82 protein-coding genes and 7 pseudogenes (2 of these 89 running past the window's edge) are annotated in these 115,343 nt (G+C 69.7%); 50 read left to right on the top strand and 39 right to left on the bottom strand.

Going from position 1 to position 115,343, the window contains the following annotated elements:
* From RV986_RS12240 to RV986_RS12210, 7 genes are all read right to left on the bottom strand, one after another.
* Nucleotides 1-2,370, bottom strand: partial view of a glycoside hydrolase family 2 TIM barrel-domain containing protein gene (locus RV986_RS12240; RefSeq protein ID WP_475917414.1) — the 5' portion only. The gene continues 537 nt to the left of window position 1, outside the view; the window shows 2,370 of its 2,907 coding nt (coding positions 1-2,370); the start codon lies at nt 2,368-2,370; the stop codon falls past the left edge of the window.
* A gap of 42 nt (nt 2,371-2,412) precedes the next feature.
* Complete coding sequence (locus RV986_RS12235) at nt 2,413-3,306, bottom strand: carbohydrate ABC transporter permease (RefSeq protein WP_475917413.1); 894 nt, start codon at nt 3,304-3,306, stop codon at nt 2,413-2,415.
* Nucleotides 3,303-4,268, bottom strand: a complete 966-nt coding sequence (locus RV986_RS12230) for a carbohydrate ABC transporter permease (protein ID WP_475917412.1) — start codon at nt 4,266-4,268, stop codon at nt 3,303-3,305. Before RV986_RS12230 ends, RV986_RS12235 begins: the two co-directional genes overlap by 4 nt.
* Before the next feature lie 29 nt (nt 4,269-4,297).
* Nucleotides 4,298-5,560 (bottom strand): ABC transporter substrate-binding protein, encoded by a 1,263-nt coding sequence (locus RV986_RS12225; RefSeq protein ID WP_475917411.1) that lies wholly within the window; start codon nt 5,558-5,560, stop codon nt 4,298-4,300.
* A 213-nt stretch (nt 5,561-5,773) separates the two neighbouring features.
* Nucleotides 5,774-7,636, bottom strand: a complete 1,863-nt coding sequence (locus RV986_RS12220) for a glycoside hydrolase (protein WP_475917410.1) — start codon at nt 7,634-7,636, stop codon at nt 5,774-5,776.
* An 11-nt stretch (nt 7,637-7,647) separates the two neighbouring features.
* Nucleotides 7,648-8,949, bottom strand: a complete 1,302-nt coding sequence (locus RV986_RS12215) for an ROK family transcriptional regulator (RefSeq protein ID WP_475917409.1) — start codon at nt 8,947-8,949, stop codon at nt 7,648-7,650.
* Between the two features lie 131 nt (nt 8,950-9,080).
* Nucleotides 9,081-10,325, bottom strand: coding sequence for an FAD-binding protein (locus RV986_RS12210; RefSeq protein WP_475917408.1), 1,245 nt, complete (start codon nt 10,323-10,325; stop codon nt 9,081-9,083).
* Between the two features lie 287 nt (nt 10,326-10,612).
* On the opposite strand from RV986_RS12210, the gene RV986_RS12205 reads away from it, so the two are divergent.
* Nucleotides 10,613-11,620 carry a hydroxyacid dehydrogenase gene (locus RV986_RS12205; RefSeq protein ID WP_475917407.1) on the top strand — a complete coding sequence of 336 codons (1,008 nt, stop codon included), beginning with the start codon at nt 10,613-10,615 and terminating at the stop codon, nt 11,618-11,620.
* A 124-nt stretch (nt 11,621-11,744) separates the two neighbouring features.
* Here the strand turns inward: RV986_RS12205 and RV986_RS12200 are convergent, their stop codons facing one another.
* Entirely contained in the window at nt 11,745-12,524 is a 780-nt protein-coding gene (locus RV986_RS12200; protein ID WP_475917406.1) for an alpha/beta fold hydrolase, read from the bottom strand.
* Between the two features lie 397 nt (nt 12,525-12,921).
* Between RV986_RS12200 and RV986_RS12195 the strand changes: the two genes are divergently transcribed.
* Both RV986_RS12195 and RV986_RS12190 read left to right on the top strand, forming a co-directional pair.
* Nucleotides 12,922-14,268 (top strand): radical SAM protein, encoded by a 1,347-nt coding sequence (locus RV986_RS12195; protein WP_475917405.1) that lies wholly within the window; start codon nt 12,922-12,924, stop codon nt 14,266-14,268.
* A 373-nt stretch (nt 14,269-14,641) separates the two neighbouring features.
* Nucleotides 14,642-16,168 (top strand): cellulose binding domain-containing protein, encoded by a 1,527-nt coding sequence (locus RV986_RS12190; RefSeq protein ID WP_475917404.1) that lies wholly within the window; start codon nt 14,642-14,644, stop codon nt 16,166-16,168.
* A gap of 225 nt (nt 16,169-16,393) precedes the next feature.
* Here the strand turns inward: RV986_RS12190 and RV986_RS12185 are convergent, their stop codons facing one another.
* Nucleotides 16,394-16,807: an ATP-binding protein gene (locus tag RV986_RS12185; RefSeq protein ID WP_475917403.1), complete on the bottom strand. Its 414-nt coding sequence runs from the start codon at nt 16,805-16,807 to the stop codon at nt 16,394-16,396.
* 225 nt (nt 16,808-17,032) lie between these two features.
* On the opposite strand from RV986_RS12185, the gene RV986_RS12180 reads away from it, so the two are divergent.
* Entirely contained in the window at nt 17,033-17,884 is an 852-nt protein-coding gene (locus RV986_RS12180) for a helix-turn-helix domain-containing protein (RefSeq protein WP_475917402.1), read from the top strand.
* 9 nt (nt 17,885-17,893) lie between these two features.
* On the top strand, nt 17,894-18,100 hold the full coding sequence (locus RV986_RS12175; protein ID WP_475917401.1) for a DUF397 domain-containing protein: 207 nt from the start codon (nt 17,894-17,896) through the stop codon (nt 18,098-18,100).
* Here RV986_RS12175 and RV986_RS12170 read toward each other — a convergent pair.
* The gene (locus RV986_RS12170; RefSeq protein WP_475917400.1) at nt 18,081-18,311 is read right to left on the bottom strand and encodes a hypothetical protein; all 231 of its coding nucleotides are present in this window, start codon (nt 18,309-18,311) and stop codon (nt 18,081-18,083) included. The two genes, RV986_RS12175 and RV986_RS12170, sit on opposite strands and share 20 nt — an antisense overlap.
* Before the next feature lie 74 nt (nt 18,312-18,385).
* Nucleotides 18,386-19,144 carry a hypothetical protein gene (locus tag RV986_RS12165; protein WP_475917399.1) on the bottom strand — a complete coding sequence of 253 codons (759 nt, stop codon included), beginning with the start codon at nt 19,142-19,144 and terminating at the stop codon, nt 18,386-18,388.
* Nucleotides 19,145-19,296: 152 nt separating this feature from the next.
* Here RV986_RS12165 and RV986_RS12160 point away from each other — a divergent pair.
* A pseudogene (locus RV986_RS12160) lies at nt 19,297-19,914 on the top strand (tyrosine-type recombinase/integrase); the annotation flags it as partial.
* A gap of 82 nt (nt 19,915-19,996) precedes the next feature.
* Here RV986_RS12160 and RV986_RS12155 read toward each other — a convergent pair.
* The 5 genes and pseudogenes from RV986_RS12155 to RV986_RS12135 form a co-directional block, all read right to left on the bottom strand.
* Nucleotides 19,997-20,386: a hypothetical protein gene (locus RV986_RS12155; RefSeq protein WP_475917398.1), complete on the bottom strand. Its 390-nt coding sequence runs from the start codon at nt 20,384-20,386 to the stop codon at nt 19,997-19,999.
* Nucleotides 20,386-20,724 (bottom strand): hypothetical protein, encoded by a 339-nt coding sequence (locus RV986_RS12150; protein WP_475917397.1) that lies wholly within the window; start codon nt 20,722-20,724, stop codon nt 20,386-20,388. Before RV986_RS12150 ends, RV986_RS12155 begins: the two co-directional genes overlap by 1 nt.
* A gap of 170 nt (nt 20,725-20,894) precedes the next feature.
* A pseudogene (locus RV986_RS12145) lies at nt 20,895-21,110 on the bottom strand (helix-turn-helix domain-containing protein); the annotation flags it as partial.
* A 35-nt stretch (nt 21,111-21,145) separates the two neighbouring features.
* Nucleotides 21,146-21,484, bottom strand: a complete 339-nt coding sequence (locus tag RV986_RS12140; RefSeq protein WP_200305578.1) for a helix-turn-helix domain-containing protein — start codon at nt 21,482-21,484, stop codon at nt 21,146-21,148.
* On the bottom strand, nt 21,481-21,864 hold the full coding sequence (locus RV986_RS12135; protein ID WP_475917396.1) for a type II toxin-antitoxin system RelE/ParE family toxin: 384 nt from the start codon (nt 21,862-21,864) through the stop codon (nt 21,481-21,483). The genes RV986_RS12140 and RV986_RS12135 overlap by 4 nt, the downstream gene beginning before the upstream one ends.
* Before the next feature lie 1,095 nt (nt 21,865-22,959).
* On the opposite strand from RV986_RS12135, the gene ltrA (RV986_RS12130) reads away from it, so the two are divergent.
* Both ltrA (RV986_RS12130) and RV986_RS12125 read left to right on the top strand, forming a co-directional pair.
* Nucleotides 22,960-24,726 (top strand): group II intron reverse transcriptase/maturase, encoded by a 1,767-nt coding sequence (gene ltrA / locus RV986_RS12130; protein ID WP_475917395.1) that lies wholly within the window; start codon nt 22,960-22,962, stop codon nt 24,724-24,726.
* Nucleotides 24,727-25,150: 424 nt separating this feature from the next.
* Nucleotides 25,151-26,926 (top strand): IS481 family transposase, encoded by a 1,776-nt coding sequence (locus tag RV986_RS12125; RefSeq protein ID WP_475924259.1) that lies wholly within the window; start codon nt 25,151-25,153, stop codon nt 26,924-26,926.
* Nucleotides 26,927-27,027: 101 nt separating this feature from the next.
* Here RV986_RS12125 and RV986_RS12120 read toward each other — a convergent pair whose 3' ends face one another.
* Nucleotides 27,028-27,459: a winged helix-turn-helix domain-containing protein gene (locus RV986_RS12120; RefSeq protein WP_475917394.1), complete on the bottom strand. Its 432-nt coding sequence runs from the start codon at nt 27,457-27,459 to the stop codon at nt 27,028-27,030.
* 320 nt (nt 27,460-27,779) lie between these two features.
* Between RV986_RS12120 and RV986_RS12115 the strand changes: the two genes are divergently transcribed.
* From RV986_RS12115 to RV986_RS12105, 3 genes are read left to right on the top strand one after another with little or no spacing between them, the layout of a single operon-like run.
* The gene (locus RV986_RS12115) at nt 27,780-29,531 is read left to right on the top strand and encodes a replication initiator (RefSeq protein WP_475917393.1); all 1,752 of its coding nucleotides are present in this window, start codon (nt 27,780-27,782) and stop codon (nt 29,529-29,531) included.
* Nucleotides 29,528-29,719: a helix-turn-helix domain-containing protein gene (locus tag RV986_RS12110; protein ID WP_155058002.1), complete on the top strand. Its 192-nt coding sequence runs from the start codon at nt 29,528-29,530 to the stop codon at nt 29,717-29,719. The genes RV986_RS12115 and RV986_RS12110 overlap by 4 nt, the downstream gene beginning before the upstream one ends.
* Nucleotides 29,719-30,954: a site-specific integrase gene (locus tag RV986_RS12105; RefSeq protein WP_475917392.1), complete on the top strand. Its 1,236-nt coding sequence runs from the start codon at nt 29,719-29,721 to the stop codon at nt 30,952-30,954. The genes RV986_RS12110 and RV986_RS12105 overlap by 1 nt, the downstream gene beginning before the upstream one ends.
* Here RV986_RS12105 and ltrA (RV986_RS12100) read toward each other — a convergent pair.
* Nucleotides 30,896-32,281, bottom strand: a complete 1,386-nt coding sequence (gene ltrA, locus RV986_RS12100) for a group II intron reverse transcriptase/maturase (RefSeq protein ID WP_475917391.1) — start codon at nt 32,279-32,281, stop codon at nt 30,896-30,898. The two genes, RV986_RS12105 and ltrA (RV986_RS12100), sit on opposite strands and share 59 nt — an antisense overlap.
* A 661-nt stretch (nt 32,282-32,942) precedes the next feature.
* On the opposite strand from ltrA (RV986_RS12100), the pseudogene RV986_RS12095 reads away from it, so the two are divergent.
* A pseudogene (locus RV986_RS12095) lies at nt 32,943-33,191 on the top strand (tyrosine-type recombinase/integrase); the annotation flags it as partial.
* Between the two features lie 116 nt (nt 33,192-33,307).
* On the opposite strand, the gene RV986_RS12090 reads toward RV986_RS12095, so the two are convergent.
* The 3 genes from RV986_RS12090 to RV986_RS12080 form a co-directional block, all read right to left on the bottom strand.
* The gene (locus tag RV986_RS12090) at nt 33,308-33,814 is read right to left on the bottom strand and encodes a hypothetical protein (protein ID WP_475917390.1); all 507 of its coding nucleotides are present in this window, start codon (nt 33,812-33,814) and stop codon (nt 33,308-33,310) included.
* A 12-nt stretch (nt 33,815-33,826) separates the two neighbouring features.
* Nucleotides 33,827-40,786: an RHS repeat-associated core domain-containing protein gene (locus tag RV986_RS12085; RefSeq protein WP_475917389.1), complete on the bottom strand. Its 6,960-nt coding sequence runs from the start codon at nt 40,784-40,786 to the stop codon at nt 33,827-33,829.
* 605 nt (nt 40,787-41,391) lie between these two features.
* The gene (locus tag RV986_RS12080; protein WP_475917388.1) at nt 41,392-41,787 is read right to left on the bottom strand and encodes a hypothetical protein; all 396 of its coding nucleotides are present in this window, start codon (nt 41,785-41,787) and stop codon (nt 41,392-41,394) included.
* A 222-nt stretch (nt 41,788-42,009) separates the two neighbouring features.
* Here RV986_RS12080 and RV986_RS12075 point away from each other — a divergent pair, with 222 nt between their 5' ends.
* The 3 genes from RV986_RS12075 to RV986_RS12065 all read left to right on the top strand — a co-directional run bounded on the left by RV986_RS12075 (nt 42,010) and on the right by RV986_RS12065 (nt 51,270).
* On the top strand, nt 42,010-45,351 hold the full coding sequence (locus tag RV986_RS12075) for a hypothetical protein (RefSeq protein WP_475917387.1): 3,342 nt from the start codon (nt 42,010-42,012) through the stop codon (nt 45,349-45,351).
* A 500-nt stretch (nt 45,352-45,851) separates the two neighbouring features.
* On the top strand, nt 45,852-48,698 hold the full coding sequence (locus RV986_RS12070; protein WP_475917386.1) for a SpoIIE family protein phosphatase: 2,847 nt from the start codon (nt 45,852-45,854) through the stop codon (nt 48,696-48,698).
* A gap of 127 nt (nt 48,699-48,825) precedes the next feature.
* Entirely contained in the window at nt 48,826-51,270 is a 2,445-nt protein-coding gene (locus RV986_RS12065; protein WP_475917385.1) for a helicase-associated domain-containing protein, read from the top strand.
* Nucleotides 51,271-51,324: 54 nt separating this feature from the next.
* Here RV986_RS12065 and RV986_RS12060 read toward each other — a convergent pair whose 3' ends face one another.
* Both RV986_RS12060 and RV986_RS12055 read right to left on the bottom strand, forming a co-directional pair.
* The gene (locus tag RV986_RS12060; protein WP_475924258.1) at nt 51,325-51,747 is read right to left on the bottom strand and encodes a hypothetical protein; all 423 of its coding nucleotides are present in this window, start codon (nt 51,745-51,747) and stop codon (nt 51,325-51,327) included.
* A 246-nt stretch (nt 51,748-51,993) separates the two neighbouring features.
* Nucleotides 51,994-53,154 (bottom strand): NAD-dependent formate dehydrogenase, encoded by a 1,161-nt coding sequence (locus RV986_RS12055; RefSeq protein WP_475917384.1) that lies wholly within the window; start codon nt 53,152-53,154, stop codon nt 51,994-51,996.
* A gap of 506 nt (nt 53,155-53,660) precedes the next feature.
* Between RV986_RS12055 and RV986_RS12050 the strand changes: the two genes are divergently transcribed.
* The 13 genes and pseudogenes from RV986_RS12050 (at nt 53,661) to RV986_RS11990 (ending at nt 69,595) form a co-directional block, all read left to right on the top strand.
* Nucleotides 53,661-53,939: an FmdB family zinc ribbon protein gene (locus tag RV986_RS12050; RefSeq protein WP_475917383.1), complete on the top strand. Its 279-nt coding sequence runs from the start codon at nt 53,661-53,663 to the stop codon at nt 53,937-53,939.
* Between the two features lie 189 nt (nt 53,940-54,128).
* A complete protein-coding gene (locus RV986_RS12045; RefSeq protein WP_475917382.1) occupies nt 54,129-54,770 on the top strand; it encodes an AmiS/UreI family transporter in 642 nt (213 codons plus the stop codon).
* Between the two features lie 38 nt (nt 54,771-54,808).
* The gene (gene fmdA, locus RV986_RS12040; RefSeq protein ID WP_475917381.1) at nt 54,809-56,059 is read left to right on the top strand and encodes a formamidase; all 1,251 of its coding nucleotides are present in this window, start codon (nt 54,809-54,811) and stop codon (nt 56,057-56,059) included.
* Nucleotides 56,060-56,188: 129 nt separating this feature from the next.
* Complete coding sequence (locus RV986_RS12035) at nt 56,189-57,730, top strand: PAS domain-containing protein (RefSeq protein WP_475917380.1); 1,542 nt, start codon at nt 56,189-56,191, stop codon at nt 57,728-57,730.
* A pseudogene (locus RV986_RS12030) lies at nt 57,682-57,822 on the top strand (AraC family transcriptional regulator ligand-binding domain-containing protein); the annotation flags it as partial. The gene RV986_RS12035 and the pseudogene RV986_RS12030, both read left to right, overlap by 49 nt.
* A 189-nt stretch (nt 57,823-58,011) precedes the next feature.
* A complete protein-coding gene (locus RV986_RS12025; RefSeq protein WP_475924257.1) occupies nt 58,012-58,272 on the top strand; it encodes a helix-turn-helix transcriptional regulator in 261 nt (86 codons plus the stop codon).
* A gap of 133 nt (nt 58,273-58,405) precedes the next feature.
* Nucleotides 58,406-59,311 (top strand): TIGR03620 family F420-dependent LLM class oxidoreductase, encoded by a 906-nt coding sequence (locus RV986_RS12020; protein ID WP_475917379.1) that lies wholly within the window; start codon nt 58,406-58,408, stop codon nt 59,309-59,311.
* 262 nt (nt 59,312-59,573) lie between these two features.
* The gene (locus RV986_RS12015; RefSeq protein WP_475924256.1) at nt 59,574-62,786 is read left to right on the top strand and encodes a TIM-barrel domain-containing protein; all 3,213 of its coding nucleotides are present in this window, start codon (nt 59,574-59,576) and stop codon (nt 62,784-62,786) included.
* A complete protein-coding gene (locus RV986_RS12010) occupies nt 62,777-63,307 on the top strand; it encodes a hotdog family protein (RefSeq protein WP_475917378.1) in 531 nt (176 codons plus the stop codon). The genes RV986_RS12015 and RV986_RS12010 overlap by 10 nt, the downstream gene beginning before the upstream one ends.
* A 53-nt stretch (nt 63,308-63,360) precedes the next feature.
* The gene (locus tag RV986_RS12005; protein WP_475917377.1) at nt 63,361-68,259 is read left to right on the top strand and encodes a non-ribosomal peptide synthetase; all 4,899 of its coding nucleotides are present in this window, start codon (nt 63,361-63,363) and stop codon (nt 68,257-68,259) included.
* Nucleotides 68,260-68,540: 281 nt separating this feature from the next.
* Nucleotides 68,541-69,023, top strand: a pseudogene (gene rsgA, locus RV986_RS12000) (GTPase RsgA); the annotation flags it as partial.
* Nucleotides 69,024-69,239: a transposase gene (locus RV986_RS11995; protein ID WP_475924255.1), complete on the top strand. Its 216-nt coding sequence runs from the start codon at nt 69,024-69,026 to the stop codon at nt 69,237-69,239.
* Nucleotides 69,164-69,595, top strand: a complete 432-nt coding sequence (locus RV986_RS11990; RefSeq protein ID WP_475917376.1) for an IS3 family transposase — start codon at nt 69,164-69,166, stop codon at nt 69,593-69,595. Before RV986_RS11995 ends, RV986_RS11990 begins: the two co-directional genes overlap by 76 nt.
* 154 nt (nt 69,596-69,749) lie before the next feature.
* Here RV986_RS11990 and RV986_RS11985 read toward each other — a convergent pair whose 3' ends face one another.
* Genes RV986_RS11985 through RV986_RS11970 form a run of 4 tightly spaced genes read right to left on the bottom strand, consistent with a single transcriptional unit; the run spans nt 69,750 to nt 73,247 of the window.
* Nucleotides 69,750-70,451 carry a hypothetical protein gene (locus tag RV986_RS11985; protein ID WP_475917375.1) on the bottom strand — a complete coding sequence of 234 codons (702 nt, stop codon included), beginning with the start codon at nt 70,449-70,451 and terminating at the stop codon, nt 69,750-69,752.
* Complete coding sequence (locus tag RV986_RS11980) at nt 70,448-70,846, bottom strand: hypothetical protein (RefSeq protein ID WP_475917374.1); 399 nt, start codon at nt 70,844-70,846, stop codon at nt 70,448-70,450. The genes RV986_RS11985 and RV986_RS11980 overlap by 4 nt, the downstream gene beginning before the upstream one ends.
* A complete protein-coding gene (locus tag RV986_RS11975; protein WP_475917373.1) occupies nt 70,846-72,408 on the bottom strand; it encodes a glycoside hydrolase domain-containing protein in 1,563 nt (520 codons plus the stop codon). Before RV986_RS11975 ends, RV986_RS11980 begins: the two co-directional genes overlap by 1 nt.
* Complete coding sequence (locus RV986_RS11970; protein WP_475917372.1) at nt 72,393-73,247, bottom strand: hypothetical protein; 855 nt, start codon at nt 73,245-73,247, stop codon at nt 72,393-72,395. Before RV986_RS11970 ends, RV986_RS11975 begins: the two co-directional genes overlap by 16 nt.
* Nucleotides 73,248-73,831: 584 nt before the next feature.
* Between RV986_RS11970 and rsgA (RV986_RS11965) the strand changes: the two genes are divergently transcribed.
* Nucleotides 73,832-74,989 (top strand): ribosome small subunit-dependent GTPase A, encoded by a 1,158-nt coding sequence (gene rsgA / locus RV986_RS11965; protein ID WP_475917371.1) that lies wholly within the window; start codon nt 73,832-73,834, stop codon nt 74,987-74,989.
* Nucleotides 74,990-75,077: 88 nt separating this feature from the next.
* Nucleotides 75,078-76,556, top strand: coding sequence for a bifunctional transcriptional activator/DNA repair enzyme AdaA (locus RV986_RS11960; protein ID WP_475917370.1), 1,479 nt, complete (start codon nt 75,078-75,080; stop codon nt 76,554-76,556).
* 29 nt (nt 76,557-76,585) lie between these two features.
* On the opposite strand, the gene RV986_RS11955 is transcribed toward RV986_RS11960, so the two are convergent.
* Nucleotides 76,586-77,326: a Type 1 glutamine amidotransferase-like domain-containing protein gene (locus tag RV986_RS11955; RefSeq protein WP_475917369.1), complete on the bottom strand. Its 741-nt coding sequence runs from the start codon at nt 77,324-77,326 to the stop codon at nt 76,586-76,588.
* Between the two features lie 70 nt (nt 77,327-77,396).
* Nucleotides 77,397-77,765: a PPOX class F420-dependent oxidoreductase gene (locus RV986_RS11950; RefSeq protein ID WP_475917368.1), complete on the bottom strand. Its 369-nt coding sequence runs from the start codon at nt 77,763-77,765 to the stop codon at nt 77,397-77,399.
* 171 nt (nt 77,766-77,936) lie between these two features.
* Between RV986_RS11950 and RV986_RS11945 the strand changes: the two genes are divergently transcribed.
* Both RV986_RS11945 and RV986_RS11940 read left to right on the top strand, forming a co-directional pair.
* Nucleotides 77,937-79,235, top strand: a complete 1,299-nt coding sequence (locus RV986_RS11945) for an SGNH/GDSL hydrolase family protein (protein ID WP_475917367.1) — start codon at nt 77,937-77,939, stop codon at nt 79,233-79,235.
* 189 nt (nt 79,236-79,424) lie between these two features.
* Nucleotides 79,425-80,675 carry an acyltransferase family protein gene (locus RV986_RS11940; RefSeq protein ID WP_475917366.1) on the top strand — a complete coding sequence of 417 codons (1,251 nt, stop codon included), beginning with the start codon at nt 79,425-79,427 and terminating at the stop codon, nt 80,673-80,675.
* Between the two features lie 107 nt (nt 80,676-80,782).
* On the opposite strand, the gene RV986_RS11935 is transcribed toward RV986_RS11940, so the two are convergent.
* The 3 genes from RV986_RS11935 to RV986_RS11925 form a co-directional block, all read right to left on the bottom strand.
* Entirely contained in the window at nt 80,783-83,095 is a 2,313-nt protein-coding gene (locus RV986_RS11935) for a glycosyl hydrolase family 95 catalytic domain-containing protein (protein ID WP_475917365.1), read from the bottom strand.
* 322 nt (nt 83,096-83,417) lie between these two features.
* Nucleotides 83,418-83,900 carry a DUF456 domain-containing protein gene (locus RV986_RS11930; RefSeq protein WP_475917364.1) on the bottom strand — a complete coding sequence of 161 codons (483 nt, stop codon included), beginning with the start codon at nt 83,898-83,900 and terminating at the stop codon, nt 83,418-83,420.
* Nucleotides 83,901-83,936: 36 nt separating this feature from the next.
* A complete protein-coding gene (locus RV986_RS11925; protein WP_475917363.1) occupies nt 83,937-84,917 on the bottom strand; it encodes a helix-turn-helix transcriptional regulator in 981 nt (326 codons plus the stop codon).
* A 498-nt stretch (nt 84,918-85,415) separates the two neighbouring features.
* Between RV986_RS11925 and RV986_RS11920 the strand changes: the two genes are divergently transcribed.
* Nucleotides 85,416-87,212: a protein phosphatase 2C domain-containing protein gene (locus RV986_RS11920; protein WP_475917362.1), complete on the top strand. Its 1,797-nt coding sequence runs from the start codon at nt 85,416-85,418 to the stop codon at nt 87,210-87,212.
* Nucleotides 87,213-87,286: 74 nt separating this feature from the next.
* On the top strand, nt 87,287-89,029 hold the full coding sequence (locus tag RV986_RS11915; RefSeq protein ID WP_475917361.1) for a pyruvate dehydrogenase: 1,743 nt from the start codon (nt 87,287-87,289) through the stop codon (nt 89,027-89,029).
* Here the strand turns inward: RV986_RS11915 and RV986_RS11910 are convergent.
* Nucleotides 89,026-89,447, bottom strand: a pseudogene (locus tag RV986_RS11910) (transposase); the annotation flags it as partial. The gene RV986_RS11915 and the pseudogene RV986_RS11910 sit on opposite strands and share 4 nt — an antisense overlap.
* Before the next feature lie 9 nt (nt 89,448-89,456).
* Between RV986_RS11910 and RV986_RS11905 the strand changes: the two are divergent.
* The 7 genes and pseudogenes from RV986_RS11905 to RV986_RS11875 all read left to right on the top strand — a co-directional run.
* Nucleotides 89,457-90,017 (top strand): annotated as a pseudogene (locus RV986_RS11905) (transposase); the annotation flags it as partial.
* Between the two features lie 732 nt (nt 90,018-90,749).
* Entirely contained in the window at nt 90,750-92,921 is a 2,172-nt protein-coding gene (locus RV986_RS11900) for a nitroreductase family protein (protein ID WP_475917360.1), read from the top strand.
* Nucleotides 92,909-94,531, top strand: a complete 1,623-nt coding sequence (locus RV986_RS11895; protein ID WP_475917359.1) for a type I 3-dehydroquinate dehydratase — start codon at nt 92,909-92,911, stop codon at nt 94,529-94,531. Before RV986_RS11900 ends, RV986_RS11895 begins: the two co-directional genes overlap by 13 nt.
* Nucleotides 94,528-94,947 (top strand): hypothetical protein, encoded by a 420-nt coding sequence (locus RV986_RS11890; protein WP_475917358.1) that lies wholly within the window; start codon nt 94,528-94,530, stop codon nt 94,945-94,947. The genes RV986_RS11895 and RV986_RS11890 overlap by 4 nt, the downstream gene beginning before the upstream one ends.
* Entirely contained in the window at nt 94,944-95,357 is a 414-nt protein-coding gene (locus RV986_RS11885; protein ID WP_475917357.1) for a hypothetical protein, read from the top strand. Before RV986_RS11890 ends, RV986_RS11885 begins: the two co-directional genes overlap by 4 nt.
* On the top strand, nt 95,354-96,580 hold the full coding sequence (locus tag RV986_RS11880) for an acyl-CoA dehydrogenase family protein (protein ID WP_475917356.1): 1,227 nt from the start codon (nt 95,354-95,356) through the stop codon (nt 96,578-96,580). The genes RV986_RS11885 and RV986_RS11880 overlap by 4 nt, the downstream gene beginning before the upstream one ends.
* Before the next feature lie 902 nt (nt 96,581-97,482).
* The gene (locus tag RV986_RS11875) at nt 97,483-97,905 is read left to right on the top strand and encodes an ATP-binding protein (protein ID WP_475924254.1); all 423 of its coding nucleotides are present in this window, start codon (nt 97,483-97,485) and stop codon (nt 97,903-97,905) included.
* Nucleotides 97,906-97,969: 64 nt separating this feature from the next.
* Here the strand turns inward: RV986_RS11875 and RV986_RS11870 are convergent, their stop codons facing one another.
* Entirely contained in the window at nt 97,970-99,025 is a 1,056-nt protein-coding gene (locus RV986_RS11870; RefSeq protein WP_475917355.1) for a DUF2637 domain-containing protein, read from the bottom strand.
* Nucleotides 99,026-99,395: 370 nt separating this feature from the next.
* Complete coding sequence (locus RV986_RS11865; RefSeq protein WP_475917354.1) at nt 99,396-100,274, bottom strand: (2Fe-2S)-binding protein; 879 nt, start codon at nt 100,272-100,274, stop codon at nt 99,396-99,398.
* 157 nt (nt 100,275-100,431) lie between these two features.
* On the opposite strand from RV986_RS11865, the gene RV986_RS11860 reads away from it, so the two are divergent.
* On the top strand, nt 100,432-101,337 hold the full coding sequence (locus RV986_RS11860) for a GntR family transcriptional regulator (protein ID WP_475917353.1): 906 nt from the start codon (nt 100,432-100,434) through the stop codon (nt 101,335-101,337).
* 256 nt (nt 101,338-101,593) lie between these two features.
* Nucleotides 101,594-101,914 (top strand): hypothetical protein, encoded by a 321-nt coding sequence (locus RV986_RS11855; RefSeq protein ID WP_475917352.1) that lies wholly within the window; start codon nt 101,594-101,596, stop codon nt 101,912-101,914.
* Between the two features lie 41 nt (nt 101,915-101,955).
* Here RV986_RS11855 and RV986_RS11850 read toward each other — a convergent pair whose 3' ends face one another.
* Both RV986_RS11850 and RV986_RS11845 read right to left on the bottom strand, forming a co-directional pair.
* Nucleotides 101,956-102,729, bottom strand: coding sequence for a hypothetical protein (locus tag RV986_RS11850; RefSeq protein WP_475917351.1), 774 nt, complete (start codon nt 102,727-102,729; stop codon nt 101,956-101,958).
* Between the two features lie 149 nt (nt 102,730-102,878).
* Nucleotides 102,879-104,549 (bottom strand): PucR family transcriptional regulator, encoded by a 1,671-nt coding sequence (locus tag RV986_RS11845; RefSeq protein WP_475917350.1) that lies wholly within the window; start codon nt 104,547-104,549, stop codon nt 102,879-102,881.
* A gap of 334 nt (nt 104,550-104,883) precedes the next feature.
* Between RV986_RS11845 and RV986_RS11840 the strand changes: the two genes are divergently transcribed.
* The 5 genes from RV986_RS11840 (at nt 104,884) to RV986_RS11820 (ending at nt 110,281) form a co-directional block, all read left to right on the top strand.
* Nucleotides 104,884-105,774: an FAD binding domain-containing protein gene (locus tag RV986_RS11840; RefSeq protein ID WP_475917349.1), complete on the top strand. Its 891-nt coding sequence runs from the start codon at nt 104,884-104,886 to the stop codon at nt 105,772-105,774.
* Nucleotides 105,774-106,376 (top strand): (2Fe-2S)-binding protein, encoded by a 603-nt coding sequence (locus RV986_RS11835; protein WP_475917348.1) that lies wholly within the window; start codon nt 105,774-105,776, stop codon nt 106,374-106,376. The genes RV986_RS11840 and RV986_RS11835 overlap by 1 nt, the downstream gene beginning before the upstream one ends.
* 2 nt (nt 106,377-106,378) lie before the next feature.
* The gene (locus tag RV986_RS11830) at nt 106,379-108,799 is read left to right on the top strand and encodes a xanthine dehydrogenase family protein molybdopterin-binding subunit (protein ID WP_475917347.1); all 2,421 of its coding nucleotides are present in this window, start codon (nt 106,379-106,381) and stop codon (nt 108,797-108,799) included.
* A gap of 67 nt (nt 108,800-108,866) precedes the next feature.
* Nucleotides 108,867-109,028, top strand: a complete 162-nt coding sequence (locus tag RV986_RS11825; protein ID WP_475924730.1) for a hypothetical protein — start codon at nt 108,867-108,869, stop codon at nt 109,026-109,028.
* Nucleotides 109,029-109,129: 101 nt separating this feature from the next.
* Nucleotides 109,130-110,281 carry an XdhC family protein gene (locus RV986_RS11820; protein WP_475917346.1) on the top strand — a complete coding sequence of 384 codons (1,152 nt, stop codon included), beginning with the start codon at nt 109,130-109,132 and terminating at the stop codon, nt 110,279-110,281.
* 35 nt (nt 110,282-110,316) lie between these two features.
* Here RV986_RS11820 and RV986_RS11815 read toward each other — a convergent pair whose 3' ends face one another.
* Entirely contained in the window at nt 110,317-110,535 is a 219-nt protein-coding gene (locus RV986_RS11815; protein ID WP_475917345.1) for a hypothetical protein, read from the bottom strand.
* A 6-nt stretch (nt 110,536-110,541) separates the two neighbouring features.
* Nucleotides 110,542-111,012 carry an SRPBCC family protein gene (locus RV986_RS11810; RefSeq protein ID WP_475917344.1) on the bottom strand — a complete coding sequence of 157 codons (471 nt, stop codon included), beginning with the start codon at nt 111,010-111,012 and terminating at the stop codon, nt 110,542-110,544.
* A gap of 123 nt (nt 111,013-111,135) precedes the next feature.
* Between RV986_RS11810 and RV986_RS11805 the strand changes: the two genes are divergently transcribed.
* Both RV986_RS11805 and RV986_RS11800 read left to right on the top strand, forming a co-directional pair.
* The gene (locus tag RV986_RS11805) at nt 111,136-112,143 is read left to right on the top strand and encodes a DUF2278 family protein (RefSeq protein ID WP_475917343.1); all 1,008 of its coding nucleotides are present in this window, start codon (nt 111,136-111,138) and stop codon (nt 112,141-112,143) included.
* Nucleotides 112,144-112,462: 319 nt separating this feature from the next.
* Nucleotides 112,463-115,343: the 5' portion of a LamG-like jellyroll fold domain-containing protein gene (locus tag RV986_RS11800; RefSeq protein ID WP_475917342.1), read on the top strand. 707 nt of this gene lie beyond the right edge of the window; only the first 2,881 of its 3,588 coding nucleotides appear in the window; it begins with the start codon at nt 112,463-112,465; its stop codon lies beyond the right edge, outside the window.

Here is a 115,343-nt window from a genome sequence, read left to right as displayed (position 1 = left end):
CACCTCCCGGGCGGCGGGCGCCACCAGGGTCCGTACGGTCAGCGCGTCGTCGCCCAGTTCCACCGCCTCCAGCCGGTGTTGCATCCGGTGCAGGCCCAGCTCCCGCCAGAGCGGTCCGTAGCGCAGATCGGGCTGCCAGGCCGCGCCGTTGTCGTTGTCGGTCGGCGCGCGCCACACGTCCAGGTGCAGCCCGGTGACGTCGACCCCGCCGATCGAACGCGGCGCACCCGTGCGGGCGTCGAACGCGGCCGGGCCGAGGGTGATCTGCCCCTCGCCGAGGACCGGACCGTCGCTCTGCGCCACGGCGGTCAAGGGCCGCGCCGAGAGCGGGAACTGCGCCCAGGCCACCAGGTGGTCCTTCGGCCCCCACGCGGTGTCGGCCGCGAGCGTCGCCCGTACCGTCCACCGGGTCTCCCCACCCCGTGGGTCGGCCGGCGGATCCGGCAGTTTCACGTCCGCCGATTCGCCCGGGGCGAGCTCCGGCACGGACAGGACGCCCGCCTCGACGGTCTCCCCGTCGACCTGGTAGGACCACTCGAAGGCCAGCGCGGAGAGATCGGCGAAGTCGTAGCCGTTGGTGACGCGCACGGTCCCGTCCGCGCCTCCCCCAAGCTCTCGGCTCCGCTCGAGCAGGGGGGACCCCCATCCGACGATACGGACCGGTTCGATCACCTTCTTGTACTCGACCAGGCCCGGCGACGGCGTCCGGTCCGGGAAGAGCAGCCCGTCGCAGACGAAGTTCCCGTCGTGCAGCTCCTCCCCGAAGTCGCCGCCGTACGCGAACCCGTACCGCTCGTCCCTGATGCCGTGGTCGATCCACTCCCAGATGAAGCCGCCCTGGATGCGGTCGTAGGACTCGAACAGGTGCTGGTAGTCGGCGATCCCGCCGGGGCCGTTGCCCATGGCGTGCCCGTACTCGCAGAGGATGAAGGGCAGCCCGCGGCGCCTGTGGGTGCCGCCGTCCAGACCGCGGCCTATCTTCTCGACCTCGGCGTGGTCGGCGTACATCCGTGAATAGACGTCCGTGTCACGGCAGTCGATGTCGCCCTCGTAGTGGATGAGGCGGGAACCGTCCCGGCCGCGGATCCACTCGGCCATGGCGGTCAGCCCGCGCCCGGTGCCGGCCTCGTTGCCGAGGGACCAGACGACGACGGAGGGGTGGTTCTTGTCGCGCTCGACCATGCGGGCCGCGCGGTCGAGCAGGGCCGGGGTCCAGCGGTCGTCGTCGACCGGGTTGTCGCGCCAGGCCTGCTCGGTGAAGCCGTGGGTTTCGAGGTCGCACTCGTCGACGACCCACAGGCCGTACTCGTCGCACAGGTCGAGGAAGGCGGGGTGCGGCGGGTAGTGCGAGGTGCGCACGGCGTTGATGTTGTGCCGCTTCATCAGCAGCACGTCCTCCCTCATGGTCTCCAGGTCCAGGGCGCGGCCCCGCTCCGGATGCCACTCGTGGCGGTTGACCCCCTTGAAGAGGATCGCCGTGCCGTTGACCTTGATCAGGCCGTCTTCGAGCACGACGGTGCGGAAGCCGATGCGCAGCGGGACGCGCTCGCCCCCGGTCGCGAGCACACCGTCGTACAGCCGGGGTGTCTCGGCCGTCCACGGCCGTACCGGCACGGTCACCGACTCGCCGGTCGCGACATCGATGTCGAGGGCGGGCACGGTGACCCGGCCGTCGACGTCGGAGTCGACGCGCAGGGTCCCGAGGCCTTCGAGGTGGTCGTACGAGGCGTGTACGAAGAAGTCGAGGACGCTGTCCGCGGGGCGGTGCAGGAGGGTGACGTCGCGGAAGATGCCGGGCAGCCACCACTGGTCCTGGTCCTCCAGGTACGAGCCCGCCGACCACTGGTGGACCCGGACCGCGAGGACGTTGCCGCCCGGCTTCAGCAGCTGGCCGACCGCGAACTCGTGCGGCAGCCGCGATCCCTTGAACTCCCCGATGTCCGTGCCGTTCAGCCAGACCCGGGCACAGGATTCGACCCCGTCGAAGCGCAGCACCGCCCCGCCGTCCGAGGGCCAGTCGGACGGCAGGTCGAAGGTGTGCAGATGATCGCCGGTCGGGTTCCCGGTCGGCACGTGCGGCGGGTCGACCGGGAACGGGTAGAGGTGGTTGGTGTAGATCGGTGAGCCGTGTCCCTGGAGGACCCAGTGGCCGGGGACGGACACCTCGGCCCAGTCCCCGGCGTCGTACCCCGCCGCGGCGAAGGAGTCGTCCTCGGCGTCGGCGGTGGGGGACAGACGGAAGCGCCAACTGCCGTTCAGTGACAAGGACCGCGCGTCCGAGGACGCGTACCGGGCGCGTGGTGGGAGCGCCCCGCTGCCCGGCGAGACGTCCTCGACGTAGTCAATGGCGGAAGTCGTGCGGAAAGACATCGGTCTCCTAGATCGTCCCTTGGTGCCGGTCGAGCTTGTCGATCAGCCCTTGATGCCCGTCTGCGCGACCCCCTGCACCAGCCAGCGCTGCAGGAAGAGGAACACGAACACCAGGGGCAGGATGGAAACGGCGGTCGCCATGAAGATCAGGTGGTAGTTGACGGTCTGGTTGGTCATGTACGAGGAGAGTGCGATCTGCACCGTCCAGGCGCTCGGGTCCTGGCCGATGACCAGCGGCCACAGGAAGGCGTTCCAGCCGCTGATGAAGGTGATGGTTGCGATCGCCGCGAAGAAGTTCAGCGAGTTCGGCACGACGATGCGCCAGTACGCGCCCCAGTAGCCCAGTCCGTCCACGCGCGCCGCCTCCTCCAACTCCTTGGGGAACCCCAGGAAGTACTGCCGGAAGAGGAAGCAGGCGAAACCACTGAAGAGCACCGGAATGACGAGACCCCGGTAACTGTCCACCCAGCCGAGCGAGGAGACCAGCACGAAGCTCGGGACGAAGGTGACGGCGGGCGGCACCATCAGGGTCCCCAGGACCAGGTAGAAGATCTTGTTGGCGTGCTTGTACGGGATACGGGCCAGGCCGTAGCCGGCGAGCGAGCAGACCAGCAGGGTGCCCACCGTGATCAGGACGGCGACGACCGCGGAGTTCCACAGGGACCGGCCGAACTGGACGGTCGTGTCGTCGAAGAGTTCGCCGACGTTGCCCCACTGGAGGTCCGTCGGGAAGAACTTCCAGTTCTCGCCGGTGATCTCGGGGTCCGTGGACAGGGCGTTGCGGACGATCAGATAGAAGGGGACCAGGAAGAGCAGGGCGGCGACGCCGATGGCTAGGTACAGACCGGTGTTGCCGATGACGCTTCCGCGCCGGACGCGGCGCGGCTTGGCGGCCGGCGGTTCGGCCGTCCTGACCGGAGGCACGGTGGTCGTCACTTGGAGTCGTCCCCCTTTCCGAAGCCCAGGAACTTGCCCTGCGCCAGCGTCACGATGAGGATCAGCAAGGTGAGGATCACCGCGCCCGCGCTGCCCTCGCCGTAGTCCTGGCTCTCGCCCAGGGCGGTGTAGTACAGCTCGACGAGCGGCGGGCGGCCCCACGTCGTCTTCGACAGCAGGTTGAAGAACTCGTCGAAGGCCTGGTAGGCGGCGATGACCAGCAGCAGGATCACCGCGGTCGAGGTGGCCCGCAGCTGCGGCAGGGTGATGTACCGGAAGGTCTGCCAGCCGGGCTTGGCGCCGTCGATCGCGGCGGCCTCGTACAGCTCGGGCGGGATGTTCTGCAGCGCCGCCAGGAACAGGATCATGTAGAAGCCGGCCTGCAGCCAGAGCCGGGCGGAGACGATGACCAGCCAGTACCAGGGCGGATCGGGGTCGGCCAGCCAGGCGATGTTGTCCACTCCGAACCAGGCCAGGATCGTGTTCATCAGGCCGAACCGGACACCGCTGAAGAGGGACATCTTCCAGATCAGCGCGGCGGCGACATAGCTGCACGCGGTCGGCAGGAAGAAGACGGACCGGAAGAACGCCTGCATGAAGCGCAGCCGGTTCACCATCAGGGCCAGGCCCAGTGAGAGCGCCCAGGTGGTGGGCACGATGAACACGGCGAACACGGTGAAGGTGACGAGGGAGCCGGTGAACTTGCTGTCCTCCAGCATCTGCCGGTAGTTGTCGAACCCGACGAACTTGCTGGGCGTGACCGTGAAGCGCGCCTCGAAGAAGCTCAGCCAGAGGCTCCAGCCGATCGGGATGTAGACGAAGACCAGTAGGCCGATGAGGAAGGGGCTCGTGAAGAGCCAGAAGTTGAAGGTGCTGCTGCCCCGCAGCCCCCGCCGCGGCCTGGCCGAAGAGGACTTCGCCGGGGCGGGGCGCGCGACACCGCGCGTGGTGGTGGTCGACATGTCGAAACCCGTCCGTCGGTCTCCGTCGGCTATCCGAAGAGCTTCTTGAGCTCGCGGTTGACGGTGGTGTCGGCCTTGTCGAGCGAGGCCTCGGGGTCACCGTTCTTACGGACGCTGTTGGCGAAGACGTCCTCCAGCGCCGTGATCATGGCCTGGGTCCAGCCGATGTTGTCGAAGTGCCCGAAGTCGTTGAAGAGCTTGACGCCCTCGGCGGGCAGGCCCGTCTTGAGCTTCGTGGCGGACGCGGCGATCGAGGTGCGCGGCGGGATGTGGAAGCCGTACGACAGCGCGAAGTCCTCCTGGTACTTCTTCTGGTCGAGCCACAGCCACTTCACGTACTCCTTGGCCAGGTCGACGTTCTTGCCCTTGGCGTTGACGAACATCGACCAACCGCCGTTGTAGACGGAGGGCTTGCCGCTGTCCGTGACCTTCGGGAAGGCGAAGATCCCGAGGTCGTCGCCGAGCGCCTTCTGCATGACCGGCATGGCCCACATGCCGCAGAACTGGATGGCGCACAGGCCCTGCACGATCGCGGCCGGGTCCCAGTAGTCGGCGGGCGCGCCGAGCAGCAGATGCCCGCTGGTGAACAGCGAGCGCATCTTCTTGAGGCCCTCCTTGACGCCTTCCGTGTGGTAGGCGATCTGGTTCTTCTCGTCGAGGGTGTCGGCGCCTGCCGACCAGATCATCGGGGCGATGACCGCGTGCAGGTCGTTGCCGAGGAACAGGCCCTTGACCTTGTCCGTGGTGAGCTTCGCGGCGGCCTCGATCAGCTCGTCGAGCGTCGTCGGTGGCTGGATCTTCGCCTTCTCCAGCAGGGACTTGCGGTAGAAGAAGAACTGCGGGTCGTCGATCATCCGGACGCCGTATATCTTCCCGTCGACCGTGTGGGACGTGATGTCGGCCGGGTTGAAGTCGTCCTTGACCGGTTCGATGATGTCGTCCAGCGGGGCCACCTGGCCGCTCTTGACGAGCTGGATCTGCGGGTGGAACTCGAACAGGTCGGGGGCGTTGTCGGTGAGCAGGGTGGCGAAGAGCTTGCTCTCGAAATCGGAACCGGTGATCCACTGCGTGGTCACGTTGGCCTTGTCGTAGGCCTTCGCGTACCGCTTGATGGCCTGCTCGGTGCCGGCCTCGCCATAGGCGTGGAAGTACTGGTTGAGGGCCTTGCCCGAAGTCCCGCCCCCGGAACGGCCGTTGTTGCTGCCACAGGCTGCCAGCGGGCCCAGTGCGGCCAGTCCCGCGGCGGCCCGCAGGACGGAGCGACGGTCCCAGTTGCTGCTCATTGCCGACATGGTGACGTCCTTGTCTCTTGTACGGCTGCGGCTCGAATTCGCTGTGCGGTGCGGGACGCTAACCTTCTGTTAATGCTTCGGCAAGGGGTTGGACGAAGTCTGTTCGAAGCGTTGTATGCGGTTCGGTGGGCCGAACCCGGGTGTGGACATGGCGAGTTGGTGGGCCGCCGACCGGCGGCCCACCGGGCCCCTAAGAGGCGAGCGCCTCCGGATTCACTGGCGGAACCAGGCCTCGTTGGTCCCGCCGTTGCAGCTGTAGACGATGACCTTGCTGCCGTCGGCCGTCGCCCGGCCGCTCACGTCCAGACACTTCCCGACCGCCTCGCTCACGATCTGGCCATTGGCGTTGAGCTGCCACCGCTGATCCGCCGTGCCGGCGCACTCCGCGGCCGCCGGGCCCGAACTCCCCGCGGTCAGGCACCCGCCCGCGCCCAGAAGCGTTCCGGAGGCGTCGTACGACCAGTTCTGCGCGTCCGCACCGGTGCAGGTGCCGATCGCGGCCCCCGATGTGTCCGCGGTCAGGCACTTGCCCGACTGCTGACCCTTCCAGGCACCCGTGAGGGCCGAGCCGCCGTGGCCCTTCCGGTCGAAGACGTACGTCGTGACGGAACGCGCGGCGAGCGTGGTGGAGGCGGTGGCGCCGCGCACGGAGGGCCTGGCGACCGAGGCCCAGTTCTCGGTGGCGGAGGTGCGGACGGCCTGGCGCGCCCGCACCGGCGTCCCGCTGTTGAAGTGCAGGTTCAGCGCGGTGTCGGTGGTGTTGTGGTTGTTGACCACGACCACCCACTTGCCCTTGCTCTCGTACGAGCTGACCTCGACGCCGCTCGGCGCGCCCGTGACGTTGTGCGCGACCGCGCCCGGCTTCACGAACCTGCTGTACTGACCGAGCGTGTAGTAGCGCTTGGTCATGTAGAGCGTCTGGTTGCCGTTGGCCGCGTAGTCGGGGTCGTAGTAGACGAGCCCGTCGTTCCAGCCCTCGGCGTTCTTGGCGAGCGGATCGGTGCCGACCATGCTGGACAGGGCCGTCCACCACTGGAACGCCGAGTCATGGGCGGTCGCGAAGTCCTTGTACATGATCCGCGACAGGTTCAGGCCGCCCTCGATGGTCGGGTCGTACTCCTGGGCCCACCCCGTGCCGCCGTTTCCGAAGCAGCAGATCTCCGTCGCCCAGGGCTGTCTGCCCACCGACTTCGACGTCTCGTTGATCTTCGCCAGCTGGTCGTCGCCGGGATTGTTGTACGTGTGATGGGCGAGCTTCGACACGTACGGGGCCGTGCCCGGCTGCGAGATCCACTGCGGGACCTCGGTGTTGAAGCTCACCGTGCTGCTGGACTCGTCGGCGATGATCCCGGTCTTCTGGTGCCGGGCCGTCTGCTCGGCGCCCAGTGCCCGGACGATGTCGTCGCGTTGGGCGACAGGGACGAGCATGCCCTCCTGGCCGCAGCTCGCGAAGTCGTTGTTCGGCTCGTTGAAGGGGCTGATGTAGTCCAGCTTCGCGCCCCGCCGGGCGAAGTGGTCGGTGACGTCCGCGACGTACTTCGCGAAGTCGGCCGTGTTCTCCGCCTTCAGCTGACCGCCGCAGCTCTGCGCGTTGGTCGTCCACCGGGCGGGCGCGCTGTTGACGAAGCCGATCAGGTCCTCGACGCCGTACTTCGCCGCGTAGCCGAGGAACGTACGGCCGCCCTTGTCCTTGCTCCAGTCGTACGTTCCGTCGGCCTTCAGGAAGTCCTCGGGGGCGCGGGCGGGGGTGGTGACCGCCGTGCCACCGCCGCCGATGTTGTAGCGGTAGGAGCTGAGGTCGAGGCCCTTGGAGGAGAAGAGGAGCGCCGCCACCCGCGCCTGGACGGCGGGGGAGAAGTGCTGGAGGTCGTTGACCCACCAGGCGCCGGAGGCGCCGATGTCGTCGATGGTCTGGGCCGCGTACGGGGAGACTTCGGCGGCTGCGGGGGTGGTGGCCGTGGGGTCCGTGGCTCCGGCCGGTGGGGCGGACCCGAGGGTCAGGGGGAGGGTGAGCGCTGCGGCGGCGCCGACCAGGAGTGACTGTCTGCGGGGGTGAGCGGGGTGAGTCATGTGCATCCCTTCCGTCGTCATGAAGGTGGTGCGGTACGGCTCCTTGCGGGGGTGGTGCGGGGCGTGGTGGTGCCCGTGGTGGTGCGACGCGGAGCGGTCCTGCCGCCCGCGGGTCGCCGGCCCACCGGGTTGAGGGCGCCCTCCAGGGCGAAGGTCGCGGCGCCCAGACAGACCGGGTCGGTGGGGATGGGGGAGAGGACGATCTGGGTGGCGGCCAGCGGCCGGTGCAGCGCGTGCCGGGCGACGGCCTCGCGCACCTCGCGCAGCAGCGGTTCGCCGAGCGTGGCGGCGACCCAGCTGCTGAGCACGACCACCTCGGGGTTGAGGAGGTTGACCAGGTCGGCGATGCTCGCGCCGAGGTAACGGGCGGTGTCCCGGACCACTTTGAGCGCCACCGGGTCGTTCGCGGCGACCCCGCGGGACAGCGCGTCGATGGTGGCGGTCTGGTCCTCGGGGTGCAGCAGCGGGCTCTCGGGGCTCGACTCCCGCAGATTCAGCATGATCCCGGGCGCCCCGACATAGGTCTCCACACAGCCGTGGTTGCCGCAGTGGCACGGCCGCCCGTCAAGCACCAGCGTCGTGTGGCCCCACTCACCCGCGCTGTTGCTGACCCCGCGGTGCAGTCCGCCGCCGAGCGCGAGCCCGGCGCCGACCCCGGTGCCGAGGTTGACCACGACGGCGTCCCCACGTCCGCGCGCCGCGCCGAACCACAGCTCGGCGACCGTGCAGGCGCGCAGTGGATTGTCCAGGTGGAGCGGGTAGGCGATGTGCTCGGCGAGCAGGTCGAGCAGCGGCACGTCGTGCCAGTCCCAGTTCGGCGCGTACTCGGAGATCCCGGTGTCGCGGTCCACCTGGCCCGGCACACTGACCCCGACGCCGAGAACGCGGGCGCCCTCGACGCCGGCCTGCGCGACCACCGAGCCGACCGCCGCGGCGACATGCCCGACGACCTGCTCCGGGCGGCTCTCGCCGGGGCGCATGTCCTCGGTGGCGCGGGCCAGCACGTTCAGCGCCAGGTCGAACAGCTCCACGCGGACATATGTCTCCGCGATGTCGACGCCGATCAACGCGCCCCCCGACGCGTTGACGGCCACGAGTCCCCGGGGGCGGCCCCCCGCGGAGTCCTCGAACCCGACCTCGGTCAGCATCCCGAGATCGAGCAGCTCACCGACGAGCGTGGCGACCGTGGCCAGACTGAGCCCGGTGGCGGCCGCCAGCTCCTGCCGGGAGGTGGGAGACGCGGCGATGATCTGGCGCAGCACCTCGTAGCGGTTCGCGGTGCGGATGTCGCGTGACGTCCGCTTCGCCTGCTTTGCCACCCCTGTCCTCCGTACCGCACAGCGGGACTCGGCGGCCCCGGCGCGGCGCAAGGCTATGGCCTGGCAAGGACTTTCGACAAGGGGTTAGGAAAGGGGCTGGAGAAAGTACCCCCGGGGCTTGCCTCCGCGGGTCAGGAATCCAGCACATTCCGTACGAACGCGTTGGTGAACTTGCCCGCCGGGTCCAGGGAGTCGACCAGGGCCCGGAAGTCGCCCAGCCGCGGATAGCGCCCGCGCAGCACATCCGCCGGCGTGGTGAACACCTTGCCCCAGTGCGGCCGCGGATCGAACGGCTCCAGCGCCTCCTCGACCTGCCGCACCACCGGGAGCACGGCCGCCGTGTCCTCGATCCAGGTGAAGTGCAGGGCGACGGTGTCCCGCCCGTACGCCGGGCTCAGCCACTGGCGGTCGGCGGCGACCGTCCGCACCTCGCAGACCTGCAGCAACGGCGCGATGCTCCCCCGGATCGCGTCCAGGGCGTGCAGCGCCGCGAGCGCGTCCGGACGCGGCAGCAGATACTCGGACTGCAGCTCGGCCCCGCTGCTCGGGGTGAACTCCGCCCGGAAGTGCGGCAGCCGCTCGTGCCACGGTCCCGGCACCCCGAACTGCTGGGTGCAGTTCTCGGCGGGCATGCCCGGCACCGGGTGCATCGCCTCGGTGGCGGGCGCGGCCCACGGGAAGTCCGACAGCGGCTGGTCGGTGCGCCGCTTGAGCCACACCTGCCGGAAGCCCGGCCGCCCCCAGTCGGTGAACAGGCTCACGCTGTACGCCGTCGCCGCCACCGTCTCGAAGTCCAGCCCCGCCGAGGGGAGTTCGGTGAAGACGTGCTGGCTCACCTCGAAGTCGGGTTCCAGGTCGAGGGTGAGCGCGGTGACGACGCCGAGCGCGCCGAGGGAGGTCACGGTGCCGTCGAACCGCGGGTCGTCACGGCCGATCGTCACCGTGGAGCCGTCCGCCGTGACCAGCTCGACCTCGCGCACGGCGGCGGCGAGCGAGCCGTTCGCGACCCCCGAGCCGTGGGTGCCGGTCGCCACCGAGCCCGCCACGGAGATGTGCGGGAGGGAGGCCATGTTGTGCAGGGCGAACCCGTGCTCGTGCACCCGGCGGGCCAGCTCGGCGTACCGGACCCCGCCCGCGACCCGTACCGTACGGGCCGTCGTGTCGACGTCCACGGCCGGTGGCAGCGCGGTCAGCGAGAGCAGGACGCCGCCCTCGCCCGGCTCGGCGATCTCGTTGAACGAGTGCCCGCTGCCCAGCACGCGCACCCGCCCGCTGTCCGCGACCAGCGCCGCGAGCGCGTCGAGCGAGTGCGGGCGGTGCAGTTCCTCGGCGGTGTAGGTGATGTTGCCGGCCCAGTTGGTCAGGGTCTCTGTCATCCCCGTCGTCCTTCCCCGGGTAGGTTTCCGTGCGCGGCCGTGCGGGGGCCACGGCTGGAAACTATCCCGACAGGTCGGACACCCTTGCACCCGGTCCGTCCATTGACCCTCTCGGGCTACGGGATCTACCGTGGAGCTTCGATAGAGAGCGCTTGCTATCGCCGTCCGTCGTCGGCTGCACCGTCGTCTGCCGTCGTCCGCACGGGTGTCCGTCGTCGTCTGCCGTCGTCCGCACGGGTGTCCGTCGTCGTCCGTCGCCGCCGCCATAGAGCCGGAAGGTTGACTCCTTGCCCGAGCGTCCCGTGGCGATGTTCGCCATGACCGCCGAGAACGTGCCACAGATCTTTCCGCCGGAGGTGATGGCCCGGCTGCGCGACCTCGTGGACATCGACCCCGCCGTGGTGGCCGAGGACTTCACGGCGCCGGGAGTCCGCGAGGGCCTCGCCGCGACCGAGATCCTGATCACCGGCTGGGGGTGCCCGCCGCTCGACGCGGCCACCCTGGACGCGGCGCCGAAACTGCGGGCCGTGCTGCACGCGGCCGGCTCGGTCAAGAGCTTCACCACACCGGCGGTCTGGGAGCGCGGGCTCCTGGTGTCCTCGGCGGCCACTGCCAACGCCCTGCCCGTCGCCGAGTACACCCTCGCCATGATCCTGCTCGCGGGCAAGGACCTCTTCGCGCACCGCGACCGCCTGCGCGCCGAGCGGGTCCTCCCCCGCGGGGCGATCGTCCCCGGCATCGGCAACTTCGGCCGCCGGGTCGGTGTCGTCGGAGCTTCGCGCATCGGCCGTCGGCTGATCGAACTGCTGCGCCCCTTCGACCTGGCGGTGAGCCTCACCGACCCCTACGTCGACGAGGCCGGGGCCGCCGCGCTCGGCGTCCCGCTGCTGCCGCTCGACGAGGTGCTCCGCGCCAGTGACATCGTCACCGTCCACGCCCCGCAGACCCCCGAGACCCGGCATCTGATCGGCCGCCGCGAGCTCGCCCTGATGCCCGCCGGATCCGTCCTCATCAACACCTCGCGCGGCTCGCTCGTCGACCACGACGCGCTCATCGAGGAACTGCGCGCCGGTCGGCTGAGCGCGATCCTCGACGTCACCGAGCCCGAGCCGCTGCCCGCCGACTCGCCGCTCTACGACCTCCCGAACGCCTTCATCACCCCGCACCTCGCGGGATCCCAGGGAAACGAGGTCGCGCGGCTGGGACTCGCGGTGGTCTCGGAGGCCGAACGGCTCGGCCGGGGTGAGGGGTTGGCCTTCGGCGTGGATCGGGTGGGGTTGGAGCGGGGGGCGTGAGGTGAGGGTCGGGGGGAGACGGTTCGCCTCCGCCGCCCCTGCCCGAGCCGCCCAGCTGCCCCTACCCGTCCCGCCCAGCTGCCTCTATCCGTCCCGCTGCCCCTACCCGTCCCGCCCAGTCCCCCTACCCGTCCCAGTCGGCCACCCACCCCTCCGTCAGTTCCACGAACTCCCGCGGGCGCTCCTCGTGCAGGAAGTGTCCGGCTCCCCGGAACACCGCCACCCGTGACCTCGGATCCGTCAGGGTCGCGCGCTCGAAGTCGGCCGCCGCCGGCGTGGAACAGACGCTCAGTACGGGGCACTTGCGTCGCGCGAGGTACGCGACGGTGGCGGGGCGCAGGCCGAAGGAGTCCGGGTTCAGGTACATGCCGTCGCGGCACTGGGCCAGCACGTCCGGATCCATCTGGGCCATCAACTGCCGCTGGCGTGCGCGGAGTTCGTCGTGCGCCCCGGCCCGGAACGTCTCCTCGACGAAGCGCGCCGCCCACTGCGCACCCTCCCCGCGGAGTTCCTCCTGCTCTCCCGGGATGCGCGCGGCCTCCGCCTCGTCGGCCCCGTACGCCGGATCGACGACCACCAATCCCCGTACGAGATGGGGGTGTTCGACCGCCAGCGCCGTCACCGCCTGGCCGCCCATCGAGTGACCGACCGCGACGACCGGCCCGGTGCCGAGCCGGCGCAGCAGCGCGGCGAGGTCGTCGGCGAAGTCCCCGGCGGCGTAACCGGTACCGGGCTTCGGTGACCGCCCGTGCCCGCGCAGATCGGGGACGATCACCCGGTGGTGCCAGTACGGAAGCGAGGGCGCCCAGTCGTCGCCGTCGCCGCCCCAGCCGTGGACGAGGAGAAGTGCGGGGGCGGTGCCGGGGTGGGCCGAGTGGTGGAGCGGTACGGGTGTCGAGGTCACGGGCGTGACTCTATGGGGAGGTCTGCGGCGCGGGGAGGCCCGCGGCAGAGGGCGGCGGCCGGTGCCGGGAACATGGCGGGAGGCGGGCGCGATGGTTCGCCGCCGGCCGCGGGAGGCTACCCGGAGGTCACCCGCCCGGAGGCCGACGGGACCGGTCGACTCGGCCCCGTCCGGGCCCCGGCCGGGCGGATCGCCCGGCGTGAGGGGACCCGGCACGGCTGACGCACAGGCAGGGGCATACCGTGAGGAGTCGAACGCGGAGCTGAGCAGAGTACTGAGTACTGAGCAGAGCACCGAGTACTGAGTACTGAGTAGAGAACTGAGCGGAGAGCCGAGCACGGAGCCGGGCGTGGAGCCGGGCCCGGGTCCGGCGCACGTCGGGAGCGAGGAGAACGGTATGGGCGCCAGCCGCACCACGCTGGTCGAGGATCTGATGGAGCGGTTCCCGCACGTACCGCGGGAAGCCGTCTTCAAGGAGGACCTGCTCCGTGGGGGTGTGGCCTTCGACGAGTCGGCGCTCTCCGACAACGAGGCCGGTGACGTCAAGCCGAAGTCGTACTTCATCTTCTCCTTCGACCACGGCACCCTGCCCGAACTGGGCGAGGCCGCACTCCGGCGCCCGCCCGAGGAGATCATCCTCACCGGCGGGCCGTACGACCTGCGCCGTACCGTCGTGTCCGTACGGGTCAATCCCGCCTCGCCCTATCGCGTCGCCTCCGACGAGGACGGGATGCTCGGGCTCTACCTCGACGGCAGGCGGATCTCCGACGTCGGGGTGCCGCCGATGCCCGAGTACTACCGGCACACGCTCTCCAACGGGAAGTCCGTGATGGAGGTGGCCCCGACGATCCAGTGGGGGTATCTCGTCTACCTCACCGTCTTCCGCGTCTGCCAGTACTTCGGTGCCAAGGAGGAGTGCCAGTACTGCGACATCAACCACAACTGGCGCCAGCACAAGGCGGCGGGACGCCCGTACACCGGAGTGAAGGACGTCGAGGAGGTCCTCGAAGCGCTGGAGATCATCGACCGGTACGACACGGCGAAGGTGTCCACCGCGTACACCCTCACCGGCGGCGCGATCACCTCCAAGCTGCAGGGGCGCGACGAGGCCGACTTCTACGGGCACTACGCCAAGGCCATTGAGGAGCGTTTCCCGGGGCGGTGGATCGGCAAGGTCGTCGCGCAGGCGCTGCCGCGGGACGACGTACAGCGGTTCAAGGACTACGGGGTGCAGATCTACCACCCCAACTACGAGGTGTGGGACCGGCGGCTCTTCGAGCTGTACTGCCCCGGCAAGGAGCGCTATGTCGGCCGCGACGAGTGGCACCGGCGCATCCTCGACTCCGCCGAGGTCTTCGGCGCGCGCAATGTGATCCCCAACTTCGTGGCGGGCGTGGAGATGGCGGAACCCTTCGGCTTCACCACGGTCGACGAGGCCATCGCGTCGACGACCGAGGGGCTGCGCTTCTTCATGTCGCACGGCATCACGCCCCGCTTCACCACCTGGTGCCCGGAGCCGACGACCCCGCTCGGCAAGGCCAACCCGCAGGGCGCACCGCTGGAGTACCACATCCGGCTGCTGGAGGCCTACCGCTCCACCATGGAGGACTTCGGTCTCTCCTCCCCGCCGGGATACGGCCCGCCCGGCCCGGGCAACGCGGTCTTCTCGGTGAGCTCCTTCATGGACAGCCTCCCGGCCCAGGAACCCACGGTGGCGCAGGGAGCCGGTCCGCAGGCTCCGTAAATTCCACGACTTCGGTGACTTCCGTAAGTTCCATGACTTCGGTGAGTTCCGTGAGTTTCGTGACTTCCGTGAATGCCGGGGTCACTGTGAACGTGGCGGTGATCGACACTTCTCGGCCTCCCTTCCGTACTACGGGGGGAGGCCCTGTGCGGTCACCGAGCGGCGTGTCGCACTGTGGGCAACCGCTTGCCCCGTAATTGAATACCTCGCTTGTCAGTTGTGCGGAAACCGTGAAAGGCTCGGGCCCCGTCGTTGAGACGGCCTCAACTCCCTTGCGTAGAAGGTGAGTTGACATCGACTTTGTCCAATCTTGCCTGACCTTGCGTACGTTGCTTGACGTTGCTCATGGAAGCAGTTGATGCAGGAGCCCCCCATGCCCGACCTGCCGACCCCCCAGAACGCCGCCGAGGCCGCACTGCTCTCGGAATGCTGGGACGCGGTCCTGTCGTACGCCGATCTGTGCACGTCCGGTTCGGCCGCGGCGACACAGCTGGCGACCGAGGCGTTCACGCACGGCATCGATGAACTGCGAGCCGCCACGGCGGCATCGAAGCATACCGGTACCGGCCGCAGGGCCCCCAGACTGCCCCGCATCCCCCTGCTGCTGAGCTCGGTCCGGACCGCGGCCGCCACCTGGGAGGCGAACGGGCTGGGCCACCGCCTCGACCCCGACCTGCGGCTGTGGCTCCACTCCGAGATGGCCGCCCGTTACATAGGCCCGCCGCTGCACCGCCCGCTCGCGCTGCGCGGCCTCAGGGACATGCAGGAGCCGGACGCCGTGCTGCTGTGGCTGGCGGAGGTCGAATCGCTGCCGCTGCCCGCCGTGGCCCGGCGGCTCGGCCTCGATCCGGCGGACGCGGCGACGGAACTCGCCCAGGTACGGGCGCTGTTCCGGGACCGCTGCCTCCGCAACCACCTCGACACGCCGATGTACGCCGACTGCCGCAGCTACGCGCGGCTCCTCGACGCGGTCACCCGTTCGTCCGGCGCCGAGACGCCGGGGGACCTCTCGCGGCACATGGCGCGCTGCGTGGAGTGCGCCGAGGCGGCCGCGTGTCTGCGGCTGCACGGCGGCGGGCTGCCGTCAGCGCTCGCGGGCGGTGTGATCGGCTGGGGCGGCCTCGCGTACCTGGAGCGGCGCCGCCGGGCCGCGGAGGCGGGCCTGGCCGGCGGACGTACGGACGCGGCCGTCGACACGGGCCTGACCGAGGGCAAGCAGGCCCGGCCCCGGATCGGCAGGACCGGCATCCTGGTCGGGGCCGTCATCGTGTCCGCACTGGCGCTCACGGTGTCGCTGATGCCCTTCGGCGGCGCGGGGGGCGACGGCGCGACCGCGCAGGGCCAGCCGGCGGACGGACGGTCCGTGGCGGACCCGGGCTCCTCCTTCCCGGCGGGCTCGTCGGCGGCGTCGAGGGCAGCGGGGTCGTCCGCGACCGCGGACTCGACCTCGCGACCGGCCGCGAACTCCGACACCGAGGCCCAGGGCGAGTCCTCGTCGCCGGCCGGGAGGACGGACGGGACGAGCGGCGCGACGAGCAGCGCCACGACCGGCCCGACGAGCGGCGCCACGACGAAGGCGTCGGCGGACTGCCAGGTGAAGTACGAGATCGTCAACGAGTGGCCGGACGGTTTCCAGGCCACCGTCACCGTCACCTCCACCAAGGCCCTCGTCACCTGGAGCCTCGGCTGGACCTTCAAGGACGGCCAGCGGGTCAGCCAGATGTGGGACGGCACCTACCGCCAGGACGACTCCCACGTCACGGCCACCGCCGCCGACTACAACAAGACCGTCGCAGCCAAGGGCACCTTCACCTTTGGCTTCCTCGCCTCCTGGCACGGCGCCAACTCGGCCGCGCGCGACTTCACTCTCAACAACGCCGGTTGTACGGTCGGCGGCTGACGGGCGTTGCGCTTGTCGGGTTCGGTCGCCGGGCCCGAGGGGGTCGTCGGGGCCGGCCCCGGCCGCGGTGTGGATGCGCGGAGACGTGACCGTGTCGGCTGCGGGAAGTCCCCGATCGGCTCGATCTCGGTCAAGTCCGTGTTGACCACGGCGATTCCGCGAGTCCGGCGCCTCGTGCGACGAGCTGACCATCAGCCCTTCGCCCTGTGCGACGTGATCAACGAGCTACGCGGCGGCCAGGTCGCACCACACGTACTTGCCGCACTGCCCGTGCCTGGTCAGCGGCTGCCACGACCACGCGTCGGAGCAGGCCCGGACCAGCGCGAGGCCCCGGCCCTCCTCGGCGTCGACGAGCCGGTCCCACGGCAGGGACGCCTCCGGGGGCCGTGGGTCCGCGTCCCAGGCGCCGATACGCAGGACCCCGGCCCGCCACTGCACCCGTAGCGCCGCCTGGCCCTTCGTGTGCCGTACGGCGTTGGAGACCAGCTCGGCCGCGATCAGCTCCGCGACGTCGGTGAGGCGGATCAGGCCGTGCAGGGTGAGGATCAGGCGGACGGTACGACGACTGACGGTGACGGCGCGGAGGTCGTGGGGGATGTACATCATGTACTCCCAGGGTTCGGCGGAGGTTTCGGGCATGGGTGAACTCCGTTCGAGGGAAGGGGAGTTGAGCGGACCGGGCGGTGGCTGTGCCGCAGGCGTCATGGCGTGACGGAGCGGTGCGCTTCCGGTGCCCCGGGGTTTCGCAGCGTGCGCGTCGCGTCACCGACGGTATTTCCTAACTTTAGGAATGCGCAACTTACTGCCGTATTCTGACCCCCGAACGAGGTACACACACGGGGCAGTTGGGACGAGGAGGCAGTCATGCCGCCAAAGAGGCATCTCACGGCCCGCAGGGTGCGGCTGGGTGCTGAACTGCGCAAACTGCGTGAGGCGACGGGCATGAAGGCCCGGGAGGCAGCCGCGCTACTCGGCGCCGATTCCGTCCAGATCAGTCAGATCGAGTCCGGGGTCGCCGGCGTGAGCGCGGAACGCGTGCGCCGTCTCGCCGCCCATTACGCCTGCACGGACGAGGCGTTGGTCGAAGCCCTCACGTCCATGGCGGCCGACCGGACTCGGGGCTGGTGGGAGGAGTACCGAGGGGTGCTGCCGCCGGTGTTCCTGGATGTCGCCGAGTTGGAGCACCACGCGACGTTCCTTCGCGAGGTCGTGACCACTCATGTGCCGGGACTCCTGCAGACCCCTGACTATGCCCGGGCGATCTACTCGTACATGGTCCCGGGGCTGCCCGAGAGCGAGTTGGAACCTCGCGTGGAGCACCGCATGCGGCGAAGCGTCGCGATCGAGGGCGACGCCCCCACTCCGTACGAAACGATCATCCACGAAGTCGCCCTGCGCATCCGCGTCTCCGATCGGCCGGTCGCCCGCGCCCAACTCCGCCAAATCCTGGACAGGATCGAGCGAGGCCACGCCGCCGTACGGATCATCCCCACCGACCAGGACGGCTTCGCCGGGGCCGGAGCCTCCATGATGTACACCGGCGGCCCGGTGCCCCAACTGGACACCGGCTTGCGCGATGCCCCGACGGGCACCGCGTTCATCGACGCCGAGCCCCAACTGAAGCGCCTTCGAACACTGTTCCGTAGGGTGGAAAAGGCGTCGCTGGACCCAGCGGCGTCGCGGGACTTCATCCACCGTCTGTCAAAGGAACTGTGAGGCGTTTCCATGACCCAGACCCTGCACTGGCAGAAGTCCACGTTCTCCGATGGCGGCGACGGCAACACCTGCGTGGAGCTGGCCACCACCGCCACCCGCTCCATCCACCTCCGTGAGAGCGACACTCCCGGCACGCACCTCACCACCACGCCCACCCCTCTCGCCCAACTCCTCCACGGCATAAAGAGGGGCAGACTCACCACGCCCGCGGTCTGACGACCAACCCAGCTTGGCGACCTGGGCATTGGCCGGGTTCGATCGGAAGGCCGAAGTCCTTGCCCGCGAGCATGTGCGCGGTGTTGATCGTGGTGAAGTACCCGAGCGTGGCGCCCTTGCGGAAGACGACCACCTTCACCGGGCCCTCACTGCCGTCGCCCTGCCGAACCGCGGCGGTGAACGCCGTGGCCGGAGCCCCGGTGTCCAACACAGGGCCGGGCTGAGGGAGCGGCGGAAGAGGCTTCGCGGAGCAGCGCTGCGGACCGTCACTCTTCTCGGCTGGTGTCAGCGGTCCGCGGTCGTAAGCTTGACGGTTTGCGGGATCTCCACCTCAGTAGAGCCGACGACGGGGTCGTCTCCGGTGACATTGAAGGTCACGAAGTACTCCACCGTGTTTCCCACACGGCCGACATCCAGATAGAGGGGCAGCGTCTGCTTTCCGACCTTCGTCGTCAGCCGGAGGCCGACGGAACTCTGAGCCGTGAGGTAGTCGTCATAATTCGCCACCCCCACGCGCTCATTGTCATTGCCGCTGGAACCTGTGAAGCCCTTGCAGTCGGAGACCGCGTTCGACAAGTTGGCCATAACCTTGTCGGTGTCCCCGCCGGCATACGAGGCGAGACGAACACGCACCATGACCCCGGAAAGGTTCTTCGCAGCCGCACTGCGCTCCACGGTCGCGACCGGCTTGACGGCTCCGGTTTCACTCAGCGCGTCGGCGACGGGCTGACAGGCCGGTTTGTCAGCCACCATGCGCGCCCCGCCGATGGGACCGGACGGCGACTTCGGAACGGCCACTTCGAAGCCCGGCACATCGCCGCTCTTGACCGCAGCGCTCTCAAGTTGCTTCCGCGTCAGCGCCGCCGTCCCACCGGAGGCAGCCGGCCTCGCGGCCGCAGAAGTCTTCCCCCCTGACGCCGAGGGCTTGCCCGCTTTCGGGTCGTGCCCACCACACCCCGTGGTCAGCAACAGCGAGCTTGCCGCGACCGCAACCAGGGTTAATCCCGCAGACCCGTCCATGAATTCTCTCATCTTTTCCGTCATCAACTCTCATCCATCGGATGCCTGCCAGTTACTGAAAGTTCAGTGAGCGCTTCAGGCATTTCCCGCTCCAAAATATCATAATTCGGCGTGGAAAGTCCCGGCCATCAGTAAGAGGTTGTACTGACGTCCGGTAATGCTTTGACCGCGAGCGATCCGCACGCGACCGCCGACTGCACGCCCTGTTCGAACTTGCTCTCCACGCCGGACTTCACACAGGCGAACTCCTCGGCCTGCGCTGTGAAGACCTCGACCTGGACAGCGGCACCGCCACCATCCACCGCTCCCTCCAGCGCACCCGCACCCAGGGCCTGACCATCCTGCACACCAAGACACTCGCCTCCGAACGCCGCATCGCCCTCCCCACCGAGTGCATCAACTCCCTCAAGATCCACCAGGAACAGCAGCGAGAAGAGTGCCAGGCAGCCGGACCGGACTGGACGGACAACGGGCTCGTCTTCACCACCCCCAACGGCCAGCCACTCGACCCCACCAACCTCACCCGCCGCTTCCGCCGCCTCCTTCACGGCGCAGGGCTCCGGACGATCCGCTTTCACGATCTCCGGCACTCGACCGCGACCCTGCTCCTGGAACAGGGCGTCGACCTCGTCGTCATCAAGGAACTCCTCGGCCACGCCCAGATCGGCGTCACCGCCGGCGTCTACGCCCACGTCCGGCTCCGACTCCAGCGCCAGGCCATCGACACTCTCGGCAACGTCCTCGGCCCGACCGACGCCCCCGGCGGCCCGCCCACCGCAGCCGTTGTCCGCTGACGTTGCCGTCACCGTTCCCGTCAAACGACCGCAGGGTTCTTTGACGGACCCTTCGTTCACCGGAAATGCAACCTGGCAATTCTCACACACTCGGCCGCTTTCCAAAGTAAGGCCTTACCACTCTGGCCAACTTGAGCTGGATTGCACGCAGAATTCGAATGCTCGACTCGTCGCTAAATCCGGTGGTCGTCGACCATTCGTACCCCGAACCCGCAAGATCGCTAACAAAGACAATCTCTGCGGCCAACAATACGCGCGCCCAATCAACCGGGGCTATCGGAATACCGTTTCCGAGTGCGGCACGCAACCTGCCGCATTGGTCGAGCAGATCCTGCACACCTTCGAACCCCATACCAATAGCGAGCTCATCGCCGCATCGAGCCGGACCACCCCATTCCAGGAGTGCGCGCCGCAGCCAGGCGACCTCGTCCACGGTGAGCAGGTCACTCGCCACTGCAGGAATTTCAGGCATCAGTTCAACCCGTCCCAGTAATCGTCAATTGTTCCCGGATCTCGACGGAAGATAGTACCGCCATCTGGATGCATCGGGTCGTGAATCACGATCGTGGACCCATCCTTCCCCTGGTATGCTCTTCGCCCACCACCCAGCGGCTTAGTACGTGCCGGGTTTTGCATCACATCCCGGGTGAGGTCTCCGATATCCTTGGGAGAATGCCCCGGAAAGTCACCGGCATGCTTGCTTCCCGCGTGCCCATTACCGATGTCCGAAGCATCTTCGATGCGTTCCTCGGGGGTACACCAATCGCCGCCTGAATTGTGCACGAGCACCGGCGTCTCGCCCGCCAGCACATAGTACGTGTGCAGGCCAGGCCGCTCCTACCTGCAAGTTTGCTGGTCAGCGGGAGATTTGACAGTCGCCGGATGTTCGTGCTCGTGCGCTGGAGTCTGCTGGTGTTGCCGTCACTACTGCCGTCAGTGGTCTACACCGCCTGGGGAATTCCAGGAATTCCGAATGCGTGTCAAGCGGCTTTGTCGTGCGGGGTGAGGCTGATGGTCAGGTCGGCGCCGAGAGCCTGAGCCAGGCGGCGCAGGAGGGGAAGCGTGGGCACGGTCCCGCCGCCTTCGAAGCGGGAGATCTGCGGCTGCTTCATCCCGCACCGCTCGGCCAGCTCGGCCTGGGACAGCCCGAGCTCGATGCGCCGGTCGTGGACGAGTTGCCCGAGCTCACGTCCGAGCGCGGAAGGCGGGTCCTGCATGGTTCCTCCCCGCCTCAGGCCGCTGGGGCGACGATGGTGACGGTGGGCTCGTCTCCGCCGGCGAGGTGCACGTCCACCGTGAGGTCCAGTGCGCGGGCCAGGCGCATGATGACCGCGATGGGCGGCAGCTCGGTGGCCGTCTCGATGCCTTCGATGTCATCGACGCCGACGTGCATGCGCTCGGCGAGATCAGCCTCGCTCAGACCCAGCTGCTTACGCCGGTCGTAGACGGCCTTGCCCAACGTCATGGCCAGGCCGGCCTCTTCGTAGACCCGGTCGTACTCGGGGTCAGCGTCCAGGTGCTCGCCCAGCAACTGGCGGTGGCGACGGGTCCTCCATTCGCTGTGGTTCATCGGTTCTCCTTGAGGTTGCGGCTGTAGAGGTCGTGCTCAGCGGCGGCTTCATGCTCTGCCTCGCACAATCGCTGTGCGGCGTGGGCACGGTCCACTTCGGCCTGCTCGCGCATCTTGGTCTTGCGGAACACGGTGAGCAGCACGACACGTCGGCCGGGCGCCAGCCAGTAGGTGATCCGCTGATGGGCATCGCCCAGGCGGAAGCGCAGCTCACGGAGCTTGCCGCCCAGATGGCGGGAGTGCGGTTCGTCGAGGATGGTGGGCTGCTCGGCGAGCAGGTCGGCGACGCGTTCGGCCTGCTTGTAGTGATGGGCGGGAATGTTCTCCAGCCACAGCCGCACCTCCGGCTCGATCTCGATCGAGTACCGCCCACTGTCCATATCGCCGATGATATATGGCACGGGGTGCGAGAGCGCGAATACGTAGTTCAGGTCGTGTGCCGTCGCCGCGACCGCAGCCACTCCAGCGTCGCACACCCCCGCACTCCCCCCTTCGTCCTGATGCCACGGCGCCGCCCGCAAACCAGCGGCAACCTGCCGAGGCGGCGCAGGGTCGGCTTCTTTCGGCAGGATCGGGCCCGAGCGGGAGAGGCAGCGTACGGCCGGGCTGGTGCGTCGCCCAGTCTGGCGGCGCGGGGCCGGGGCGGGAGGAGTCGGCCCCCGACGGGCGGCCGGGAGCTTCGCCCCCGCCGGAGGCAACGCCGACCACCGCCCTCGGCGAGTCCGGCGGCGGGCGTGAGGGTCGGCCCCCTGGTCGGCCATGTGCCTGCGATCCGGCCGTAGGACGGTCGTGGGCGACAACTTGCTGTGCGACGTGAGGCCGCACGTTCTGAAGTGAGGTCCGTCTCGTGAAGAGGTTCAGGCACGACAAATCCTCCGGATTAGTGTCTCAAATCTGTCCCCGCGCTCACATGCGTTGCTGGAAACGGCAGGGTGTGAAGCTGAGCGTTCAAGCCCAAGGGCAACTCGGCCATCGAGATGCCACAGGTGAGGGGAAGGCTGGACGGGCGAACTCGCGTGAACCCCTGGTAAATGTCTCGTCATATCGACCCTGCAGATGGTTTGCATTCGGCAGGGAGTGGCCCGCGCTGCGAGGCGCAGACGGCATCCGGCGCAAGCAACGCCGGTTGTGGGACACCGTCGGCCACGGGACAGAGGGGGCGCCCACCCCAGCCGCAACTTCAGCGTGTGGAACACGGAAACCCTGTTGGGGTCCGGAATCGACCGGTAAGCCGACCGCAAGGAAGGCCCAAGTCCCCAGCTGGAACAGGATGACCCAAGAAGCGAACGCCGGTAGGCCGAAAGGCCAGGGGAACACCGAGGAGCGGCCGACTTCACGCGCCTCTGGGCATAACCCGCCGGATACGGGTACTGGTGACCCGGCCCGAAAGGGCGCCGACGTGGGTCAGGTGAGCCTTTGAAGCCCCAACGCAAGGACGCCGGAACCGAAGGACAAGTTGGATGCCGGAGGCGTGGATGAGCACCACAGTGGCAGGAGCAACTGCCCTTGCGCCCGAGGTGAACGGACCAGAGGACGGGAAACTCGACTGGCACGGCATCGACTGGGCCACATGCGGGGAGAACGTACGGCGGCTGAGGCAGCGGATCTTCAAGGCATCGCGGGAAGGGGACCACAAAAGGGTCCGTAACTTGCAGAAGCTCATGCTGCGAAGCCACAGCAACACGCTCGTCAGCGTGAAGCGGGTAACCCAGCAGAGCAGTGGACGAAAAACGGCCGGAATCGACGGGAAACGTGCCCTCACCCCTGAGGCGAGGGCACGGTTGGCGACCGAGACCCATCGGTCGGCACGCCCCTGGAGAGCCCTGCCGGTGAAGCGTGTGTACATCCCCAAAGCCAACGGGAAGCAGCGCCCGCTCGGCATCCCGGTCATCGGTGACCGGGTGCTCCAGGCCCGCGTGAAGAACGCGCTGGAGCCCGAGTGGGAGGCGCGATTCGAGGCGAGATCCTACGGGTTCCGCCCTGGTCGCAGCTGTCAGGACGCCATCGCGGCCATCCGGGCCTCGGCCCGAGGAAAGCTGGCCAAGCGCCGCTGGGCGCTGGATGCCGACCTGGAAGGGGCCTTCGACCGAATCAGTCACGACCACCTGAACGCCATGATCGGGCAGTTCCCCGCCAGGGACCTGATCCGCGGATGGCTGCGGGCCGGCGTGATGGAGAACGGGCGATGGGCACCGACCGTGGAGGGAACTCCACAGGGCGGTGTCATCAGCCCCTTGCTGCTGAACATCGCGCTCCACGGGATGGAGCAGGCAGCGGGATTCCGATACGAGCGGAACAAGGCCCGAAAGGGCTGCACCGCCTCCGGAGTACCCGTATTGATCCGATACGCCGACGACTTCGTGGTCCTGTGCCACACCGAGGAAGAGGCATACCGGGTCAAGAAGGAACTGACGGACTGGCTTGCTCCCAGAGGTCTCTGCTTCAACGAGGCGAAGACTCGGGTCGTACACCTCGACGAGGGGTTCGACTTTCTGGGATTCACCGTGCAGCGGCACGGCGAAAGCCTGTCCATCAGGCCGAGTAGAGAGGCTTGCAAAAAGCTCCGGAGACGGCTCCGGGAGGAAATGCTGCGCTTGCGCGGCGCCAACTCCCTCGCCGTGCTGGCCAAGTTCGTCCCGATCGTTCGGGGATGGACCGCCTACTACCGGGGCGTGGCCTGTAATCGAGCGTTCAACTCGATGGACTACTACATGTTCAAGCTCCTCTACAAGTGGGCGAAGCGCGGCCACGAGAACCGCTCGGGGCTGTGGATCAAGAACCACTATTTCGGCAGGTTCAACAAGGCCCGGCAGGATAAGTGGGTTTTCGGTGACCGGCATACGGGTGCCTATCTCTCCAAGTATGCCTGGGTCCGCCACGCCAGATACATCCCGGTGAAGGGGGCCGCATCGCCGGACGATCCGTCCCTTGCGGGGTACTGGCAGGCCCGTCGCCGCCTGAAAACGCCTCCGCCGATGGACAAGACCAGCTTGTACCTGGCGGCCCGGCAGAAGGGCGTATGCCCGCTCTGCCGACAGGCGTTGATCAGCGGAGCCGAATACGAACCGGACAGCCCACGGGAGTGGATTGAATGGTTCGCGGCGTCGAAGAAGATGCTCAACAAGCATCACTTCGTTTACCGCCGAGACGGCGGCACGGACCAACGAACCAACCTTCGCCTGGTACACACCGAGTGCCACCGCCAGCATCATGCGGGTGACAGCAAGCGGACTCAGAGGTAGCCCGTTCGGGTGATGCCCTCGGGGCTTGCTTGAGCCGGATGCGATGAAAGTCGCACGTCCGGTTCTGAGGGGGCCGGGGCGCAGCAATGCGCTCCGGCTACCCGACCCGCCAGGAGCCCGGTTCCGGTCATCCCGGCAATCTGGCCGGTTGCCGCTCTCGCAGTCCTGGACCGTTCCCTTGCCGGGGCGGCCGGCCTTCCGAGCGAACGGCGGGCTTGTCGGCGACGGCGGTCAGCCAATGCGGGCGAGGCCCGCCTTGAACCTCGTAGAGAAAATCTGAACGCACGCCCCGGGCCGCCCCGTGTCTTGTCTCGGTTGATGCTTGACGTTGTGGCTTCACCTGATGCTTGACACCGCTTGCCTCGGCTTGGCTGTGTGCGTCGTATCGGCGCGTGCAGGGAGGGCTGGGGCCGTGCTGGTGGAGTTGAGCGTGGTCGAGCAGCGGTATCACGCGGTGATGGAGGTTGCCGCGGGGGTTGCGGTCACTCAAGTCGCGGCCCGGTATGGGGTGTCGAGGCAGTCGGTGCACTCATGGGTGCGCAAGTACGAGCAATCCGGTCTGCCGGGGCTGGCGGACCGGTCGCACCGGCCGGCTTCGTGTCCGCACCGGATCGCCGGAGAGGTGGAGGCGGTGGTCTGTGAACTGCGGCGCCGACATCCCGGCTGGGGTCCGCGCAGGCTGGTGCACGAACTGGAACGCAGGGGCATCACACCGACGCCGTCTCGGGCGACGGTCTATCGGGTTCTGATCCGTAACGGTCTGATCGAGCCGGGGGTCCGTCGTCGGCGCCGGTCGGATTACCGCAGGTGGGAGCGGTCGACGGCGATGGAACTGTGGCAGATGGACATCGTCGGCGGCCTCCTGCTGGCGGATGGCAGCGAGTGCAAGGTGGTCACCGGGATCGACGACCACTCGCGGTTCATGGTGATCGCGAAGGTGGTGCAGCGGGCCACGGCCCGGGCGGTCTGTTCGGCCTTCGGGGAGGCGCTGGTGCGGTTCGGAGTGCCCGAGGAGGTGCTGACCGACAACGGCAAGCAGTTCACCGCCCGCTTCAGTCCCGGCAAGCCGGGAGAGGCGATGTTCGACCGGATCTGCCGGGAGAACGGCATCACCCACCGGCTCACGCGACCGCAGTCCCCGACCACCACCGGGAAGATCGAACGCTTCCACCAGACCCTGCGGCGTGAACTCCTCGACCAGCGTGATCCGTTCGCCGACCTGGCCACCGCGCAGGCGACGGTGGATTCCTGGCTGGAGGACTACAACGGGATGCGGCCCCATCAGTCCCTGGAGATGGCCGTCCCGGCCAGCCGCTTCGTCCCCCGGCCGCGGTCCGAGCAGGATGCCCTGCCGGTGGTGCTGCCCGTCCGCCTCGACCCGGTATCCGCCCCGGCCTCGGCGGAACCACCACCGGAGACGGTGCCGCGGGCCTGGCCGATGACCGAAGGCGAAGCGGGTGTGATCGAGCTGGAGCGGGTGGTTCCCGCTTCGGGCAACCTGAGCCTGCGCGGGCAGCAGATCTGGTTCGGCCCGGCCCTGGCCGGCACCACGGTGACCCTGCGGATCGACGTGAACCGGCTGCACGTCCTGATCGGCGGCGGCCGGCACAAGACACTGCCTTCGAAGCTGTCCGGCCGTGACCTCAAAGCCCTGCTGGCAGGCGGAGATGCCCGGCCCGCCGGACCCTGGGCGGAGGAACCCGGACCGGCCAGGGACACGAAGGGGGCGGTGGAGGTGGACCGCACCGTGAATGCCGTCGGCTACGTCGGCCTGGCAGGCGACAAGGTCCTGATCGGCTGGCCGTTCGCCGGACAACGGGTCACCCTCCGCCTCGACGGCAGGGTCCTCCAGGTCCTCGACGAGCAGCGTGTCCTGCAGGCCACCCTGCCCAGCCCACTGCCGGCCTCGGCCTGCGGGCGGCTGCAAGGAAGCCGTCCGGCCGGGCCGCCTCCCCAGCTGCCACCGCCCGCCGAACAGGTCACCGAGCGGACCGTCAGCAGCGTCGGCGGGTTCATGGTCGCCGGACAGCGCATCCAGCTCGGCCGCGGCTACGCCCACCAGGTCATCACCGCCCACCTGGCCGAGGACGTCATCCGCGTCTTCCACGGCCCCGAGCTGATCACCACCGTCCCGCGTGTCACCAGGAAGGAGGTGGTCGTCCGCAAGTCCGGCGAACACAACCGCCGGAAGATCGTCTAGGGCAGACGTCAAGCATCACCCGACGCCAACCCGTCAACCATCAACTGAGACTCGACACCCCGGGCCGCCCCGGGCCGCCCCGGGCCGCCCGGCACGGCGGGTCAGCGGCCCCGCCCGCCGCCGCCCGACTCCAGCGCCTCGACACGAGCGCAAAGGTCGGCGATCTGCTCGACGGCATCGGCCAGTGCCCGTTCCAACGCCTCGACGCGGGCCGCCGCCCCGCTGACGAGTGCGGTCGCCTCCGGGCTGTCTAGGTCATCAGCATCGTCTACGCCGTGGTCGCGGTGGGCGACGAAGGCACCCTTGCCGGGGCGGGAGACCGCCCACCCGTCCTGTTTCAGCAGGGCCATAGCCTTCTGCACGGTCAGGCTCGACGCCCCAAACTCCTGCATCAGCATGGCTTGCGTCGGCAGCGCGTCCCCCGGCCGCAGCCCGCCGGAGCGGATCCGCTCGCGCACGGTCTCGGCGACGACCTCGAACGTCAGCGGTACCCCGCCACCCGCCGGCCTGCGCCCGCGCCTCGCCGCCACCACGCCCGGTCACCCCCGCTTTCCACGCCCTCTACCAGCACAATCCGGCCCGGCCAAACCGGGAAACCGGCCCCACACTACCCGCGTCCCACCGCCCACAGAAAGGAATGAGGAGGGATGCACTTGAATGCGCCAGTGGGGCGATGTTAACGTCACGCACTCGCCGGTGATCACCACCGCGCCCCGCCGACCAGCCCTCACTGGTCCGGCCCCCGCGCCCAACTCTGAGGCGCCCCGTTCCCCTGTGAGCCGATCACTTCGGCCTGCCCACGCCATCCCGCGCCGTACCGCTTCCGCGCTCCCGCCGAAAGGCCTCTTTCCGCATGCCCGCACAGCTTCAACTCTCGTATCCCGCGACCGTTCCAACCGCCTCGCGTCCGTCGTCGGCGTTCACGACGCCGACCTACCCGGCGGACGTCACCGCCTCTGCGGCGGCAGGGCGGGCGCTGGAGCGTCGCGCCCGGCTCACCGCCAAGCTGGCGAAGCTCGCCGCCACCGGCCAACTCGCAGCCCTCGCACGACAGATAAACGGACTCGGCGGCTGCGCGCACCCGATCCGCCTCACCGGCCACCGCACCCGACTCGACAGCGCGACCGGCGAGATCTTCGACCACCTCGACTCCGGCCAACTCCCGGCGGGCGAACTGCTGATCCGCTGCGGCAACCGCCGCGCCACCCGCTGCCCCGCCTCCTCCACCGTCTACCGCTACGACACCTACCAACTCATCGCCGCCGGACTCCGCGGCGGCAAGACCGTCCCGGCAGGTGTCGCCGCACACCCCCGCATCTTCGCCACCCTCACCGCACCCGGCTTCGGCCCCGTCCACAACCAGCCCGACACCAGTCGCTGTCACTGCGGCCAAGTCCACCCCGACGACGACCCGCTCCTTGGCACGCCGCTCGACCCCGAGCGGTACGACTACGCGGGCACGGTCCTGTGGAACGCGCACGCCCCGGCCCTGTGGGCCCGGGCGCACGCCCCGGCCCTGTGGGCCCGCTTCACCACCCACCTACGGCGGGAGATCGCCAAGGCTGCAGGGCTCACGCAGCGGGCCCTGCGCGATCACGCCACCCTCTCGTACGCCAAGGTCGCCGAGTACCAGAAACGGGGCCAGGTCCACTTCCACGCCGTCATCCGCCTCGACGGACCCACCGGCCCCACCAGCACCCCGCCCGCGTGGGCCACCACCCGGCTCCTCGACCGCGCCGTTGCCGCCGCCGCACGCACCCGCGTCGCGCATGAGGGCGAACCGCCGAAGCGACCGCAGTCCGCTGGGGACATCCCCGCATCCCCGCCCCAAGACTCAGATCGGGCGGGGCGGTTGGTGTTCCGGTTCGGGCGGCAGATCGACGTCCGGGCGATCCGCGGCGCCGACTTCACCGGCGGCGGCCCGGTCACCGACCGGCACGTCGCCGCCTACATCGCCAAGTACGCCACCAAGGGCGCCGAGACCACCACTGGCACCCTCGACCGCCGCCTCCGCTTCCTCGCCGAGCTGCACAAGTACGACATCACCGACCACGCCCGCCGCATGATCCACACCGCCTGGCACCTCGCGACCAACCGCCGGCACGCCCACCTCCGCCTGCGTCAATGGGCCCACATGCTCGGCTTCCGCGGCCACTTCTCCACCCGCACCCGCCACTACTCCACCACCCTCGCCCACCTGCGAGCCGAACGCACCGCCTGGCGAACCGGCCGACCCGACACCCAGACCCCAACCCCGGCGTCGGCTGAGACGCAGACCGGCCAGACGGACGGCAGTCAGGTCAGCGACGACGCCGGACACCTCACTGACCTGGCCGCCGGTCACCGCAACATCGCCGGTCAGCGCGTGGCTTCGGACACGACGCTGGTCATCTCCCACTGGCAGTTCGCCGGAACCGGCCTCCTGCCCGAACTCGAACACCTCGCCGACCTCCTGGCCGCAAAACGGCAGACCCGGCCCGAGCAACCGACCCGAACCCGCCACTCGGAGCGCCGAGGTGACCGCGCCGGTCAGTCCGCCGGTCACCCGGTCGGCTACGCCACTCATCGGCTGACCAGCACTGTCCGGACGGGGGCCCTCGCGTGACCGCCGGCACCGAACTCCTCACCGTCCCCCAGGTCATGGAACGCCTCCAACTCGGCCGCACCGCTGTCTACGACCTCATCCGCACCCGGCAACTCCCCTCCATCACCCTCGGCCGCGCCCGCCGCATCCCCGCCCCCGCGCTCGACTCCCTCATCACCACCCGACTCGAACAGGAAGCCGCCGCCTGATGACCACGCCCCGCGACACCCCCGCCTCTCGCCGTGTGCGCGCCAACGGCGACGGCACTGTCTACCAGCGCAAGGACGGCCGCTGGGAAGCCGCCGGATACGTCCTCGCCCCCGGGAACACCCGCAAGCGCGTCCGCGTCTACGGCACCACCCGCAAGGAGGCTCTGGCCAAGCTCACCGAGAAGATCGCCGCCAGCAACCGCGGCCTCCCCGTCCCTTCCGCTCAGGGCAGCGTGGCCGCGTATCTGACGTACTGGCTGGAGAACATCGCCGTACATCAGCTCCGCGAGAACACCCACACGCGATACGCCGCCTGCGTCGACCGGTACCTGATCCCCGGCCTGGGCAAGAAGAGGCTCACCAAGATCACCGCCAAGGACGTCCGCACCTGGCTCAACCAGCTCCGCACCACCTGCCAGTGCTGCTCACGCGGCATCGACGCCGACCGCGATCAGCCCCGCTGCTGCGCCGCCGGAGCATGCTGCTCCAAGCGGCTCTCCCCACTGACGCTCACGTACATCCACTCCGTACTCAAGTCCGCCCTGGAGCACGCCGTCCGCGAGGAAGAGATCCCGCGCAACGTCGCCCGCAACGTCCGCACCGGCACGCCCCGACCCCGCCGCTTCGAGCCCCTCACCGCCGACGAGGCCCGCCAGTTCCTCACGACCACGCGTGGACACCGGTTGCACGCGCTGTTCGAACTCGCCCTCCACACCGGACTCCGCAAGGGCGAACTCCTCGGCCTGCACTGGGAAGACCTCGACCTCGGCTCGGGCACCGCCGCAATCCGTCGCACCCTTCAGCGCACCAGCGCAGGCGGACTCACCACACTGCCCACCAAGACCCGGGCCTCCGAGCGCCGCATCGCCCTCCCCGCCCGCTGCCTCCAGTCGCTGAAGCACCACCACGAACAGCAGCAGCACGAGCGTGAGGCCGCAGGCACCACGTGGCAGCACAACGGGCACGTCTTCACCACTCCCCAGGGCAGGCCGATCGGCCCGACCAACCTCACCCGCACCTTCACCACACTCCTCCGCAAGGCCGGCCTCCGCCGCATCCGCTTGTTGAGTCGGCCCGGGGCGCGGTGCCGGGATTGCTCCCGGTCCGTTTCCCCGGACCGCTCGCCGAACCCGCCGTACCGATCTCTCGGTAACGGGCTCTCCACGGTGTCAGCCGTCAGGCAGTGGCAGGCCAAGGGGTTGGGATCTTGTTGCCCCGGTAGGTGTAGCGGGTGACCGCCACCTTCTCGATCCGGAAGAACTCAATCCCGTCCGCTGCGATCCGCCAGCGCCCGGTGGCGGCGGTCAGATGGCGGCGGAGTTGTCCCCAGCTCCAGCCGTGGCGGGCTCTCAGCAGGTGGGCGAGTCTCCAGAACGTGAAGTCGTCCAGTTTGCTGAAGGTCCGTTTCGCCACGGCATGTTTGAAGTAGTTGGCCCAGCCTCGCATGATCTGGCCCAGCCGGGTCAGGGTCGATGCGAGGTCCCACTGCGATGTCTTGTGCGTCAGGGCACGGATCTTCGCCTTCAACGTCCGGACGGGCCGGGCATCGATGAAGGTGTAGACGTACCACTTGTTCGTCCCCCTCTTGCGTTTCCACCGGATACGGAAGCCGAGGAAGCTGAACCCGTCACTCATGTGGACCACCTGGGTTTTGGCTGGTGACAGCCGCAGCCCCATGGTGGCCAGCACACGGGCGACGTCTTCGCGCAGCGCTTCGGTGTCCTCACGCGAACCATGCACCAAGATCACGAAGTCGTCGGCATAACGGATGATCCGCCACGTCGGCCGGCCACGGGAGTGCCGGTAGGTTCGCTTTCCCCGGGTGGACATCGTCCCGCCGTCCTTCCACGGCGCCATCACGTGCTCGTCGAGCGCGGACAGCGCGATGTTAAAGATCAACGGCGACAGGATGCCGCCCTGGGGTGTGCCGGTATGGGTGTTGCGCTGCTCACCGAGTTCGGTGAGCACACCGGCCTTGAGGAACGCCTTGACCAGGGCCAGCACGCGCTTGTCCTTGACGCGTGTCCGCACTCGGTCCATGACGAAGGAGTGCGAAAGGTTGTCGAAGGCCGCCTCGATGTCCGCGTCCAGCACCCACCGGTAGCCCCGGGTGCCGAAGTGGTGGATCTCGGCGATCGCGTCGTGCGGCCTGCGCCGGGGCCGGAATCCGTAAGAGACCGGCACGAAGTCGGCCTCAAAGATGGGTTCCAGCACCAGTTTCAGCGCTGCTTGGACGACCCGGTCGGCAAGCGTGGGAATGCCCAGCTTGCGGACCTTTCCCGACCCACCCGGCTTGGGGATCTTTCGTTCCCGCACCGGCAGCGGCCGGAACGAGCCGTCCTTGAGGGCGGCCCGCAGATCATCCAGGAAACCGGGGACCCCGATCTCCTCCTCGACCTCAACGGCCGTCAGGCCGTCGACGCCGGGAGTGTTGGCCCCCTGATTGCCCGCGACCCGGACGAACGCCATGATCAACGTGGCCGGGTCGTACACGAAGTTGAACAAGTCATCGAACCGGCGGCCCGGATCGGCCGCCGCCCAACGGTGAAGCTTGGTCTGCATCCCCGATACCCACGTCCACGACCCGCCAGGTCCCGGACGCAGAGCGCCGCCGTTCAGCAGTGCATCTTCCGGCATTACAGTCTCCAGTCCTTCTCGAAACCGCTGCCGCCCTTCCCCATGCGCGCGGGCTTTCCCCGGCTCGGAGTACTACGGCGGCTCCGCCCCGTCCCAGGCCGATCGGCGGTCGGTGAGCCCAGCCCCAACCCCCGAGCTGGATACGCGGGCTGAGGGCAGACCCGGAACGGTTCCCGTGTTCACAGTGATTCGCTCGTCGAAGTAGGAGCCCGACTATGCCCCTGCGGCATCGCTGCGAGTACGCCGCAGTCCTTCCTCGCAGCCTCCCTGGCAGCTCATGCCCACCGCCTCAGGAGTTCCCCGCCCACACGCTCGACGGGTGCGCGCCGCCCCCGGCCCAGATCCACCAGGTTCGAGCCGGTGCCGCATCAAGGGGGTGTCACACGCCGGTTCCTCGCGTACTCCTCTCCGTCCCGCTAGCCGGACCCGCACCATCTGGCAGTACTGGCACGTCCCGGCGTTGTCAGGGCTGCTCCCACCCTCCCCGGCACCACCCGGCTCAGGCTGCCCCCAGCTCCACCGTCCCGCTGCGACGGGATCAGCGGCGAAGGCCTCTCACCCCCACTCGAACCACTGCGCCTCACGGCGCACCCACGACCTCCGCCACTCGACCGCCACCTTGCTCCTGGAACAGGGCGTCGAACTCGTCGTCATCAAGGAGCTCCTCGGCCACGCCCACATCGGCGTCACCGCCACCGTCTACGCCCACGTCCGACTCCGCCTCCAGCGCAACGCCATCGACACCCTCAGCACCGCCCTTGACGGTCCTGCCAACGACGAGTCGACCCGCGACGACGGCGATGACCTCCCGCTGTGCGGAGCCACCGTCCGCTGACGTTGCCGTCAACTGCTGCCGTCACCCCAAGCAGAAGCCCCGCCAGGGCGCACCTGACGGGGCTTCAAATTTGCTGCTGCTATCCAGTGCGAGGGTTGCAGGATCGGGCAGCGAGGCTACACCTCACCCTCCAGCCAACGTTCGAATGGCGCGACCTCCGACAGTTCGAAATTGATCGCCTTCAACCCCCTGGCGAAGTCTTCGGCCAATTTCGAGAGCATCGCGACTAGCTCACTCTGTGCAATGCTCTCGCACTCCGGGCTTGGAACCCAATTGGTCCGTGAATCGCAGTCAATCATCACGAAATCCCCGCTTGGGCGGAAAGTCAAAGTCCTCTCGATACCTTGCGAGTACAGGTCCACCTCGACTTCGCGACGGTCACGCACACCCATCAGGAGCGACGGAAGCTGCTCCATGAAGGCAGACAAGTCATACGCGACATCGAGCGGCCACTCATCACTCCCGAAGCCGCCAATGTGGAACCTGCTGCCTCCAGCATCAGAGAGGGCGCTACACGCCTCCATGACCAGGGTTTCGTAATCGTCACCCGGCTCCAGACCCGCTGAAGCAAGAGCCACTGCACCAGACGGCACGGCCGGATTGAACGACACAGAGAAGCTCATCTCTCCAGCCTCCTAGTTTGGACCAATGATTGGGAATCCCGTTTTGTACAGCCCATTTGGACTCGGGATGATGGTAGCTGCCCGTGCTTGGACGATACTCCCATCCGGCATAATCACCTGCCCCAGTCCGTCCGGAATGCGCACCGACCTGGGCCCGGCTCCTTCGACATGGAGTCCCTTCAAGAACTCTGCCGCGGCATCATTGTCCAGCCACTGACCTTGCTGATTATTGGTGCTACGAGCGCGATCGGTCAGAGCCTTCGTGTTCTTCGCTCCGGCGCCATGAGTCTTGAATGTATGACCCCACGTTTTAACGCTGTTGGAGGCCCAGTTCACACATCCGTTGCTGTTGTGAACGAGTACCGGCGTAGCCCCCGCCAGCACATAGTACGTGTGGAGGGTACCGACGGTGAGGTCGTACGTGATGCTGTGCTGATGGAAGTTGCGCACCCCGCGGATGACGACCGTCGTGCCGTCCGGCTGGCGGAGCTTGGTGCCGGGGGTGAGGTCGTGGGCGTCGGTCCAGCGGTGGTGGGTGGCGTCCCAGAAGGGGTGGTGCCAGGTGGTGGTGAGGGTCTGCTTGGTGGGGGCGTGAGTCTGTGTGTGCGGCGGGCCGCGGGTCGGGGCCGTGTTCAGGGTGAGGGTGGTGAAGTCTTTGTCCGTCGTGGTGACGATGACGTTCTGGACTTTCTCCGGGGCGGTGACCCCGGTCTGTGGGTCTGTCGCCAGGACGGTGTCGCCGACCTTGACGTTGCTGATCGGTTTGGAGGAGCCGTCGGCCAGGCGGACCGCGGTGCTGGGTAGGAAGCTGTGTGTCGCGCAGCCTGCGGCGTCCTCGGCTGCGCCGGCTCCGGCGCTTTCCGCCTTGCGGGCGTCTTCGACGGCGCGTTCTGTCTTCAGGGCGTCTTCGGCGAGTTTGGAGACTTCCTCGGCGTCTTTGACCGCGGTGAGGGCGCGGTCCAGGGAACGCCAGACCTTGAAGGCTTCGACGCCGACCTTGATGGCTTTGAATATCTTGCCCCAGGGGACGGCTGTCAGGGCTGTGTTGATGCAGCCCATGACGTTGCCCTTGGTGAAGCAGTTCCAGGCGTCGGTGAGGCCGATGACGTCCGCGACCAGGTTGAGCAGGCGGTGCTGGAGGCCGGAGGCCTGTTTCTTCGCGGCGGCGGCGGACGCGTCCGCGGTGGCCTTGGCCCGTTGCATGGCGCGGGTTTCGGCCTGGGGGTCGTACGTCTGCTTGCTGACGTTGCCGCCGCTGTAGCCAATGCTGTGGCCGTCGGAGCACTTGCCGTGGTGGCAGGTGGAGCTGTTCCTGCCGCCGGGGTCGACGGGGCCGTCCTGGATGTATCGGACGGGGTTGTCCTTGCTGGTGCCGGTGCCGCCGATGGGGTAGCCGATGCCGCACAGGTCGGCGGGGCACAGGCCCGACGGATCGGACTCGGTGACCGGGGAGTCGCCGGCGTAGTCGTAGGCGTTCCAGGTCTGCGGGGCGCCGGTGTCCAGCAGGGGGTCGGGGCTGAGGAAGCGGCCGATGGTCGGGTCGTACTCGCGGGCGCCCAGGTTGGTCAGGCCCGTGTTGTCGTCCTGGGTGCCGCCGACGTACCCCTGTTGCCCGATCCAGGTTCCGGACTGGTCGCGTACTTCGCCGAAGGGTTTGTACTGGCGGCGGGTGACCTGCTGGGTCTGGGAGTCGATGGCCAGGGTGCCGGTGCCCTGGCGGTCGGGGATCAGGTAGGTGAAGTGGCCGTCGGAGGAGTGGGTTGCCACGGTCTGGCCGGCGATGGAGATGTAGCGGACGCCGTCGGCGCTCGCGGCACCCTTCTTGAGGGTGATCTCCTCGTCGCCCGTGTAGAGGGTGGTGGTGTCGGGGCTGTGCCGGATCAGCAGGCTGCCGCTCGCGTCGTAGAGGTACGTCGTGTCGCCGCTGGAGCCCGTGGAGGACAGTTCGGACAGTTGGCCCTCGTCGTTGTAGATGAGGCTGTCGGTGCCCGCGCGGGTGGTACGTGTGATGGCGTTGCCGTCGTCGTCGTACGTGTAGCTGTTGGTGGTGTTGGAGGCCGAGTCGCCCGGTGTCACCTTGTCGACCTTGTCCACGGCGTGGGCCGGGTGGCCCTTGCCTACCGTGGTGAAGGGGGCGTAGCTGGACGTGGCGTCGTGGGAGGTGTCGCCGGTGGGGTCGTGGTCGACCTGGGTCTCACGGGCACCCGTGGCGTCGTAGGTCCACGTCTGCCAGTACGGGGAGGGGCCGCCCACGGTGGTGGAGGCGCCGGGTGCGGGGGTGGCCGTGCAGTCGTCGGTGGCCGTCCACGCGCCCTGCAGACGCTGCGCCCAGTCGTAGGTGAAGCACTGGGCGTCGGTCGCGCCGGTCTCCAGCTTGTCGGTGATCTTCGTGACGTTGCCGGACGGCTGGTAGGCGTAGCTGGTCTTGTCGGCGATCGCGGCGCCGGACTGGGTGATGGTGGAGGAGCTGGTCAGCCGGTGGGTCTGGTCGTCGTAGTTCAGCGTTTGCTGGGCGAAGTTGCCCAAGGTGCCGTAGGTGAGCTGGTACGGCTCGTCGAACTCCGTGTAGCTGAGTTTGTCGACGTAGTCCCAGCTGTTCGTGGTACCGCCGACAGAAGTGGGGCGGCCGTAGGCGTCGTAGTTGTAGGAGACGGTCTCCTGCGGCAGCTTGACGGCCGTCGGGTCCTGGTCGGTGTAACTCCTCAACGTTCCGGTGAGGTTGTACGTGTTCTGGTGGATGTAGTTGCCGGCCAGGGCGCCTTCGGCGGCGGGGACCACGAGTTGGGTGGCCTGTACCCAGCCGTGACTGTCGTAGCCGAGGACCTTGTCGGTGTACGCGGAGCCGCTGGTGCCGCCCACGTAGCGGATGGACGCGGTGGGCTTGCCCTTCTTCAGCGTGTCGTACGTCCAGGCGGCCAGCTCGTTCGTCGTCGACTGCGCGGCGCCGCCCGTGGTGTCGTACTCGGCCTTCTTGCGGCCCAGTTCGTCGTACGTGTAGCTGATGGTCTTGCCGCGGGCGTCGGTCGTGGTCAGCAGCTGGCCGGCGTTGTCGTACGTGGAGCTGGAGGAGCCGGTGTCGGGGTCTGTCTGGGAGGTGCGGCGGCCGAGGAGGTCGTAGTCGCTGGACCAGGTGTGGCCCTGCCCGTCGTCCTGACCCGTCTGGTGGCCCTCCTCGTCGTAGGAGTAGGTGACGGTGTCGGCGGCACCGGTGGCTGTGGTGCCGTGGTAGCGCAGCAGCTTGACCAGATGGTCGCGGGCGTCGGTGTACGTGGTGGTGGGCGTGGCACCGAAAGGCGTGGTCCCGGCGGACGGGGTGACATCGACACGGTCGGCGCCCGGGTAGGCGGTGGTGGTACGCCAGGTCTCGGACGCGAAGTGGTAGGCGATCGAGGTGGTCACCCGTCCTGCGCCGTCGTAGACCGTGGCGGTCTGGGACGGCGTTTTGTTGTCGGGCGCGTCGACCGGCGTGCCGGTCGGGGCGCCGTCGTTGTAGTACGCGTCGGAGGAGCTGACCGCCCAGCCGTGCGAGTCGTAGACGGTGTCGGTGATCGTACGGCCGCCGTCGACGGTCGCCGTCTGCGTCTCACGCGGGCGCAGCATCGCGTCGTAGATCGAGATGGAGGTGCGGTAGGCGTTGTCGTCGGTGAGGGTCTGGGTGGTGACCGTGGACGGCACCGACGGCGAGAGGTTGTAGCTGTACTTGATGTTCGGGTTGTTGTCGGTCGGGAAGCCCGGGCTCCACACCGCGGTCAGGCGGCCCAGCGGATCGTAGGTGCTGGTGGTGGAGTAGCCGGCCGCGTCCGTGGTCTTCAGGTCCAGGCCGCGGGCCGGGTCCAGTGTGGTCGTGGTGGTGAAGCCGGCGGTCTGGCCGGTGACCTTCGGCTGGGTGACCTTGATGGAGGTCGGGGAGATGCCGGTCGCCGGGGTGTAGGCGGTGCTCGTGACACGGCCGTCGGCGTCGGTCTCGGTGAGTTCACGGCCGTAGGAGTCGTAGGTGTTCTTCAGGGCCGTGATGTAGTGCGGGGTGCCGTCGGCCGCCACCGAGTCGGCCTTCTGCACCATCGTCACATCGCCCTTGGTGGGCGTCGCGGTGTTGTCCGTGGAACCGTCGAAGAACGTCAGGTCGTCGCTGAGGAGGTCGTGCGGATACTTCGGAGTGGCGGAGCAGGAGACGGCGACTTCCTGGACCCGGCGCGGGATCGGCAGCAGGTTGCCGGCGGTGTCCGTCGCGTACCAGGTGCGGGTGCACTTGTCGTCGGTCGACGTCGTGGTGTCGCCCTGGTCGTCCACGGTCTTGGGAAGACCGGTGGCGTCGTCGATCGTGTAGTCGATCTCGGTCGTGCGTTTGGTGCCGTCCGCCTTGGTGGTGACGGTGCGCGCCCGCTGGATGTTGGTACGACGCGCGATCAGCGGATCCAGGCCCGCCTTCGCACGGGACTGGGTGGCCGTCGCCGCGGAACTCCAGGGGTCGGTGACGCCGTCCGAGAGGAGTGCGCCGCCGTCGCCGTTGAAGGTCTGGGCTTCGAAGGTCTGGCCGGCCAGCCAGTCGGAGTCCTTCTGCGGGTCGTCGTTGGCCGTGTCGTTCAGGGTGACGCTGCGGGTGCTGGTGGAGGTCTTGTCGCCGTCCATGCCACGGAAGAACGTCACCCGGGACAGCGTGATCTTCTCCGGGGCCGTGCCGGTGCGGGTCTCGACCGTGCCGTAGCCGCGCCACTGGTTCCAGGTGCGGTACGTGGCCTGGCTCAGCGGGTCGTCGTTGTAGTGCCAGGCGGGATCGCCGACGTACTTGTATGAGGTCTGGACGGGGAGCCCGTGGGCCGTGGGGTCCTGTGTCGTCACGGAGTTGACGAGGAACTTGTTGAACCAGTCGAGCTGGGGGGATGTCTGGCCCGGTGGTGTCCAGTACTGCGGATAGCAGCGGTAGGTGTTGTTGTCCTGGCTGGAGGGCAGCACCGGGGTGCCCGTGCGGTGGCATTGGGGGCTGGTGTAGTTGACGGTGATCACTTCGCCGGACTCGGTGGTGACCGTGGTCATCCGGTAGCGGGTGATCGGCTGGTAGCCGTCGAGGCCGTCCACGCGGTTGGCGAGCGCCTGGCCGGCGAACTTCACCGGCGGCAGGTCCAGGGTGCCGCCGTCCTTGCCGGTGTGCACGATCTGGCTCAGCCACAGCGACGGAGTGGTGGTGTCCCCGGTCGACGGAAAGGTGTGGGTCAGCGTCCAGGCGTCCACGTCCTGGTAGGCGGTGCCGACCAGGGACTGGGTGCGGATGCCCGTCAGGCGCTTGGTGGTGAAGAAGGCCGGGCCGTGGTTGTTGCAGGTGCCGGTGGAGGCGCACGTCTGGTCGACGGGAACGTCCGGCCAGTGCGAGGCGTTGGCGGACGTCATCTTGGACGACGCGCAGTCGAAGCTGGAGTTGGCCAGACAGCGCTCGGAGGCGTCGAAGAACACCTGGGCGGCGGCCGGAGCGGTGCTGTCGTAGACCTTCCCCGCCAGCTGCCCGTACTGGATCTTGGAGAGGTAGCCGCCGCGAGCGTACGTGGTCGGGGTGGTGGCGTTGTCCCGGCCGTAGTAACCGGTCTCGGGCGTGTACCAGTAGCTGATGGCATTGCCGTGCGGGTCGACGGTGTAGTCGAGGTTCCACCGGTAGCCCTGCTGGCACCAGGAGTCCGCGAAGGCGGCCGCGTGGCACGGCTCGCCGGCGTCGTTGCCGTAAACGGGCGTGGTGAACACCGAGTTGGTGGTCGCGTTACCCGTCGCCCAGCCGGGCAGCCGGTTCCTGCCGAAGTAGTACTGCGTGCCGTCGGCGGTGGTGACGACGAAGTACTCGTTGTCGTTGTCGCCGTTGACCGTGTCGGTCTTGAACTCGATCTTCTCGCCGCTGTCGCCCTGCGGATGCCAGGCGCCCGACTTGTCGTCGTGGACGAGCGTGTTGGACGAGCCGTTCAGCGACAGAGTGAGCGAGTCGACCGCGTCCGACCAGCACTCGTCCGAGGTCTTGGGGGAGCCGTTCGCCGCGTCGTCGGAACAGGACGCGTAACTGCGCTCGACGAAGCCGGGCGAGTAGTCCCAGCCGTCGCCGATCCAGGAGGACTGCGCGTTCGTCGAGGAGGTGCGTCCGTCGACGCTCTGCGAGCTGTAGTCGAGGGACACGCTCGGGGCCAGGCTGCCGGGAACGTCGGGCACCGAGACGGGGTAGGAGTAGCTGAAGGCGCCGGTCGAACCACCGGCCGACCACTGGCCGGACGGAGCCAGGGAGGTCGCCGCGTAGCTGCCGCCACCGCCCGAGGCGGCCGCCTCCGCCGCGAGCACCATCGGCTGCGCCGTGGTGGAGGCGGGCAGCGCGACCTCGGCCGAGACCGTCTGCGTCTTGGCGTCGTTGGTCGAGGTCAGCGGGGTCTGCTTGCGGCAGGCGGCGACGTGCGGGGTGGTCAGGGCACAGGCCGGCAGTTGGACGAGGCGCAGCCGGCCCGCCCAGTCGCCGCCGTAGGCGTCCTTGAACGCCGCGTAGTCCAGGCCCACTTGGGCGGTGCCACCCGAAGTGCCGCTGTCCGGCCGCACGGTGAGAACAACGCCGTGCAGAGCGAGCTTCTGCGCGGCCGTCTGCCCCGGCAGCGACACGTGCACGCGGGTCCCCGCGCCCGCCCGATGCGCTCCCTTCGCCGCCGCAACCGTCACCGGGACACCGTCAGCCCGCTTGGCAGCGGCCCCACGGGCGGGAACCGCCACGTCGGCCGCCCCCTTGGTGGGCCAGGTCTTGTGCGCCTGGGCGGCGCTCCAGCGCGCCATCTGCGGCACCTTCGCCGCCTTGCCCTTGACCGGCGACACGGGCACCGGTTTTTCCTTCTTCGCCTTGACGAGGTAATCCGGCCGGCGTGCGACGGCGACCGCGTCCGCAGGCGTGAGGAACGCTACGAGCAGGCCGAGCGCGGCGATTGCGACGATCCATAACGCGGGCGCTCTGCGTATCCGCATGGTCTTTCCATAAATCCGCCAACGCGAATTACGACGCACTCCGGACCCCCCATTCCAGCACGGCTGTCAGGGAGATATTTGATCAGTTCGAGGCGGCGGTTCACAGTCTCTTCACGCGTTCAGAAGGTGTAGAGATAGCCATGTGCCGCCCTGCGTTCGACCAAATTTCGACAGCAAATGCATCAACTTCCCTGCGAATGGGTTCTCTTGCTCAAGAGCGTGCCCAACTGGTATACCTGGCAACAAAGTTGCACACATCGCCTATCTTCTCCGGAGTCCCAGAGTCTGCGACACGACGGCTTTCCGTGCGTGCTTGTTGCCTCGACGTGATTGCCGATAGCCTCATAGCGCCCATTGGCTATCTTCGCTCGGACTCAAATCGGGGGCAGATGTCCGACCGTTTCCGCCGACGTTCCATTGGCGGCTCATTCATAAAAAGCCCGCGAATACCAGGGTCGACTTCTGGCCATTGCTACGGTCAGCGCGCTTTTCCTGACTCCGGTCCCCGCTCTCACCGGCACCCAGCAGGCCGTGGCGGACTCCGGGCCGGGCTCCGTCACGGACGTCAACGCCAGTCAGCCGGCACTCACCCCGGCACCGGACGATCACACCGAGCAGCCGGAGCCGAGCGGCTCGCTGCGCGCGAGCGACGACGGCGGGTTGACGACAGCCCAGCAGACCGCGTTGGCTTCCGCCGTCAAGCAGGCCGCGTCAACAGGTGAACAGGTCCGCGTCGATGCTCTCACCAGCGAGACCGCCACTACGACGGCCAACCCTTCTGGCACCCTTACGTACGACTCCAGCCTGCTGCCCGTACGGGTACGCAAGGCCGACCGCTGGGTCCCGGTGGACGCCACCCTGACGCGCAACGCCGACGGCACCTGGAGCCCCAGGGCCGCGGCCGAGCCGCTCGTTCTCTCGGGCGGTGGTACGACACCCATCGCCACCATGACCAAGGGCACCGCGTCCCTCGCCGTCTCCTGGCCGCACGCCCTGCCCACGCCACACGCCTCCGGCGCCAGCCTGACCTACCCGGAGGTGCTGCCCGGCGTGGACCTCCGGGTCACCGCCGACACGCAGGGCGGCTGGTCGCAGGTCCTCGTCGTCAAGAACGCGAAGGCCGCAGCCAACCCCGCACTCGCCCAACTCACCTCACCACACAGGCCAAGGGCGTCACCGTCGCCGACGACGGCAACCTCGCCGCCACCACACCAGACGGCAAGGTGCTCTTCAGCGCCCCGCAACCGGCCATGTGGGACTCCAGCGGCATCGGCGCGGCGCACACCCTCCCGGAAGCAGGCCCCGCGCCCAAGGCCCGGGTGGCCCCCGTCCAGGGCCGCCTGCACGACCGGACCCTGTCCCTCGTCCCCGACGCCAAACTGCTCGGCGACGCTCACACCCAGTTCCCCGTGTTCATCGATCCGACCTGGAACCCGCACTACGCCACCGGCTCCAAGCAGCACTACGTGGAGATCCAGGGGGGCTGCCCCACGGCGAAGAACTACGACTCGACCCAGTACGGCGACCCCGGCGTCGGCTACAACAGCTGGTCCGGCTGCATCGGCCTCGAACGCGCCTACTACCAGCTCGCAGTGCCATCAGGCATCTGGGACGCGCACATCGTCTCGGCCACGGTGAACGCCAAGGAGAACTACTCCGCCAGCTGCAGCCTCTCCTCGGACGTCTACCTCTACTGGTCCGGCGCGATCAGCTCCGCAACCACCTGGAACACCAGACCGGCCCTGAGCGGCAAACTGGCCACCAAGAGCTTCGGCCCGGCCTGCACGAGCGAGCCCTCCGGCGGCTTCACGGTGACCTCCACGATCGCCAAGGGCGCCGCCGCACACTGGACGAGCTGGACCTTCGCCCTGATCAACAGCCAGAGCGGCAGCGGCGACGGCAACTACTTCAAGCGCTTCGACAACAACCCGTCCATGTCCGTCACTTACAACCACGTGCCCAACAAGCCAGGCACCCTGGCCACCAAGGTCGGCTCCACCTCGCTCGGCTGCGGCACCGCCACCCCGTACCCGATCGTCGGCAAGACCCTGGCCACCACCCCGCCCACCCTCAACGCCACCATCAGCGACACCGACAAGGACGCCCTCGCGGCCACCTACTCGTACTGGGTCGGCAGCGGTACGGCCACCACGACCACCAGCGCCACCGTCGCCAGCGGCGCCAACGCCCCCAAACAGCTTCCCTCGACGTTCATGAGCGGCCTCGCCGACGGCAGCGTGGTCAGCTGGAAGGTGACTTCCACGGACGGCGAGGACACCTCCGCCACCTCGGCCACCTGCCACTTCACCGTCGACCTGCACAGCCCCGCCCAGCCGACCGTCAAGACCGCGGACAACCTGTACCCAGAGGACTCCACGGGCATCACCGCCGCCGGCACACCGGGCAAGTTCACCCTCTCCGTGAACCCTGGCACCAACGGCAACAACGCCGCCAAGTTCCTCTACGGCCTGGACGGCGCCCCGCCCACACCCAACACCCCGAACTCGCAGACCCAGCAAGCCAAGAACAACACCGCTGACATCACCGTGACGCCGGCGGCACCCGGCACCCACACCCTCTACGTCTACGCCGTCGACTCCGCCGGCAACGTCTCCTCCCAGCAGCAGTACGCGTTCACCGCGATCGGGCACGCCACGAAGTCCTACGCGAGCCTGCAGGCGGCCTTCAACAACACCGCCACCACCGACGACAGCAACCACACCACCGCCGACGCCGACGGAGTGGGCGGCTCCCTCTCCCTGCAGGACCTCAAGGCGGCCGGCTGGCAGCCCGGGGGCAAGATCACCGTGGACGGCGCCACCTTCACCCTGCCCAACTTCGGCGTCGGCACCGGCGACAACGTGCTGGCCGCCAACCAGACCATCCAGATGAACGGCACCAGCGGCCGGGCCCTCGTCTTCCTCGGCTACTCCACCTACGGGTCCGTCGGCTCCCGGCACCAGGACGGCGACACCACCAACCCCGTCGTCCCCGACAACACCAACACTTCCGCCACCAACTGCAGCCTGGGCAACGGCACCTACGAAGACTGCGTCACGCCGAAGGGATCCATCACCTACGGAGACGGCACCTCACAGCCCTACTACCTGACCATGCCCGACTGGGTGGACGGCCCCGACACCCTGGCCGCCGTCACCCTGCCGCACCGCAACATCCCCACCGCCCAGGTGACCCACAGCACCAACATCTACGCCTTCGCGGTACCCCTGAAGGCCGGCGCCACCGTCAATTCGGTGACACTGCCCGACCTGGCCGACGCCGCGCGCAAGTACGTGCCGGGGATGCACATCATCGGCATGTCCGTCCGCGACACCACGACCGCGGCGAACGGCGCCTCCTGGACCGGAAGTTGGAGCGCACCCACCGAGGAGCGGTTCCGCTTCTCGTCCATGGGCGCCTTCAGCAACCAGACCTTCCGGATGGTCACCCAGACCAGCGCCGGTGGCGACAACGTGCGGCTGCGCCTCTCCGACGCTCTGGGCACCGACCCGCTGACGCTCGACCACGTCACCGTCGCCCGGTACAGCAGCGGCGCGACCACGACAGCCACGCCGGTCGACGTCACCTTCGGCGGAGCCAAAACGGTCGTGATCCCGGAGGGCGGCGAACTCTACAGCGACCCCATCCCCATGACGGTCGTCCAGGGCACCTCCCTCACGACCAGCATCCACCTGGTCAACCAGGTGGACTACCTGGTCATGCACACCTGGGCCTCGCCGGACACGCTGGGCTACGTCAGCCCCGTCGGCAGCGGCGACCACACCGCCGACACGGCCGGCACGGCGTTCAACGCCACGGGCTCGGCGGTGGGCCGCTTCTCCGACATCCTGACCGGAGTGGACGTCACCAACACGGACAACCGGCCGACCGTCTCCGTCATGGGCGACGGACTCGTCAACAGCAGCACCGCAGGCACCGCTGCCGGTTATCAGACCCTGCGTTACAACAACGACCTCTCCTACCGCCTGCGCGCCAACACCGACGGCATACCGGTCTACGGCGTCGTGAACTCCGGCATCGAGAGCAACTACCTCAGCACAGACCAGGGTGTCGGCGCCGGCGGCCGCTCAGCACTCACCCGCCTCGACCGCGACGTCCTGTCCCTCCCCAATGTGCGCACCGTCGTGGTCACACAAGGCTTGCAGGACATCGTCACGGGCCACGACGATGTCGACATGGACAACGCCCTAGGCCTCCTACGAGATCAACTCAAGGGCTGGGGCATCAAGGTCATCTTCACCACGCTGACCCCCTGCGACGGCTACAGCGCCTGCACGGCCGCCGTCGACCAGAACCGCATCGACACCAACACCTGGATCACCGACCAGTTCAACGTCACCGCACCCACCGTGAGCTACGTGGAGGCGGAGGCGGCCGTGGCAGTCACGGACACGGCGAGTACCGCGGACCCACAAGCACTGAAACTGGGCAACGACGCAGCCCCCGCGGACTTCGATGCCGGGGATCACGTCAACCTCACAGCGGACGCCTACAGCACCATCAGCAACGCCTTCGACCTGGCCTCACTGGGGCCGGACGCATAGAGCGCGGCGACCGGATACCCGGATACCCGGATACCCGGATACAGAGAGCGTGCCCCCGTACCGTTTCGGCTGTGCGGGGGTACGCCGTTGCTTCGGCGCGAGTCAACGGGCATCACCTTCTTTCAGGTGATGCCAGGTGATGCCGCCGGTCCGGCTGGTCCCGCCGACTCTGGGCCGGCGGGCCCGGTCCCGGGCGACCGTGGGCCGGAAGTATGCGAACGGGGTCCCGCCGCGGCAGGGCGTCCGCAGGCCGCTGAGCCCCCGCGCCCGCCCTCCCCGTCCCACCCCGCACGCCCATGCCGCCGGTATCCCCGTCGCCGTACCGGCCATCGCGGCCGGAGTGGCCGACGGGGCTGGGGAGGAGCCAGGGGAGGAGCCAGGGAAGGAGCCAGGGAAGGAGCCAGGGAAGGAGCCAGGGAAGGAGCCAGGGAAGGAACCAGAGGAAGATCATTTCTCGGGAGGCCGTGGCCGCCCGAGATCGCCAGTGCTAGAAAGGTCACATGGCGAATCGTTTCGCCGGTTTTCGACGGTTTTCCCTCAGGTCGCTGGTCAGCAGGAGCCCGCGCAGCGTAGCCGGGCAGGTGTTCGTCCTCCAGGTGGCCCTGGTAGTCCTGCTCGTGGCCTGTGGCGTGCTGGCCCTCGTCCTGCAGTCGCAGCGCGACACCACCGCCGAGGCCAAGCGCCGCTCCGTGGCCACGGCGGAGACCTTCGCGCACTCTCCCGGTGTCGTGGCGGCGCTGCGGAGTCCCGACCCGAGCAGGATTCTCCAGCCGCTCACCGAGTCGGCTCGCGTGGCCGCCGGCGTCGACTTCATCGTGGTCCTGGACACCAACGGCATCCGCTACACCCACCCCCTGCCGGGCCTGATCGGAAAGCGGTTCGTGGGCAATATCGGGCCGTCGCTGGCGGGGAAGGTCTACACGGAAAGCGTCCACGGCCCGCTCGGCCAGGAGGTACAGGCCACCGTCCCCGTCGAGAACGCCGGGGGCAAGGTGGTGGGTCTCGTCTCGGCCGGGATGAAGGTCAAGAACGTGACCAGCCAGGTGGACCGGCAACTGCCGATCATCCTGGGCGCCGGGGCCGGGGCGCTGGTGGTGGCCACCGGCGTGACGGCACTGGTCGGCAGGCGGCTGCAACGGCAGACCCGCAGCCTGGCCCCGGACGAGATGACCCGCATGTACGACCACCACGACACGGTGCTGCACTCCGTGCGCGAAGGAGTGCTCATCGTCGGCGGCGACGGGCGGCTGCTGCTGGCGAACGACGAGGCCAGACGGCTGCTGGAGCTGCCCCCGGACGCCGAGGGACGGCACGTGTCGGAGCTGCCGAGCCTCGACCCCGACACGGTGGCGCTGCTCGTCTCCGGGCGTGAGGCCACCGACGAGGTGCACTTCTCCGGAGAACGGCTGCTCGCCGTCAACCAGCGGCGCACGGGTCGCGACGGAGGCCCCAGGGGAACGGTGGTGACGCTGCGCGACACCACCGAACTGCGGGCGGTGACCGGCAGGGCGGAGATCGCAACGGAGCGGCTCAAGCTGCTGTACGACGCCGGACTCGGCGTCGGCACCACCCTGGACGTGCAGCACACCGCCGACGAGCTGGCGCGGGTCGCCGTCCCCCGCTTCGCCGACTTCGTCACCGTGGACCTGGCCGAAGGCGTGCTGCACGGCGAGGAGCCGGGCCCCACGGCAACGGACATGCGACGCACGGCCGTGTGCGGCATCCGGGACGACCATCCGCTCTACGAAAAGGGCCGGCTGATCGACTTCGTGCCGTCCACACCCCAGGCACGCGGCTACGGCAGCGGTCACTCCGAGCTGGTGACCGATCTGTCGATCGCCACGGGCTGGCACGCGCAGGACCCGGAGCGCACCAAGAGGATCATCGACTACGGCATCCACTCCCTGATCGCCGCCCCGATCCAGGCCCGCGGCGTCGTGCTGGGCATGGCCAACTTCTGGCGCTGCGAGCAGCACGGGTCCTTCGATGAGGAGGAGCTGTCGCTGGCGGAGGAGCTGGTGGCCCGTGCGGCGGTCAGCATCGACAACGCCCGCCGTTACACCCGCGAGCACGCGCTGGCGGTCACCCTCCAGCGCAGCCTGCTGCCACGGGCCGTGCCCGAGCAGAGCGCCCTCGATGTCGGCTACCGCTACCTCCCGGCCCAGTCGGGCGTGAGCGGGGACTGGTTCGATGTGATTCCGCTGCCGGGCAGCCGGGTGGCGCTGGCCGTCGGCGATGTGGTCGGCCACGGCCTTCACGCCGCCGCGACGATGGGGCGGTTGCGGACCGCGGTGCACAACTTCTCCACACTCGACCTGCCGCCCGACGAGCTGCTGTGCCATCTGGACGACCTGGTCGGCCGTATCGACCAGGACGAGGCGGGGATCGACCAGGGCGAGGCGGGTACGAAGAGTGCCGCGGGCGTCGTGGGCGCCACCTGCCTGTACGCGATCTACGACCCGGTGACGTGCCGTTGCGTCATGGCGCGTGCCGGGCACCTGGCGCCCGCGCTCGTCCACACCGACGGGACCGTCGATTTCGTGGACCTGCCGACCGGGCCTCCCCTCGGCCTCGGCGGCCTGCCGTTCCGGACCGCCGAGCTGGACCTCGCGGAGGGCGCTCAGCTCGTCCTCTACACCGACGGCCTCATCGAGGACCGCAGGCGCGACCTGGACGTGGGAATGGAGTTGCTGCGCGATGCGCTGGCGGGCCACCCCGACCGGTCGCCCGAGGAGAGCTGCCGGGCCGTGCTGGAGGAGCTGCTGCCCGAGCGCCCCAAGGACGACGTCGCCCTGCTCATCGCCCGCGCCCGGGCGCTGCCGCCGGACCGGATCGCCGACTGGGATGTGCCGCTCGACCCGGCCGCCGTCGCGGGGATGCGGGGCGCCGTGTCCCGCAGGCTCGACGAGTGGGGCCTTTCCGAGCTCGGCTTCAGCATGGAGCTCGTCCTGAGCGAACTCATCACCAACGCCATCCGCTACGGCTCCGAGCCGCTCCACGTGCGGCTGATCCGCGACCGTACGCTGATCTGCGAGGTGGCCGACGGCAGCAGCACCTCGCCGCATCTGCGGTACGCCGCGACGATGGACGAGGGAGGCCGGGGCCTGTTTCTGGTGGCGCAGATGGCTGAGCGCTGGGGCACCCGGTACACCCCCCAGGGCAAGGTGATCTGGGCCGAGCTGGCACTGCCGGAGTCCGGCGCGGCGTTCATCCCTGGACCTGGACCTGGACCTGGACCTGGACCTGGACCCGGACCCGGACCCGGACCCGGACCCGGACCCGGACCCGGACCCGGACCCGGACCCGGACCTGGACCCGGACATGCGCATGAAGGTCTTCGGTCATGAAGGTCTTCGCGCATGAAGGTCTTCGCTGTCCGAGTCGCCCCGTGTTCGCGGGATCCGCGCGAAGAGTCCCCTGGATGCGCCATCCTTGAGTCCTGTGCGGGGCAGGTTCGGGCCCGGGGACAAGATTGTGCACGTACGGCGAGGTGGCGTCATCAGCAAGTCCGGTGGATCAACGCTGGCCGTGTGGCTGCGCGGTCTCGACAACCCGTCTCTGGAGCGGGTGCTGGCGGCCCGCGCGGACGCCGTGTCCCCTCCGGAGCCGCGGTCGGCCGGCGAACTGGCGGACCGTCTTCAGCGCCCTGGGTCGATGGCACTGGCCCTGCCCGGGCTCGTGCTGCCGCAGCTGCAAGTGGCCGAGGCCCTGGCCACGTTGGCGCCCGCGCCGCGCGACGTCCTCGCGAAGCTGCTGGGCGCGACGGGTGGGGAAGGCGCCCGCGGGTTGGACACGGCGCTGGAGGCGCTGGCCGGGCAGGCGCTGGTCTGGCCGGACGGCGACGGGCTGCTGCACATGGCGGATCCGTTGCGGCAGGCCTGGGACGCGCCGCTGGGGCTGGACGCGCCGCTGGAGGTGTTGCTGGCGGGCGTCACCTCTGAAGAGCTGCGCGGCATGCTGATGGCGCTGGGTGTCAAACCGCCCGGTACGAAGGCGCAGCGGCTGGCGGCCCTGGTGGACCATCACAGCACGCACGAACGGATCGCGGCAGTGGTCGCGCAGGCGCCGCCGGCGACCCGGAGACTGCTGGAGCGCCGGGCGGACTCCGTGCCGCGGGGGCCGCGGTTCATCATGGTCGGGACCACGGAAACCGCCGCCGAACCGGGTGCGCGATGGGCATTGGAGCGGGGACTGCTGGTCCAGGACCGGCACCTGTACGGACCCGCCCGTATGCCCGCCGAGGTGGCGCTCACACTGCGCGGACCCGGCTGGCACGCGCCGTTCGAACCCCTCCCGCCCGTCGCGCCGCTGGTGTCCGTCACCCCGGCGGAAGTGGACCGGGAGGCGGCGGCCACGGCCACGGCGTTCGCCGCGCATGCCGCCTCGGTCCTGGCGACGTGCGCGGCCTCTCCGCCGGCCCGGCTGAAGGCCGGCGGAGTCGGAGCCCGTGAACTGGCCCGCATCGGCAGGTCGGCCCAGTGCGACGACGCCGTGGTACGCATCACCCTGGAGACGGCGTACGCGGCCGGGCTGCTCGCCGGGGACGGCGACCACGTCGCGGCGACCGAGGCGTACGACACCTGGGCGGAGCGAGAACCCGCGGAGCGGCTCGCGGTGCTGCTCCACACCTGGCGGACGCTTGCGCTCACCCCCTCCGCGGGCCGCGACGAGGACGGCAAGGCGCTGCCCGCGCTCGCCGGGACGCCGCCCTGCGACGGCTGCGTACAGGCTCGGCACGGGCTGCTGGCCGCCGCCGCGGGGACGGCGACGGGGCAGGGCGTGAAGAACACCGCCGATCTGGGGCCGCTGATCGACTGGTACCGTCCGTTCGCCGATCAACTGCCCCAGGACGACACGCCGTTCGCCACCGTGATCCGCGAGTCGGAACTGCTCGGCGTACTCGCCCGTGGCGCTCTGTCCCCCATCGGTGCCGCCCTGCGGACCGACGACGCGGAGGAACTGACCTCCGTCTGTCGGCGGCTGCTGCCCGCCGCCACCGGGACCGTCCACATCGGCGCCGACCTCACAGCGGTCGTCACCGGCACACCGTCCGCGCGGCTCACCGCGCTGCTGGACTCCGTCGCCGACCGGGAAGCCGGCGGTGCCGCATCGGTGTGGCGATTCAGCGCGGGCGGCATCCGCCGTGCCCTGGACACCGGCCGCACCTGCGACGAGATCGCGGCCGACCTGGCCGCCGTCGCCGTAGGGCCCCTGCCGCAACCGCTGTCGTACCTGATCTCCGACGTCGCACGTGGCCACGGACGCGTACGCATCGCGCCCGCCGCCTGCGTGATCCACAGCCAGGAGCCCGCCCTGCTGGCCGAACTCGTCGCCCACCGCAGGTTCACCCGGCTCGGCCTGCGGCAACTGGCACCTACGGTGCTGGTCAGCCGCACTTCCCTCGACAAGACCCTCGCCGCGCTCCGCGCCGAGGGCTACGCGCCCGTCGCCGAGACCGCCGACGGGACCGTACGCATCGAACAGAGCGAACGTCGTCGCGCCGCCCAGCTCCCGCCCCCGCGCCTGCCCCGCAGCACGTCCGGTCCTCGGAGCACGGGCTCCCACCCGGCGCAGGACCCGGCGGCCGTCGACCTGAGGACCCTGGCCGCCCGATTGAGGGCCGCTCCGCTCACCACCCCGGAGCCCGACCCCGGCAACGGAGTCCCTTTCGGCACTGACACCGAGGAAATCATCGCCGGGTACGTGAACCTGTCGTTCACGGATGTCCGCCTGCTCGCCCATGCGATCGACGACGGCCGGGCCGTCACCATCGATTACGTCGCCGCCTCGGGCAGCCGAACCGTACGCACCCTCAGCCGGCTCGATCTCGACGCGCCCTATCTATATGCCTGGTGCCACTTGAGGGACGACGAACGTGTCTTCACCCTCTCCCGCATCCAAGGAGTCATGCCCGCGTGAACTCCACCACTGGAATTCACCGGAAGGCGCGGACGAGAGAGCCCTGGGGGCCCGTCACAGCTTGCCGCCGATTTCACACGCCCGGCACGGCGGGCGGCCGCAGGTGCACTGCATGATCGCGGCGAGGACTTCGCGATCGTGGTAGAGGCATTCGTCCTTGCAGGTGTGACGCGGGATGAATCCGGCCGGGATCTCACCGGGCCACGGCTCGTGGCCCTCCCGGCAGCGGACAAACCGCTCCGGGTCGGTGGAGTGCAGTTCGTGCATGCTCGACCGCGCTTCGTCCTCCAGCTCCCGCACCCGCTCCACCAGGGCCTTGAGCTCAGTGGCGATGCCGGAGTACCGGTCGGCGCCAGTCCGTACGTGCGCGGCCCGCAGGGCCATCGCCGCGTTGCCCAAAAACCTGCCGGCATCCTGGAGATCGGTCACGTGATGCATCTGAATGCCGGTCACGCCCCGGACCCACACCGCGTCCATGCTCATTGATCCACCTTTCCGGAGTTCACCTTGGGATTCCTGCGGGAGATTGCGTGCGTCGCCGATACCTCCGCATGATGAAAAAATCCGTCTAAATTTGGACGCTAAGGCTCCCGTTCGCATCCGTCCAGTGAATGCGGAGTGAGTCGGCTCACAGAAGGCATGGCGATACCTGAAGCGTGGGCCATTTCCCGCTCACGTGGGGGATCTTCCAGTGATTTTCTCTCCGCGGACCGTTATCCGTTATCAGGCGACCGTGTAGGAGCGCGCTCCCGTCCCGGCCAGTCCACCACCGTCGACGATCAGGTACTCCGGGCGGATGGGGCGTCCGGCGAACCAGGACTCCAGGATCTCCCGGACGCCGGCCGCGTAGCGGGCCTGCGCGGAGAGGGTCGACCCGGACACATGAGGCGTCATCGCCTCGTACGGCATGGTGCGCCAGGGGTGGTCGGGCGGTGGCGGCTGCGGATACCAGACGTCACCGGCGTAACCGGCCAGTCGGCCGCTGTTCAGGGCCCGCACCACGGCGTCCCGGTTCACGATGAGGGCGCGTGCGGTGTTGACGATGTACGAACCACGCTTCATGGCCCCGATGAGTTCGTCGTCGAACAGGTTCTGCGTCTGCGGATGCAGGGGCGCGTGGATCGACAGCACATCGACCGAGGCGGCCAGGGAGCGGACATCGGGGTGATACGTCACGCCGAGTTCCTGCTCGACCTCCGGCGGCAGCCGGTGCGGGTCGCAGTAGTGCAGGGTGACGTCGAAGGGCCTCAGGCGGCGCAGCACGGCCTGGCCGATACGGCCGGAGCCGAGGATGCCGACGTGCATGCCCTCCAGGTCGTAGGCCCGCGCGACACTGTCGGCGATGTTCCAGCCCTTCTTGGCGGTCACCCAGTCGTGGGCGGGCATGTAGTTGTGCACCAGGGTGAGGATCTGCATGACGGCGTGCTCCGACACGCTGATGCTGTTGCTGAAGGTCACCTCGGCCACGGTCATGCCGTGGGCGATGGCGCTCGGCAGGTCGACGTGGTCCGACCCGATCCCGGCGGTGATCGCCAGCTTGAGCCGGGGAGCCCCGGTGATCCGCTCGGGGGTCAGATAGGCGGGCCAGAAGGGCTGCGAGATGACGACGTCCGCGTCGGGCAGCTCGCGGTCCAGAGCGGAGTCCGGTCCCTCCTTGTCGCTGGTGACGACATAGCGGTGGCCGCGGTCCTCCAGGAACCGGCGCAGTCCGAGTTCCCCCGAGACACTGCCGAGCAGCTCGCCCGGGGTGAAGTCGACGGCTTCCGGGCTCGGCGCGCTCTGTCCCCCCGGATAGCCGGTGATGGTGGGAATCTCGTCACGGGCGTAGGAGGGAGGGTAGCCGTCCACGGGATCTGGATAGAGTACCGAGAGAATCTTTGCCATGGCCGTTCTCCATCGAAGGGGCCCTCGCTCCGGTATACCGGGCGGGCCTTCCGTCGAGACACGAGCCAATGGGTCCGGTCTCGCTGGAGCCGGACGCTGCCGACCATCAAAAGACCTACCCAACGACGACCCTGAGGTCCAGATTTTAGTCGAGCATGCGTCGGCGCTGCAATCCCTTGGGTAATGGGCGAGGTATGCCGAGCAGTTGGACCTGCCGCTATTTCGGCGAGGCCCGCGCCGGCCATTCGGTCCCGCGCCGGCCATTCGGTCGACGGGCTGGGCGGGCCGGCCCGCCCATCCCGATTGGGGGCCGCGGCCCGGCCGCCGACCCGGTGGGCGCAGCCCTTCACCGAAGGCCGGGGCGGAGAAATCTCCCGGGGCTTGACACGTGGATCTACGAGACGTCTCCTTGAAGGAGAAGGAAATCAACGCGATGCGGCGTGCGTTCACCAGCGCGCCGCAGACGCTCGGATCGACCAGCGTCCACCGGTATCCGGAGGCTGCTGATGACGACCTATGAATACGTATGCGGCCGCTGCGGGCCTTTCGACGTGAAGTTGGCGATCGGGACGGCGCCCCGAGTCCATGGCTGCCCTGTTTGTGCGGGCACCGCGAGACGTGTGTACTCCTCGCCCGGCCTCGGGCTGACCTCGAAGGCGATCGCCACCCTCCACGAACGGGAGGAGCGGGCCCGTGAGGCCCCGGCAGTCGTCTCCGAAGTGCCGCCATCCAGAAGGGTTCCACGCCACCCGCACCCCGCGCTCCCGCGGTTGCCCCGGCCTTGAGGGAAGTGGTCGACCAGGCGGAACGTCTCAGGCGGGTTTCGACGTCTGAACACGGACGTCGTTCCCGTTCATGTGCGGGGAGTGCGGAATCACGCAACTCGGGCCGGGAGCAGGGGCGTAGCCCTCGGGAACTCATCGGCGCGGGCGCGACGGCATTCCCCCCTACGTGGACTTAGGAGGTGCGTCCCCGTGGGAAACGCGGGACTGCTCTTCGTCGGCGCGGTGCTCTACATGAATGGGATGCTGCTCCTCGGCAAGGTCGATGCCCGGTCGGGAGCGGTGTTCAACCTGTTCATAGGGGCACTGCAGGTGCTGACGCCGACCTACCTCATCTTCACTGCCGATGGTGATCCCAACAAGATCCTGGCGGCATCCGGAATCTACCTGTTCGGCTTCACCTACCTGTATGTGGGTGTGAGCCTGCTCGCAGACCTCGACAGCACTGGCGTCGGCTATTACTCGCTGTTTGTGGCAGTTGCCGCGCTGGGATACTCGTACGTCAATTTCCGGCTCTTCAAGGATTACCCGTTCGGGGTCATCTGGCTCTACTGGGCATTCTTGTGGTTCCTGTTCTTCCTGCTGCTCGGTCTCAAGATGGACCACCTCAAGACCTATACGGGCTGGGTCACGGCGATCGAGGGCTGGGTCACCGGCGTGATTCCCGCGGGGCTGCTGCTCTCCGGCTACTGGAAGCACCCGACCGAGATCGCCATCGCTCTGGGGGCCTTCGGCATCGTGGTGTTCCTGGGGCTGTGGCCGCGCACCCGGAAACCGCAGCGCGCCACCCGCGCCGCTCCGACGGCCAGGAGTCCGGGCGCTGCGCCAACCTGACGGGATCAATCTGACGGGATCAAAAAAGAGGAACTGTCATGCCCGAAATTCTCTTCACCGTGGACCACAGCAAGTCGATGCGTGAACAGACCGTTCCCGGACACAACCGGTGGCACCCGGATATTCCGACCGTCGCCATGGTGCGGCCAGGAGCGGAGTTCCGCCTGGAGTGCCGCGACTGGACCGACTGCCAGGTCGGCAACAACGACTCCGCCAACGACGTACGCGACATCGACCTGACCATTCCGCACATGCTCAGCGGCCCGATAGGCGTGGAGGGCGCCGAGCCGGGCGACCTCCTCGTCGTGGACATTCTCGACCTCGGCCCCGTTCCGCAGCAGACCGGGGACGCGGCCGGCCAGGGCTGGGGCTACACCGGCATCTTCGCCAAGGCCAACGGCGGTGGTTTCCTGACCGACTACTTCCCTGACGCCTACAAGGCGATATGGGACTTCCACGGACAGCAGGCGGTCTCCCGGCACCTTCCCGGGATCAGCTTCACCGGAATCACCCACCCCGGGCTGTTCGGGACCGCTCCGTCCACCGAGATGCTCGCCCGTTGGAACACACGGGAGCGGGCTCTGATCGACACCGACCCGAACCGGGTCCCGCCGCTGGCCGTACCGCCGGACGGCACCAACGCGCTGGCCGGCACGGCCACCGGAGACCTCGCGCGGCGCATCGGCGAGGAAGGCGCTCGCACGGTGCCGGCCCGTGAGAACGGAGGCAACCACGACATCAAGAACTTCACCCGGGGTTCGAGGGTCTTCTACCCCGTACACGTCAAGGACGCCAAGCTCTCCGGAGGCGACCTGCACTTCAGCCAGGGCGACGGAGAGATCACGTTCTGCGGCGCCATCGAGATGGGCGGCTTCATCGACTTCCACGTCGACCTGATCAAGGGCGGTATGGAGACGTACGGCATCTCCACCAACCCCGTGTTCATTCCGGGCAACGTCGAGCCGAGGTACACGGAGTTCCTGACCTTCATCGGGATCTCCGTCGACCACGACACCGACACGAACTACTACCTGGACGCGACACTGGCCTACCGCCGTGCCTGCCTCAACGCCGTCGAGTTCTTCAAGAAGTTCGGTTACAGCGGAGAGCAGGCCTATCTGCTGCTCGGCTCCGCTCCCATCGAAGGACGTATCAGCGGCATCGTCGACATCCCCAACGCCTGCTGCTCGCTGTACGTGCCCACCGCCATGTTCGACTTCGACGTCCGGCCCACCACCGCCGGACCGATGAAGGCCGACCGCGGGCAGTGCGCGGTGTCCACCGGCTGACCCGACCCCCCGCCACGGCGGCACGGATCGCGGGCAGGCGCCCATGCCCTGCGGGTGCGGGGCATGGGCGCCTGAGCCACACTGAACCAAGGCATGACCTCGTCAGGGTGCGGGTGAGGAGGACCATGCGTGGCCTTTGACCGGCTTCCGCTCGGGTGGCTCTTCTCGGGCGCCGAGGACGCGCTGCTGTCCGCCGTGGCAGACGCCCCCGGGGAGGTGGCGGAGCAGGCCCGCGAGTACGCGATCCTGCGCAACGTCCTGGACGGTACGCCCGCCGCGGTCGCTGTTCTCGACGAGCAGTTGCGCTACCGGTACGTCAACGACGCCATGGCCCGGATGAGCGGGGTGCCGCCCTCGACGTTCCACGGCCGGACCATGGCCGAAGTGCTGCCGGAGATCCATCGCTCCGAGGAAGTCCTGCGCATGGTCCTCGACGACGGGGAGCCCCGGGCGCTGTCCGTCACGGGTACGACACGGGCCAGTTCACCGTTCGCGCCCAGACAGTGGAGCGCCGTGTACCACCGGCTGGAGGACGAAGGGCGGCCTCTTGGCCTGTGCGGTATCGCGGTGGAGGTCAGCGAGCTGCGTCGGCATGTGGACGACCTGGAGAAGGCCCACCAGCGGCTGGCGCTGCTGGACACCGCGGCCACCCGGGTCGGCAGCACGCTGCGGGTCGAGGAGACCTGTGCCGAGCTGGCCGAATTCGTCGTACCGAGCCTGGCCGACAAGGCATCCGTGTGGACGCTGGACGACGAGGTCGACGACATGCCGCCGCCGGTTCCGGGCGTCGTGAGACTGCGGGTCAGGGCCTCCGCGGGAGGCTCGGACTTCGTCCGCCGTCTGCGGCTGATCGCGGGGAAGGGCGACTGGTTCGACGTTCCGCGTGACTCACCGATCCGCAAGTGCATGGACACGGGTCGCCCCTGGGTGACGAACCTCGTCACGGACGACGTGCTGCTGAAGATGGTGCACACCCAGTTCAACCTGGAGGTGATGCGCGCCGCGGGCATCCACTCCGTCGTCGTGGTGCCCCTGCCCACCAAGGGGCATCCGATCGGTGTCGTCTACCTGAACAGGGCCGGGGATTCGGCACCCTTCACCGACGAGGACGTGATCATGGCGCAGGATCTGGCCGCCCGGGCCGCCGTCGCCATCGACAACGCCCGCCGGTACACCGCCGAGCACACCATGGCCCTGGAACTGCAGCGCGCGCTGCTCTCCGAGCCCGGCAGCCCCCATCCGGACATCGAGGTGGCCTCCCGGTACCTGCCGGCGGGATACCGGGCACTCGTCGGCGGGGACTGGTGCGACTCGATCGCCCTGCCGTCGGGCCGCACCCTCCAGGTCATGGGCGATGTGATGGGCCACGGGTTCACGGCGGCCGTCGCCATGAGCCAGTACCGCTCGCTGCTGCGCACCCTGGCGGTCTCCGGTGTCCCGGTCGAGCGGATCCTGGAGGAGGCCGACCGCCGGGTGGCGAACATCGGCGTCGACCGGGTGGCCACCTGCCTGCTGGCTCGGAGGAGTCGGAGAGGTCGGAGAAGTCGGGGGAGGAGACCGACGCGTACGACCAGGCGCGAGTCGTCTTCGACCTCACGGCCTTCGACGATCCCGATCACTACCTCGCCGAGTCCGCCACCGTCGTCGCGCACCGCTTCGCGGGCTGGCTGATCCGCCGGAGGATCAACCTCACCCGGGTGGAATTCAGCCACCCGGCGCCGCCGCACGCTCTGGAGTACGACCTGCTCTACGGCGCCCCGTGCTCTTTCCTGGCCCCCCGCACCGCCCTCGTCCTCGACCGCGCGGTCCTCGATCAACCGGTGCTGCAGGACGAGGCCGGGCTGCACGAGTTCCTGCGCCGTGCTCCGGGCGATGTGCTCGCCCGCCTCGACTACGGCAGCACCGCCGCCGCTCAGGTGCGCCGACTGCTCGGGCAGTCACTGCCGGACCGGATGCCCGACCCACGGGATGTCGCGGACCGGCTGGCGGTGAGCACGCAGACCCTGCGCCGCCGGCTGGCCGCAGAGGGCACCTCCTTCCAGCAGATCCGTGACCAACTGCGGCGTGATGTGGCCATCGCGAAGTTGGCCACGGGCGCCGTCTCCATCGAAGACATCTCGCAGCAGTTGGGCTTCTCCGAACCCAGCGCCTTCCACCGCGCCTTCAAACGCTGGACCGGCTCCGCTCCCCGCTCCTACCAACCGGGCGGCTGAGCGATGTGCCGTGGAGCGAACGCCCGGGTCAACGACCTTGAGCGCCACGGTCACGGCACCCGCCCGGCCCCGGCTCGTACCGTCCCGTCATGACCGAAGCACTGATCCACGACGCCGTAAGGAGAGGTACAGCATGACAGCGGCCGAAGAAGCGGGACTGGGGCGCGTGGGGATCTGGACCGCGAGCCTCGACGCGGTACCTCCGGCGGCGGCCGGGCAGATCGCGGCCGAGCTCGAAGCCCAGGGCTGGGGCACCCTGTGGTTCGGCGAAGCCTACGGTCGGGAGGCCTTCACCCAGGCGGGGCTGCTGCTCGCCGCCACCGGGCGCATGCGGGTGGCGACCGGCATCGCCAACATCTGGGCACGCGACGCGATCGCGGCCAACGCGGCGTCCCGCACGTTGGCCGCGGCCCACGGCGGGCGCTTCGTCCTCGGGCTCGGAGTCAGCCACCGGCCACTGGTCGAGCGGGTGCGCGGGGGCAGTTACGCCAAACCGGTTGCCGCCCTGCGCGAGTACCTCACGGCGATGGCGGGAGCAACCTTCTGCGCCGCGGAGGCCGACGAACCACGCCCGCCCGTCCTGATCGCCGCCCTCGGTCCCCGGATGCTGGAGGTGACCCGCGAACTCGCGGACGGCAGCCACCCGTATCTGGTGACACCGGCACAGACGGCCGAGGTGCGGGCGGCTCTGGGGCCGGACAAGATCGTGGCCGTCGAGATGGGCGCCGTGCTCGCCTCGGACCGCGCGACCGCGCTGCGCCGGGCCCACGCCCACCTGGACATCTACACCGGTCTGCCGAACTACCGCAACAACTGGCTGCGGGGCGGCTTCGACGAAACGGACCTCGTCCGTGGCGGCTCCGACAGGCTGGCCGAAGCACTGGTCGCATGGGGCGACGAAGCGGCCGTCCTCAGCCGCGTACGCGAGCATCTGGCCGCCGGGGCCGACCATGTCTGCGTCCAGGTCCTGATGGAATCCCCCTTCGAGGTACCGACAGAGCCGTGGCGAGAGCTCGCACCCGCACTCGTAGGCGCATGACCGACGGAACTCCGTTCCAACTGCACCGGATCTTGTAGCGGCCCTGCCTCGGGGAGCAACCACCTCGACGGCGGGGGTTGACAACGATGTCGTACAGCGGCACATTCCACCGGGCGCGAACGGGGACCGGCACACCTTCACGACGGGCCCACAGGCCCGCTTCAGGACGGAGCTGTCCGTGAGAAGAAGAGCAGCGTTACGTACGGCGCGCTTCCTGCGAAGACCTGCCACGGTCGTCGCCCTCGTCAGCAGCCTGGCGGCCATGATCGTGACCGGTACCGGTACCGGAGAGGCGTCGGCGGAGGTACCGGCGGGCCACCGTACTGCGTCGGTGACTTCCGGCAACGCACGTTTCCAGGTCCTGTCCCCGACCCTGATACGTACCGAGTACGCGCAGGACGGGAAGTTCACCGACAGCGCGACGTTCAACGCGATCGGCCGCACCGCTTTTGCGCCGACCTCGTACACCTCAAGCACGTCCGACGGCTGGCTGACCATCAGCACGAGCGCGCTCACCCTGCGGTACCAGGAGGATTCCGGGCCCTTCGACGCACAGAACCTCTCCGTGCGGTTGTCGGCCGGCGGGTCACCGGTCGGCGCCACGCCGTGGCAGCGGCTCACATGTGTCCCGGGCGCCCTGTGCGAGGCCGAGCAGGTGGCCCACAGCGGGCTCGGCGTCGCCTCGGACCATACCGGTTACACCGGCTCCGGTTTCCTGGCCGGCTTCGAGGGGACGGGCACCTCCCTGTCGGCCGACGTCGACGTCGCCACGGCGGGGACGTACCGGTTCGACGCCCGCTACGCCAACTCCCTCGGGGCCGACGGCCGGACCACGACACGCACCCTGACGTTGTCGGTGGACGGCGGCGCGGACCGGTCGGTGAGCCTGCCGGCCACCGCGAACTGGGATGCGTGGGGCCTGGCGAGCAGCGCGGTGCAACTCGGCGCCGGCCACCACACCATCACCCTGGCGAGGACCGCCGCGGACTCCGGCAACGTCAACATCGACAGCGTCGCTCTGGTGGACCAGGGCGGCAGCTTTCCGTCGACGTCCACGACCGCGATCACGGGCTGCGGGTTCGGCGTGAACTGCGAGGCGGAGGCCGACCGCATCTCGGGCTCGGCGACCGTGGCCACCGACCACACCGGCTACTCCGGCAGTGGCTTCGTCGGGGAACTGAACCAGGGGGCAGGCATGTCGGCCCACGTGGTCGGCGTACCGGCAGACGGCACCTATGCGTTGCAGGTGCGCTACGCCAACGCGACCGGTGGCGACGGCCTTTACCGGACGCGTACGGCGACGGTGTCCTCCGGGGGCACCGCGCAGACCCTGTCGCTGCCCGTCACCGGCACCTGGGACACCTGGAGAACCGCCTCGGTCCCCGTCACCCTCAAGGCCGGAGCCAACGACATCGCCGTCGGCTGTCCGGACGCCGCGAGTTGCCATGTCAACCTCGACACGGTCTCCGTCACCGCAGCCGGCTCGGCGGCCCCGCAACCGCACCTGGCGCTCGGCGGCTACCGCCGCAGCCTCGACGGCCTCGACGGCGACAACGGCGCGCCGACCACCGCTCCCGGCCTGCTGTACAAGGACGGCTGGTACCTGCTCGACGACACTCCCTCGGCTCTCTACGACACGGGCACCCGCCAGGTCACCCAGCGTCCTTCCCGTGGCGGCGCGCCCTACCAGGACGGCTACGTCTTCGGCTACGGCCACGACTACAAGCAGGCACTGTCCGACCTGGCCACCCTGACCGGCCCACCCCAACTGCTCCCTCAGTGGGCGTACGGGGTGTGGTACTCGGAGTACATCGACCGCACCGCCGCCGACTACGAGAACACGATCCTGCCCGCCTTCCGCTCCGAGGGCGTGCCACTGGACGTCCTGGTGACCGACACCGACTTCAAGTCGCCCAACACCTGGAGCGGTTGGGAGATCGACAAGGCCAAGTTCCCCGATCCGAAGGGGTTCTTCGACTGGGCCGCCTCCCAGGGCCTGCACAACACACTCAACATCCACCCGAGCATCCTCAGCGGCGACCCGCAGTTCGCCCAGGCCCAGGCCACCGCCAAGGGCAGGCTGCACAAGGGCGGCTGCGCCCCCGCCGCGAGCAGCGGCCCCGGGGACTGCTACACCTTCGACTGGGGCGATCCCGACCAGCTCAAGGCGTACATGGACCTGCATCAGACCATGGACCAGCAGGGCAACGACTTCTGGTGGCCCGACTGGTGCTGCGACAACTCCCAGTCCTCGCTGCCCGGCGTCACTCCCGACGCGTGGATCAACCAGCAGTACGCCACCGACGCCGACAAGACCATCGGCCGCGGATTCGTCGTCTCCCGTGCCTACGGCTCCCTGCAGGCGGGCGGTTACAGCGGCCGACAGGGGCTGCCCACCGGACCGTGGGCCGACAAGCGCACCACCGTCCACTTCACCGGCGACACCGCCTCATCCTGGGGCACCCTGAAAGCGGAGGTCGGCTACACACCCGGTGAGGCGGCCGCCACCGGCATGTCGGCGATCAGCCACGACATCGGCGGCCACAACGACACCACGAACCTGACCGGTTCGGAGACCTACACCTCCGACGGCACGACCCACACCACGCACAAACTCCCCGACGACATGTACGCCCGCTGGGTCCAGCTCGGCACCTTCCAGCCCATCGACCGTCTGCACAGCAACCACAGCGACCGGCTGCCCTGGCAGTACGGCACCGCGGCCCGCGCCTCCGCGGACAGGTTCCTCAACCTGCGCGAGAACTTGGTGCCCTACACCTATTCGCTCGCGCGGCAGGCCAACACGACCGGCGTCCCCGTCACCCGCCCGACGTACCTGGAACACCCCGACGAGCCCCAGGCGTACGCCACGGCCGGCAGCGAGTACTTCTACGGCCCCGACATGCTCGTCGCCCCCGTCACCACGCCCGGCACCACGGCCACGACCTCGGTGTGGGTCCCGCCCGGCAGCCAGTGGACCGACTACTTCACCGGGCGGACCTACACCGGCGGCACCACCCAGAACATCACCACCGGCCTCGACACCATGCCGGTGTTCCTCAGGGCCGGCACCGTCGTCCCGACCCGCACGAGCAACGTCACCAGCAACGACAAGGCCTCGCCGGCCGAGGTCACGCTCACTGTCCCTGCGGGCGCTTCCGGCTCCTACGCCCTCTACGAGGACGACGGAACCACCACTGGGCCCGGCCACAGCGCCATCACGAAGATCCGTTACCGGGAGAACGGCTCCAGGCGCACGATGACGATCAGCCCCACCACCGGGGCCTTCCACGGCCAGGTCAAGACCCGGCGGTGGACCGTCTCCCTCCTCGGCGTCGACGCCCCGAGCACCGTCCGAGTGGGAGGGTCCCAACTGTCCCCCGACGACTACCACTTCGACAGCACGACCCGCACCCTGACCGTCACGCTCCCCCCGCGCAGCCTGCGCGCGCCGATCACCGTGACGTGCAGTTGACCATCACCCGGCCGGCGCCGACGGGCCCCTGTGCGGGCCCGTCGGCGCCGGAAACCGTCCGCCGTTCCAGGCCTCGCTTCCAGGTTGACGATCACCGGCCGCTAGGCTTCCGTCCCCCGTACCGCAGGGAAGTCTGCTGCCGGCGGGCGCCAGCAAGTGGCGAGTGGTTCTTCAAGGCGCACTTCTTCCAGGACCCGGTTCAACCCGGTTCACTCGGAATCGAGGCCATGTGCCAGCTGCTCCAGTTCTTCCTGATCGAGCGAGGGCTCACCGCGGGTGTACCGCATCCCCGGTTCGAGCCCGTCATGCTCTACCACGAGGTGATCTGGAAGTACCGAGGTCAGATCACCCCGGCCAACCGGTTGATCAGGGTGGAACTGGAGATCCTGGAGGTCGGCGAGGACATGCGAGGGTGCTACGCGCTCGCCGAGGCTCGGCTCTGGGGCGATGACACCTGCATCTACCACGCCCGCGGGATCGGTATGCGCGTCGTGCCGGGAGTTGGCACGGTGCCGGTGTAAATCGAAGCACGCATACCCGGACCCACTTTCGTACCACCGCGACCTTGAGGGACATGTCCATGGCGGAGCGCGAGGCACCCCGGTCGGATTTGATGGCCGGGCAACTGGGAATCTGGCGCGCCCAACAGCTTGCCCCCGACGACCCTCGCTACAACATCGGCGAGTACTTCGAGTTCCGGGGCCCGTTGGATCTCACCGCGTTCGAGGAAGCACTGCGGAGGGCGCTGCGCGAGGTCGACGCGTTCCATCTGCGGTTCGGTGGTGACGGCGCGGACGTGTGGCAGGTCGTGGGGGACCGCGACGACTGGACATTGCGCCGGGTGGACGTCAGCGCCGAGGCCGACCCACGTGCGGCGGCGGAGGAGTGGATGCGGGCCGACATGGGCCGCCCCACGGATCTTCAGGAGGGCCCGCTGTTCACCACGGCGCTCCTCACCGCCGGGGGTGACCACTATTTCTGCTATCAGCGGTGCCACCACATAGCCATCGACGGGTTCAGCGGCTCGCTCATCCTGGCACGCGTCGCACAGGTCTACGACGCGTTGACGGCCGGCGGCGACCCGGACGAGGGGCGGCTGGCGCCGGTTTCCGTCCTGTTCGAGGACGAAGGAGCGTACCGCGCATCGGCGGACCGCGCCGCGGACGAGGCGTACTGGAGGGAGACGCTCGCGCAGCCGCCCGCGCCGCTCGATTTCGGGGGACGCGGCACTGCGGGTGCCCGGTCGCGGGCAACGGTGCGTGCGACACACCGGATCGGTCCGGCCGGGGCGGAGGCGCTGCGCGAGGCGGCCAGGGGGCTGAGGACGAGCCTGTCCGGCCTGGTCATCGCCGCCTCGGCGGTGTACGCGCACCGCGTCACGGGGGCGGAGGACTTTCTTGTGGGCGTCCCCGTGCTCGGTCGCCCGGGGGCCCGGCGGCTCCGGATACCCGGCATGACCTCGAACGTCCTTCCCGTTCGCTGCCGCGTGCAGGCCGGCATGTCGCTGGGCGAGGTGGTGCGGGAGGTCACGGCGTCGGTGCGGCGCGGGCTGAGGCACCAGCGGTACCGCTACGAGGACATGCTCCGCGACCTGAGGCTCGTCGAGCGGGGCGGTCTCGCCGACTTCCGCGTGAACGTGATGTCGTTCGACCACTCGACGCCGTCCTTCGGCGGGTGCGCGGTCAGCGTCCGGAACCTGTCGAACGGACCGGTGGACGACGTGTCGCTCGCCGTGTACGACAGGCGAGGCGGTGACGGCATGGAGATCGTCGTCGACGCCGCCGCCGACAGGTACGACGCGCACGACGTCGGTGAGCACGCCGACAGGTTTCGGCGCGTGCTCGACTGGGCGGTCCGGTCCGGGGCCGACGCGACGGTGGGCGACGCCGAACTGCTCGGCGACACCGAACGCGACCGGGTCCTGGCCCTGGGCAGCCGTCCGGCGCCGACGGTGTCCGGCGCGGCGCTGTCGGAGCTGTTCGAGGCGCAGGTGGCACGCGCTCCGGGAGCGACGGCACTGACGCACGGCGCGGAGTCTCTGTCGTACGGAGAGCTGAACGCGCGGGCCAATCGGCTCGCGCGCCTGCTGCGGTCCCGGGGCGCCGGCCCGGACACGCGGGTGGCCGTAGCGCTGGAGCGTTCCGCCGGGCTGGTGGTGGCGATCCTGGCGACGCTGAAGGCCGGCGCGGCCTACGTCCCGGTCGATCCCGGCTATCCGCAGGAGCGTATCGCCTCCTTGCTGGCGGACTCCACGCCCCTGCTGGCGGTGACCGACACCGCGTCCGCCGGTGCGATATCGAGTGGGGTGCCCGTCGTGGTGTCGGACGATCCGGGGACGGCCGAGCGGCTGGCGGGGCTGAGCGGGGCGAACCTCACGCCGGGCGTGGACGCGCGGCAGCCGGCCTACGTGATCTTCACGTCCGGTTCGACGGGGCGGCCGAAGGGGGTCGCCGTGACGCACGACAGCGTCGTGAGTCTGTTCGCGGCGACTCGTGAGCGCTTCGCGTTCGGCCCGCAGGACGTGTGGACGCTGTTCCACTCGTTCGCCTTCGACTTCTCCGTGTGGGAGTTGTGGGGGGCACTGCTGCACGGTGGCCGGCTCGTTGTCGTGCCGTTCTCTGTCTCGCGTTCGCCGGCGCGGTTCCTCGCGTTGCTGGTGCGTGAGCGGATCACGGTGCTGAACCAGACCCCCTCGGCCTTCTACCAGCTGGTGCGCGCCGACGAACAGGCGCCGCAGTTGTCCGCGCGGCTGGCGCTGCGCACGGTGGTCCTCGGCGGCGAGGCACTGGACCATGCACGTCTCGCGGGGTGGTTCGCACGGCACGGCGCCAAGTCGCCGCGCCTGGTGAACATGTACGGGATCACTGAGACGACGGTCCACGCGAGCTGCCAGGAGCTGCCGGTGGAGTCCGGTTCGGCGCGGGCGTCGAGCGTGATCGGTCCGCCGTTGCCGGGCCTGGAGGCGTACGTGCTGGACGCGCGGCTGCGTCCGGTGCCGGTGGGCGTGGCGGGCGACCTCCATCTGGCGGGTGCCCAGCTGGCGCGCGGATACCTGGGGCGCCCCGGCCTGACGGCGGAGCGGTTCGTCGCCTGTCCGTTCGGGGAACCGGGCAGGCGCATGTACCGGACCGGGGACGTCGTCCGGTGGAACCGTGAGGGGCGTCTTGAGTACCTCGGGCGCTCCGACTCGCAGGTCAAGGTGCGGGGTTTCCGGATCGAGCCGGGCGAGGTGGAGGCGCGGCTCGCCGCCCATCCCGCGGTCGGCGAGGCCGCCGTCGTGGTACGTGAGGACTCACCTGGCGACCGGCGTCTCGTCGGCTACATGACGTCGGCCGGCGGTCTCGGCACCGGTGAGCTGCGGGCGTGGATGGCGGCGGCGTTACCCGCGCACATGGTGCCCGCTGCCTTCGTCGAGCTGCCCGCCCTCCCCCTCACGGTCAACGGAAAGCTCGACCGGGCGGCGCTGCCGGCTCCCGATTACGCGGCGGCCCGCGACGACGCGCGCCGGGAGGCGTCCACGCCGGACGAGGAACTGCTGTGCACGACGTTCGCGCAGGTTCTCGGCGTCGGCCGGGTGGGCGTCGACGACAACTTCTTCGAGCTGGGCGGCCATTCCCTGCTGGTGGTGCAGCTGGTGGAGGCGTTGCGCGCCCAGGGGATAGCGCTGGACGTCCGCGCTGTGTTCTCGGCACCGACCGCGGCCGGCCTCGCCCCGGCGATCGGCGCGCCGGGCGCCGGGACAGAGGTACCCCCGAACCTGGTGACGCCCGGGACCGGGGCGATCACCCCGGACATGCTGCCGTTGGTCGAGCTGACCCAGGGGGAGATCGACCGGGTGCTGGCCACCGTCCCGGAGGGGGCGGCGGGCGTGCAGGACATCTATCCGCTGACCTCCCTCCAGGAGGGCATGCTCTTCCACCATGTCCTGGCGCAGGAGGGCGACCCGTACGTGATCTCCGGGCTGCTGGCCGTCGACTCGCGGGAGAGGCTCGACGCGTTCCTCGACGGGCTGCGCAAGGCCGTCGAGCGTCACGACGTCCTCCGGACCGCGGTGGTGTGGCGGGGGCTTCCGCTGCCGGTCCAGGTGGTGCGGCGGCACGCGGAGCTGCCGGTCCGGTGGCTCGGGCCGGGCTCGGCCGCGGACCTGGCGAGCGCGGTCGACGCGCGCCGGTACCGGATGGATCTCGAAGCGGCACCGCTGCTGCGGGTCTCCACCATGTTCGACGCGGAACACGGGCGTTGGCTCGTCTCGCTGCTGTTGCACCACATGGTGGACGACAACACGTCGCTGCAGTTTCTGCTCGCCGAGATCGGCGCGCACATGGCGGGTACCGGCGGGCGGCTGCCGGCCCCCGTGCCGTACCGCACGGTGGTCGCCCGGTCGGTCCTCGACGCGGAGGAGGCGGAGCACGACGGGTTCTTCCGGCGGATGCTGGACGGGGTGACCGGGCCGACGGCGCCGTTCGGCGTTCTGGACGTGCAGGGCAACGGCCTCGGCGTCGACGAGGCACGGACGTGGCTCGACCCGGAGCTGGCCGCGCGCGTACGGGGGACGGCGCGAGCAGCGGGGGTGTCGCCGGCGACGCTGTTCCACGTCGCTTGGGGACGGGCGCTGGCACGCACCACCGGCCAGGACGACGCGGTGTTCGGTACGGTGCTGTCCGGGCGGGGCGGCGCGGACGCGCCGCGAGGGATCGGCGCCTTCATCAACACGCTGCCGGTCCGTGTGGCGGCGGGCGCGCGAGACGTCGCTGGGTGCGTGCGAAGCACGCACCGGCTCCTGGCCGAACTCATGCGCCACGAACACGCCTCGCTGGCACGGGCGCAGCGGTGCGGTGCGGTGGACGCCGGACTGCCGCTGTTCACGACCGTCCTCAACTACCGGCACGCCACGTCCGTCGTGCTGGAACCGGGGGTGACGGAGATAGTGCCGGGCGTCACGCTCCTGGCGGGCGAGGAACGGACGAACTACCCGGTTTTCCTGTCGGTCGACGACTCCGCGGACGGCTTCCTGCTCGTCGCCCAGGCGCTGCCGTCGATCGGCACCGACTGGGTGTGCACCGCACTGGTCGAAGCCTTGCACCAAGTGGTCTCGGAGCTGGAGTCCACAGCGGATTCGCCGGCACGGGATCACGCCCTGCCGGAGACCACGGCGCCCACCCTCCCGTCCTTGCTCGCCCCACGTACCGGCCGGGTGACCTCGGCAGGCTCGGAGGCGGTCCTGTCCAAACTGTTCGCCGAGATACTCGACGTACCCTCCGTCGGCGCCGACGACGACTTCTTCTTCGCGCTGGGCGGGCATTCGCTGCTCGCCCTGCGGCTGACCGGCAGGGTACGGGCCGAGCTGGACGTCGAGCTTCCGGTGCGCGCGCTGTTCGAGAACCCGACCGTCGCCGGGCTCGCCCGCCGACTCGACCTCGCTTCGGAACAGCCACCAAAAGACAGTCCACTGCCGCACACAGCTTGTCCGTAACATTCAACGGGCCGCCGGCACCACCAGCAAGGCGAAGACCGCAGCACCACCTCCGGGTCATCATCCGAGACGTGTGGCTAGGGTTACGTTGTCCCGAGGCGGCCAGTGGCCGCCGGTGTTGGCTGAGAGTGGTTGAGGAGGTGTGACCGATGGCTGTCTTTGAGATGGGCGCTGCCCGCATCCAGAAGTTCATCAAGTCCATCTCCGTGGCCGCCGGCTGACCTTCCTCCTTCTCCGCGCCTGAGCGCGCGTGCCGGGGCCGCCCTTGTGAAGGGTTTCCCTTGACTTCCGCTTCTGCTTTTCCCGCTTTCCCCGCTTCACCCTTTTCCGCGCTCGTTCCCTACGGCTGGGACGACGCCTGGGCCGACGAGTTCGTCCCGTACGAGTCCGAGGGACTGCTCGCCGGGCGGGTGCTCCGGGTCGACCGCGGGCAGTGCGACGTGGTCACCGCCGACGGGGTCGTGCGTGCGGACACCGCGTTCGTGACACCCCACGATCCGATGCGGGTCGTGTGCACCGGCGACTGGGTCGCCGTCGAACCCGCGGGCAACCCGCGCTACGTACGGACGTATCTGCCGCGTCGTACGGCCTTCGTGCGCTCCACCTCCTCCAAGCGCTCCGAGGGGCAGATCCTCGCGGCCAACGTCGACCACGCCGTCGTCGCCGTATCGCTCGCCCTGGAACTCGACCTCGGCCGCATCGAGCGCTTCCTCGCGCTGGCCTGGGAGTCCGCCGTCATCGCCGGCGAGGTCAAGACGTCGGCAGTGTGGAAGACGGACTGTTTCGACCGCGCCTGGCATTCGGAGAAGTTCAAGCGGGACGCGGTCGAGCTGGTGGCGTCCACCGGCCGGTCGATCAATGCTGGGGCCAAGGAACTCGGGGTCAGCACCGAGTTGCTGCGCAAATGGGTGCGTTCCGCCGAGGCCGGCGCGGCAGGGCCCGTGGTGAGGCGATGGCGCCGTCGGAGCGCGAGGAGCTGAAGCGGCTGCGCGAGCAGGCCTGCCGGGAGGCCGAGCGGGCGCTGACGGAACGGATATGGGCCAATAATGGTGCCGCCCGGGGCGCGTACGGGGTTGCCCACATCACGCGCGAGCTGCGGGAGCACGGCCCGGCGGTGAACCACAAGCGGGTGGCATGCCTGATGCGGATAGCCGGGATATCCGGATGCCATCATGTGTCTGCCCGTCGGCGACGCTTCCGACCGGGGCACCCACCATACGTCCGAGGCGTTTGCGGCGGTCTGTCGGAAGCAAGGGGTGCGCCGCTCGGTGGGCCGTGTCAGATCGAGCTATGGCAATGCCCTTGCGGAGTCCTTATTTGCCGGTATCAAGCGTGAACTCCTGCACGGAGAAAGGTGGTTCAAGAAGACCGCGGCCCGCATGGGCCCCGATCGAGTACGAACGAAGGTCGCGCACCTCACGTAGCCCACCGAAGGAGTGACTCCTGTGCCCCGGACGTCGCTTGACGGCCGGGGCACAGGAGTGAGGCGATCAGGACAAGGGCGCCGGAGTGGGCACGTCCTTGAGGTACGCCGCGGCCTTTCTGCGGCGCCTCGGGAGGAACGGGTCGATCGAACCGGCGCCGGTGCCGGGGGAGGCATCCTCGCCACGGATGCGCGCGGCGAGACGGGTCAGCTCGGGATCACCGGGGCCGACGTTGATCTGGAAGTGGGACTCCTTGACGGGGTCCGCGTTTCCGCCCCAGCCGACGACCCCCTGGCAGTCGGCGAGGATGTCGGCGACGACCACCCTCTCCAGGTCGGAGAGTCCGGTGCCCTTCTGCGCCCCGAGCGGGTAGAAGAGCGGGCGGATCGTGATCGCCGTACCGGAGAGACGGTTCGACTCGAAGTTTGCGCCGACGGCCCGGTCGGTCGAGTACCCCTGGACGTCGCCGGAGCGGAGCGTGTCGATCTCGTAGCTGAACCGGCGGGCCACGTGAAGAAGCACGGTGGCGACGTCGCCCTTCAGGAGGGGGACGGAGACGTTGGTGCCCTCGATCCGCGAGGTCTCCGTGTGGGCGGCGTCGACGACCGGCCAGTGGTTCTGGGTCCGGCTGCCCCGCCATCCGCTCGACCGCGGGGCAGCCTGGGCGCTCGGGCTCGCGGCGACGAGGGTTCCGGCGGTGATGCCCGCGGCGAGGCCGAGGGTCTGACGGCGGGTCAGCGTGCGGGAGGGGCGAGTGGTGTCGTTCAACGTGTGCGTCCTTTCCGGAGATTCCGGTGGCGGTGGGCGAGGACGAGCGCCGCCACCAGGCTGGCCGTCAGGACGACCGCGCAGGTGAGGGCGAGTGGATTGACCCAGCCGCTCACGAAGTCCTTCTGCGCGCCGTTGTCCCAGTGGCAGGTCGCCTGCGGCGGCAGAATGCCGCTGTCGTAACGGATGAGATGGACCGTCGGGCGCAGTTCGAGCTGGTCGGGGCACGCGTGTGCCGGGATGGTCATGACGACCTGGAAGCAGCCGACCACGTAGCAGAGAATTCCCGTGACGGCGGAGGCCTTGACGATGCTGACGAGCCGCCGGCCCTCTTGGCGGCGGACGAAGGCGAGGCCGCACGCCACGAGGAGAACTGCCAGGAACCAGGAACCCATCAGTCGGCGGAGCCCGAGAAAAGCTTGGCGTGGTTGGCCAGCAGCGTCGTCCGGCTGCTCTCCTCCAGCCCGGCGCGGGCGAACAGCGTTTCCGCGAAACCGAGACAGAAGGGCTGAAGCAGGTCGTCCGGAAGCGTGTGGGAAAGGATGATGAGGACCCCTCCGCCTTCGTACTCGAGCGCGACCCGTCCGAGGTTGATGATCGGGGAGTCCAGCGCGGTGAGGATGTAGTGCGCGGCGTCCTGCGCCGTGGAGCGCGTGCTGTCGAACCGCTTGGACAGGAAGTCCTGGAAGCGGGTCGCTCCGCCGGTCTGTTCGTAGTGCTCGCGCAGGGCCGTGGTGATGGCCTTGCCTGCTCGCAGCTTCTCGGCGAGGAGGAACCCGTCCACGTCCTCGATGAGATCCTCGAAGCTGAAGCTGGAGGACACACCGATCTTCGCCATGTATTGGGTGCAGTAGGTGTAGCCGGAGGCGACCGAGTCGCTGTCGTGACGCCAGTTCCCGTAGAACGTCATGACGTCTCCGGCCCATCCGGCGACGTCACCCGCGTTGGCGTGGGTGTGGTCGGCCAGGGGCGGCTTGATCATGTGCCCGGCGGTGGTGGCGAGCAGATGCTGGGGGCCCAGGGTCTGTCCCGTGAAGGGGTCGGTGAATTCGGAGAGCAGATCCGCCCCGTGGCTGTCGGCGTAGGCGACGAAGTCCCAGTCGACATCGCCTATCAGCTGCGTCCACCTGTAGTCCGAGTAACGCGCCTGGCGGTAGTAGTCGGTGACGAGCCGGTTCGGGTCCCCGCTGCCGTAGTTCTGCGCCAGGCCGTACAACTGGTCGATGTTCGCGAGGAGGTCGGCCGCGGGGGAGACGGCGCGGTTGACGTCGCCCTGTCCGTCGTCGGAACCGTCCCGGTGTACGTCACGGTCCAGGGCGAACACGTCGGTGCCGTTGGTGACCTGGTATTCCTTGATCTGGTTGAAGGACCAGTTCGAGGGGAGCGGGAAGCCGAGGTTGCCGGAGAATCCCCAGGACATTCCGGAGACGAACGAGTATCTGGCGTAGGTCTCCTGCGTCACCTGGGCGCACACGTTTCTGGAGCCGTACACGCCGTGCACGTAACGCTTTCCCTTGGAGGCGAGGCCGGAGGTGACACCCCGGAAGTACTCCAGGATCTTCGGCATGTCCTCCACGGTCGCATCGTAGTCGACGGCGAAGTAGATGACGGTGCCCCGGTTGAAGCCGAAATGGACCGCCTGGTCGTGGGCCAGCCGGCCGTGGGTGTAGCCGTTGCCGGAGTTGTACTCGGCGAGGGTTCTGCCGTTGTCCTGGAAGATGGGGAAGACACGCAGGCCCGCGCCGAAGATGTTGTCGAGTTCGCCCTCCTCCAGCATCTTCGAACCGCCGCCGGCCGAGGCTTCGTTCAGGTAGCGGCCGACATACAGGTACTTGTCGTCGCGCATCCGCTGTCCCCGCGACGCCGTGATCGTGTACGCGGTGTCGGATCCGGTGGCCGCGCGGTCGGGATCGCCCATGGACACCAGGAGTTGGGCCCAGGTCAGGTAGTCGCCCACACCCGAGCGCTCGGACGTGGCGAACCCGGAGAACGCCTGGAGCCGCTGACCCAGCCCGCGATGTCGGAGTCCCAGCTGTCGGTGAAGTGGGTGCGCTGATCGTCCTCGGCGGCGGTGAGAACGGGTTCGTTGAACACACAGGCCGCGGAGAAGAGTTGCATGAAGATTCCGGACGAGCCGGGGCCAACGGAATGGGCCTTGAGCGCGGCCTGAGTTCCGGCGCCGAAGTTTCCGGTGGCCTGGGCCTCCGGTATGCCGCTCTCGATCTGGATGGCCTTCATCAGGGCCTGCTGGACATCGCGGGAATAGTGGCCGTCCGTGGGGCCGATGGTGCACGTACTCCGCGTCCAGTAGCGGCCGTTGAGCCACTGCTGAATGGATCTGACCTTGTCGTCGCCGCCGGACAGGACGGCGTAGGCGTCCATGTTGAGAATCGCCTTGAGGACCTTGGGTTGGACCACCCCGCCATCGCGGGTGAGGCCCATGTTCTCCTTCATCAGGTCGACTGACGCGGAGGCGACGGAGTCGAAGGAGACCACCCCGGTGTCCCCGCCCCAATAGCCCTTGCAGAAGAGCCCGTGGCGGATGATTTTGACGATGTTCGGTTTCGTCTGCCAGCCGATTCCGATGTTTCCCAGAGCGGCCACCGCCGAGAGGGTGCCGGCGCCGAAGTTGGCCACAACAGGGCTGATTCCCAGCTCGTGTTGCAGACCCATCGTCAGGCTGTACATGGTGGACCAGCCGGTCTGCCCGTTCTCGGGACAGGCCGCGTATCCCGCCACCGAACCGTAGGTGGTGTTGACCCACTGCTGGGCGGCAAGAACTTTTTCGTCGGCCATGAGGCAGCCTCTCCTCGCTGTTCGGGGATCGCTGATGGGCGTACGGGATGGCGGAAAGGGGGGATCTGCGCATACGTGGCTCTGCGCTCTGCGCGGGCGTGCGTGTCCCGGCCCTCAGGCTTGACGATGTGTCCCCCCGCTGCCGACCGGTATCTCCGGTGGGCAAAGACCCTTTGCGGGCAGCCTGGTTGGGCTCCCCGCAAGGAGATCAACATAGTCACAGGTGGAACCTGAGGGTCAAGAGAGACCCATGGCGATCGGAAGTTGGCCTGAACCAATCGGACGAGTGCCTTGATGGACAGCGTCCGTCTCGGGGCTTGAGGTGCGCCCGGGCTCCTCGTCGAATAATGGTTGGCGCTCCGTGGGAGTCGGAGGCTAGGTTTCTTCTCGTCCCAGTGGTGGCCGGTCGGCCACCACTGTCGGTTGAGTGCGTATGGGAGGTGTGACCGATGGCTGTCGTTGAGTTGGGCGCTGCCCACATCCGGAAGTTCATCAAGTCCACTCCCGTGGCCTCCGGCTGACCTCTCTCCTTTTCCCGCGTCTGTGTGCGCGGTGCCGGGGCCACCCTTGTGAAGGGTCACCCCTTGTCTTTCTCTTCTGCTTCGGTTTCCTCGCACCCTCTTGCCGTCTACGGCTGGGATGCGGACTGGGAGGCCGAGTTCGCCCCGTTCGCCGGGCAGGGGCTCCTGCCCGGCCGTGTCGTACGGGTCGACCGTGGCCTCTGCGATGTCGTCACCCCGGCCGGCATTGTCCGTGCCGACACCGAGTTCGTCGTGCCCCGTGACCCGATAAAGGTCGTGTGCACGGGCGACTGGGTCGCCGTTGACCCCGAAGGCAGCAACCCGCGCTACGTGCGGACACTCCTGCCCCGCCGTACCGCCTTCGTGCGCTCGACCTCGTCGAAGCGTTCCGAGGGCCAAGTCCTGGCCACTAACATCGATCACGTCGTCATCTGTGTGTCGCTCGCCGCCGAACTGGACCTCGGGCGGATCGAGCGGTTCCTGGCCTTGGCCATGTCCTGCTCCAGTGGTGAGGCACTGCTGCATAACGCGGCGGACTCCTGGGAGTCCGGCGCGCAACCCCTGGTCGTTCTCACCAAGGCCGACCTGGTGCCGGACGCGGCCACGCTCGGGCACCTCGCGCAGGACGTGGAGACGGCGGCGCCGGGCGTGCCCGTGCTGCCGGTGAGCTCCAACGCGGGGGAGGGGCTGGACGTTCTCGCGGCGGTGCTGTCGGGAGGCACGTCCGTCCTCCTCGGGCAGTCCGGCGCGGGCAAGTCGACCCTCGCCAACGCGCTGCTCGGCGAGGCGGTGATGGAGGTACAGGCCGCGCGTGACGTGGACGGCAAGGGCCGCCACACCACGACGACCCGTAACCTCCTCGCCCTCCCCGGCGGCGGTGTCCTCATCGACACGCCCGGCCTGCGCGGCGTCGGCCTCTGGGACGCGGAGACCGGCGTCGGGCAGGTCTTCTCCGAGATCGAGGAACTGGCTGCGGAGTGCCGTTTCCACGACTGCGCGCATGTCGCGGAGCCCGGCTGCGCCGTCCTCGCCGCCGTCGACTCCGGCGCACTCCCGGAGCGCCGACTCGACAGTTACCGCAAGCTGCTGCGCGAGAACCAGCGGATCGTCGCCAAGACGGATGCGCGGCTGCGGGCGGAGATTCGGCGGGACTGGAAGCGGAAGGGGGCGGAGGGGCGGGCGGCCATGGAGGCCAAACGGGGGCGTTGGCACCAGGCCTGAGGGGTGCGCGGGGGTGTGCGTGGGGGTTGGGCGCGCAGTTCCCCGCGCCCCTGAGGGGGCGCTCCTTCCGGGGCGCCCCGGGGGTGCCATGTCTGATTTCCGCCAGTCCCGGAGGGCTCGGCGGCGGACACTGGTGGGTGTGATCGATGAAGAGACCAGGTACGAGGCGGTGCGGAGCAGGGACGCGCGGTTTGACGGGGAGTTCTTCTTCGCCGTCGAGACGACCGGGATCTACTGTCGGCCGAGCTGCCCGGCGGTGACGCCGAAGCGGCAGAACGTGCGGTACTACGCGACGGCGGCCGCGGCACAGAGCTCGGGTTTCCGGGCCTGCCGCAGATGCCGCCCGGACGCCGTGCCCGGCTCCGCGGAGTGGAATGTGCGGGCCGATGTGGTGGGTCGCGCCATGCGGCTCATCGGGGACGGTGTCGTCGACCGTGAGGGCGTCGGGGGGCTCGCCGTGCGGCTCGGGTACAGCGTCCGCCAGGTGCAGCGGCAGCTCACGGCGGAGGTCGGCGCGGGGCCTGTCGCCCTGGCCCGGGCCCAGCGTGCCCACACCGCGCGTGTCCTGCTGCAGACCACCGGCCTGCCGATCACGGAGATCGCGTTCGCGGCCGGGTTCGCCAGTGTGCGGCAGTTCAACGACACGATCCGTACGGTGTACGCCTCGACGCCGAGCGAGCTGCGCGCCGCCGTCGCCGTACCCCGGGCCGCCCGCGCGTCCCACGGCCGCTCCGCCGCCGGACGCGCGGCCACTGCGATCACCCCGGCCACCCCGATGACCACGGGGGTCCCGGCCGCCGGGATCCCGCTGCGCCTCGCCCACCGGGGGCCCTACCAGTCCACCGCCGTCTTCGACCTTCTCGCCCGCGAGGCGATCCCGGGGGTGGAGGACATCAGCGGCAGCTCCGGCAGGCGTACGTACTGGCGCACCCTGCGTCTCCCGTACGGCACCGGAGTCGTCGCGGTCGACGAACGTCCGCGCGGCTGGCTCGACGCCCGGCTGCACCTCACCGACCTCCGCGATCTCACCACCGCCGTCCAGCGTCTGCGGCGGCTGTTCGACCTCGACGCCGATCCGTACGCCGTCGACGAGCGGCTGGGCGCCGATCCCCGGCTGGCCCCGCTGGTCGCCGCGCGGCCCGGGCTGCGCTCGCCCGGCGCCGCCGATCCGGACGAGCTCGCCGTGCGCGCGCTCGTGGGGCGGGCGGAGGCCGAGCGGCTGGTGCGCCGGTACGGGAAGGCGCTGGACGCCCCGTACGGCACGCTGACCCATGTGTTCCCGGAGCCGGGCGTCCTCGCGGAGGCCGAGCCGGACGGCACCCTCGGCGCGCTCACCGCCGCCCTCGCCGACGGCACCCTGCGGCTCGACGCGGGCGCCGATCGGGACGAGGCGCGAGAAGCGCTGCACGCGCTGCCGGGCCTGGACGCCCGCACCGTGGCCGTCATCCGCACCCGCGCCCTCGGCGACCCCGATGTGGCGCCGCCCGGCACGGAGCTCCCGGACGCGTGGCGCCCATGGCGCTCGTACGCCGTCCAACACCTCAGGACGGCAGGGGAGTTGGACTGATCCGTGCGGCCCGACGGGGTTCCGGCCGGTCAGTGTCGCGGTGCGGGGAGCAGGCGTGGTTCGACGCGCTCCTCCACCGCCCCGTCCCCCTCGCGCCGGACGACGTACGCGCCCTTGCCCGGTGTCTCGGTGACGGTCTCGACGAGTTCGGTACCGCGGTAGACGAGGCCCACTCCGTCGTCGGTGCAGTGGGTGAGGGGCAGGGTGCCGTCGGCGACGAGCCGGTGGACCAGTGGGCGGCGGCCGGGGTCGCTGTCGTAGTGGACACCGTTGCCGTACGGCAGATAGCCGAGACCGTTGGTGAGCGGGCGCAGTTCGGGGCCGAAGGAGTCGGTGGTGCCGCCCCGGAACCAGCAGATCGATCCGGCGCTCACCCCGCTGAGGACGACCCCGGCCTCCCACGCACGCCGGAAGACCGCGTCAAGGCCGTGGACGCGCCACACGGCGAGCAGGTTCGCCGCCGAACCGCCCATCACCCACACGACGTCCTGTTCCAGCACCGCCCCCTCGATGTCCTTGAGGTTCGGCATCGGGAAGAGGTGGAGCGGCGTCAGGTCGAAGCCGGCCACGCGAGCCGCTTCGCTCATACGGGCGGTGACGTGCTCGGCGTCGCCGACCGCCGTACCGACGTACAGGACACGGGGCTTGCGCCCGTGGACGCCCGACAGTTCGACGGCGTGGTGGACGAGGGCGTCGAAGGTCACCCTGGTGCGGTCTCCGACGCGGTGACCACCCGAAGTGGCCAGGATGGTGGGCTCCGTGGCGGTCATGGTCGGTGACCTTACCAAGGGGCTCCGGACGCCCTCGCCCGGCCCTCGGGGCTCTGCCGGACGCGCTCGTTCAGTCCTCCAGGCCCCAACTGTGGATGCGCCGCGGATGGACGCGGATCAGCTCCTCGCTCATATGGGGGCCCAACTCATGGGGCCCCGTGAGGAGTTCGGCCTCGCCCCGGATGTCGATGCCGCGCACCTTCCAGGGCTGGAGGCTGACGATGTCGTCGACGACGAGGGCGACCTTGGGGTTCTTCTGCAGATTGCGCCACTTCTTCGTGGCGCCCATCGAGTAGCCGCCGATCAGGATCGTGCCGTCGTCCTGCGGATAGAAGCCCACGGGGTTCGCCTGCGGCTGCCCGTGGGCGTCGACGGTGGCCAGCCGGCCCAGCCGCTGCGATGTGAGATAGGCGCGCTCCGCCTCGCTGAATTCGGTCATGGCAGCAGCCAAACACGCCCGCGCGCCGATCGCATCGGTCCTGGGCCCGGATTCATGGGCCCGGATTCAGAGGTCCGGCGACGGGGGTAGTACGGGTGTGCGGGTGCGGCCAACGGTGTGACCTTTCGGCGGCGGGAACGACGGCCGGACAGACGATCCGTTATGACCGGCATGACATGTATGTCCCGGATGGTCCGCGTCCTCAAGGTCCACCCTCTCCTCACCGCCCTGGTGGCGCTCCTGGCGCTCGCCCCACCGGCCGCCGGCGCCGACGCGGAGTCCACCTCCGTCACCACCGCCGTCACCACCACCCCTGTCACCACCCCCGTCACCGGCCGCGACCGCTGGACCGGAACCTGGGAAGCCGCCCCCTCCGGCACCGCGCCCGCCCACCCCGGCGCCTCGTTCCGCAACATCGTGCACACCAGCGTCGGCGGCGGCGCGGCCCGTGTCCGGATCTCCAACCGGCTCGGTACCGCGGCCCTTCGACTCGACGCGCTCACCGTCGCGTTGCAGGAGGGGGGCAGACCCATGAGCCCGGACGCCGTCCCGGGGTCGATGCGCGTCGCCACCTTCGCCGGTGCCACATCCGTCACGATCCCTCCCGGGCGAGACCTGGTCAGCGACCCCGTCGACCTCACGGTCCCGGCCGACGCCAACCTCCTGATCTCGGTCCACACCCCCGTCGACTCCGGCCCGGCGACCTATCACCGCTCGGCCCTCCAGGCCAACTTCCTCGCCCCCGAGGGCGATCGCACCGCCGACGAGCGCGGCGGCGCGTACTCCGTCACCCTCGGCAACTGGTACTACGTGACCGGCGTCGACGTACTCGACGCGCCCGCCGCGGGCAGCGTGGTCGCGCTCGGGGACTCCATCACCGACGGGACCGGTTCGACGTACAGCGCCAACCGTCGCTGGCCCGACCGGCTCGCCGCCCGCCTCCGGGACCTGCCCGCGCGCCGTCGGCTCGGCGTCCTCAACGCGGGGATCGCCGGAAACCGTCTCCTGCTGGAGGGCCGCGGCCCCAGCGCCCTGGACCGCCTCGACGCGGACGTCCTCTCCCGTGCCGGGGTGCGCACGGTGATCGTGCTGGAGGGCGTCAACGACATCAACGGCACGCCGGAGCAGACGGACCCCGCCGCCCTGGAGGACGCCTACCGCCGGATCGTGGCCCGCGCCCATGCCCGGGGGATCCGGGTCATCGGCGCCACGATCACCCCGTACGGCGGGCACGGCGCCTATACGAAGTCCCGTGAGGCGGTCCGGCAGATCGTCAACGACTTCCTCCGCGACCGTGCGCGCACCGGCGGTCTCTTCGACGCGGTGGTGGACTTCGACGCCGCCGTCCGCGACCCGGCCGACCCGCACCGCATCCGCCCCGCCTACGACCCCGGGGACCACCTTCACTTCAACGACGCGGGCATGAAGGCGATGGCCGACAGGATCGACCTGGCCACCCTCACTCCCTGACGTGGCCCCTCGAGGGTGTGCGGCGCCTCGGCGTCGGCTGTGGCGCCGCCCGCATCCGCTCGATGATTCGTCCGAATCGGCCTACAACCATCGGTGGGCTGTGGAGGTCTCACCCCGTGAACTGTGAGACTTTCGATTCGCATGGGTTTGGTGCGCTGCTCCCGAACCCCAGACCTGATACGGATTCACATGTCCATACGTGCCGAGGCGGCAGAGCAGACCGCAGGCGCCTCTGACAGACCGTCGATTCCAAGACAGGTCATCAAAAGTTTACATCAGCCGTCGTCCCTGCAGAAGCCGCCCGCCGGACCCGACCGGCCCTCGCGACCTGCCCGGACGGCGGGGAAGCATGCCGCGCTCCGAGGGCGGGGAGGCGGTCGGTTGTACGCCATCGACGGGATCCGGCTGATCGCCGCCCTGATCGTGGCCGTACACCATTACGCCGGCACCTGGCGTGTCAACCAGCCGGAGAACGCGATCTGGGACCGGCCGGTGTCCGACATCATGCCCACGGTGTTCCGGTTCTCCGCATACGGCTGGATCGGCGTCGAGATATTCTTCGTGATCAGCGGCTTCGTGATCTGCATGTCCTGCTGGGGCCGTACACCACGGCAGTTCTTCACCTCGCGGGTGATCCGGCTCTACCCGGCGTACTGGTTCTCCATCGTCCTCACCACCGGCGTCCTGGTGGCCCTGCCCGGCGTGTGGGGGCGGCACCGGCTGCGCGAGATCCTGCTCAACTTCACCATGCTGCAGTCCGGTTCGGGCGTCTCGAACGTCGACGGCGTGTACTGGACCCTCTGGTCGGAACTGCGTTTCTATCTGCTCTTCATGGCCGTCGTCGTCACGGGCCTGACCTATCGCAAGGTCGTCGTGTTCTGCTGCCTGTGGGGCGCCGCCGCGATGCTCGCCCCGGCCGCCGGCTTCCAACCAGTGACCCTGATCGTCAACCCGGACGGCGCCTGGTACTTCATCGCCGGCCTGGCGCTGTATCTCATGTACCGCTTCGGCCAGGACCTGCTGCTGTGGGGCATCCTCGGCCTGGCATGGCTGATGGGCCAGCTGGAACTGGGACACCGCATCGACACCGTCGAACATGTCTCCAGCTGGCGGGCGAGCGTGCTGATCTTCACCGTGTTCCTGCTGGTCATGGTCGCGATCGCACTGGGCGCGACCGACCGCATCCGCTGGAAGTGGCTCACCACCGCCGGCGCCCTGACGTATCCGTTCTATCTGATGCACTACATGGTCGGTACGACGCTGATCAACCGTCTGCGCGACACCATGGACCCCCGGCTCCTGGTGGCCACCGTGATCGCCGGCTTCCTCGTCCTGAGCTGGCTCGTCCACCGCTTCGTGGAGCGGCCCCTCGCCGGGATGCTGAAGCGAGGGCTGGACACGTCATTCGCACGGCTCCGCAACGCCACGAACACGTCCTGACTCCCCTCCCGGCCGTAAGGTGCATAGAGGGACACAAAGGGATACAAGTGGCATGGGGGCGCGGACCGTTCACGGTCCGCGCCCCCAGGTCCACCGGCGGGCCGGCCCTAGGCGGGCAACCCCCAGCGGGGAGCGTCCTCGTTCGGGCGTACCGGTGCGACGGTGAGGTCCGGGCGGTCCCCCTTCGCCGTGATCAGCGCCGACTCGCCCTTCCGCAGGGCGATACGAAGGGCGCCGTCACCGGCCGCCTCGTACCGCAGCGGCCGTCCCCGGCCGTCCCGTACGTCGATCGCGCCCGTGATGCCGTGCCGTACGACGCAGGGCGCGCCGGCCTCGCTGACCAGGCGTACCCAGCGGGTCACCCCGCCCTTCCGTACCGCGCTGAGCAGGAAGGCGCCCTGAGTACGGAAGTCGTGGACCGTCAGGTCCGCCCAGGCGGCGGGCAGGGCGGGGAAGACACGCACGACGCCGCCCCAGGACTGGCAGACCATGTCGTGCAGGGACTGGGCGGCCGACAGCGGGGTCTCGATGACCGGGCCCGACTCCTTGTACATGGTGTTGGGCTGGATGAAGCGGGTCATGAGCTGGCCCAGGTACTTCAGCGCGTCCTCGCCCTTGCCGAGCAGCGCGGACATCGAGGCCGCGCCCGTGAAGGTGTAGCCCTGCAGGGCGCCTTCGAAGCCGACCCAGTGCGCCAACGACTTCTCGATCAGGACCCGTTCGTCGGGTGTGCGGCCGGTCAGCTCGTACAGCGGGTACACCGCGAGCAGATGGGAGTAGTGCCGGTGCGACTTCGCGAAGGGGATGTCCGCGCCGATCATGAAGCCGTTGGCGTCGGTCGGATAGGCGACCCGCTTGGCCAGGACCTCGCGCCAGCGCGGCGCCAACTCGTCCTTGACGCCCAGTAGTTCGGCCGACTCCAGCAGGGTGCGGCAGCCCCAGGTCAGCAGCATCAGGTCGTAGTTGCAGTCGCGCGAGTTGCCGCCGTACTCGGGGGAGAAGGTGGCCGGCAGATGCAACCTGCCGTCCGCGCCCGGCTCCAGGAAGTGCAGGTAGTAGTTGACCGCCTTGCGCAGCAGGGGGAAGAGGACGTGCCGCAGGATCGACTCGTCCATGGTGTGGCGGTAGCTGAGCCAGACGTTGTGCAGGGCCCAGGTGAGGTTGCCGACCTCGGGAGTCGGCGGGTCCTGGCCGGGGATGCCGACGCCGTAGCCGGTCAGCGTGCCCGCCGCGCCGTTGACGAGCTGTGGGTCCGTGGTGCGCGGGATGCCCAGCGAGTCGGCGCGGTACCGGTCCGCCACCTCCTTCGACAGATTGTCCCGGAACTCGCTCAACGCCCTGGTCACGGCGTCGAGTTCGAGATGGTTCGAGCCGTGGATCAGCCAGTACTCCAGCTGGACGTTGAGGTTCCACCAGGTGTTGGGCCACGGGGTGGACTCCAGCCAGGGGCCGCTGGTCGCCATCACGGGCGCGTCCCGGCGGGCGGCGGACGCCGTCTTGTACAGCTGGGTCCAGTAGAAGCGCTGGATGCGTGCGTCGGGCAGGGAGAGGAAGCTCTTGCGGTAGTAGGCGTGCCACCAGGCGCGATGGGTCTGCGTCAGCCGGTCGTACGACAGCGCCGACGCCCCGCGTACGGCGGTGAGCGCCCGGCCGAGCGCCGTGGACTTCGGGTACGAGTGCGCGACATGGACGTACAGGGTGCGTGTCGTGCCCCGCCTCCGCTCCCGCCACGCCGTCGCGTGCTGACCGCCCGACAGCAGGGGTTGTACGGCGGTGGAGACGCCGTCGTGTTCGGCGACCTCGGCGGGCGGGTTGCCCTGGTAGCCGTCCGGCAGGGGCTTGAACGCGGCGCGCGGACTGATGGCGTCCGCCGGGTGGAAGACCCAGCGGAAGTCGCGCTCGCCCGCGCTCGGCGTCACCTCGACGGCGAGCACCGAGCGGGAGTTGTGCACCAGGGCGCGGAGTGTGAGCGTGCCCCTGTCCGTGGTGAGCGTGCCGGTCAGCTCGGCGTCGCGCAGCCCGAGCCGCCAGTCCAGTCCGGTGATCGCGCCCACCGGTTCCAGCGTGAACCAGCCGATGGGGAGCCGGGCCAGCCCGAAGAGCGAGCCGAACTCGGGGCGGTGGTCCTGCACCTCGGAGTGCTGCACGTTGAAGCGCACGGCCCGGGTCGGGGCGCCCGGTTCGGCGTAGATCCCGGAGCCGAGGAAGCCGTTGCCGAGGTACGGGCCCTCGTACCAGGTCGTCGGCATCCGCTGCCAGACCAGGTCGGCGTCGTCGAGGACGGTGCGCCAGGGGTCGGGGGCGTCGGAGGCGTCCGTGTGATCGGCCGCCCGGGCTTGGGCGGGCAGGCCTCCGGCGAGGAGCGCCCCGCTCACTGCGGACCCGGTGGCGAGGACGGTACGTCTGGACGGGCTGGACATGCGGGTGCCTCCAGGCGGCTCGATCGACTGCGGTGCATGCCGTGGATGCGATGCGCGGCATACGGGTGATTCATCGGAGCTATCCCGCCATGCAACGTAGAGAAGTGGTCTCAGTCCGTCAATACGAAGGGAGAGATCCGATGTGTTGGTCTAGTCGATCCCGTCGATCCCGTCGGTCCGGTCGGTCCGGTCGGTCCGGTCGGTCCGGTCGGTCTCGTCGGTCCGGTCGGTCCGGTCGGTCCGGTCGGTCTCGTCGGTCCGGTCGGTCCGGTCGGTCCGGTCGCTCCGGTCAATCCGGTCGGTCTCGTCGGTCCCGGACCGCTCAGCCCCGGATCACCGCGGTCAGCCACGCCGCCGTGATCAGCAGACACGCGAACAGCTCCGTCAGCACGCTCCACCCGCCCGACCGCATGACCGAGCCCACCGCCGCCTTCGCCGGCCCGTGTCCGCCCAGCCCCAGCCGCTCATAGAGGTAGATCCCGGCGAGGAACCCGGGTATCGCGCCGACCACCGGCAGCAGCACGAAACCCAGCAGCGCCCCGGCCCCGGCGTACCGGCGCATACGAGGGGTGGCGCCGCTCTCGCGCAGCCGGCGGGGCGGCAGCACCCAGCGGATCGCCTGGGCCAGCAGCAGGACCACGGTCGCGCCGACGAGCACGCCCCAGGTGAGCGCCCGCGGGTCGGTCAGGGCCCACCACAGGACCGCCGCCCAGACCAGCCACGACCCCGGCACACCGGGCACCAGCACTCCGCACAGGCCGAGCACGACGACCACGCCGACCAGCAGGAGTTCCCAGACTCCCATCTGTCCAGGGTGACCGAGCGGGCGCCGAAGCGCAGGTCAGTCGCGCGCCACCCAGCCCTTCTCGTAGGCGTGCCAGCCCAGCTGCAGCCGGGTCGTCACACCCGTCAGCTCCATCAGCCGCTTCACCCGCCGCTGTACGGTCCGCAGGCCCAGGTCGAGCTGTTTGGCCACGCTGGCGTCGGTCAGCCCGGCGAGCAGCAGGCAGAGGATCTCCAGGTCGGTGACGTCGGGCCCGTCCGGCCGCTGCTCCAGTACGCCCCGGCTGCCGAGCCGCAGCGGCAGCGCGTCCCGCCACACCGACTCGAACAGGCCCGACAGCAGCTCCAGCAGCCCGCTGGCGTGCACGACCAGCGCGGCGGGCTCCGCGGTGTGCGAGGTGAGCGGCACCATCGCGAGCGTCCGGTCGGCGATCACCAGCTTGGTCGGCACCTTGTCCACGACCCGCACCTGCTCGTCGCGGCCGAGCGCGGCGGACAGCTCGGTGAGGCCGGTGGGCTGGTCGAGCACGGCGCGTTCGAGCACCACGCGGTAGCCGACGCCCCGCCCCGCGGCCTGCTCCTCCGCGTCGTTGTCCGTCCCGGAGACCACCATCGGGGTCCCGGTGACCAGCGCGCACACCTCTTCGCTCGCACCGAGCTGGAGCTGCAGAAACCGCTGCGCGACCGCCGCCGCGCCGATCACCACCTCGACCAGGTCGTGCACGGCGGGCTCGGTGGCCTGGGCGCGGTACTCCTCGGCGAGCAGCGCGGCCGCCAGCTCCGCCTTCTCCAGTTCGTGCCGCTGCTGGGTGAGCAGCGCGCCGAGGGCGACCCCGGGCGGCGCCGCGACCCAGCGCCCGGGGCGGGCCGAGGACTGGGCCGCGAGACCGTGCCGCTCAAGCCGGCGCAGGGCGCGCTCGGTGTCGTACTCGCCGAGCGTGAGCCGCCGCGCGAGATCGGGCACGTCGGCGGCGCCCACGGACACCAACGCCCGGTACGCCGACTCGTGCGTCTCGTCCAGACCTATCGCTCCCAGCATGCGGCGATGCCCCTCCCCAGGTTCCGTTCCGACCACGCCCTGGCGGAAATCGGCCACGGCGCAAACCCGCCTCGGCACATCATCGCCGCAGCACCCTCAACTCTGCCAAGCTCACGTCATCGCCGTAACAGCTACTGCCCGTAATGCCCTACTAGGGCTGAACCGGCCTGCGCACCGGCGCCCCGCGAGGGCGCCGTCGAGGTGCCGTCGAGGGGGCTGCATCACAGCCGAGCCTCAGGAAAGCAGGCCACACTCAGGGCGCCGCCGGGCGGTTCTCCCGTGGGGGGTGGGATCGCCCGGCGGCTTTTGCGTGGTGCCCGTCCTTCGTCGCCCCTCGTCTCCCTTCGTCCAACCTCTCCGCACTCGCACCACAGTTCGACATCCGGTCCGTCATCTCGTCCCCCATCTCGTCCGACATGCCGTTCGACTGCCAGTCCTCTGGCCGGTTTTTCCGGATGCCCCGTTTTCATCCGGCTCCAGCGGTGGACAATTAGGGGCATGAGCCAGCAGGGGGAGAGGTCCACCGGTCACGAGGACGAATGGTGGGGGCAGTTGTACGACGACTCCACCGAGGACACGGGGCCCGCACCCGCGGCCGATTCCCTCGACGACCGCTTCGCGTCGGCCGCGGGAACGGTGGGACGGGGGGCCGAGCCTCAGGCGGAGACGCCCGAGCGCGCGGTTCCGTCCGCGCCGGACGAGTCTCCCGTGGTGCCGGAGCAGCGGGGCGGCGGCTCCGGGCGCACCGCCGCGCCCTGGCCCGGCGCGACACCGCGCGGCGAGGCGCTGGAGCAGCGCCTCGCGCGCTGGGACCGCACCGAACTCGCGGCACGGGGGGAGCCACCGGACCAGCCGCCCGGTTCCGTACGGCGCGGCGAGGCCCCCGACCCCGGCCCGTGGGAGCCCGGGGACGTCCCTGGGCCGAGCCCCGACGACCCGCGGCGCGGCATCCCCGAACGGCAGCCGGCCCCCTGGGAGCCTCCGCCCGCCGCCCCACCGGCCCCCATGAGCTTCCCTCCGCCGCCCATGCCCATCCCACCGCGGCCGGCCCCCCTGACACCCCCGACCCCTCCGACACCGCCGGGGCCACCACCGCCGGGACCGGCGCCGTCGGGATTCCGCGCCGAACCACTCCGCGGTCGTACGTCCATGGAGTCGCCCGGCGCGGCGGCCCTCCGCGACGAGCCGCGCCCGGCCGCCACCGCGCCGGCGGACGCCCGCCCCGGCCTTCCGGCCCTTCCCGCCCCCGAACCCGTTCTCGCCGTCCCCCACCGGCCACCCTCCGTCGCCTACGTCGGCTCGGGTCCGCCCACCTACGCCGCCGAGCCCACCGCCCTCCCGCCCGCCGACCCGGACGACCTCGACGACCTGGTCGCCGACACCGTGCTGGACGGGGCGCGCTATGGGGCCAGCACCCTGCGGGCGGCCTCCGTGCGCGGCGACTCCGCGCGTTTCCGGGGCGAGCCGCGCCGGGACTCCCTGCTCACCGCGCGCTTCGGGGTGGGCGAGCAGGCGCTGGTGCTGGTGGCGATGGCGACCGGCGCCCGGGCGACCCCCGGGGCGCACCGGGCGGCGGCCGAGGCGTGCCACTGGATCGGGCGCGCCGTGGGCCGCAGCCACGCGCGGCTGGCCGAGGACATAAGGGCGGCCCGGCGCGGCGACCTGAAGTCGGGGCTGCAGCGGCTCACCGACCGCAGCCTGGGCAAGCTGCGCGCGAGCGCCGCCGAGCAGGGCATCGAGCCCGAGGAGTACTCCGCGAGCCTGCGCTGCCTGCTGCTCACCGGGGACCCCGAATGCCGTACACGCGTCTTCTTCGGTGTCGGCGCGGGCGGGCTGTTCCGGCTGCGGGACGGGGAGTGGCAGGACATCGAGCCGCGGGTCGCCGAGGCCACCGGCGAGGCGATGGTCGGCTACGGCTCGATGCCGCACGAGACCCCCGAGGGCGACCGGCTCACCATGGACCTGGGCATCACGACACCCCCGAGCCCGTACGAACTGGCCCCCGAACCGTCCCCCAAGCTCTCGGCTGCGCTCGAGCAGGGAGGTACCCCCATCGAACCGGCCCGCGAGCCCTTCCGTTTCCGCGCCTCCGTCGCCCGGCCGGGCGACACGCTGCTGCTGTGCACCGGCGGTCTCGCGGAGCCCCTGCGCGGCGAGCCGCAGTTCTGCGAGCACCTGACGACACGGTGGTCGGCGGGCGAACCGCCCGGCCTCGCCGCGTTCCTGGCGGACACCCAGGTGCGGGTCAAGGGATACGCCGATGATCGGACCGCCGCCGCTGTTTGGGAGGCGTAACCGCCCGCCGTGTGAATTCATGGACCCAAGGGATGAACCGAGGCATCCATGGATGGCAGAGGGGTACGTGCAGCATGGCCAAGCAGAACGTCGCCGAGCAGTTCGTCGACATACTCGTCCGCGCCGGTGTCAAGCGTCTGTACGGCGTCGTCGGCGACAGCCTCAACCCGGTGGTGGACGCGATCCGGCGCAATTCCGCGATCGACTGGATCCACGTCCGGCACGAGGAGACGGCCGCCTTCGCCGCGGGCGCCGAGGCCCAGATCACCGGCAGGCTCGCCGCCTGTGCCGGTTCCTGCGGTCCCGGCAACCTCCACCTCATCAACGGCCTGTACGACGCCCACCGCTCCATGGCTCCCGTCCTCGCCCTCGCCTCGCACATCCCCTCCAGCGAGATCGGCCTCGGCTACTTCCAGGAGACCCACCCGGACCAGCTCTTCCGCGAGTGCAGTCACTACAACGAGATGATCTCCAACCCGAAGCAGATGCCGAGGCTGCTGCAGACCGCCATCCAGCACGCGGTGGGCCAGTCGGGCGTCAGCGTCGTCTCCCTCCCCGGCGACATCGCCTCCGAAGCCGCCCCGGACAAGGCTCTGGAGACCGCCCTCGTCACCTCCCGGCCCACCGTCCGGCCCGGCGACACGGAGATCGACAAGCTCGTCGCGATGATCGACGAGGCCGACAGGATCACCCTCTTCTGCGGCAGCGGCACGGCGGGCGCGCATGCCGAGGTCATGGAGTTCGCGGAGAAGATCAAGTCCCCGGTCGGGCACGCGCTGCGGGGCAAGGAGTGGATCCAGTACGACAACCCGTACGACGTCGGTATGAGCGGTCTGCTCGGCTACGGTGCCGCCTACGAGGCCACCCACGAGTGCGATCTGCTGATCCTGCTCGGCACGGACTTCCCGTACAGCGCCTTCCTTCCGGACGATGTCAAGATCGCCCAGGTCGATGTGCGGCCCGAGCGCCTCGGCCGCCGCTCCAGGCTGGACCTGGCGGTCTGGGGCGATGTGAAGGAGACCCTGCGCTGTCTGACTCCCCGGGTGAAGCCCAAGGGGAACCGTCGCTTTCTCGACAAGATGCTGAAGAAGCACGCGGACGCGCTCGAGGGCGTCATCAAGGCGTACACGCGCAAGGTCGACAAGCACGTTCCGATCCACCCCGAGTACGTGGCGTCCGTCCTCGACGAACTCGCCGACGAGGATGCGGTGTTCACGGTCGACACCGGGATGTGCAATGTGTGGGCGGCCCGCTACATCTCCCCCAACGGCCGCCGCCGGGTGATCGGTTCGTTCTCGCACGGCTCGATGGCGAACGCGCTGCCGATGGCGATCGGCGCCCAGTTCACCGACCGGGAGCGCCAGGTCGTCTCGATGTCCGGGGACGGCGGATTCTCCATGCTGATGGGCGACTTCCTCACCCTGGTCCAGTACGACCTGCCGGTGAAGGTCGTCCTCTTCAACAACTCCGCCCTGGGCATGGTCGAGTTGGAGATGCTGGTCGCCGGGCTGCCCTCGTACGGGACCACCAACAAGAACCCCGACTTCGCGGCCGTGGCGCGTGCGTGCGGAGCGTACGGCGTGCGCGTCGAGAAGCCCAAGGATCTCGCCGGCGCCCTGAAGACCGCCTTCAAGCACAAGGGCCCGGCCCTCGTCGACATCGTCACCGATCCCAACGCGCTGTCCATCCCGCCGAAGATCAGCGCGGAGATGGTGACCGGGTTCGCCCTGTCGGCGTCGAAGATCGTCCTCGACGGGGGCGTCGGGCGGATGGTGCAGATGGCCCGATCCAACCTGCGCAACGTGCCGCGTCCTTAGAACTCCCGACAAAGTGAGAGGTTGACCAGTCGTCGCCGGCAGATGATGCCGCAGGCCGGGCTGAGGAAGGCTTCGTGGATGTCGTCGCGAATCTCCCAGCGGATGCGTAACCGGCGGAACCGGTGCAGCAGCGCGAAGCTCTGCTCGACCACCCATCGGTGCACGCACAGCCCGGACCCGTGTTCGGTGCCGCGCCGCGCGATGACCGGGGTGATTCCGACGGCCCGGACCTGCTTGCGGTACTGGTCGTGGTCGTAGCCCCGGTCGGCGTAAAGGGTGTTCGGCCGTCGGCGCGCCGCCCGCGTCGGCCCCGCTCCGGCGGGACAGCCTCGATCAACGGCATGAGCGGGGTGACGTCGTTGCGGTTGCCGCCGGTCAGTGACACGGCGAGCGGGATGCCGTGCGCTTCGGTGATCAGACATCCGATGGGGTTGTGCACGTCGTGTCCGACGTTCACACCGGCCTCGTCGCTGCGATCGGCGCGGTGCTGCCCGGTGCATCCTGGCAACGCTGTCGCACCCACTACGCCCGGAAATTGCCGAGCCAGGTGCCGAAATCCGCTCAGCCGTGGGTGGCGACCTTGCTGCGGACCGTCTTCGAACGGCCCGACGCAGATGCGGTCCACTCCCCAATGCGGCACGTTCTGGACGCGCTGGAGGCCACATTCCCCAAGGCCGCGGCTCACTTGGACACCGCTCAACACGACCTGCTCGCGTTCACAGCGTTCCCGCGCGAGATCTGGCGGCAGATCTGGTCGAACAATCCACAAGAGCGGCTGAACAAGGAGATCCGCCGCCGCACGGACGTGGTCGGGATTTTCCCCGACCGCACCGCCGTGATCCGCCTGGTCGGCGCGGTGCCGGCCGAGCAGCACGACGAATGGACCGAAGCACGACGCTACATGGGCCGGGAAATCCTCACCAAGGCCCGACGCCACCCGAGCGAGTCAGAAGACGACGATCCCGGCCTGCCCACCGAACTCACCGCATGGCCTCAAAAGAGGATCGCCGAGTGGCCGCCGATACACCACTCACGCGGACGTGACCGACCGCTGTGGCGATCGCTTGGGTTTGTGGCTGTAGACGACCGCTGAGAGTGCGTCCGGCGATGGCCGGTAGGTGTCAAGGAAAGGGTGCGTTTCTTCTTGGGTGAGCGAATCCTGAACGGTCATGCGGCGATGTCGAGTTGCTCCTGATGGAGCCTGGCGTGGGTGCGTTGATGCTCGCGGTCGATGCAGCTGCGACTCCCCCACACGAAAAGCCGCTCCCTGCCGACCAGGATTCCAAGGTCATCTCCTTGGCGGGCGGCTTACCGGCCGAGTTGACAACGCCCCCTCCGAGTTGCGCAAGGGCGGGCGACGGATGCGCCGCCGAGGAAGGCGAAGGACCGGGTGCGTGCGCCGCATGCGCTGGCCCTATATGCCTGCGGGAGGTAGCCTTTTTGAAAAGCGTACGTGACTGGCTGGTAGAGACTGGGAATTCTTGCCGGGCCACGGGATTCGCGCACTCATGATGAGGCGCGGCTTGTTTTCTGAAGCGGTCCCGAGAACTTCGCGGCCATCCACAATGTGCCCCTCGACAAAGGGGGCAGAATTGGCGACTGCCTTGTGCGCGGCGGTCAACCGTCCAGAAAGCTACCCGGCATGTGCTCCGGCCAGGTGCGTCGATCCTGGACTCACCATGTCGAGACCTTGACGTTCGATCAGCGACAGGTAATACACATGGGCTGGCTTACCTTCGGTTACTTCGTCTCGTACATTCCCTACGCCATGCTGGTGAAGGCACTGGCCAGCGGAGTGACTCCGCTGTCGACCCAGCCGGTCAATGGTTTCGAGCTGCTGCCCGCAGCCGTCCTCGGGCAGCTCGTGGCGATGACCGTCTTCCTCGGCCTCACGGGGCGGTGGCGGCATATGCGGCGGAGCAGGATCGGCGGCGCGCGGATCCCGGTACCGGGCCGGGAGACGCTGGCGGCCGGCTTCTTCACGTCGCTCATCATCGGCTCCACCACGATGAACTACACCTTTCCCGGTGTCTCGATCCTCTTCATGCTGTTGCTGATGCGGGGAGGAGTCCTGGTCCTCTCCCCCTTGGTCGACAAGACCCGCAAGCGGCGGGTGACGACATCCTCCTGGGTAGCGCTGTGCCTCAGCCTGACAGCGGTTTCGGTGGCTCTCGGCGATGTGCACAGCTACCACCTGACGCTCGCTGCCGTGCTGAGCGTCCTCACCTACCTCGTCGGCTACCTCGGCCGGTTCGAGATCATGATCCGGGTGGCCAAGAACGGGGTTGTCGCCACGGACCGCCGCTACTTCGCGGAGGAGCATGTCGCGGCACCCATCTGCCTGGCTCTGCTGCTGGGGGCAGGGGCGCTGGCCGGACAACCGCAACTGTCCGCGGGCTTCACCACATTCCTCGGCACCCCTGCCGCCTTGGCGGCCGTGGGGATAGGAGTGGCATACGAGGTGCTGTTCATCTTCGCTTCGCTGATCTATCTCGACCGGCGGGAGTACACCTGGGGTGTGCCGGCATGGGCGTTCGCCAGCCTGATGTCCGGCCTGGTCGCCTCCTTCTCGCTCGCGTGGCTGGCCGGACTCCAAGCTCCGGGGACCTCTCAGCTCATCGCGCTCGCGTTCGGTGTCGGCGCGGCGGGGGGCCTGTCCTACTCGTCGGCCGCCCTCTGGTGGCGGACACGAGGCACCGGCGCGGCATGCCGCGTGCTGTTCGTCTGCGGCGGGAACACCTCACGCTCGCCCATGGCCGAGGTCATCGCGTGGGCCCAGGCCGCGGAGGCGGGAGCCGCACATCTTTTCCGGTTCTCCAGCGCGGGTGTCGCGACGACGCAGCCTGCGAGTCCGATGACTCCGGACGCCCGGTCCGCGCTCGCTGAACTCGGTCTGCAGCGGGTGCCGGGCCGGGGGAATCCCCGCCGTCACCGCTCACGCCCGGTCACCCCGGAAGTCTGCCGGGTCAGCTTCGTCATCTACTGCATGACCCGAGCCCACCGCGACAGGGTGATCGCCATAGCGCCCGAGGCCGAGGGCCGCGCCTTGTGTCTGGACCCGCGCCGTGACATCCCCAATCCGGAGGGGCAGCCGCCGGACGTGTATCGCAGGTGCGCCCTGCACATCCAGCGGTCCGTCCGCGTCCGTCTCGGCGAGCTCCTTGGCCCGGAGGGCGCTGCGGCCCCGCTCTCGGACGAGGGTGAGTTACGGATGACGCCCGGGCTCCGCGACGGCCTGTCCCTGATCACCTCCCGCCACTGCAAGAGAGCCTTTCTGGACCGGGTGGTGCCACGGGACGCCTTGGCGGAGATACTGCTCACCGCCGGCCACGCACCCTCGAGCCGCAACACCCAGATGTGGCAGGTGACGGTGGTGACCGGCAGCGCCCTGGAGGCGCTGGTGGCTGCCCTGTGCGAGGGCTTCGACCGAGGTGATCCGCCCAGACCGGACTACGTCAACCGGCCGCCGTCGCTTGACGACGCCGTCGAGCGCCGCGCCGGGCACGCCGCGTCGGGAGTACTGCTCGCCAAGGGCCATGCCACCTCGGATCACGCCGCCGCTCGGGCCCACCTCCGTGACAACCTGCGCTTCTACGGGGCACCGACCGCCCTGGTCTGCCATCTGCCCGGGAACGCGGTGCCGGGCACCTTCCTGGAGATGGGCCTCTTCCTGCAGAACGTCATGCTCGGACTGGTGGCGGGGGGCCTGAGCAGCTGCCCGCAGTTCAGTGTCGCCGGCTACGCGGATGTGCTGCGCCTGAAGCTGGGAATCGACGCCGACCGGCTCGTCGTGTGCACTCTGGCGGTCGGGTACGCGGACGAGGCGGCCCCGGTCAATCGGTTCGTTCCGCGGCGGGCCGGTCTGGAGGAGTACGTCCAGTGGCGCGATTGACGAGCGGATACGGTGCCGACGTCGGGCGTCGGGCCCGTCTGGTGGCGGTGATCGCCGAACCGGAAGACCTCACCGCGACTCGCCTGCGTGCCCTCGCAGGAGTGGCCGACGTGCTGGAGGTCCGCGCCGACCTGGTCGGCGATCCCGATCCGAACCGGCTGCGTCGGCATTTTCCCGGGCCGCTGACCTACAGTTTGCGCTCGCCGCGACACGGCGGCCGTTCGGCCGCCGGCCCGGTCGAGCGGCGCACCCGGCTCCTGCGCGCAGCGGACCGCTACGACCTGGTCGATCTGGAGGCCATGGACGACGTGGCGCCGGAGCTGCTGGCGGGCATCCCGGCCCGGCAGCGGCGTATCTCCTGGCACGCGCCCCCAAGTCCCGAGCAACGGGCCGACCCCGGCCTCCGGGCCGGTCTGCTCCATGCCTCGGGGGCACTGCTGGAGCGGTTCGCCGCGATGACCGCCGTACCAGCGGCCCAGTACCTCCTCGTGCCGCAGTCGGGCGCACAGGGCGGATGGGCCGCGCCGCTGCTGCTCACCGGGCTCGGACGTACCGATGTGACGGTGTTCGCGTCCGGTCCGGCCGGCACCTGGACCCGGGTGCTGGCACCGTGGCTGGGGGCACCCGTGGTCTTCGGCCGGGTTGGTGTCCCCGGGACGGACGGAATGCCCAGCGTGAGCCAACTCCTCACCGACTACGGCCTGCCCGCGCTGCCCCCGCTCAGCGGCCTGTTCGGCATTGTCGGGGCGGCCCCCGGGCGGTCGTTGTCGCCCCGGCTGCACAACGCGGCGTTGCGGGAGTTGAGGCTGCCCGCGCTCTATCTGCCTTTCCAGGCGGATGTGTTCTCCCGATTCTGGCACCGGGCCATGGACTTCGGGGCGCTGGGCGGACCGCCGCTGCGCGGGCTGACCGTGACCGCCCCCCACAAGGAGAGCGCGCTCGAAGCGGCCGACATTGCCGACCTGGAGGCACGGGGGTGCGGGGCGGCAAACCTGCTGTGCCTCGACGCCGGGCGCTGGCGCGCGGCCACCACCGACACCGCCGCTGCCCTGCACACCCTCGCCCGGGCCGGAGTCGATCCGAACGGCCACAGGGCCGCCGTCATCGGTTGCGGCGGTGCCGGGCGGGCCGTCGCGTTGGCCCTGTGCCAGGCCGGAGCCCGGGTGACCCTGGTCAACCGAGGGGTTGCGCTGGGCCGGGCAGCCTCCTCGCGTCTCGGGCTTCCCTATGTACCGCTGTCCCGGTTCTCCCCGGCGGGGTACGCCGTGCTCGCTCATGCCACGCCCCTGGTGGAACGGGAGCCGTTCCCGGTCTCCACCGCCGACCGGGACGCGGCGGTGCTGGAGATGGCCTACCGCGATCCGCCGACCGCGCTCATGGGCGCCACCCGCGCCCGGGGACTGACCGGCGTCGACGGCTGGGAGGTCCTGTTCGTCGAAGTACGCGAGCAGTTCAAGCTGCTGACAGGCCATCCGCTGCCCGAGGCACTGCCTCTGCACTCCCTCTGCTTCGGCCAAGCCAAGCCGCCCGATGCCCACGACCTCACCGAATCATCGGAACTTGCCTCGACACGTGCCCCGACGCACCCTACGAACAGGGAGGCACCATGACGACCCGTTCCACGTCCCCTGCCGGAACGGCCACACCGCGGCCACCCGGCACGCCGGACGTCTCGGCGCTGCTGGGCGACTGGGTCAACACCGACCAGCGCAGTTCGAAGGGCGCCCGCCGGCTGAGCGTGACCTGGCACGAGGGGGGCATGTTCGTCGGGGCCTTCGGCACCGGTAGCCCGCAACCACGCGACTGGGGTGAGGCGTCGGCGGTCCTGTACACCTTTCCGGACACACCGTCGGTCGCCTCGTCGTTCTCGGCGGTCTACGACTTCGGCTCGCTGCGCACCGTTGTAGGCGCATACCACAAGACGGGCATCCTGGTGACCACCACATGCACCGTCTTCAGCGACGTCAGCGGGGGCGCCGACCGCTGGGCCCGCTCGTTCTTCCACAGGGCAGAGGCGCGGCCATGACGGCACCTGTGGTCGATCCGGCACCGCTGGCAGGCGGCTGGGTCAACTTTGACACCACCGCCACCGGTATCCGCGTGGTCGATGCCGCGGTCGACCACAGCCGGCTCACGCTGCGGATCACCGAGCGCGGCGGCCCGGAGCCCTCACAAGGCGCGCTCGCATCGACCACGACACCCGTCACCGGCGCCACCTTGCCCGCCGTCCCGCTGGCCGACGAATGCGACGCCACCGAGGCCGTGGCCTTTCTCGCCGAAGGCCCGCTCGGCTCCCGGCAGGTCATCCTCGTCGGCTACCTCAACCGCGGCCTGCTGACCATCGATGTCCATACCGTCCACCCCACCGAAACCCAGATACCGAACACGATGTACCGCGCCCACTTCTTCCGCTTCGAAGAGGCCACCCCCATATGACCGACGACCTGGGCCACGCCACCCGTCCGGCCCGCAATCCGGCGGTCGGCGACGACCGGGCAGTTCTCGGCGCCGTGGCGAAGCTCGCCGAAGACAGATTCGCCCCCCGCGCCGATGAGTACGACCGCACGACTGCCTTTCCCGCCGAGGACTTCGACGATCTGTTCGCCGACGGTCTCCTGGGCGCCGCCGTGCCCCGGGAGTACGGCGGCCTGGGCTACGGCCCCGCGGAACGCAATACCCTCCCTCTGTGGGAGATGACCACCACGCTGGCCAAGGCGGATCTGTCGCTGGCCCGCTGCTGGGAAGGGCACGCCAACTCACTTGTCCTCATCGACGCCCTCGCCACCTCGGAGCAGAAGCGGCGCTGGTTCACCGGCGTGGTGGAACACGGGGAGAAATGGGTCGCCTGGAGCGGCGAGCCCCAGACCCCGAAGCCGGGCGAGAGTGCTCGCTTCGGCACCACGCTGACCCCCGTCCAGGGCGGCTGGACCCTCCGCGGCAGCAAGGCGTTCGCCACCGGCGCCACCGGCGCACAGTGGGCGATCCTCCTCGTCGATCCGGCCGGCCCCGGCGGAGCGCGCCAAACCCGGGAGGTCCACGGCAGGCTCCTGCTGCTCGCCTGCGACCTGTCGGACCCGACCGTGACCGTGGACACGTCGTGGTGGGACCCCATCGGTATGCGCGCGACGGCCAGCCACGTGGTGCGCTTCCACGACACCTTCATACCGCGCGAGCATCTCATCGGCGGTCCCGGCGGCTACTTCGACGGGCAGTGGCAGACCGCCTTCGTCCCGCATTACGCGGCCGGCTTCCTCGGCGGCGCCCTGGCCGCATACGAGTACGGGCTTGCGTATGTGAAACGGCAGGGCAAGAGCGGTGATCCCTATGTGCAGCATCGGGTGGGCAGCATGGCGGTCAATGTCGAGACCGCCCGCCTCTGGCTGCGCCACGTCGCAGGTCTGTGGGACGAAGGCAGCCTCGACGAGGCCCGGATCGCCGGCAGCAGGGCCTGGCATGTGATCGGGCATCTGGCGGAAGAAACAGTGCACCACGCCATCCGCGCGTGCGGCGCCCGCAGCCTGATCCGCCCGAGCCCGGTGGAGCGGATCCTGCGCGATCTGGCCTTGTACAAACTCCACGACAACGACGACCACGTGCTGGCCACCATCGGCCGGGCCGTCCTCGGCGAGCCGTACGACCCGTTCTTCCACAGACTCTGACGTCCGCACCGGCCTCGGGTCACACCACCGCACGACGGCGACCCACTCGATCCGCCTGGGTGGGCCGCCACGCCGTCGCGATCAGGGCCGACCGTCGACGGTGACGGCCACAACTCGCCGTGGGGGTGCCCCCGGTCGAGAGCTGGGGGAGATCGGCCGCTTACGGGACGTACCCGGTCGACTCCGGGAGCACCCGGCCCAGCCCGAGTTTCGCGGCTACTGAACTTGAACTCGGGATGTCGGTCGGCCCAGTTGGTCCGGCTCAGCCGGTGCGGGAGCATCCGCTGTCCGTGCGGCGGCGAGTGGCTCCTCGCCGAGTACGGCCATGTCCGCAGCCGCGGGTCGGTAGATGGACCGAGCGCCCGCGGCCGGCATGTCGCCCGGGTGGGGGAGGCGCCGGGTGGTGCGGGTCTGCCAGGTGCGCCGCCGCCATGCGCGGTGGACGCACCGGGCGCTCCCCCGTGTGCCAAGGTGCGCCCCCTCGGGCGACAGCGGCCGGCCGAGGGGGCGCACCCCGGGTTTCGAGCCCTCCTTGAACAGGGCTTCCCCCGCCCGGTGAGGGGCAAGAGGGGGCGTGAACGCGGGGCCGGTGCCTGGTAGAAGGGCACCGGCCCCGCGCACGCACGCAGCGCGAACACGCTTCCCCCGACGGGCCGCGGCCGCTTCCCGGCGCGCGGGCGGCCACGCTCCGCGGGCCCTCGCTCCGGCGCGATGTCGTGCTTCCCCTCACGTACGACCGGTGGTTGACGATTCGACATGACTGTCGCGTGCCCGACGGGGCATGGATTCCCGTGAACATGTTCGATCAGAGGGGAACCGACATCGGCATGCAGGCGGGGGTCATGAAGAGGCAGGCACGAGGGGGCGGTCCCGTGGCCATCGGGGCCTCCTCGGCACAGTCAGTGCAGGAAGCGGCCGACAACGCGACGGACCAGCCGACCGGTACACAGCTCAGGCGCCGGCTGGCCAAGGCGGATCTGCGGGCGGTGCCAGAGGCCCGCAGAGCACTGCGGGAACTCTTACGGCACTGGGGGAAGCCGGGAAAGTCCGAGATAGCCGAGTTACTGACCAGCGAACTCGTCACCAACGCACTCATCCACACCGATCACGACGCGGTCCTGACCGCCACCGTCGGACCCCGCGGACTCCGCGTGGAAGTACGGGACTTCATGGGACGCAGGCCCAGACTGCGGGTACCGGACGCCGACGACGGTACGCACGGCAGAGGCCTGATCCTCGTACAGTCCCTCGCCGACGCGTGGGGCGTACGCACCCACGGCGTGGGCAAGTCGGTCTGGTTCGAACTGGACGGCGGCGCGGTGTAGTCACCGCGCCGCCGTAATTCCTGTCCGGGGTCCGGCCGTGCCACGGCCGGACCACTCCGGCGTGTCAGCCGAACTGCTGCTCCAGGTCCTTGAGCTTGCGCTCCAGGGAGTCGAGCCGCGGCAGGGCCATGGTGTCGTCCTCCGCGGTGAGATCGACGGTGATCGGGTCACCGCTCTTGCGGACGGGCTGAAGGGAGGGCCGCGAACGTACGGGCAGTTGCTCCGGCGCTGCTAGGGCAGGCTCCGAGGTGGCCTGCGCGGGAGCACGCTCCACGGTCGTCTCCAGCTGCTGCCGGCCACCACCGCCGCCACCACGGCCGGGCAGGCCCCGGTGACCGCGGCTGAGCGCCTTGAGGTGCGCGCGCTCGACCCGCTCCTCGTTGCGACGGCGCAGTCGGGTCTGCTCCTTCTGGCGCTTGTCCTCGCGAACCTCGTCCACGGCCTCGTCCAGCGTGCGGACGTTCTCCAGGAGCATCAGCGACCAGGCGCTGTACGTCTCACGGGGCGCGCGCAGCCAGCGGACGATGCGGATCTGCGGCAGCGGACGGGGGACCAGGCCCTGCTCACGCAGCGCGGCACGACGGGTCTGCTTCAGCGCCCGGTCGAACAGCACGGCGGCCGACATGGACATGCCCGCGAAGAACTGGGGAGCGCCCGAGTGGTCCACGCCCCGCGGCGCGTGCACCCAGTTGAACCAGGCGGAGGCACCGGCGAAGGCCCACACCAGTATCCGGGAGCCGAGCGCCGCGTCACCGTGGCTGGCCTCGCGCACGGCGAGGACGGAGCAGAACATGGCCGCGCCGTCCAGGCCGAACGGGACGAGGTACTCCCAGCCGTCGGTGAGTCCGAGGTTCTGCTGGCCGAAGCCGACGAGGCCGTGGAAGGAGAGCGCCGCGGCGACCGCCGCGCAGCAGAACAGCAGCAGATAGGAAGCCGTGGCGTAGATGGTTTCCTTGCGCCTGCGACGCTCCTCGCTGCGCTCCCACGAGTCTTCGTTGCTGCTGCTCATGTTCTCCCCGGACCGCTTGCCGCGCGCGAGCACCGCCACCGCCGCCAGCAGTCCCAGGAGCAAAACGGCGCCCGGAAGCAGCCAGTTCAGCGATATGTCGGTCAGTCTCATCTGGGGTCCCTTGCATTGGGATAGGGCGTAACGCCCGCCATCTTGGCCCAAGCCCATCGCCCCTCAGGGGGTTTCGGGGCAAGAGGCCGCCGATTGATGTGCAAGGGGATGCGCAGGGCGACATTCTGCTCGAACTGCCGCACGAGGGACGGGAGCTGAGTGCGAGTAAGATTACCCGTACGGATGGTTCTACGGAAAGTTCCTGCGACAAGTGAGGAAGTTGTGAAGCACCTGTTATCTGACGGCGCGTCCGTCGGGCATCCGTAGGGTGTCTCAATCGGTGTTGATCTTAGGGTACCCGGGAGCCCGCCCGGACGGCGGGGTCGGCCCACGATCGGCCCGGACGGCCCTCAATCGGACTGCGCGGCCGTCAATCGGTCTGCGCGGCCGTCAACTTGGCGATGCGGTCCGCGTCGGAGATGCGCGGGCAGGTGCCGCAGGCGTCCTCGGGATACAGGGTGTAGTAGAAGCAGCAGCTCGCCCGGTCGCGGGTGGGCAGCGCCTCCCCGTTCGGGCCGGTCAGCTCGCGGAACGCCGCGGAGCCGACGTACGGCTTGGTCGCCCCCGGCAGCAGCAGCTCCAGTTCGCGCATCCCGCGCCGCTCCTCGCCGAGCAGCTCGGCGACGTACCAGAGGCCCTCGACGACCTCGTCGGTCGCCATGCCCCACAGGGCCCGGCCGCGCCGCCGCATACGCGGTCCGAAGCCACCGAGGACCGGCTCCAGGTGCTCGGCGGCCGCGGCCCGGACCTCGGCCCGCAGCGCCTCCTCGTCCGGGACGACCCGGGCGCCGGGCAGCGCGGCCGCCGGGTCGTCCGGCAGGCAGGCGAACTCCCCGACCCGCACCGCCATCCGGCCCAGGGTGCGCTGAAATGTGACGTGTTCCACAGGGAAGCGGGGCACCCGGCGCAGCAGGAACCACGGGACGGTGATCAGCAGGCAGGCCGGCCAGGCGTACCGGTGCAGTCCGAAGCTCGCGACCACATCCGGACGCGCCCGCTGCCCGTAGTCCTGGACGACCTGCGCCTCGTCCCAGGCGAGGAACGCGTCGAGGTCGGCCCCGCCCGCCGCCAGACCGGCCGCGCCGACCCAGCCGCCGCCCTCCGGGGTTCCTTCTCGGGGCCCCAGTTCCATGACGCTCAGCTCGGGAAGGACCTCGGTCAGCCGGGCGTACGCGTCCGTGACGGCGGAGCGGGCCGGGCGGGGGTCGGTGGGGCTCGGGGCGTCTGTGGTCAGGGCGGGAGCGGACATTCGGGAACCACCGCTTCACGATCGTTGACAGGTTAGGCTTACCTTACCCAGATTTCCGGATGTTTGAACTGGAGCCATGTGCGCCTATGGTGCTTGACGGACGGGTAACAACCGCCGCAATGACCCCCAAGTACCACCAAGCCCGCAGGAGGACTCCGTGGAACAGGCCGGTTCGCTCGGCGCGCACGGCTCCGTCGGGTCGGGGATCCCGGACGTGCGTACGGCGGCTGTCCGGGTGCCCGCACAGCCCCGGGCGGCGGACAGGGACCGGGCACGGGGTGTCGCGTCGGACGAGTCCCGCTCCGCCCCCGCGGCCCGGGGTGAGCACACCCACAACGAGCCCCCCATCCCGTGCCCTCCCGTGGAGGCCCCGCGTCTGCCCGCCGACGGCCCGCGGCCGCCCGTGGAGAGCGCACGTCCTCGTGCGGACGGCCCGCGTGTCGTGGTCCAGCGGGCCTCGGTCCGTGGCCAGATCCTGGACGCCCTGCGCGCCGCCCTCGTCGCGGGCGAACTCGCTCCCGGAGAGGTGTACTCGGCGCCGGTGCTCGGCGAACGCTTCGGGGTGTCCGCGACCCCCGTGCGCGAGGCCATGCAGCAGCTCGCCCTGGAGGGCGCCGTCGAGGTCGTGCCGAACCGGGGCTTCCGGGTCGTCCGCCGCGGAACACGCGAACTGGCCGAACTCGCCGAGATCCGCGCCCTCATCGAGGTCCCGGTGATGGTGCGCCTCGCCCGCACGGTGCCCGCCGCCCGCTGGGCCGAGCTGCGCCCGCTCGCCGAGGCGACGGCACGCGCCGCGGCCGGCGGCTGCCGGGCCACCTACGCGGAGTGCGACCGCGCCTTCCACCGCGCGGTCCTCGCCCTCGCCGGAAACAACCAGCTCGTCCAGATCGCGGACGATCTGCATCGCCGCGCCCAGTGGCCGCTGGTCGGCGGACCCGTCTCCCGCGGCCGCGCCGACCTCATCGCCGACGCCGCCGAACACACCGCCCTCCTGGACGCCCTGATCGCCCAGGACCTGCCGGTCGTGCAGAGCCTCGTACGGGAGCACTTCGCCGGCGCCTGAGCGCTCCGCTGGAAGTGCCGCGATGTGCCGTCGGTCGTCTGCGGCACCATCGTGGCTGGTCGCGCAGTTCCCCGCGCCCCTTCGGGGCGCTGCCGAACCGCAGCGGACTTCGCCCGACCTGCTTAGCCGGTACATCCCCTTCCTCCGACGGACGTCACGGCTCCGTACGGGCCGGGCAACAGGACGCCCCGCCGGGAACCCGTACGGCACCGCGCGCGTGCCCCCCGGTACGAGCAGCGAACCGGGGGAGAGAACGATGCCCGACCCGTCCTGGCAGGCGATGCAGCAGGCGCAACAGGCCCAGCAGCAGGCCCAGCAGGCCCAGCAGATCCACCAGAGCCACGTACACCGGCACCACGACATGCACGCCCACGCCCGCCACGGCGGCGCACCCCACCTGCACCGCCCCAGTCACCGTCCCGTGCCGCACACCAGGGCCCGGGGCGGCGGTCTGCGCGGCCTCCTGGCCCTGATCGTCATCGTCGGGGTCGTGGTCTACGTGGCCCACGACCCCGAACTGCGCACCACGGTGGAGAACTTCGCCCGCACCCTGCTCTCGAAGGTCCAGAGCAGCTGACCAGGTCCGGTGCACGCGGACTACTGCAGCGCCCCGCCACCTCAAGCTGTCGCGGCAGGCGGGGTCAGCTGCCGGGCCAGCCACGTCGGCACACCCCCGAGCAACCGGAACAACCGCCCCGCTTCGGCCCGCAGCCGAGAGGCCTCGGGCTCGGTCTCGGCATCCGCGAGCGACGCCAACGCCGGAGCCGTCCCCACGAGATACCCCAACTCCTCCCGAATCCGCAGGGATTCACCGAAGCCGTGCCGCGCCTCGGCCAACTCACCGTCCCGCAGGGCGAGTCCGGCAAGGTGGCGCCAGGTGAAGGAGAGCAGAAGGGAGTCGCCCTGGGCGACCGCGCCGGCGTGGGCACGCCGGTACGCGGCCCGCGCGGCCTGCGGCGACTGCGCGAGGTTCTCGGCGAGCAGCCCGCGCCGGAAGTCCAGCAGCGCCCGCCCCGGCGCCCCGGGCGCGATCAGCGCGGCGGCCCGGCCGAGCGCGGCCCGCGCCTCGTCCGCGCGGTCGCGCACGCCGAGGAGCGTGGCCGCGTAGGCGAGCTGCCCGCGCTCACAGGCCGCCGCACCGCGCTCCTCGTCGCTCTGGGCCACCGCCTCCGCCGTCCGCAGCGCGTCCTCGGCCTCCGGCCAGCCCTGCTCGGTGTACAGACACCGCTCGACGAGGAGCGAGGCTCTCTGCAGTGCCGCGCCCGCCGTCCCGGGCTGGAGCAGTGCGGCCGCGTCGACCCAGCAGGCGCGTGAGCGCAGCCGCCATACCGCGGTCTGGAGTGGATCGTTCCCTGCGTTCGTTCCGGAACCAGACATGGCGGAATGCGCCACGTTGCCCTCCCCGAGCACGCCATCGAGCTGTTGAGTGCTGGCATCTCAGCACGGATCACAGCACCCGGCCAAGGGGGTGGGTGAAGGATTTCACAAAGTAGGGGGACTGCTGCGACAGTTGTCGACCCACGTCTCACGGAGCTGTGACCTCAGCTCATGCGCAACGCCAGGAAGAAGTCGAGCTTGTCCTCCAGCCGGGAGAGGTCCCGACCCGTCAACTGCTCGATACGGCCCACCCGGTAGCGCAGTGTGTTGACGTGCAGGTGGAGCCGCGTGGCGCAGCGCGTCCAGGAGCCGTCGCAGTCGAGGAACGCCTCCAGGGTGGGGATCAGCTCGGCGCGGTGGCGGCGGTCGTAGTCCCGCAGCGGATCCAGGAGCCGCGCGGTGAAGGCGCGGCGTACGTCGTCCGGCACGAAGGGGAGCAGGAGCACGTGCGAGGCCAGCTCCTGGTGTCCGGCCGCGCAGACGCGGCCGGGGCGGGCGGCGGCGACCCGGCGCGCGTGCCGGGCCTCCTCCAGGGCGCCGCGCAGCCCCTCCGCGGAGTGCACGGCGGCGCTGACGCCGAGCGTGAGCCGCCCGTCGTCGTTCAGGCCGGCCGACAGCGGGTCGCGCACGGCCTCCAGGAGGGTGTCCGCGAGCACCCCGGACTCGGAGCCGTCGTGCTCCGCGGACACCGCCGGAAGCGGTACGAGCGCGATCGCCTCGTCCTCCGCGTGGGCGACGGCGATCCGGTCGGAGTGCTCGGGGCCGGTGGTCAGCGGATCGACGAGGATCTCCTCCAGCAGCGACTGGGCGGCCGGGCCGCCCTCGACCTCGCCGCCCTCCCACTCGACCCGGGCCACCACCACCTGCCAGTGCGGGGCGGCCCCGAGCCCGGGCAGCAGCACCGGGGCGGCGACCCGCAGCCGGGCCGCGATCTCCGTGGGCGCGGCCCCCGTCTGGACCAGCTCCAGGACCTCCTGCGCGAGCCGTCGCCGTACCGTGCGCGCGGTGTCCCGCCGGTCCCGCTCCACGGCGATCAGCTGGGTGACGCCCTGCAGCAGGTCGAGCCGCTCCCCGGGCCAGTCCCCGGCGTCCGCCTCGACCGCGAGCAGCCAGTCGGAGAGCACCGTCTCGCGCACATCGCGGGAGGCGCTCGCGGAGCGCCCGGAGGAGCGGATCGGGAAGAGCGAGTACGTCGTCGTGCCCACCGTCACCCGATGCGGTCCGCGCCGCCCGGTCCGGGTCGCCGCGAGGTGCTCGGCGGCCAGCTCGGCACAGACCTCGGCGGGCAGCGCGGCCCCGAGCTTCGAGCCCGCGATCGGGCGTCCGGTGGGGGAGAGCACCCAGGCCCGCAGGTCCAGGTCGGTGCCGAGCAGGTCCAGGACCACGTCCGGGCCGCCGCCCGCAGGGCCGGAGGTCATCATCCGCCGGTGCCGGTCCACCACGGCCGCGAGATCCCCGGCGCGCTCGCCCGAGACCTGTCGTACGACATGCTCGGTGATCGTCGCGAACGCCACCGACTCGTGCACGGCGAACAGCGGCAGCCGGTGCCGCACGCAGGCCAGGATCAGGTCCTCCGGGACAGCGCCGAGCTCCGCCTCCCCGGCGGCGAGGGCCGCGACCCCGGCGCTCGCGAGGATCCGCACGAAGGGCTCGGAGTCCGCCGCGCCGTGCCGCCAGGCGAGGCCGGTGAGGACCAGTTCGCCGCCGGAGAGATAGCGGCTGGGGTCCTTGAGGTCGGTGGTCATCACACCGCGTACGGTGCGGTCGAGCTCGTCCTCGCCGCCGAGCAGCCGCAGGCCCAGCGCGTCGGTGTCCAGCAGTGCGCGCAGCCGCATTCTCGTCGCCGCCGTTCTTGTCTCGATAACTACGATGGATCTGAAGGTTGAGGACCGGACAAGCGGGCTCGCGAGCCGTACTCCCTGGTCGCGGCGTGTGCCGGATGTTTCGCTGGGAAAGCGAAGGGGTTACCGATGACCTCCGTTCATACGAATCTACAAGATGAGTGTCCTGGCCAGCCAACTCCTTCATGGTTTCGGTGACTGACCCCGGTGGAGCACAGCACTGTGTACTGACCCTGATCCGCGTGAACAACTCATGAATGAGCCGGGGCCGCCGCACACGATCTGGCTTGATCAGAACGACCCACGATACGAATGAAGAGAGCCACTCATGGACTTCCTTCGCCCCGCCGGCTGGGAGGAGGCGCTCGCCGCGAAGGCCGAGCACCCCACCGCTGTGCCGATTGCGGGTGGTACCGATGTGATGGTCGAGATCAACTTCGATCACCGCAGGCCCGAGTACCTCCTCGACCTGAACCGCGTCGGCGAGCTGAGCGAGTGGGAGGTCGGCGAGCAGAGCGTGCGCCTGGGCGCCTCCGTTCCGTACACCCAGATCATGGAGCACCTGCGCGGCGAGCTTCCGGGCCTGGCCCTGGCCTCCCACACCGTGGCCTCCCCGCAGATCCGCAACCGCGGCGGCGTCGGCGGCAACCTCGGCACCGCCTCCCCGGCCGGTGACGCCCACCCCGCCCTCCTCGCGGCGGGCGCCGAGGTCGAGGCCGAGTCCGTACGCGGAACGCGGCTGATCCCGATCGACGAGTTCTACACCGGCGTGAAGCGCAACGCGCTCGCGCCCGACGAGCTGATCCGCGCCGTCCACATCAAGAAGGCCGACGGCCCCCAGCAGTACTCCAAGGTCGGCACCCGCAACGCCATGGTGATCGCGGTCTGCGCCTTCGGGCTGGCCCTGCACCCGTCGACGCGCACGGTCCGCACCGGCATCGGCTCGGCCGCGCCCACCCCGGTCCGGGCGAAGACCGCCGAGGAGTTCCTGAACGCGGCGCTGGAAGAGGGCGGCTTCTGGGACAACGGCAAGATCATCACCCCGTCGGTGGCCAAGCAGTTCGCGGACCTCTGCGCCGCCGCCTGCAACCCGATCGACGACGTCCGGGGCACGGCGAGCTACCGCCGCCACGCGGTGGGGGTCATGGCCCGCCGCACCCTGACCTGGACCTGGGAGTCGTACCGCGGCACCGCCGCCCACAGGGAGGGAGTCGCGTAATGCGCGTCAGTTTCACGGTCAACGGCCGCCCGCAGGAGGCCGACGACGTGTGGGAGGGCGAGTCCCTGCTGTACGTCCTGCGTGAGCGCCTGGGGCTGCCCGGCTCCAAGAACGCCTGTGAGCAGGGCGAGTGCGGTTCCTGCACGGTCCGCCTGGACGGCGTGCCGGTGTGCTCGTGTCTGGTCGCGGCCGGACAGGTGGAGGGGCGCGAGGTCGTCACGGTCGAGGGGCTGGCGGAGTACGCCAAGCAGCGCGCGGAGCACGGCGGTTGCGCCGGCGGCTCCTGCGGCACCTCGCTGGACGAGGCCAGGCGATGGGAGTCGAGACCCCAGGACTCCCACACCGGCGAGGGCGGAGGCGTTTCCCCGCGTGCGCCGCTCTCCCCGATCCAGCAGGCGTTCATCGACGCCGGCGCCGTCCAGTGCGGCTTCTGCACCCCGGGGCTGCTGGTCGCCGCCGACGAGATGCTGGAGCGCAACCCGACGCCGACCGACGCGGACATCCGCGAGGCGCTCTCCGGCAACCTGTGCCGCTGCACCGGCTACGAGAAGATCATGGACGCGGTCCGCCTCGCGGCCGCCCGGCAGTCCGAGGCGGTCTGACGATGGGAACCACGGGCACACCCACCAACCTCACCCAGGACTCCAGGACCAAGGGCGGCATCGGCGAGTCGACGCTCCGCCCGGACGGCATCCTCAAGGTCACCGGCGAGTTCGCCTACTCGTCCGACATGTGGCACGAGGACATGCTCTGGGGCCAGATCCTGCGCTCCACCGTCGCGCACGCCGAGATCGTCTCCATCGACACCGGCGAGGCCCTCGCGCAGCCCGGCGTCTACGCCGTCATGACGTACGACGACCTGCCGACCGAGGTGAAGAACTACGGCCTGGAGATCCAGGACACCCCGGTCCTCGCGCACGGCAAGGTCCGCCACCACGGCGAGCCGGTCGCGATCGTCGCCGCCGACCACCCGGAGACCGCGCGCCGCGCCGCCGCCAAGATCAAGGTGGAGTACCGCGAACTGCCGGTCATCACGGACGAGGCGTCCGCGACCGCGCCGGACGCGGTCCTGGTCCACGAGGGCCGCACCGACCTCCCCCAGTCTCAACTTCGTTCGACCGGGGGGACCCCCATCATCGGCCACGTCCCGCACCCGAACATCGTGCACCGCCAGCCGATCGTCCGCGGTGACGTGGCGGAGGCGCGCCGTCGCGCCGACTTCATCGTCAAGGGCGAGTACACCTTCGGCATGCAGGACCAGGCCTTCCTCGGCCCGGAGTCCGGTCTCGCCGTGCCCGCCGAGGACGGCGGCGTCGACCTGTACATCGCCACCCAGTGGCTGCACTCCGACCTGCGCCAGATCGCCCCGGTCCTGGGCCTGCCCGAGGACAAGGTCCGGATGACGCTCTCGGGCGTGGGCGGCGCGTTCGGCGGCCGCGAGGACCTGTCGATGCAGATCCACGCCTGCCTGCTCGCCCTGCGCACCGGCAAGCCCGTGAAGATCGTCTACAACCGCTTCGAGTCCTTCTTCGGGCACGTCCACCGTCACCCCGCGAAACTCTTCTACGAGCACGGGGCGACCAAGGACGGCAGGCTCACCCACCTGAAGGCCCGGATCGTCCTGGACGGCGGCGCGTACGCCTCCGCCTCCCCGGCCGTCGTCGGCAACGCCGCCTCGCTGGGCGCGGGCCCGTACGTCGTCGACGACGTCGACATCGAGGCCATCGCCCTCTACACCAACAACCCGCCCTGCGGCGCCATGCGCGGCTTCGGCGCGGTCCAGGCCTGCTTCGCCTACGAGGCCCAGATGGACAAGCTCGCCGACGCGGTGGGCATGGACCGGGTCGCTTTTCGTCAGCTCAACGCGATGGAACAGGGGACACTGCTGCCGACCGGACAGGCGGTCGACTCGCCCGCCCCGGTCGCCGAACTCCTGCGCCGGGTCAAGGCGATGCCGCTGCCGCCGGAGCAGCAGTGGCTCACGGCCGGCGAGGCGGCCGACGTACGCCAGCTGCCGGGCGGCCTGTCCAACACCACACACGGCGAGGGCGTCGTACGGGGCATCGGGTACGCGGTCGGCATCAAGAACGTCGGCTTCTCCGAGGGCTTCGACGACTACTCGACCGCTCGCGTCCGCATGGAAGTCGTCGGCGGCGAGCCGGTCGCGACCGTGCACACCGCGATGGCGGAGGTCGGCCAGGGCGGTGTCACCGTCCACGCCCAGATCGCCCGCACCGAGCTGGGCGTCGCCCAGGTGACCATCCAGCCCGCCGACACCCAGGTGGGCAGCGCCGGTTCGACGTCCGCGTCACGGCAGACGTACGTCACCGGTGGCGCCGTCAAGAACTCCTGCGAGCTCGTCCGCGAGCAGGTCCTGGAGATGGGCCGCCGTACGTTCGGTACGTACCACCCGGCCTGGGCGACGGCGGAGCTGCTGCTCGAAGGCGGCAAGGTCGTCACCGACGGCGGTGAGGTGCTGGCCGACCTGGTGGACGTGCTCGGCGACGAGTCCGTCGAGGTCGAGGCCGAGTGGCGGCACCGCCCGACCGAGGCCTTCGACCTCCGTACCGGGCAGGGTTTCGGCCATGTCCAGTACTCCTTCGCCGCGCACCGCGCCGTGGTCGAGGTCGACACCGAACTCGGCCTGGTCAAGGTCATCGAACTGGCCTGCGCCCAGGACGTCGGCAAGGCGCTCAACCCGCTGTCCGTCGTCGGCCAGATCCAGGGCGGCACCACCCAGGGCCTGGGCATCGCCGTCATGGAGGAGATCATCGTCGACCCCAGGACCGCGAAGGTGAAGAACCCGTCCTTCACGGACTATCTGATCCCCACCATTCTCGACACGCCGACCATCCCGGTCGACGTGCTCGAACTCGCCGACAGCCACGCCCCGTACGGGCTCCGTGGCGTCGGCGAGGCCCCGACCCTGTCCTCGACTCCGGCCGTCCTGGCGGCGATCCGCAACGCGACGGGTCTGGAGCTCAACCGGACGCCGGTACGGCCCGAGCATCTGACGGGCACGTAACCCTCCGGGGGTTGGAGAAAGAGAAGTGTTGCCGGGGGGCTTCGCCCCCCAACCCCCCCTGTGAACCTTGGGAGATGGCACCCTGACCCAGCAGTCAGTGGAACCCGGGACCGTCGCCGACGACGCGGGTGCGGGCACCCGATTCCCGGCCGGGCGGTCCTGGCTCGACCGTTACTTCCACGTCTTCTTCGCCCTGAACCCGATCGAGAGCTGGATGGGCGTGCACTGACGCGCGGCCTTCCGCACCTCCCCGAGCAACCGCTGTTCCGTCTGTTCCGTCTGATACGTCGCTCGATCCGTTGCCCCTACGTCGCCCAAGGAGACCGAGACATGCTGGACATCGCCGAAGAGCTGCACCGGTGGGTCGAGCAGGGACGCGACTTCGCCGTGGCCACCGTGGTGGCCGTCGGCGGGAGCGCGCCCCGCCGGCCGGGCGCCGCGCTCGCCGTCGACCGCGACGGCACGGCGGTCGGCTCGGTCTCGGGCGGTTGCGTGGAGGGCGCGGTCTACGAACTGTGCCGGCAGGCGCTGGAGGACGGCGAGACGGTGCTGGAGCGCTTCGGATACAGCGACGAGGACGCCTTCGCCGTGGGCCTGACCTGCGGCGGCGTCATCGACATCCTCGTCACGCCGGTGCGGGCGGCGGATCCCGCCCGGCCGGTGCTCGCGTCCGCGCTGGCCGCCGCCGCGACGGGGGAGGCGGCGGCGGTCGCGCGGATCGTGAGCGGTCCCGCGGAGTTGCGGGGCCGCGCGCTGCTGGTCCGCCCGGACGGCTCGTACAAGGGCGGCTTCGGCGCCCACCCCGAGCTGGACCGGACCGTGGTGGGCGAGGCGGGCGCCTTCCTCGACGCGGGCCGCACCGGCACCCTGGAGATCGGAGAGCAGGGCTCTCGTTGCGGAGCACCGCTCACGGTTCTGGTGGAGTCCTCGGTGCCGCCCCCGCGCATGATCGTGTTCGGTGCGATCGACTTCGCGTCGGCGCTGGTCCGTATCGGCAAGTTCCTGGGGTACCGCGTCACGGTGTGCGACGCCCGCCCGGTCTTCGCGACCGCCGCCCGCTTCCCCGACGCCGACGAGATCGTCGTCGAGTGGCCGCACACCTACCTGGAGCGCACGGAGGTCGACGCCCGGACCGTCCTGTGCGTCCTCACCCACGACGCCAAGTTCGACGTACCGCTGCTGCGGCTGGCGCTGCGGCTTCCGGTGGCGTACGTGGGAGCGATGGGCTCCCGCCGCACCCACCTCGACCGCAACGCCCGGCTGCGTGAAGTCGGCGTCACCGAGCTGGAGTTGGCGCGGCTCAGGTCCCCCATCGGTCTGGACCTGGGCGCCCGTACCCCCGAGGAGACGGCCCTGTCCATCGCCTCGGAGATCGTGGCCAACCGGCGCGGGGGGAGCGGGATCTCGCTGACGGGGGCGCACACACCGATCCATCACGACGCGACGTCGGTGCCGGCACGGCGGATCGGGTCGGTGGCCTGAGGCGGTTCGGTGGCCCGAGGCGGACGGCGAGGCCGCTACCGAGGGGCCGGGCCCGGTGGTTCCCGGTCCCCGGAGGAGAGCGCGTCCAGGTCCGCGGCGAACTCCTCGGTGTCCAGGAACATCAGGTCCAGGGCGTCGGCCGGCGGGCCTGCCGGGTTGTCGGGGCTGTCGGGGTTGTCGGGGCTGTCCGGGCCGAACAGTGTCTGCTCGGTCCAGATGCACTTTCCGGTCGCCGCGCGACCGGCCGCGGGCACGGAGCGTCAAGGCCGCCGTCGGTGTGGCCGATCGGCCGGGGCCGGGCGCAGCAGCCCTTCCACCGCTCGTCCGAACATCCGTCGCCCGGTCCACCCCAGCGGCCGGTCGAAGATCCGCGGCAGCCACCGTACGTTCAGATCCTCCCGCCAGAGCACCTGAGAGCCGCCGTCCGTCGTCGGGCGGACCTCGATCTCGGCCCACCCCGTGACGAACGTGCCGCGCTTGACCAGCCGGCAGGTTCCCGTACCCCCGTCCCGGGGTGGTTGCCAGGTGACGACCTCCATGGGGTCGTCGAAGGCGACCGGTCCCACCCCCGACCGCGCGACGAACACCGTGCCCTCGCGGGTCGGCGGCGGGGTGCGGACGGTGACGCGGGTCAGCGGGACGACGTCGGCGTGCCGGGGCCAGTCGGTCAGGCGCCGCCAGCTCTCGTCGACGGGGTCCGGGGACAGGCGTTCCAGCAGGAAGAGAACCACGGGCCGATCGTAGGCGGCTGAACGGCACATGAATTCTCACGCAATCATCTGAAATGGGACATGTTCGTCCTACGATTCCTTCACCGGGCGACCGGAGGTCGCCACCTACGGGGAGCTGATGACATGCCACTGAAGGGCTACGGCGTACTGATCGCACGCGCGGTCGACACGCGCCGCGAGGGTTCCAGCGACACTCCGCACTACCAGATCCACCTGACGGACGATCAGGGCACGCACTACCGGGCAGCGGTCAACGTGCAGTCGCAGGAGACGCCCTCCGAGCTGCTCTATCTGGTCGCCGACGACTTCCGGCACCCGGTCACCGCGCATCTGGAGGGACTGGGGTCCGGCTGGAACAAGCTGCCTCCGGGGCCCGGCGGCCCGAACCTCGACTTCGTGCGCGGCAACCTCTTCGACCCGGCGGCCCTGCGCAAGCTCCCGCCGGACGCGCAGGGCCCCGACAACGACCTGGCCGACCTGTTCGACCACTACGTGCAGCGGGCGGTGGCCGATCCGGCCGCCCGGATGTACGTGTTCGGCCAGCGTTTCGGGCCCGAGCCGAAGATCAAGGACAAGGTGTTCGGTTTCCTGCCCGGAAACGGCGTGCACGACGTGCACATGAACCAGGGCAACAGCCGTAACTTCCAGCGTGACGACGGTGTGTGGCAGGACGGCGGGATGTTGATCCACTTCCCGGCCCAGTCCCGTTGGGTCGGTATCTTCCTCGCCTTCCAGAGCCAGTCGTGGCACACGGACGACACCACCGGCCACACCCTCCCCACGGACGGCTCCCGGCCCGAGCCCGGCGGTCAGCCGGTGCGCATCGTGGCGGCTCTGGCCAACCCCAGGGGCCCGGCTCCGGAGGCCGAGACGGTCACCCTCGTCAACGCCTCGCCCGACCCGGTCGACCTCACCGGCTGGCGGGTCGCCGACCGGCTCGACAACGGCTGCCCGGTGCCGCCCGGCCCGCTCGCTCCCGGCGGCTGGCTGACGGTCCCGCTCAGCAACGGCCTGGTACTCGGCAACCACGGCGGCCAGATCACCCTGCTCGACGCGAACGGGCTCAAGGTGCACGGCGTCTCGTACACCGCGGAACAGGCCCAGCGGGAGGGGTGGACCGTGGTGTTCTGACCCACCGTCACCGTCCGGTGGGCGGAGGCTTCCTGCCACCTCCGCCCACCGGACGGCATCCGCATATGGGGATGCCGCATCCCTTTGATGCCGCGGTCGCTGAAGGGACGTGTGCTGTTCACGTGAAATTGTTTTGACCGCTCACCGTCAACCTGATGAGATCTTCAAGGGTTTGTGAAGATCAGGTAATGACGCGGGGGTGGGGGAATGGGCGGGGATTTCTTACGCGGCCAGGAAACACGGGCGTGCCGGACGGGCAAGACGGTTCGTCTCTGGTCTGACGGTCACGGCGTTGTTGGCGGCACTGCCCGTGCTGGCTGTGGATACGCCAGTCGCGCGAGCGGATGCGGCGCAGTCGGAGACGTCCGAGGCGTCGGCGGCGCTGGAGAAGGCGGCGGCCTCCGGAGACGAGGTGGAGGTCGTCGGCGAGCGCGGGCAGTACTCCACGACGTACGCGAATCCGGATGGTTACTCGTTCACACTTGATCAGTCCGCTGTCCCTGTGCGTGTGGCGATGCCGAACGGGACGTGGGCGGCGCCGGATGCGACGCTGGAGCGCCGCGCCGATGGCTCGATCGGGCCCAAGGCGGCGGTGGCCGACATCTCGCTTTCCGCCGGTGGGGACGGGGGCGGTCTGGTCACACTGGCCGAGGACGGGCGGTCGCTGAGTCTGGGCTGGCCCGGCGTCCTGCCGAAGCCCACGCTTGAGGGTGCCTCCGCCACGTACGCGGAGGTGCTGCCCGGGGTGGACCTGCGGATGACGGTCACGGTCGAAGGCGTTCGGCAGGTGCTGATCGTGAAGTCCGCCGAAGCTGCGGCCGGCCCGGAGCTCAAGAGGATCGAGTTCTCGCTCAAGACCCAGGGCCTGACGGTCGGCAGCCGGACGGGCGGTGGCCTGGCCGCGGTGGACGAGGACGGCAACACGGTGTTCCGCTCCCCGGCCGCGCGGATGTGGGATTCGGCCGGCAACGCCGACGCAGTCGGGACGAGCATCAAGTCGCTCGCGTCCACTGCCGATGGCGATCCCGTCCAGGACGGCGACGGCGAGTCCTCTCCCGACCCCGCCAAAGGCCCTGGCGACGGCGACGCTTCGACAGTACTGCCTGTGCAGTTGACCGAGGACTCGGTCGCGGTCGAACCGGATGCGGACCTGCTGGGCGGCCAGGACACGGTCTACCCGCTGTACATCGACCCGGACGTGGCGCTGGAAGAGTCCGAGCGCACCGTGCTGTCCTCCGACGGCGACACGTTCTACAACTTCTCCGGCGGCGACGACGGCGAGGGCGTCGGTTACTGCGGCACGTACGTCACCGGCGGCTACGCCTACTACTGCGGCTCGGGCTACAAGCAGCGGATGTATTTCGAGTTCGCGCCGACCAGGCTGGCGGGCAAGCGGGTGCTGGACGCCACTTTCCGGGCGACCGAGCGGTGGTCGATGTCGTGCACGAAGACGGTCGTCGACCTGGTGCGCACCGGCAACATATCCTCCGCGACCCGCTGGCCGGGCCCGACGGCGAACTGGGACGTCATGGGAGACCGGACGGTGGCCGCGGGGCGGGGTTCGCTGTGCGATCCCGACCAGCCCGACGCCCCGATCGAGTTCCATGACGACCCGGCCCAGAGCTATGAGAATCTGACCTCGACGGTCAGGAACTTCGCCGCGGGTGGCTTCTCGCGTCTCACGCTGATGCTGAAGGCGCACGACGAAGGCGACCCCAACGGCTGGAAGCGGTTCGACGACGACGCGGTGCTGTCCGTGAAGTATGTCGGGCTGCCTGCCGTGCCGACGAGCGCCGGGATCGTGCAGGGCAGCGGGATCAGCTGCGAGGCCACCGCCGGCGATCCGGACATCGTCGCGGACCCGACGCCGACGCTGACCGCGCGGCCGCAGACCGCGGCGGGTGGCGAGAGCGGCGCACACCTGCGGGCGCACTTCTACATCCAGAAGAAGCTGAGCGACGGCACCTGGGTCATGGCGACGGAACCGGTCAGGCCCACCAGCGGCTCTGTCGGTGACAACGGTCTGGTGCAGTATCCGTCACCGATCACGCTGGCTGACGGCGTGTTGTACCGGCTGGCGGTGTTCAGCCGGTCGCTGTACAACGACGACACCAGCTACCTGGAGTCGCACAGCACGGTCACGACCCAGGACTGGTGCTACTTCAAGGTCGACACGACCGCTCCCAAGGCACCGACGGTCACGTTCGGCAGCCCGTACTCCGAGTGCACCGCCGTCACCTGTGCTCCGAGCGGCGGACCGGGCACCAAGGCGCAGTTCACCTTCTCCCCGGCGGCCGGGGACACCAACGCGTACTACCAGTACCGGCTCTCCACCGACACGAACTGGTCGGACCCCATCGCCGACAACACGGTCAAGGCGTGGATCACACCCCGGTTGGCCGGCCTGCAACAACTCCAGGTCAGGGCGAAGGACGCCAACGGCTGGGGCACGAAGAAGATCGTGGAGTTCAAGGTCGCCGAGGGCAAGGGCGCGGTCGGCCGCTGGCACTTCGACGACGGCGCGGCCGGCTCGGGTGTGACCGTGGCGGCCGATACCGCCACCGAGGGGGCCCGGCACGACGCCACGCTCTACACCACCGGTTCGGGCTGGTCCACGCTGGGCCGCCGGGGCGACGGAGACCGGTCGCTGTGGCTGAACGACACCTCCGCTCCCACGCAGCAGTCCGGGTACGCGGCCACCGCCGAGTCGGTCGTCAACACACGGGACTCGTTCACTGTCTCGGCGTGGGCGTACCTCACGGATTCCTCGTCCTTCCGCACCGTTCTGGCGGAGACCGGCAGCGACGGCGTCGGCTTCTCCCTGTACTACTCGCCCGGGGTCCAGCGCTGGGTGTTCCTGTGGAGCTGGTACGAGAACGGCGTACGGAAGTACCAGGGCGCCAATGCCTCTGCCGCCGGGGTTCCGCTGAAGGCGTGGACCCACCTGGCGGGTTCCTACGACGCCGAGAACCGGACCATCAGCCTCTACGTCAACGGCAGCCCGCAGGGCACGCCGGTACCGCTGCCCACCACGTCGGACGCGACGGTCGCGGACGGGGCGCTGCAGTTCGGACGGGTCGCCTACACCCCGGGCACCTACCAGAACTACTGGCGTGGCCGGGTCGACGAGGTGGCGGTCTGGCAGTGGCTGCTCCCCGACGACCTGATCTCCCAAGAGGCCCGGCTTCTTGAGGCGGACG

The organism is Streptomyces sp. RLA012 (assembly GCF_056270325.1).
Note: the sequence above shows the minus strand (reverse complement) of the source record. Positions and strands in the feature narration are given on the sequence as shown.

Excerpts from the sequence above, each read along its gene's own strand:
- RV986_RS12230 (WP_475917412.1), bottom strand. The coding sequence starts at position 4,268 with ATGTCGACCACCACCACGCGCGGTGTCGCGCGCCCCGCCCCGGCGAAG.
- RV986_RS12225 (WP_475917411.1), bottom strand. The coding sequence starts at position 5,560 with ATGTCGGCAATGAGCAGCAACTGGGACCGTCGCTCCGTCCTGCGGGCC.
- RV986_RS12220 (WP_475917410.1), bottom strand. The coding sequence starts at position 7,636 with ATGCACATGACTCACCCCGCTCACCCCCGCAGACAGTCACTCCTGGTC.
- RV986_RS12210 (WP_475917408.1), bottom strand. The coding sequence starts at position 10,325 with ATGACAGAGACCCTGACCAACTGGGCCGGCAACATCACCTACACCGCC.
- RV986_RS12195 (WP_475917405.1), top strand. The coding sequence starts at position 12,922 with ATGGGCGCCAGCCGCACCACGCTGGTCGAGGATCTGATGGAGCGGTTC.
- RV986_RS12190 (WP_475917404.1), top strand. The coding sequence starts at position 14,642 with ATGCCCGACCTGCCGACCCCCCAGAACGCCGCCGAGGCCGCACTGCTC.
- RV986_RS12185 (WP_475917403.1), bottom strand. The coding sequence starts at position 16,807 with ATGCCCGAAACCTCCGCCGAACCCTGGGAGTACATGATGTACATCCCC.
- RV986_RS12180 (WP_475917402.1), top strand. The coding sequence starts at position 17,033 with ATGCCGCCAAAGAGGCATCTCACGGCCCGCAGGGTGCGGCTGGGTGCT.
- RV986_RS12175 (WP_475917401.1), top strand. The coding sequence starts at position 17,894 with ATGACCCAGACCCTGCACTGGCAGAAGTCCACGTTCTCCGATGGCGGC.
- RV986_RS12165 (WP_475917399.1), bottom strand. The coding sequence starts at position 19,144 with ATGACGGAAAAGATGAGAGAATTCATGGACGGGTCTGCGGGATTAACC.
- RV986_RS12155 (WP_475917398.1), bottom strand. The coding sequence starts at position 20,386 with ATGCCTGAAATTCCTGCAGTGGCGAGTGACCTGCTCACCGTGGACGAG.
- RV986_RS12140 (WP_200305578.1), bottom strand. The coding sequence starts at position 21,484 with ATGAACCACAGCGAATGGAGGACCCGTCGCCACCGCCAGTTGCTGGGC.
- RV986_RS12135 (WP_475917396.1), bottom strand. The coding sequence starts at position 21,864 with ATGGACAGTGGGCGGTACTCGATCGAGATCGAGCCGGAGGTGCGGCTG.
- ltrA (WP_475917395.1), top strand. The coding sequence starts at position 22,960 with ATGAGCACCACAGTGGCAGGAGCAACTGCCCTTGCGCCCGAGGTGAAC.
- RV986_RS12115 (WP_475917393.1), top strand. The coding sequence starts at position 27,780 with ATGCCCGCACAGCTTCAACTCTCGTATCCCGCGACCGTTCCAACCGCC.
- RV986_RS12105 (WP_475917392.1), top strand. The coding sequence starts at position 29,719 with ATGACCACGCCCCGCGACACCCCCGCCTCTCGCCGTGTGCGCGCCAAC.
- ltrA (WP_475917391.1), bottom strand. The coding sequence starts at position 32,281 with ATGCAGACCAAGCTTCACCGTTGGGCGGCGGCCGATCCGGGCCGCCGG.
- RV986_RS12090 (WP_475917390.1), bottom strand. The coding sequence starts at position 33,814 with ATGAGCTTCTCTGTGTCGTTCAATCCGGCCGTGCCGTCTGGTGCAGTG.
- RV986_RS12085 (WP_475917389.1), bottom strand. The coding sequence starts at position 40,786 with ATGCGGATACGCAGAGCGCCCGCGTTATGGATCGTCGCAATCGCCGCG.
- RV986_RS12070 (WP_475917386.1), top strand. The coding sequence starts at position 45,852 with ATGGCGAATCGTTTCGCCGGTTTTCGACGGTTTTCCCTCAGGTCGCTG.
- RV986_RS12060 (WP_475924258.1), bottom strand. The coding sequence starts at position 51,747 with ATGGACGCGGTGTGGGTCCGGGGCGTGACCGGCATTCAGATGCATCAC.
- RV986_RS12055 (WP_475917384.1), bottom strand. The coding sequence starts at position 53,154 with ATGGCAAAGATTCTCTCGGTACTCTATCCAGATCCCGTGGACGGCTAC.
- RV986_RS12050 (WP_475917383.1), top strand. The coding sequence starts at position 53,661 with ATGACGACCTATGAATACGTATGCGGCCGCTGCGGGCCTTTCGACGTG.
- fmdA (WP_475917381.1), top strand. The coding sequence starts at position 54,809 with ATGCCCGAAATTCTCTTCACCGTGGACCACAGCAAGTCGATGCGTGAA.
- RV986_RS12025 (WP_475924257.1), top strand. The coding sequence starts at position 58,012 with ATGCCCGACCCACGGGATGTCGCGGACCGGCTGGCGGTGAGCACGCAG.
- RV986_RS12020 (WP_475917379.1), top strand. The coding sequence starts at position 58,406 with ATGACAGCGGCCGAAGAAGCGGGACTGGGGCGCGTGGGGATCTGGACC.
- RV986_RS12015 (WP_475924256.1), top strand. The coding sequence starts at position 59,574 with ATGATCGTGACCGGTACCGGTACCGGAGAGGCGTCGGCGGAGGTACCG.
- RV986_RS12005 (WP_475917377.1), top strand. The coding sequence starts at position 63,361 with ATGTCCATGGCGGAGCGCGAGGCACCCCGGTCGGATTTGATGGCCGGG.
- RV986_RS11990 (WP_475917376.1), top strand. The coding sequence starts at position 69,164 with ATGGGTGCGTTCCGCCGAGGCCGGCGCGGCAGGGCCCGTGGTGAGGCG.
- RV986_RS11980 (WP_475917374.1), bottom strand. The coding sequence starts at position 70,846 with ATGGGTTCCTGGTTCCTGGCAGTTCTCCTCGTGGCGTGCGGCCTCGCC.
- RV986_RS11970 (WP_475917372.1), bottom strand. The coding sequence starts at position 73,247 with ATGGCCGACGAAAAAGTTCTTGCCGCCCAGCAGTGGGTCAACACCACC.
- RV986_RS11960 (WP_475917370.1), top strand. The coding sequence starts at position 75,078 with ATGTCTGATTTCCGCCAGTCCCGGAGGGCTCGGCGGCGGACACTGGTG.
- RV986_RS11955 (WP_475917369.1), bottom strand. The coding sequence starts at position 77,326 with ATGACCGCCACGGAGCCCACCATCCTGGCCACTTCGGGTGGTCACCGC.
- RV986_RS11950 (WP_475917368.1), bottom strand. The coding sequence starts at position 77,765 with ATGACCGAATTCAGCGAGGCGGAGCGCGCCTATCTCACATCGCAGCGG.
- RV986_RS11945 (WP_475917367.1), top strand. The coding sequence starts at position 77,937 with ATGACATGTATGTCCCGGATGGTCCGCGTCCTCAAGGTCCACCCTCTC.
- RV986_RS11940 (WP_475917366.1), top strand. The coding sequence starts at position 79,425 with ATGTCCATACGTGCCGAGGCGGCAGAGCAGACCGCAGGCGCCTCTGAC.
- RV986_RS11935 (WP_475917365.1), bottom strand. The coding sequence starts at position 83,095 with ATGTCCAGCCCGTCCAGACGTACCGTCCTCGCCACCGGGTCCGCAGTG.
- RV986_RS11930 (WP_475917364.1), bottom strand. The coding sequence starts at position 83,900 with ATGGGAGTCTGGGAACTCCTGCTGGTCGGCGTGGTCGTCGTGCTCGGC.
- RV986_RS11925 (WP_475917363.1), bottom strand. The coding sequence starts at position 84,917 with ATGCTGGGAGCGATAGGTCTGGACGAGACGCACGAGTCGGCGTACCGG.
- RV986_RS11920 (WP_475917362.1), top strand. The coding sequence starts at position 85,416 with ATGAGCCAGCAGGGGGAGAGGTCCACCGGTCACGAGGACGAATGGTGG.
- RV986_RS11915 (WP_475917361.1), top strand. The coding sequence starts at position 87,287 with ATGGCCAAGCAGAACGTCGCCGAGCAGTTCGTCGACATACTCGTCCGC.
- RV986_RS11900 (WP_475917360.1), top strand. The coding sequence starts at position 90,750 with ATGGGCTGGCTTACCTTCGGTTACTTCGTCTCGTACATTCCCTACGCC.
- RV986_RS11890 (WP_475917358.1), top strand. The coding sequence starts at position 94,528 with ATGACGACCCGTTCCACGTCCCCTGCCGGAACGGCCACACCGCGGCCA.
- RV986_RS11885 (WP_475917357.1), top strand. The coding sequence starts at position 94,944 with ATGACGGCACCTGTGGTCGATCCGGCACCGCTGGCAGGCGGCTGGGTC.
- RV986_RS11880 (WP_475917356.1), top strand. The coding sequence starts at position 95,354 with ATGACCGACGACCTGGGCCACGCCACCCGTCCGGCCCGCAATCCGGCG.
- RV986_RS11870 (WP_475917355.1), bottom strand. The coding sequence starts at position 99,025 with ATGAGACTGACCGACATATCGCTGAACTGGCTGCTTCCGGGCGCCGTT.
- RV986_RS11865 (WP_475917354.1), bottom strand. The coding sequence starts at position 100,274 with ATGTCCGCTCCCGCCCTGACCACAGACGCCCCGAGCCCCACCGACCCC.
- RV986_RS11855 (WP_475917352.1), top strand. The coding sequence starts at position 101,594 with ATGCCCGACCCGTCCTGGCAGGCGATGCAGCAGGCGCAACAGGCCCAG.
- RV986_RS11845 (WP_475917350.1), bottom strand. The coding sequence starts at position 104,549 with ATGCGGCTGCGCGCACTGCTGGACACCGACGCGCTGGGCCTGCGGCTG.
- RV986_RS11840 (WP_475917349.1), top strand. The coding sequence starts at position 104,884 with ATGGACTTCCTTCGCCCCGCCGGCTGGGAGGAGGCGCTCGCCGCGAAG.
- RV986_RS11835 (WP_475917348.1), top strand. The coding sequence starts at position 105,774 with ATGCGCGTCAGTTTCACGGTCAACGGCCGCCCGCAGGAGGCCGACGAC.
- RV986_RS11830 (WP_475917347.1), top strand. The coding sequence starts at position 106,379 with ATGGGAACCACGGGCACACCCACCAACCTCACCCAGGACTCCAGGACC.
- RV986_RS11820 (WP_475917346.1), top strand. The coding sequence starts at position 109,130 with ATGCTGGACATCGCCGAAGAGCTGCACCGGTGGGTCGAGCAGGGACGC.
- RV986_RS11805 (WP_475917343.1), top strand. The coding sequence starts at position 111,136 with ATGCCACTGAAGGGCTACGGCGTACTGATCGCACGCGCGGTCGACACG.